At 56.2% G+C, this 115,343-nt stretch carries 96 protein-coding genes, 12 tRNA genes and 5 rRNA genes (2 of these 113 running past the window's edge); 28 read left to right on the plus strand and 85 right to left on the minus strand.

What is annotated here, in order from left to right:
• From KB892_RS24300 to KB892_RS24310, 3 genes are all read left to right on the plus strand, one after another.
• Positions 1-1,095, plus strand: the 3' portion of a protein-coding gene (locus KB892_RS24300; protein ID WP_004171439.1) for a sensor domain-containing diguanylate cyclase. 438 nt of this gene lie to the left of the window's left edge; only the last 1,095 of its 1,533 coding nucleotides appear in the window; the start codon falls outside the window, past its left edge; it ends in the stop codon at positions 1,093-1,095.
• A gap of 217 nt (positions 1,096-1,312) precedes the next feature.
• The gene (locus KB892_RS24305) at positions 1,313-1,573 is read left to right on the plus strand and encodes a PTS sugar transporter subunit IIB (RefSeq protein ID WP_004198931.1); all 261 of its coding nucleotides are present in this window, start codon (positions 1,313-1,315) and stop codon (positions 1,571-1,573) included.
• A 3-nt stretch (positions 1,574-1,576) separates the two neighbouring features.
• On the plus strand, positions 1,577-1,894 hold the full coding sequence (locus KB892_RS24310) for a PTS lactose/cellobiose transporter subunit IIA (protein ID WP_002884149.1): 318 nt from the start codon (positions 1,577-1,579) through the stop codon (positions 1,892-1,894).
• Positions 1,895-1,936: 42 nt separating this feature from the next.
• On the opposite strand, the gene dcuB is transcribed toward KB892_RS24310, so the two are convergent.
• The 14 genes from dcuB to KB892_RS24380 form a co-directional block, all read right to left on the minus strand.
• On the minus strand, positions 1,937-3,277 hold the full coding sequence (dcuB, locus tag KB892_RS24315) for an anaerobic C4-dicarboxylate transporter DcuB (RefSeq protein ID WP_002884148.1): 1,341 nt from the start codon (positions 3,275-3,277) through the stop codon (positions 1,937-1,939).
• Positions 3,278-3,677: 400 nt separating this feature from the next.
• Positions 3,678-7,901, minus strand: a complete 4,224-nt coding sequence (gene rpoC, locus KB892_RS24320) for a DNA-directed RNA polymerase subunit beta' (RefSeq protein WP_002884146.1) — start codon at positions 7,899-7,901, stop codon at positions 3,678-3,680.
• A 76-nt stretch (positions 7,902-7,977) separates the two neighbouring features.
• Entirely contained in the window at positions 7,978-12,006 is a 4,029-nt protein-coding gene (gene rpoB, locus KB892_RS24325) for a DNA-directed RNA polymerase subunit beta (RefSeq protein WP_004152306.1), read from the minus strand.
• 324 nt (positions 12,007-12,330) lie between these two features.
• Positions 12,331-12,696, minus strand: a complete 366-nt coding sequence (rplL, locus tag KB892_RS24330; protein WP_002884142.1) for a 50S ribosomal protein L7/L12 — start codon at positions 12,694-12,696, stop codon at positions 12,331-12,333.
• A gap of 66 nt (positions 12,697-12,762) precedes the next feature.
• Entirely contained in the window at positions 12,763-13,260 is a 498-nt protein-coding gene (rplJ, locus tag KB892_RS24335) for a 50S ribosomal protein L10 (RefSeq protein WP_001207203.1), read from the minus strand.
• Positions 13,261-13,673: 413 nt separating this feature from the next.
• Complete coding sequence (gene rplA / locus KB892_RS24340; RefSeq protein WP_002884036.1) at positions 13,674-14,378, minus strand: 50S ribosomal protein L1; 705 nt, start codon at positions 14,376-14,378, stop codon at positions 13,674-13,676.
• Positions 14,379-14,381: 3 nt separating this feature from the next.
• A complete protein-coding gene (gene rplK / locus KB892_RS24345) occupies positions 14,382-14,810 on the minus strand; it encodes a 50S ribosomal protein L11 (RefSeq protein WP_002884034.1) in 429 nt (142 codons plus the stop codon).
• 156 nt (positions 14,811-14,966) lie between these two features.
• Complete coding sequence (nusG, locus tag KB892_RS24350) at positions 14,967-15,512, minus strand: transcription termination/antitermination protein NusG (RefSeq protein WP_001287521.1); 546 nt, start codon at positions 15,510-15,512, stop codon at positions 14,967-14,969.
• Position 15,513: 1 nt separating this feature from the next.
• Positions 15,514-15,897: a preprotein translocase subunit SecE gene (gene secE, locus KB892_RS24355; protein ID WP_002883772.1), complete on the minus strand. Its 384-nt coding sequence runs from the start codon at positions 15,895-15,897 to the stop codon at positions 15,514-15,516.
• A 336-nt stretch (positions 15,898-16,233) separates the two neighbouring features.
• Positions 16,234-17,418 carry an elongation factor Tu gene (gene tuf, locus KB892_RS24360; protein WP_211778019.1) on the minus strand — a complete coding sequence of 395 codons (1,185 nt, stop codon included), beginning with the start codon at positions 17,416-17,418 and terminating at the stop codon, positions 16,234-16,236.
• Positions 17,419-17,533: 115 nt separating this feature from the next.
• Positions 17,534-17,609: transfer RNA gene (locus KB892_RS24365), tRNA-Thr, on the minus strand.
• A 5-nt stretch (positions 17,610-17,614) separates the two neighbouring features.
• Positions 17,615-17,689: transfer RNA gene (locus KB892_RS24370), tRNA-Gly, on the minus strand.
• 115 nt (positions 17,690-17,804) lie between these two features.
• Positions 17,805-17,889 (minus strand) — tRNA-Tyr (locus tag KB892_RS24375).
• 10 nt (positions 17,890-17,899) lie between these two features.
• Positions 17,900-17,975 (minus strand) — tRNA-Thr (locus KB892_RS24380).
• A gap of 428 nt (positions 17,976-18,403) precedes the next feature.
• On the opposite strand from KB892_RS24380, the gene coaA reads away from it, so the two are divergent.
• Positions 18,404-19,354, plus strand: a complete 951-nt coding sequence (gene coaA, locus KB892_RS24385; RefSeq protein WP_002883524.1) for a type I pantothenate kinase — start codon at positions 18,404-18,406, stop codon at positions 19,352-19,354.
• Positions 19,355-19,379: 25 nt separating this feature from the next.
• On the opposite strand, the gene birA is transcribed toward coaA, so the two are convergent.
• From birA to pepQ, 11 genes are all read right to left on the minus strand, one after another.
• On the minus strand, positions 19,380-20,342 hold the full coding sequence (gene birA / locus KB892_RS24390) for a bifunctional biotin--[acetyl-CoA-carboxylase] ligase/biotin operon repressor BirA (RefSeq protein WP_002883521.1): 963 nt from the start codon (positions 20,340-20,342) through the stop codon (positions 19,380-19,382).
• Positions 20,339-21,367, minus strand: coding sequence for a UDP-N-acetylmuramate dehydrogenase (murB, locus tag KB892_RS24395; RefSeq protein ID WP_002883510.1), 1,029 nt, complete (start codon positions 21,365-21,367; stop codon positions 20,339-20,341). The genes birA and murB overlap by 4 nt, the downstream gene beginning before the upstream one ends.
• 417 nt (positions 21,368-21,784) lie before the next feature.
• Positions 21,785-21,900, minus strand: a 5S ribosomal RNA gene (rrf, locus tag KB892_RS24400).
• Positions 21,901-21,996: 96 nt separating this feature from the next.
• Positions 21,997-24,898: ribosomal RNA gene (locus KB892_RS24405) — 23S ribosomal RNA — on the minus strand.
• A 169-nt stretch (positions 24,899-25,067) separates the two neighbouring features.
• A tRNA-Ala gene (locus tag KB892_RS24410) sits at positions 25,068-25,143 on the minus strand.
• Positions 25,144-25,179: 36 nt separating this feature from the next.
• Positions 25,180-25,256 (minus strand) — tRNA-Ile (locus tag KB892_RS24415).
• A 69-nt stretch (positions 25,257-25,325) separates the two neighbouring features.
• A 16S ribosomal RNA gene (locus KB892_RS24420) occupies positions 25,326-26,865 on the minus strand.
• The 16S, 23S and 5S rRNA genes sit together here with 2 tRNA genes alongside, the layout of an rRNA operon.
• A 387-nt stretch (positions 26,866-27,252) precedes the next feature.
• Positions 27,253-27,786 carry a menaquinone-dependent protoporphyrinogen IX dehydrogenase gene (hemG, locus tag KB892_RS24425; RefSeq protein ID WP_002883453.1) on the minus strand — a complete coding sequence of 178 codons (534 nt, stop codon included), beginning with the start codon at positions 27,784-27,786 and terminating at the stop codon, positions 27,253-27,255.
• Between the two features lie 11 nt (positions 27,787-27,797).
• The gene (trkH, locus tag KB892_RS24430) at positions 27,798-29,249 is read right to left on the minus strand and encodes a Trk system potassium transporter TrkH (RefSeq protein WP_002883450.1); all 1,452 of its coding nucleotides are present in this window, start codon (positions 29,247-29,249) and stop codon (positions 27,798-27,800) included.
• Positions 29,250-29,287: 38 nt separating this feature from the next.
• On the minus strand, positions 29,288-29,902 hold the full coding sequence (locus tag KB892_RS24435) for an IMPACT family protein (RefSeq protein ID WP_002883449.1): 615 nt from the start codon (positions 29,900-29,902) through the stop codon (positions 29,288-29,290).
• Positions 29,902-31,233: a Xaa-Pro dipeptidase gene (pepQ, locus tag KB892_RS24440; protein ID WP_004152060.1), complete on the minus strand. Its 1,332-nt coding sequence runs from the start codon at positions 31,231-31,233 to the stop codon at positions 29,902-29,904. Before pepQ ends, KB892_RS24435 begins: the two co-directional genes overlap by 1 nt.
• Positions 31,234-31,424: 191 nt before the next feature.
• Between pepQ and fadB the strand changes: the two genes are divergently transcribed.
• Both fadB and fadA read left to right on the plus strand, forming a co-directional pair.
• Positions 31,425-33,614 carry a fatty acid oxidation complex subunit alpha FadB gene (fadB, locus tag KB892_RS24445; RefSeq protein ID WP_004152059.1) on the plus strand — a complete coding sequence of 730 codons (2,190 nt, stop codon included), beginning with the start codon at positions 31,425-31,427 and terminating at the stop codon, positions 33,612-33,614.
• A 9-nt stretch (positions 33,615-33,623) separates the two neighbouring features.
• Positions 33,624-34,787, plus strand: a complete 1,164-nt coding sequence (gene fadA, locus KB892_RS24450) for an acetyl-CoA C-acyltransferase FadA (protein ID WP_004152058.1) — start codon at positions 33,624-33,626, stop codon at positions 34,785-34,787.
• A gap of 107 nt (positions 34,788-34,894) precedes the next feature.
• On the opposite strand, the gene fre is transcribed toward fadA, so the two are convergent.
• Both fre and ubiD read right to left on the minus strand, forming a co-directional pair.
• Positions 34,895-35,596 carry an NAD(P)H-flavin reductase gene (gene fre, locus KB892_RS24455; RefSeq protein WP_002883448.1) on the minus strand — a complete coding sequence of 234 codons (702 nt, stop codon included), beginning with the start codon at positions 35,594-35,596 and terminating at the stop codon, positions 34,895-34,897.
• Between the two features lie 49 nt (positions 35,597-35,645).
• Positions 35,646-37,121 carry a 4-hydroxy-3-polyprenylbenzoate decarboxylase gene (gene ubiD / locus KB892_RS24460; protein ID WP_002883447.1) on the minus strand — a complete coding sequence of 492 codons (1,476 nt, stop codon included), beginning with the start codon at positions 37,119-37,121 and terminating at the stop codon, positions 35,646-35,648.
• Positions 37,122-37,299: 178 nt separating this feature from the next.
• Between ubiD and rfaH the strand changes: the two genes are divergently transcribed.
• The gene (gene rfaH, locus KB892_RS24465) at positions 37,300-37,788 is read left to right on the plus strand and encodes a transcription/translation regulatory transformer protein RfaH (RefSeq protein ID WP_002883430.1); all 489 of its coding nucleotides are present in this window, start codon (positions 37,300-37,302) and stop codon (positions 37,786-37,788) included.
• Here rfaH and tatD read toward each other — a convergent pair.
• The 9 genes from tatD to udp all read right to left on the minus strand — a co-directional run bounded on the left by tatD (position 37,785) and on the right by udp (position 45,751).
• On the minus strand, positions 37,785-38,588 hold the full coding sequence (tatD, locus tag KB892_RS24470; RefSeq protein ID WP_004146458.1) for a 3'-5' ssDNA/RNA exonuclease TatD: 804 nt from the start codon (positions 38,586-38,588) through the stop codon (positions 37,785-37,787). The genes rfaH and tatD overlap by 4 nt on opposite strands.
• 32 nt (positions 38,589-38,620) lie before the next feature.
• Positions 38,621-39,400, minus strand: coding sequence for a Sec-independent protein translocase subunit TatC (gene tatC / locus KB892_RS24475; protein WP_002883427.1), 780 nt, complete (start codon positions 39,398-39,400; stop codon positions 38,621-38,623).
• Between the two features lie 2 nt (positions 39,401-39,402).
• Entirely contained in the window at positions 39,403-39,939 is a 537-nt protein-coding gene (gene tatB, locus KB892_RS24480; RefSeq protein WP_002883426.1) for a Sec-independent protein translocase protein TatB, read from the minus strand.
• Between the two features lie 3 nt (positions 39,940-39,942).
• Positions 39,943-40,194: a Sec-independent protein translocase subunit TatA gene (tatA, locus tag KB892_RS24485; protein WP_002883425.1), complete on the minus strand. Its 252-nt coding sequence runs from the start codon at positions 40,192-40,194 to the stop codon at positions 39,943-39,945.
• A gap of 129 nt (positions 40,195-40,323) precedes the next feature.
• On the minus strand, positions 40,324-41,964 hold the full coding sequence (ubiB, locus tag KB892_RS24490) for a ubiquinone biosynthesis regulatory protein kinase UbiB (protein ID WP_002883424.1): 1,641 nt from the start codon (positions 41,962-41,964) through the stop codon (positions 40,324-40,326).
• Positions 41,961-42,566: a ubiquinone biosynthesis protein UbiJ gene (gene ubiJ, locus KB892_RS24495; protein ID WP_002883422.1), complete on the minus strand. Its 606-nt coding sequence runs from the start codon at positions 42,564-42,566 to the stop codon at positions 41,961-41,963. The genes ubiB and ubiJ overlap by 4 nt, the downstream gene beginning before the upstream one ends.
• A gap of 13 nt (positions 42,567-42,579) precedes the next feature.
• Positions 42,580-43,335 carry a bifunctional demethylmenaquinone methyltransferase/2-methoxy-6-polyprenyl-1,4-benzoquinol methylase UbiE gene (ubiE, locus tag KB892_RS24500; protein WP_002883421.1) on the minus strand — a complete coding sequence of 252 codons (756 nt, stop codon included), beginning with the start codon at positions 43,333-43,335 and terminating at the stop codon, positions 42,580-42,582.
• Between the two features lie 70 nt (positions 43,336-43,405).
• Positions 43,406-44,854, minus strand: a complete 1,449-nt coding sequence (rmuC, locus tag KB892_RS24505; protein ID WP_002883420.1) for a DNA recombination protein RmuC — start codon at positions 44,852-44,854, stop codon at positions 43,406-43,408.
• 135 nt (positions 44,855-44,989) lie between these two features.
• Complete coding sequence (udp, locus tag KB892_RS24510; protein ID WP_002883419.1) at positions 44,990-45,751, minus strand: uridine phosphorylase; 762 nt, start codon at positions 45,749-45,751, stop codon at positions 44,990-44,992.
• Positions 45,752-46,023: 272 nt separating this feature from the next.
• Here udp and KB892_RS24515 point away from each other — a divergent pair, with 272 nt between their 5' ends.
• A complete protein-coding gene (locus KB892_RS24515; RefSeq protein WP_002883417.1) occupies positions 46,024-46,836 on the plus strand; it encodes a dienelactone hydrolase family protein in 813 nt (270 codons plus the stop codon).
• A 58-nt stretch (positions 46,837-46,894) separates the two neighbouring features.
• On the opposite strand, the gene metE is transcribed toward KB892_RS24515, so the two are convergent.
• Entirely contained in the window at positions 46,895-49,159 is a 2,265-nt protein-coding gene (metE, locus tag KB892_RS24520) for a 5-methyltetrahydropteroyltriglutamate--homocysteine S-methyltransferase (RefSeq protein WP_002883416.1), read from the minus strand.
• 247 nt (positions 49,160-49,406) lie between these two features.
• On the opposite strand from metE, the gene metR reads away from it, so the two are divergent.
• A complete protein-coding gene (metR, locus tag KB892_RS24525; RefSeq protein WP_002883415.1) occupies positions 49,407-50,360 on the plus strand; it encodes an HTH-type transcriptional regulator MetR in 954 nt (317 codons plus the stop codon).
• Here the strand turns inward: metR and KB892_RS24530 are convergent.
• From KB892_RS24530 to pldB, 3 genes are all read right to left on the minus strand, one after another.
• Positions 50,248-51,147 carry a carboxylate/amino acid/amine transporter gene (locus tag KB892_RS24530; protein ID WP_002883414.1) on the minus strand — a complete coding sequence of 300 codons (900 nt, stop codon included), beginning with the start codon at positions 51,145-51,147 and terminating at the stop codon, positions 50,248-50,250. The two genes, metR and KB892_RS24530, sit on opposite strands and share 113 nt — an antisense overlap.
• An 88-nt stretch (positions 51,148-51,235) precedes the next feature.
• Positions 51,236-52,036, minus strand: coding sequence for a sugar/pyridoxal phosphate phosphatase YigL (yigL, locus tag KB892_RS24535; RefSeq protein WP_002883413.1), 801 nt, complete (start codon positions 52,034-52,036; stop codon positions 51,236-51,238).
• Between the two features lie 44 nt (positions 52,037-52,080).
• A complete protein-coding gene (gene pldB, locus KB892_RS24540) occupies positions 52,081-53,073 on the minus strand; it encodes a lysophospholipase L2 (protein WP_002883412.1) in 993 nt (330 codons plus the stop codon).
• Positions 53,074-53,182: 109 nt separating this feature from the next.
• Between pldB and rhtB the strand changes: the two genes are divergently transcribed.
• Positions 53,183-53,803 (plus strand): homoserine/homoserine lactone efflux protein, encoded by a 621-nt coding sequence (gene rhtB, locus KB892_RS24545; protein ID WP_002883411.1) that lies wholly within the window; start codon positions 53,183-53,185, stop codon positions 53,801-53,803.
• 162 nt (positions 53,804-53,965) lie between these two features.
• Positions 53,966-54,874, plus strand: a complete 909-nt coding sequence (locus KB892_RS24550; RefSeq protein ID WP_002883410.1) for an Rpn family recombination-promoting nuclease/putative transposase — start codon at positions 53,966-53,968, stop codon at positions 54,872-54,874.
• A 44-nt stretch (positions 54,875-54,918) separates the two neighbouring features.
• On the opposite strand, the gene rhtC is transcribed toward KB892_RS24550, so the two are convergent.
• The 3 genes from rhtC to pldA all read right to left on the minus strand — a co-directional run bounded on the left by rhtC (position 54,919) and on the right by pldA (position 58,355).
• A complete protein-coding gene (gene rhtC / locus KB892_RS24555; RefSeq protein WP_004152056.1) occupies positions 54,919-55,539 on the minus strand; it encodes a threonine export protein RhtC in 621 nt (206 codons plus the stop codon).
• Between the two features lie 61 nt (positions 55,540-55,600).
• Positions 55,601-57,427 carry an ATP-dependent DNA helicase RecQ gene (gene recQ, locus KB892_RS24560; protein ID WP_004152055.1) on the minus strand — a complete coding sequence of 609 codons (1,827 nt, stop codon included), beginning with the start codon at positions 57,425-57,427 and terminating at the stop codon, positions 55,601-55,603.
• 67 nt (positions 57,428-57,494) lie between these two features.
• Positions 57,495-58,355, minus strand: a complete 861-nt coding sequence (gene pldA, locus KB892_RS24565; protein ID WP_002883408.1) for a phospholipase A — start codon at positions 58,353-58,355, stop codon at positions 57,495-57,497.
• A gap of 152 nt (positions 58,356-58,507) precedes the next feature.
• On the opposite strand from pldA, the gene yigI reads away from it, so the two are divergent.
• Positions 58,508-58,972, plus strand: a complete 465-nt coding sequence (yigI, locus tag KB892_RS24570; protein ID WP_002883404.1) for an acyl-CoA thioesterase YigI — start codon at positions 58,508-58,510, stop codon at positions 58,970-58,972.
• Between the two features lie 48 nt (positions 58,973-59,020).
• Positions 59,021-59,914 carry an EamA family transporter RarD gene (gene rarD, locus KB892_RS24575; protein WP_002883402.1) on the plus strand — a complete coding sequence of 298 codons (894 nt, stop codon included), beginning with the start codon at positions 59,021-59,023 and terminating at the stop codon, positions 59,912-59,914.
• Positions 59,915-59,956: 42 nt separating this feature from the next.
• Here the strand turns inward: rarD and corA are convergent, their stop codons facing one another.
• The 8 genes from corA to lptM all read right to left on the minus strand — a co-directional run bounded on the left by corA (position 59,957) and on the right by lptM (position 66,871).
• Positions 59,957-60,907 (minus strand): magnesium/cobalt transporter CorA, encoded by a 951-nt coding sequence (gene corA / locus KB892_RS24580; RefSeq protein ID WP_002883400.1) that lies wholly within the window; start codon positions 60,905-60,907, stop codon positions 59,957-59,959.
• Between the two features lie 150 nt (positions 60,908-61,057).
• Positions 61,058-61,114, minus strand: a complete 57-nt coding sequence (gene ysgD, locus KB892_RS31705; protein WP_349815745.1) for a YsgD/CorL family protein — start codon at positions 61,112-61,114, stop codon at positions 61,058-61,060.
• Between the two features lie 148 nt (positions 61,115-61,262).
• Entirely contained in the window at positions 61,263-63,425 is a 2,163-nt protein-coding gene (gene uvrD / locus KB892_RS24585) for a DNA helicase II (protein WP_002883398.1), read from the minus strand.
• Between the two features lie 63 nt (positions 63,426-63,488).
• Positions 63,489-64,205 carry a 5-amino-6-(5-phospho-D-ribitylamino)uracil phosphatase YigB gene (gene yigB / locus KB892_RS24590; protein WP_002883397.1) on the minus strand — a complete coding sequence of 239 codons (717 nt, stop codon included), beginning with the start codon at positions 64,203-64,205 and terminating at the stop codon, positions 63,489-63,491.
• On the minus strand, positions 64,205-65,107 hold the full coding sequence (xerC, locus tag KB892_RS24595; protein ID WP_002883396.1) for a tyrosine recombinase XerC: 903 nt from the start codon (positions 65,105-65,107) through the stop codon (positions 64,205-64,207). The genes yigB and xerC overlap by 1 nt, the downstream gene beginning before the upstream one ends.
• Positions 65,104-65,811, minus strand: coding sequence for a DUF484 domain-containing protein (locus KB892_RS24600; protein WP_002883395.1), 708 nt, complete (start codon positions 65,809-65,811; stop codon positions 65,104-65,106). Before KB892_RS24600 ends, xerC begins: the two co-directional genes overlap by 4 nt.
• Complete coding sequence (gene dapF / locus KB892_RS24605) at positions 65,808-66,632, minus strand: diaminopimelate epimerase (protein ID WP_002883394.1); 825 nt, start codon at positions 66,630-66,632, stop codon at positions 65,808-65,810. The genes KB892_RS24600 and dapF overlap by 4 nt, the downstream gene beginning before the upstream one ends.
• A 35-nt stretch (positions 66,633-66,667) precedes the next feature.
• Entirely contained in the window at positions 66,668-66,871 is a 204-nt protein-coding gene (gene lptM / locus KB892_RS24610; RefSeq protein ID WP_002883392.1) for an LPS translocon maturation chaperone LptM, read from the minus strand.
• 146 nt (positions 66,872-67,017) lie between these two features.
• Here lptM and cyaY point away from each other — a divergent pair, with 146 nt between their 5' ends.
• On the plus strand, positions 67,018-67,338 hold the full coding sequence (gene cyaY / locus KB892_RS24615; RefSeq protein WP_002883389.1) for an iron donor protein CyaY: 321 nt from the start codon (positions 67,018-67,020) through the stop codon (positions 67,336-67,338).
• A gap of 133 nt (positions 67,339-67,471) precedes the next feature.
• On the opposite strand, the gene cyaA is transcribed toward cyaY, so the two are convergent.
• Positions 67,472-70,024 (minus strand): class I adenylate cyclase, encoded by a 2,553-nt coding sequence (cyaA, locus tag KB892_RS24620; RefSeq protein WP_002883383.1) that lies wholly within the window; start codon positions 70,022-70,024, stop codon positions 67,472-67,474.
• A 357-nt stretch (positions 70,025-70,381) separates the two neighbouring features.
• Between cyaA and hemC the strand changes: the two genes are divergently transcribed.
• The 4 genes from hemC to hemY are packed head-to-tail and all read left to right on the plus strand — an operon-like array spanning position 70,382 to position 74,463.
• Positions 70,382-71,323 (plus strand): hydroxymethylbilane synthase, encoded by a 942-nt coding sequence (gene hemC, locus KB892_RS24625; protein ID WP_002883381.1) that lies wholly within the window; start codon positions 70,382-70,384, stop codon positions 71,321-71,323.
• A complete protein-coding gene (gene hemD, locus KB892_RS24630; RefSeq protein ID WP_002883380.1) occupies positions 71,320-72,060 on the plus strand; it encodes a uroporphyrinogen-III synthase in 741 nt (246 codons plus the stop codon). The genes hemC and hemD overlap by 4 nt, the downstream gene beginning before the upstream one ends.
• Positions 72,061-72,081: 21 nt before the next feature.
• A complete protein-coding gene (hemX, locus tag KB892_RS24635) occupies positions 72,082-73,263 on the plus strand; it encodes a uroporphyrinogen-III C-methyltransferase (RefSeq protein ID WP_004150429.1) in 1,182 nt (393 codons plus the stop codon).
• A 3-nt stretch (positions 73,264-73,266) separates the two neighbouring features.
• On the plus strand, positions 73,267-74,463 hold the full coding sequence (gene hemY, locus KB892_RS24640; protein WP_004152054.1) for a protoheme IX biogenesis protein HemY: 1,197 nt from the start codon (positions 73,267-73,269) through the stop codon (positions 74,461-74,463).
• 461 nt (positions 74,464-74,924) lie between these two features.
• Here the strand turns inward: hemY and KB892_RS24645 are convergent.
• The 19 genes from KB892_RS24645 to trxA all read right to left on the minus strand — a co-directional run bounded on the left by KB892_RS24645 (position 74,925) and on the right by trxA (position 91,996).
• A tRNA-Pro gene (locus KB892_RS24645) sits at positions 74,925-75,001 on the minus strand.
• A gap of 42 nt (positions 75,002-75,043) precedes the next feature.
• Positions 75,044-75,130, minus strand: a tRNA-Leu gene (locus tag KB892_RS24650).
• A gap of 23 nt (positions 75,131-75,153) precedes the next feature.
• A tRNA-His gene (locus KB892_RS24655) sits at positions 75,154-75,229 on the minus strand.
• A 55-nt stretch (positions 75,230-75,284) separates the two neighbouring features.
• Positions 75,285-75,361: transfer RNA gene (locus KB892_RS24660), tRNA-Arg, on the minus strand.
• Between the two features lie 102 nt (positions 75,362-75,463).
• Positions 75,464-76,849 (minus strand): bifunctional threonine/serine APC transporter ThrP, encoded by a 1,386-nt coding sequence (gene thrP / locus KB892_RS24665; protein ID WP_072354003.1) that lies wholly within the window; start codon positions 76,847-76,849, stop codon positions 75,464-75,466.
• A 205-nt stretch (positions 76,850-77,054) separates the two neighbouring features.
• The gene (gene wecG / locus KB892_RS24670; RefSeq protein WP_002883321.1) at positions 77,055-77,795 is read right to left on the minus strand and encodes a lipopolysaccharide N-acetylmannosaminouronosyltransferase; all 741 of its coding nucleotides are present in this window, start codon (positions 77,793-77,795) and stop codon (positions 77,055-77,057) included.
• Positions 77,796-77,806: 11 nt separating this feature from the next.
• Positions 77,807-79,153 carry an ECA oligosaccharide polymerase gene (gene wzyE, locus KB892_RS24675; RefSeq protein ID WP_002883320.1) on the minus strand — a complete coding sequence of 449 codons (1,347 nt, stop codon included), beginning with the start codon at positions 79,151-79,153 and terminating at the stop codon, positions 77,807-77,809.
• On the minus strand, positions 79,150-80,226 hold the full coding sequence (locus tag KB892_RS24680) for a TDP-N-acetylfucosamine:lipid II N-acetylfucosaminyltransferase (RefSeq protein WP_002883313.1): 1,077 nt from the start codon (positions 80,224-80,226) through the stop codon (positions 79,150-79,152). The genes wzyE and KB892_RS24680 overlap by 4 nt, the downstream gene beginning before the upstream one ends.
• Positions 80,223-81,473: a lipid III flippase WzxE gene (gene wzxE, locus KB892_RS24685; RefSeq protein ID WP_002883312.1), complete on the minus strand. Its 1,251-nt coding sequence runs from the start codon at positions 81,471-81,473 to the stop codon at positions 80,223-80,225. Before wzxE ends, KB892_RS24680 begins: the two co-directional genes overlap by 4 nt.
• Position 81,474: 1 nt before the next feature.
• Positions 81,475-82,605, minus strand: coding sequence for a dTDP-4-amino-4,6-dideoxygalactose transaminase (gene rffA, locus KB892_RS24690; protein ID WP_002883310.1), 1,131 nt, complete (start codon positions 82,603-82,605; stop codon positions 81,475-81,477).
• Positions 82,606-82,610: 5 nt separating this feature from the next.
• Complete coding sequence (gene rffC, locus KB892_RS24695) at positions 82,611-83,285, minus strand: dTDP-4-amino-4,6-dideoxy-D-galactose acyltransferase (RefSeq protein WP_004146507.1); 675 nt, start codon at positions 83,283-83,285, stop codon at positions 82,611-82,613.
• A complete protein-coding gene (gene rfbA, locus KB892_RS24700) occupies positions 83,263-84,144 on the minus strand; it encodes a glucose-1-phosphate thymidylyltransferase RfbA (protein WP_002883307.1) in 882 nt (293 codons plus the stop codon). The genes rffC and rfbA overlap by 23 nt, the downstream gene beginning before the upstream one ends.
• Positions 84,145-84,162: 18 nt before the next feature.
• A complete protein-coding gene (rffG, locus tag KB892_RS24705) occupies positions 84,163-85,230 on the minus strand; it encodes a dTDP-glucose 4,6-dehydratase (RefSeq protein ID WP_002883303.1) in 1,068 nt (355 codons plus the stop codon).
• Positions 85,227-86,489, minus strand: coding sequence for a UDP-N-acetyl-D-mannosamine dehydrogenase (gene wecC / locus KB892_RS24710; protein ID WP_002883302.1), 1,263 nt, complete (start codon positions 86,487-86,489; stop codon positions 85,227-85,229). The genes rffG and wecC overlap by 4 nt, the downstream gene beginning before the upstream one ends.
• Positions 86,486-87,616, minus strand: coding sequence for a non-hydrolyzing UDP-N-acetylglucosamine 2-epimerase (gene wecB, locus KB892_RS24715; protein ID WP_002883297.1), 1,131 nt, complete (start codon positions 87,614-87,616; stop codon positions 86,486-86,488). Before wecB ends, wecC begins: the two co-directional genes overlap by 4 nt.
• Before the next feature lie 56 nt (positions 87,617-87,672).
• Positions 87,673-88,719 (minus strand): ECA polysaccharide chain length modulation protein, encoded by a 1,047-nt coding sequence (wzzE, locus tag KB892_RS24720; RefSeq protein ID WP_002883296.1) that lies wholly within the window; start codon positions 88,717-88,719, stop codon positions 87,673-87,675.
• Positions 88,720-88,732: 13 nt separating this feature from the next.
• A complete protein-coding gene (gene wecA, locus KB892_RS24725) occupies positions 88,733-89,836 on the minus strand; it encodes a UDP-N-acetylglucosamine--undecaprenyl-phosphate N-acetylglucosaminephosphotransferase (RefSeq protein ID WP_002883295.1) in 1,104 nt (367 codons plus the stop codon).
• 240 nt (positions 89,837-90,076) lie between these two features.
• Complete coding sequence (gene rho / locus KB892_RS24730; protein ID WP_002883293.1) at positions 90,077-91,336, minus strand: transcription termination factor Rho; 1,260 nt, start codon at positions 91,334-91,336, stop codon at positions 90,077-90,079.
• 330 nt (positions 91,337-91,666) lie between these two features.
• Entirely contained in the window at positions 91,667-91,996 is a 330-nt protein-coding gene (gene trxA / locus KB892_RS24735; protein WP_002883224.1) for a thioredoxin TrxA, read from the minus strand.
• Positions 91,997-92,337: 341 nt separating this feature from the next.
• Here trxA and rhlB point away from each other — a divergent pair, with 341 nt between their 5' ends.
• From rhlB to KB892_RS24760, 5 genes are all read left to right on the plus strand, one after another.
• On the plus strand, positions 92,338-93,603 hold the full coding sequence (gene rhlB, locus KB892_RS24740; RefSeq protein WP_002883222.1) for an ATP-dependent RNA helicase RhlB: 1,266 nt from the start codon (positions 92,338-92,340) through the stop codon (positions 93,601-93,603).
• Between the two features lie 118 nt (positions 93,604-93,721).
• Positions 93,722-95,230: a guanosine-5'-triphosphate,3'-diphosphate diphosphatase gene (gene gppA / locus KB892_RS24745; RefSeq protein ID WP_004150419.1), complete on the plus strand. Its 1,509-nt coding sequence runs from the start codon at positions 93,722-93,724 to the stop codon at positions 95,228-95,230.
• Positions 95,231-95,249: 19 nt separating this feature from the next.
• A complete protein-coding gene (locus KB892_RS24750; RefSeq protein WP_002883211.1) occupies positions 95,250-96,176 on the plus strand; it encodes a LysR family transcriptional regulator in 927 nt (308 codons plus the stop codon).
• 130 nt (positions 96,177-96,306) lie between these two features.
• The gene (locus KB892_RS24755) at positions 96,307-97,305 is read left to right on the plus strand and encodes an amidohydrolase family protein (RefSeq protein ID WP_004181642.1); all 999 of its coding nucleotides are present in this window, start codon (positions 96,307-96,309) and stop codon (positions 97,303-97,305) included.
• Positions 97,306-97,367: 62 nt separating this feature from the next.
• The gene (locus KB892_RS24760) at positions 97,368-98,090 is read left to right on the plus strand and encodes a DUF554 domain-containing protein (RefSeq protein ID WP_002883185.1); all 723 of its coding nucleotides are present in this window, start codon (positions 97,368-97,370) and stop codon (positions 98,088-98,090) included.
• Positions 98,091-98,094: 4 nt separating this feature from the next.
• On the opposite strand, the gene rep is transcribed toward KB892_RS24760, so the two are convergent.
• Complete coding sequence (gene rep / locus KB892_RS24765; protein WP_004152491.1) at positions 98,095-100,116, minus strand: DNA helicase Rep; 2,022 nt, start codon at positions 100,114-100,116, stop codon at positions 98,095-98,097.
• Positions 100,117-100,228: 112 nt separating this feature from the next.
• Between rep and ppiC (KB892_RS24770) the strand changes: the two genes are divergently transcribed.
• Together ppiC (KB892_RS24770) and ppiC (KB892_RS24775) are read left to right on the plus strand one after the other, a co-directional pair.
• Entirely contained in the window at positions 100,229-100,510 is a 282-nt protein-coding gene (gene ppiC / locus KB892_RS24770; protein ID WP_002883181.1) for a peptidylprolyl isomerase PpiC, read from the plus strand.
• Positions 100,511-100,561: 51 nt separating this feature from the next.
• The gene (gene ppiC / locus KB892_RS24775; RefSeq protein WP_002883180.1) at positions 100,562-100,843 is read left to right on the plus strand and encodes a peptidylprolyl isomerase PpiC; all 282 of its coding nucleotides are present in this window, start codon (positions 100,562-100,564) and stop codon (positions 100,841-100,843) included.
• 203 nt (positions 100,844-101,046) lie between these two features.
• Here ppiC (KB892_RS24775) and ilvC read toward each other — a convergent pair whose 3' ends face one another.
• On the minus strand, positions 101,047-102,522 hold the full coding sequence (ilvC, locus tag KB892_RS24780; RefSeq protein ID WP_002883178.1) for a ketol-acid reductoisomerase: 1,476 nt from the start codon (positions 102,520-102,522) through the stop codon (positions 101,047-101,049).
• Between the two features lie 152 nt (positions 102,523-102,674).
• Between ilvC and ilvY the strand changes: the two genes are divergently transcribed.
• Positions 102,675-103,565, plus strand: a complete 891-nt coding sequence (gene ilvY / locus KB892_RS24785) for an HTH-type transcriptional activator IlvY (protein ID WP_002883176.1) — start codon at positions 102,675-102,677, stop codon at positions 103,563-103,565.
• Here the strand turns inward: ilvY and ilvA are convergent.
• The 7 genes from ilvA to ilvL all read right to left on the minus strand — a co-directional run bounded on the left by ilvA (position 103,562) and on the right by ilvL (position 110,105).
• Entirely contained in the window at positions 103,562-105,106 is a 1,545-nt protein-coding gene (ilvA, locus tag KB892_RS24790) for a threonine ammonia-lyase, biosynthetic (RefSeq protein ID WP_002883174.1), read from the minus strand. The two genes, ilvY and ilvA, sit on opposite strands and share 4 nt — an antisense overlap.
• Before the next feature lie 2 nt (positions 105,107-105,108).
• Complete coding sequence (ilvD, locus tag KB892_RS24795) at positions 105,109-106,959, minus strand: dihydroxy-acid dehydratase (RefSeq protein WP_002883173.1); 1,851 nt, start codon at positions 106,957-106,959, stop codon at positions 105,109-105,111.
• Between the two features lie 60 nt (positions 106,960-107,019).
• Positions 107,020-107,949 (minus strand): branched-chain-amino-acid transaminase, encoded by a 930-nt coding sequence (gene ilvE / locus KB892_RS24800; protein WP_002883171.1) that lies wholly within the window; start codon positions 107,947-107,949, stop codon positions 107,020-107,022.
• Between the two features lie 16 nt (positions 107,950-107,965).
• Complete coding sequence (ilvM, locus tag KB892_RS24805; protein ID WP_002883170.1) at positions 107,966-108,223, minus strand: acetolactate synthase 2 small subunit; 258 nt, start codon at positions 108,221-108,223, stop codon at positions 107,966-107,968.
• Positions 108,220-109,866: an acetolactate synthase 2 catalytic subunit gene (gene ilvG / locus KB892_RS24810; protein WP_002883142.1), complete on the minus strand. Its 1,647-nt coding sequence runs from the start codon at positions 109,864-109,866 to the stop codon at positions 108,220-108,222. Before ilvG ends, ilvM begins: the two co-directional genes overlap by 4 nt.
• Positions 109,867-109,868: 2 nt before the next feature.
• Complete coding sequence (ilvX, locus tag KB892_RS31710; RefSeq protein ID WP_201281575.1) at positions 109,869-109,922, minus strand: peptide IlvX; 54 nt, start codon at positions 109,920-109,922, stop codon at positions 109,869-109,871.
• Between the two features lie 84 nt (positions 109,923-110,006).
• Entirely contained in the window at positions 110,007-110,105 is a 99-nt protein-coding gene (ilvL, locus tag KB892_RS24820) for an ilv operon leader peptide (protein WP_001311244.1), read from the minus strand.
• Positions 110,106-110,459: 354 nt separating this feature from the next.
• Here ilvL and KB892_RS24825 point away from each other — a divergent pair, with 354 nt between their 5' ends.
• Positions 110,460-111,980, plus strand: coding sequence for a YifB family Mg chelatase-like AAA ATPase (locus KB892_RS24825; protein WP_002883134.1), 1,521 nt, complete (start codon positions 110,460-110,462; stop codon positions 111,978-111,980).
• 24 nt (positions 111,981-112,004) lie between these two features.
• Here KB892_RS24825 and KB892_RS24830 read toward each other — a convergent pair whose 3' ends face one another.
• A complete protein-coding gene (locus KB892_RS24830) occupies positions 112,005-112,343 on the minus strand; it encodes a MaoP family protein (protein ID WP_004146520.1) in 339 nt (112 codons plus the stop codon).
• Between the two features lie 118 nt (positions 112,344-112,461).
• Here KB892_RS24830 and hdfR point away from each other — a divergent pair, with 118 nt between their 5' ends.
• Entirely contained in the window at positions 112,462-113,283 is an 822-nt protein-coding gene (gene hdfR / locus KB892_RS24835; RefSeq protein ID WP_002883081.1) for an HTH-type transcriptional regulator HdfR, read from the plus strand.
• 109 nt (positions 113,284-113,392) lie between these two features.
• On the opposite strand, the gene KB892_RS24840 is transcribed toward hdfR, so the two are convergent.
• From KB892_RS24840 to KB892_RS24855, 4 genes are all read right to left on the minus strand, one after another.
• Positions 113,393-113,468 (minus strand) — tRNA-Trp (locus tag KB892_RS24840).
• A 53-nt stretch (positions 113,469-113,521) separates the two neighbouring features.
• Positions 113,522-113,598 (minus strand) — tRNA-Asp (locus KB892_RS24845).
• A 57-nt stretch (positions 113,599-113,655) separates the two neighbouring features.
• Positions 113,656-113,771, minus strand: a 5S ribosomal RNA gene (rrf, locus tag KB892_RS24850).
• Between the two features lie 97 nt (positions 113,772-113,868).
• A 23S ribosomal RNA gene (locus KB892_RS24855) occupies positions 113,869-115,343 on the minus strand (it continues 1,427 nt past the right edge of the window).

Genomic DNA, 115,343 nt, shown 5'->3' on the forward strand with positions numbered 1-115,343 from the left:
CAGGCGGAAGCCAGCACCTTCAGCCACTACACCAGTCCGTATATGGATTATTTCACCCACCATCCGACGATTACCATTTTCAAACCCATCATTACCCCGGAAGGGAAACTCAAGGGCAGCCTGGCCTTTCATCTCGATCTCACCTCCATGGGGTTCGCGCTGCGCCAGATGGTGGCGCCCGTACAGGGGGAATTTTTTGTGGTGCAACGGGATGGCAAAGTGGTCCTGCACTCCGACCCGGGCGCGCTGTTTAAACCCTTCGTCAGGGACGAGCTGATGGATAAAATGACCAGCGGAGAGGGGCAGCTTTACGATCCCGGGAGCGACACCTGGTATTACTATTACTCCTTTACCAATCCCGACTGGTTTGTGATTTTCCGTGTCGATAACGCCACCCTGGTCAATCTGACACGTCATGAGACCAATTTAGTGATCGGCGGTTTCACTCTCGCAGCGATCATTATTATCCTGTTCGGTCTTTATCTGCGTCATGCTTCCCGTACCGTGCTGATGAATATCATCAATGCGATTAAAACCGGTGACGTCAAACGCGCCCCGCGCCTTGAGGCGATGCTGAGTAAAGCGATTGAAACCAATAAACAGCGCGAACTGTCCTACGTCCGCCAGGCGACCATCGACGCTCTCACCGGCTGCAAAAACCGCCGCGCCTTCGACAGCGATATTGCCGCCCTGATGAACGATCACCAGCCATTCGCCCTCGCGCTGGTCGATATCGATAACTTTAAATCGATCAACGACACCTGGGGCCATCTCAATGGCGATATCGTCCTGCGTAACGTCGCTCGCGAAGGGCTACAGGTCCTCCAGCCGCTGGAGATATCCCTCTATCGCTACGGCGGCGAAGAGTTCGCGGTGGTCTTTCCTGCCGAACATATCGATAACGCCCGCACGCTGCTGGAAACATGGCGGGTAAACGTCGAACGACGCACCTGGCGCGAAGATGGCCTGACGGTCACCTTCAGCGCCGGCCTCGGGGAATGGAATATGGAGCCACTGGATAAGCTGGTGGTGAGCGTCGATGAAGCGCTGTACAAAGCCAAACAGCAGGGTAAAAACCGTATCCTGCGCGCGTAAGACTTCAGCGCCGCCACCGCCCACTTCGGTGGGCTTTTTTATTTTTTCCGGAAAAAATGAAACCGGTTTCAATTATTGTGTGATGCCTTACACACAATCACGGTAAAGCGGTTGTCGCATCGCCAGGGCCGCGATAAAGATAAGACATCACGGAACACAAGGGCCACTGACTATGAAGAATATCGTTTTGTGCTGTGCCGCCGGTATGTCTACCAGCATGCTGGTTCAGCGTATGCAAGATGCCGCGCAGAAGAAGGGTGTTGAGGTCTCTATCAAGGCCGTACCGGTCGCTGAGTTTAAAGATAATCTGGCCGCCGCCGACATTATTTTGCTCGGCCCGCAGGTGAAATATGAGCAGGCGAAGCTGCAGGCGCTGGCCGACCCGTTCGGCAAGAAGGTCGCCGTGATCGATATGATGGACTACGGCATGATGAAAGGTGATGCCGTTCTGGATAAAGCCCTTAAGATGCTGGAGTAATCGATGGAAGATTTAGAAACGATCATCATGGAGCTGCTGGTTAACGCGGGTTCCGCACGTAGCGCGGCGCTGACGGCGCTACAGCTGGCGCGCAAAGGCGATTTTGTCGCCGCGGAGCAGGCCATGGCTGAATCCCATGAGTTCGTCAAACATGCGCATAAAATTCAGACCCAGCTTATCGGCATGGATGAAGGCAGCGGTAAATTGCCGGTCAACCTGATCACCGTGCATTCCCAGGACCATCTGATGAACGCTATGGTCATTCAGGATCTGGCGACCGACATGATTGAACTCTATCGTCGTCTGCCCCTCGCGCAATAATCTCACGGATTTAACGGGCGTCGCTGCCGGCGCCCGTCCTTCTTACAGAAAGCCGTACATCGCCGCGAATACCCAGCCAAACACGCAGGAGACGCCGACGCCGATGAGCCCGGGCAGGATAAAGCTGTGGTTAATCACAAAGCGGCCGATATGGGTGGTCCCTGAGCGATCAAACTGGATCGCCGCCAGATCGCTTGGGTAGGTCGGCAGAATATAGTAGCCATAGCAGGCCGGCGCAGAAGCCACGATATAGGCCGGGTCGACGCCGATGGCCAAGGCTACTGGCACAATCGCCGCCAGCGCTGCCGCCTGGGAGTTCACAAATTTCGAAACCAGTAGCAGCACGATGGCATAAGCCCACGGATACTCTTTTACCATTTCACCAAGCACGCCTTTAATCTCGGTCATGTGCGCGCCAAACATGGTCTCCGCCATCCACGCGATGCCGTACACCGCGACGATAGCGATCATTCCCGAACGAAAGACCTCATTTTTGGAAATCGATGCCGGGTTAGTTTTTGTAATGATGATGATCAGCGCTCCGGAGAGCAGCATAAACATCTGGATAACCAGCACCATCGACAGTGGTTTACCGTCAAAGGCCGGGCGCAGTTCAGAAAAAGCGCCAAGCAGCGCCACCACGGCGATAGAGGCCAGAAAAATCCACATTGCTATCCAGTTGCTGGTCGGCAGCTTTTTGTCCAGCAGCGTCGCCGTATCGCCATAGACGTAATGGCGGTTCTCCGGTAGCGCAATAAACGCCTGGAAGGCTTCGTCCTGATCCAGGTCTTTGCCGCGGAACCAGCTGAAGATACCGATGGCTAAAATACCCAGCAGCGTGGACGGAATGGTTATCGCCAGCAGATCGAGAAACTCCAGGTGTTTCCCGTTAAAGGTAAAATTTCCCAGCATCGCCACCAGCGATACCACCGCCACCGAGACCGGGCTGGCGATGATCCCCATCTGAGCGCCAATGGAGCTGGCGGCCATCGGACGCTCCGGACGAATGTTATTCTTAATCGCCACATCGTAGATAATCGGCAGGATGGTATACACCACGTGGCCGGTACCGCAGAGGATGGTCAGCGTGCAGGTGACGAAAGGCGCCACGATAGAAACATATTTCGGGTTACGCCGCAGCAGCTTCTCGGCAATCTGCAGCATCACGTCTAACCCGCCGGACGCCTGCAGAGTCGCCGAGGCGGCTACCACTGCAATGATCACCAGCATCACATCAACCGGCGGTTTGCCCGGCTGGAGATGAAAAACAAAGACGAGGATCACCAAACCGATGCCGCCCAGCAGCCCCAGCGCAATACCTCCTTTTCGGGCACCATAAAACAGACAAATTAATATAATAATGAGTTGTATCGCGAATTCCATGCAGCCCCCAAAGCCTGTCCACTCAGATCTAAAAATGATCCCTACCTGCCTCTCGGGATTATTTCTGCGCCTGACCGGGAGAAGCATGAGATGCGGCGATCCCTCTCCAGCGCCGTCGCGCCGAAGATACAGCAACAGAAGTAATCCCATGATTCATCAGGTATTTTGAATATATACCCTTTGAATTGATTATTTTTTGATATGAGTAGAAGTTTTACCCATACATAAAGAAAGGTTTTAGAAAAAGGCTTCTAATAGATATTTTTCATGAATTAATTGCTAAGAAAATGAAGATTTAATATGTCGTAAATGTAATTAATGGCCGGGAAAGCGGCGAAAAATAGACAATAAAAAAAGCCGGTCAGGAAACCTGACCGGCTTTTTAGCAGTGCATCAACGATTAATCGTTGTCAGAACCGCCCAGACCTGCGTTCAGCAGCTCTGCCAGGTTGGCAGACGCTTCTTCCACGCTCACCTGCGGTGCCGCCGGCAGCTCGCCAGCAGCGCGACGGCGCATACGATCCTGGTGATACGCATAACCGGTACCGGCCGGGATCAGACGACCCACGATGACGTTCTCTTTCAGACCGCGCAGTTCGTCGCGTTTGCCCGCAACGGCTGCTTCGGTCAGCACGCGAGTGGTCTCCTGGAACGATGCCGCGGAGATGAAGGACTCGGTGGCCAGAGACGCTTTGGTGATACCCAGCAGATCGCGGGAGAACGTTGCGCCCACTTTGCCGTTCGCTTCCAGTTCGCGGTTCGCGATCTTGACGCGGGAGTATTCCACCTGCTCGCCTTCGAGGAAGTCGGAGCTGCCTGCGCTTTCGATGGTGGCTTTACGCAGCATCTGACGAACGATAACTTCGATGTGCTTATCGTTAATCTTAACGCCCTGCAGACGGTATACGTCCTGGACTTCGTTAACAATGTAACGGGTCACAGCATGTACGCCACGCAGACGCAGAATGTCGTGCGGTGCTTCCGGACCGTCGGAAACCACATCACCACGTTCCACACGTTCACCTTCGAACACGTTGAGCTGACGCCATTTCGGGATCATCTCTTCGTACGGCTCGCTACCGTCTACCGGGGTGATAACCAGGCGACGTTTCCCTTTGGTTTCTTTACCGAAGGAAATGATACCGCTGATTTCAGCCAGGATAGCCGGCTCTTTCGGACGACGTGCTTCGAACAGGTCCGCAACGCGCGGCAGACCACCGGTGATATCCTTGGTACCGCCGGATTCCTGCGGAATACGCGCCAGGGTGTCACCAGAGCTGATCTGTACGCCATCTTCCAGCTGAACAATCGCTTTACCCGGCAGGAAGTACTGAGCAGGCATATCAGTGCCTGGGATCAGAACGTCGTTGCCCTGAGCATCAACGATTTTCAGTGCTGGACGCAGATCTTTACCACCTGCGGTACGTTCTGCAGAGTCCAGAACCACCAGCGAAGACAGACCGGTCAGCTCGTCAGTCTGACGAGTAATGGTCTGGCCGTCGATCATGTCAGTGAAACGGATGAAACCGCTAACTTCGGTGATAACCGGCATGGTGTGCGGATCCCAGTTTGCGACGGTTTCACCGCCGGCAACCTGCTCACCGTCGCCTTTCGCCATAACCGCACCGTAAGGTACTTTATAGCTCTCTTTGGTACGACCGAATTCGTCGATCAGCTTCAGCTCGGTATTACGGGAAGTGATAACCAGCTTACCACTGGAGTTCACAACCGACTTCGCGTTGCTGAGCTTGATGCTACCTTTGTTTTTCACCTGGATGCTGGATTCAGCAGCCGCACGAGATGCCGCACCACCGATGTGGAACGTACGCATCGTCAGCTGTGTACCCGGCTCACCGATGGACTGTGCCGCGATAACGCCGATAGCCTCACCTTTGTTGATGAGGTGGCCACGCGCCAGGTCACGACCATAGCAGTGCGCGCAGACGCCAAAGTCGGTGTCACAGGATACAACGGAACGCACTTTGACGGAGTCAACGGAGTTCGCTTCCAGCAGGTCACACCAGTGCTCATGCAGCAGCGTGTTGCGTGGAACCAGAATATCCGCGGTACCCGGCTTCAGAACATCTTCCGCAGTCACACGACCCAGTACGCGATCGCGCAGCGGCTCTTTAACGTCGCCACCTTCGATAACCGGCGTCATGGTGATGCCTTCCAGGGTGCCGCAGTCGTCTTCAGTGACGACCAGGTCCTGCGCAACGTCAACCAGACGACGAGTCAGGTAACCGGAGTTCGCTGTTTTCAGTGCGGTATCCGCCAGACCTTTACGAGCACCGTGGGTGGAGATGAAGTACTGGAGTACGTTCAGACCTTCACGGAAGTTCGCGGTGATCGGCGTTTCGATGATGGAGCCATCCGGCTTCGCCATCAGACCACGCATACCAGCCAGCTGACGAATCTGTGCCGCAGAACCACGCGCACCGGAGTCGGCCATCATGTAGATGCTGTTGAAGGAAACCTGCTGCTCTTCCTGACCGTCACGGTTAATCACGGTTTCGGTTTGCAGGTTATCCATCATCGCTTTGGATACACGATCGTTCGCCGCAGCCCAGATATCGATAACTTTGTTGTAGCGTTCGCCCGCGGTCACCAGACCGGACTGGAACTGTTCCTGAATCTCAGCAACTTCCGCTTCCGCTTCGCTGATGATTTCGTATTTTTTCTCCGGGATGACCATGTCATCGATACCAACGGATGCACCTGAACGCGCTGCGTAAGCAAAGCCGGTGTACATCGTCTGGTCCGCAAAAATAACGGTCGGTTTCAGACCCAGAATACGGTAACAGGTGTTCAGCATCTTGGAGATCGCTTTCTTACCAAGCGCCTGGTTCACGATAGAGAACGGCAGACCTTTCGGTACGATCATCCACAGAATGGCACGGCCAACGGTCGTGTCTTTCAGGCTGGTTTTCGCGACAAACTCACCATTGTCGTCTTTTTCGTATTCAGTGATACGCACTTTAACGCGCGCATGCAGAGAGGCCAGGCCGGCGCGATAAATACGCTCAGCTTCTTTCGGGCCAGTCAGCACCATGCCTTCGCCTTTGGCGTTAACACTGTCACGGGTCATGTAGTACAGACCCAGTACAACGTCCTGAGACGGAACGATGATTGGTTCGCCGTTCGCCGGGGACAGGATGTTGTTGGTAGACATCATCAGCGCACGCGCTTCCAGCTGGGCTTCCAGCGTCAGCGGTACGTGAACAGCCATCTGGTCACCATCGAAGTCGGCGTTGTATGCCGCACAAACCAGCGGGTGCAGCTGGATGGCTTTACCTTCGATCAGAACCGGTTCGAATGCCTGAATACCCAGACGGTGCAGGGTTGGCGCACGGTTCAGCAGGACCGGGTGTTCGCGGATAACTTCGTCCAGGATATCCCAAACGACAGCTTCTTCGCGCTCAACCATCTTCTTAGCGGCTTTGATGGTGGTGGCCAGGCCACGCAGTTCCAGCTTGCCGTAGATGAACGGTTTGAACAGCTCCAGCGCCATTTTCTTCGGCAGACCGCACTGATGCAGACGCAGGTATGGACCTACGGTGATAACAGAACGACCGGAGTAGTCAACGCGTTTACCGAGCAGGTTCTGACGGAAACGACCCTGTTTACCTTTGATCATATCAGCCAAAGATTTCAGAGGACGTTTGTTAGAACCGGTGATCGCACGACCGCGACGACCGTTATCCAGCAGGGCGTCAACCGCTTCCTGCAGCATACGTTTTTCGTTGCGTACGATGATATCCGGCGCAGCCAGATCCAGCAGACGTTTCAGACGGTTGTTACGGTTGATCACGCGACGATACAGATCGTTGAGGTCAGACGTCGCGAAACGACCACCGTCCAGCGGAACCAGCGGACGCAGATCTGGCGGCAGTACCGGCAGAACGGTCAGGATCATCCACTCCGGCTTGTTGCCAGACTGAACGAAAGCTTCCAGCAGCTTAATGCGCTTGGTCAGCTTTTTACGCTTGGTTTCGGAGTTGGTTTCGTTCAGCTCTTCACGCAGCTGCTCGCATTCCTGCTCCAGATCCATATTGCGCAGCAGCGCCTGGATCGCTTCTGCGCCCATTTTCGCGTCGAATTCGTCACCGAACTCTTCCAGCGCGTCCAGGTACTGTTCTTCCGTCAGAATCTGGTTGCGTTCGAGGTTGGTCATGCCACCTTCGATAACCACATAGGATTCAAAGTACAGTACACGTTCGATATCACGCAGCGGCATATCCAGCAGCAGACCGATACGGGACGGCAGGGATTTCAGGAACCAGATGTGCGCAGTCGGACATGCCAGCTCGATGTGGCCCATGCGCTCACGACGCACTTTAGTCTGGGTCACTTCAACGCCGCACTTCTCACAGATCACACCGCGGTGTTTCAGGCGCTTGTACTTACCGCACAGGCACTCATAATCTTTTACCGGCCCAAAAATACGGGCGCAGAAAAGGCCGTCACGCTCAGGTTTGAACGTACGGTAGTTAATGGTTTCCGGCTTTTTAACTTCACCGAAAGACCATGAACGGATCATGTCTGGCGAAGCCAGAGCAATTTTGATCGCATCAAACTCTTCGGTTTTAGTTTGCGCTTTCAGAAACTTTAATAAGTCTTTCACGGATTTGCTCCCGTCGGAGTTAGCACATTCCGCTGCCGGGCGTTAACCCGGCAGCAGTGACCTGTTTGAGCGAGAATTACTCGTCTTCCAGTTCGATGTTGATGCCCAGCGAGCGAATTTCTTTCAACAGTACGTTGAAGGATTCCGGCATGCCCGGTTCCATCTGGTGATTGCCGTCCACGATGTTTTTATACATCTTGGTACGACCGTTCACGTCATCAGACTTAACGGTGAGCATTTCCTGCAGGGTGTAGGCCGCGCCGTATGCTTCCAGCGCCCACACTTCCATCTCACCGAAGCGCTGACCACCGAACTGTGCCTTACCACCCAGCGGCTGCTGAGTAACCAGGCTGTAAGAACCGGTGGAACGAGCGTGCATTTTGTCGTCGACCAGGTGGTTCAGTTTCAGCATGTACATGTAACCCACGGTTACCGGACGTTCGAACTGTTCACCGGTGCGGCCATCAAACAGGGTGATCTGACCGGAAGTCGGCAGGTCGCCCAGCTGCAGCAGCTCTTTGATTTCAGCTTCTTTCGCACCGTCGAATACCGGCGTTGCGATCGGCATGCCTTTACGCAGGTTTTCAGCCAGACGCAGAACTTCTTCATCGCTGAAGGTATTCAGGTCAACTTTCTGGCGAACGTCAGCGCCCAGATCGTAAGCACGCTGGATGAATTCGCGCAGTTTCGCGACTTCCTGCTGCTGTTTCAGCATGGCGTTGATCTTATCGCCGATGCCTTTTGCAGCCATACCCAGGTGAGTTTCAAGGATCTGACCGATGTTCATACGAGACGGTACGCCCAGCGGGTTCAGTACGATATCTACCGGCGTACCGTTAGCATCGTGCGGCATATCTTCGATCGGGTTGATCTTAGAGATAACACCCTTGTTACCGTGACGACCCGCCATCTTATCACCAGGCTGGATACGGCGTTTAACGGCCAGATATACCTTAACAATCTTCAGCACGCCCGGTGCCAGATCGTCGCCTTGGGTGATTTTACGGCGTTTCGCTTCGAGTTTTTTCTCGAACTCGTGTTTCAGTTCGTCATACTGCTCAGCCAGCTGTTCCAGCTGATTTTGTTTCTCTTCGTCGGTCAGGCCCAGTTCCAGCCAGCGATCGCGAGGCAGCTTGTCGAGCTTCTCAGCTTCAACGCCACCGGAGACCAGCACCGCGTAGATACGACTGAACAGACCGGCTTCGAGGATCTGCAGTTCTTCAGACAGGTCTTTTTTGGCCTGCTTCAGCTGCATCTCTTCGATTTCCAGAGCACGTTTGTCTTTTTCTACGCCGTCACGGGTAAAGACCTGAACGTCGATAACGGTACCAGAGACACCGTTCGGTACGCGCAGAGAAGAGTCTTTAACGTCAGACGCTTTCTCACCGAAGATCGCGCGCAGCAGTTTCTCTTCCGGCGTCAGCTGGGTTTCACCTTTCGGCGTTACCTTACCAACCAGAATGTCGCCGCCGGTCACTTCCGCACCGATATAAACGATACCGGACTCATCCAGTTTAGAGAGCGCAGCTTCACCCACGTTCGGGATATCAGCGGTGATCTCTTCCGGCCCCAGCTTGGTGTCACGGGACACGCACGCCAGTTCCTGAATGTGGATAGTGGTGAAACGGTCTTCCTGGACAACACGCTCGGAAACGAGGATGGAGTCTTCGAAGTTGTAACCGTTCCACGGCATGAACGCTACACGCATGTTCTGACCCAGCGCCAGCTCACCGAGGTCGGTGGACGGGCCGTCTGCCAGCACGTCGCCGCGCTCAATAGGTTCGCCCAGGGACACGCAAGGCATCTGGTTGATGCAGGTGTTCTGGTTAGAACGGGTGTACTTGGTCAGGTTATAGATGTCGATACCTGCTTCGCCCGGGTACATCTCGTCTTCGTTAACTTTGATAACGATACGGGAAGCATCCACGTACTGAACGGTACCGCCACGTTTAGCCACGGCAGTAACACCGGAGTCAACGGCAACAGCACGTTCCATACCGGTACCAACCAGCGGCTTATCAGCGCGCAGAGTCGGAACCGCCTGACGTTGCATGTTCGCACCCATCAATGCACGGTTGGCGTCATCGTGTTCCAGGAACGGGATCAGGGACGCACCGACGGATACCACCTGCTGGGTGGATACGTCCATGTAGTCAACCTGGTCGCGGCTGAACAAGCTGGATTCGCCTTTGCTACGGCAGGTAACCAGATCTTCTACGAAGTGGCCGTTTTCATCCAGGTTGGAGTTCGCCTGAGCGATAACGTAGTTGCCTTCTTCGATAGCAGACAGGTAGTGAATTTCGTCAGTAACCACACCGTTGGTCACTTTACGATACGGCGTCTCAAGGAAGCCATATTCGTTGGTCTGCGCGTACACGGACAGGGAGTTAATCAGACCGATGTTCGGACCTTCAGGCGTTTCGATCGGACATACGCGACCGTAGTGGGTCGGGTGTACGTCTCGAACTTCGAAGCCTGCGCGCTCACGGGTCAGACCGCCTGGGCCGAGTGCGGAGATACGACGTTTGTGCGTAATCTCAGACAGCGGGTTGTTCTGGTCCATAAACTGAGACAGCTGGCTGGAACCAAAGAACTCTTTCACTGCTGCGGAAATCGGCTTGGCGTTGATCATATCCTGAGGCATCAGGGTATCCAGATCGCCAAGAGACAGACGCTCTTTCACCGCACGCTCTACACGTACCAGGCCAACGCGGAACTGGTTTTCCGCCATTTCGCCAACGGAACGGATACGACGGTTGCCGAGGTGGTCGATATCGTCCACTTCGCCTTTACCGTTACGGATATCGATGAGCTTCTTCATCACTTCGATGATGTCGTCTTTGCTCAGGATACCGGAACCTTCGATTTCGTCGCGCAGCAGAGAACGGTTGAACTTCATACGACCAACCGCGGACAGATCGTAGCGGTCTTCAGAGAAGAACAGGTTCTCAAACAGACTTTCAGCGGCTTCACGAGTCGGCGGCTCGCCAGGGCGCATCATGCGGTAGATTTCTACCAGCGCGCTCAGACGATCGTTAGTCGGGTCGACGCGTACCGTTTCAGAGATGTACGGGCCGTGGTCCAGATCGTTGGTGAACAGCGTTTCGATACGCTTGTGGCCAGACTGGCTCAGCTTAGCCAGCAGATCCAGACTCAGCTCCATGTTCGCCGGGCAGATCAGTTCGCCAGTCGCTTCATCGATATAGTCTTTAGCCGCCACTTTGCCCGCGATATATTCAACCGGCACTTCGATATGCTTGATATCGTCTTTTTCCAGCTGACGGATATGACGAGCCGTGATGCGACGGCCTTTCTCAACGTACACTTTGCCGTTGGCTTCGATATCGAAGGAGGCAGTTTCACCGCGCAGACGCTCCGGAATCAGCTCCATCTGCAGCTTGTTGTCGCGAATTTCAAAGACCACTTTTTCGAAGAACAGGTCAAGGATCTGCTCAGTGGTGTAATTCAGCGCGCGCAGGATGATGGTAGCCGGCAGCTTACGACGACGGTCGATACGAACGAACAGGTTGTCTTTCGGGTCGAATTCGAAGTCCAGCCAGGAACCGCGGTAAGGGATGATACGTGCGTTATACAGAACCTTACCGGAGGAGTGGGTCTTACCTTTGTCACTGTCAAAGAAGACGCCCGGGCTACGGTGCAGCTGAGAAACGATAACACGCTCGGTACCGTTGATAACAAAGGTACCGTTGTCGGTCATGAGCGGAATTTCGCCCATGTAGACTTCTTGTTCTTTAATGTCTTTGACGGTGCCTTCTGGCGCTTCGCGCTCGTAGATCACCAGACGCAGTTTTACGCGCAGCGGTGCAGAATAAGTCACGCCACGGATCTGACATTCTTTAACGTCAAAAACCGGTTCGCCCAGACGGTAGCTGACGTATTGCAGCTCGGAATTACCGCTGTAGCTCTGAATCGGGAATACGGAACGGAAAGCAGCTTCCAGACCATACTGCCCTTCAGGATCTTGCTCGATAAACTTCTGGAACGAGTCAAGCTGGATAGAAAGGAGATATGGCACATCCAGAACTTGTGGACGTTTACCAAAATCCTTACGAATACGTTTTTTCTCGGTATAGGAGTAAACCATAGGGTTCCTCAGCTCGCTGACAAGTCGACCCATCTGCCCGCAGAGGGCAGTTTTTTATGCAACACTATTTTGTTGACCGGAAAATGGAACACTTTCCGCAATGCCTGTTGCTATCACGCTTAAACCATTTCATTGCGATTTACACAGCCCAGGAACCCTAACCTGTCGCAGTATATTAAGTCGTCGATAGAAACAAGCATTGAGAGGCAAACCAGTAGTCAAACAGCGTGAAACGCTACTGGCGCCTTACAGCGCAAAAAGGCTGGTGACCAAAAAGTCACCAGCCTCAGCCTGATTTCTCAGGCTGCAACCGGAAGGGTTGGCTTATTTAACTTCAACTTCAGCGCCAGCTTCTTCCAGAGATTTTTTCAGAGCTTCAGCGTCGTCTTTGCTGATGCCTTCTTTCAGTGCAGCCGGAGCAGATTCTACCAGGTCTTTAGCTTCTTTCAGACCCAGGCCAGTTGCGCCACGTACTGCTTTGATAACAGCAACTTTGTTAGCGCCAGCAGCTTTCAGAATTACGTCGAATTCAGTTTTTTCTTCAGCAGCTTCAACCGGGCCAGCAGCTACAGCTACAGCAGCAGCAGCGGAAACACCGAATTTTTCTTCCATTGCAGAGATCAGCTCAACAACGTCCATTACGGACATAGCGGATACTGCTTCAATGATTTGATCTTTAGTGATAGACATTTAAATTGTTCCTGAATATCAGAATAAGTTTATACGTAAGCGAATGCTTTACAAAGATAACTGCGATTAAGCAGCTTCTTTCGCATCGCGTACAGCAGCCAGAGTACGAACCAGTTTGCCAGCCGAAGCTTCTTTCATGGTTGCCATCAGGCGTGCAATTGCTTCTTCGTAGGTCGGCAGAGTTGCCAGGCGGTCGATCTGCGACGCCGGGATCAGCTCACCTTCAAAGGCAGCGGCTTTGACCTCAAATTTTGCATTCGCTTTCGCGAACTCTTTGAACAGACGAGCAGCAGCGCCCGGGTGTTCCATAGAGTATGCAATCAGGGTCGGACCAACAAACGTGTCTTTCAGGCACTCGAACTGAGTACCTTCAACGACGCGGCGCAGCAGGGTGTTACGAACAACACGCATGTATACGCCAGCTTCACGACCTGCTTTACGCAGTTCAGTCATTTTATCTACAGTTACGCCACGGGAATCCGCAACTACTGCAGACAGCGCGCCTTTGGCTACTTCGCTGACTTCAGCAACAATCGCTTGTTTGTCTTGAAGATTTAAAGCCATTAGCTTTGCTCCTGGATGTTTGCCAGAGCCTATGCTCTGGAACTCACTTCACTCAATTCAACGAAAAGAGCGTCTAAATACGGTGAGCAGAAACAAGCCAGAATATCCAAAAATAATCTTAGCGTTCTGTCACCGTCTACGCAGGGGATTAAGTTTCTTGCGAAACACCTGCGGTCTTCGACGGAGGCCTGGATAGGCCAGGCTCCAACGAACAAATTCTTCCTATGACTTCGTCCTTCGAACCGCAGCGGCGTTAGCTGCTCTCGTTCACACCGGTCATGTAGTTAACTACACTCCCGGTGATTCACTCGATTGCTGCCTTGCTGCAATTCAAATGACTCGCATAGCGTCTGTCTTATTGACAGAATCGTGGGGGTAAGATTGTAGACAAAATCACCGCCCACGTAAAGGCATTAGTTTGCAGAAGCGTTCAGGCCAGCCTGATCTACTGCAACACCTGCACCCATAGTGGTGGAGATGCTAACTTTCTTGATGTACACGCCTTTCGCCTGAGTCGGTTTTGCTTTTTTCAGCGCAACCAGCAGAGCTTCCAGGTTTTCTTTCAGTTTGTCAGCGTCAAAGTCCACTTTACCGATGGTGGTGTGGATGATGCCGTTTTTGTCGTTACGGTAACGAACCTGACCTGCTTTCGCGTTTTTAACCGCTTCAGCAACGTTCGGAGTTACGGTACCTACTTTCGGGTTCGGCATCAGGCCACGCGGACCCAGAACCTGGCCCAGCTGGCCAACAACGCGCATTGCATCCGGGGAAGCAATAACAACGTCAAAGTTCATTTCGCCTTTTTTGATCTGCTCAGCCAGATCTTCCATACCTACCAGCTCAGCGCCTGCAGCTTTAGCAGCTTCAGCGTTTGCGCCCTGGGTAAATACGGCTACGCGAACGGAACGGCCAGTACCGTGCGGCAGTACAGTTGCGCCACGGACGTTCTGGTCAGATTTACGAGCGTCGATGCCGAGGTTAACGGCAACGTCTACGCTTTCGGTAAATTTAGCGGTGGCCAGCTCTTTCAGCAGAGCAATGGCTTCGTTGATGTCGTACTGTTTAGTTGCATCAACTTTCTCACGGATCACGCGCATGCGCTTGGTCAGTTTAGCCATTTCTTAGTCCTCCACTACCAGGCCCATGGAACGTGCAGTACCTTCGATGGAGCGAGTCATCGCTTCAATGTCGGCACCAGTCATGTCGGCAGCTTTGGTCTGCGCGATTTCCTGCAGCTGAGCGCGGGAGATTTTACCCACTTTATCTTTGTTCGGCTTACCGGAACCAGACTTGATGCCTGCAGCTTTCTTCAGCAGAACAGCAGCCGGCGGAGTCTTGGTAACAAAGGTAAAGGAACGGTCAGCGTAAACGGTGATAACAACCGGGATCGGCAGACCTTTCTCCAGGGAATCAGTTTTAGCGTTGAACGCTTTGCAGAATTCCATGATGTTCACGCCCTGCTGACCCAGTGCTGGGCCGACCGGCGGGCTCGGGTTCGCCATACCAGCTGCAACCTGCAGCTTGACGTAGGCTTGGACTTTCTTAGCCATTCTTAAATCCTCAAATTGGGTATTAACGCTTCAGAGAAGCTCCCCGTGATTAAACATCGTTTTACGGGCCGGGCCCATAAAAACAAAAGGCGCGAAATTGTATGCCAATTTCGCGCCCTATGCAACGATTAAATCGCTGCTTTTTTGATCGCCGGCTTACGCCTTCTCAACCTGGCTGAAGTCCAGTTCTACCGGGGTCGCACGACCGAAGATAGAAACGGAAACTTTCAGGCGGGACTTCTCATAGTCCACTTCTTCCACCACGCCGTTAAAGTCAGCGAACGGACCGTCGTTAACGCGAACCATTTCACCCGGTTCAAACAGCGTTTTCGGACGCGGCTTATCGCCAACCTGCTGCAGACGATTCATGATGGCGTCGACTTCTTTGTCGCTGATCGGCGCCGGACGGTCAGAGGTGCCGCCGATGAAGCCCATCACGCGCGGTACGCTGCGCACCAGGTGCCAGCTTGCGTCGTTCATGACCATCTGAACCAGGACATAGCCCGGGAAGAATTTACGTTCGCTTTTGCGACGCTGGCCGCCACGGATCTCAACCACTTCTTCGGTCGGGACCATGACTTCGCCAAATAACTCTTCCATGTTGTGTAATTTGATATGTTCACGCAGCGACGTGGCTACGCGACCTTCAAAACCGGAAAACGCCTGAACGACGTACCAGCGCTTTTTAGGAGCTTCAGACATCTCAGAACCTCAGGCCAGTGATAAAGGAGACCAGGCGAACCAGAATACCATCCAGTCCCCACAGGATCAGTGACATTACTGCAGTCACGGCAGCAACAATCAGCGTAGTATGCAGCGTTTCCTGGCGAGTCGGCCAAATCACTTTACGAACTTCGGTTCTCGCTTCGCGAGCAAAAGCAACGGTCGCCTTACCTTTCGTCGTCAACAGCGCGACGCCACCGGCAGCAGCAATAAGAATAACCACGGCCAGCGCACGCACCGCCAGCATAATGTCACGATAAAGGAAGTTGCCCACGATCGCCACGATCAGCAGCACGGCAACGATAATCCACTTCATCGCTTCCAGGCCGCGCCCGCTCCCTTGAGCTTCGGTATTCGCACTCATAAACCAACCTGTCAGAAGTATTCTACAAACAATTTCACCCCGCGGGGGCGAGGCGATCCAAACCGAAATTAAGTTTCGGATTATACACTTAACTATTCAAATTGCTTCAATGTTGACGGTGGTGTCACCCCTGCCCTGCTGTTGCAAAGAAGGAGTTGATTAGCCGTCGCCCTGAGGCTCGAATGGTTTGGTGTATAAACGCCCTCTTCAGAGCCTGTCTCAGCAATGATTATGACAAATAAAATCACTGATGAGCCAGGTTCTGGTGTGAAAGCGTGCAAAAAGGGCATCAAATGATGCCCTTTTATTGCGCATTGCGTCAAATGTTATCAGCGATTAGCCGAGAACTTTAGCAACCACGCCCGCGCCAACGGTACGACCGCCTTCACGGATTGCGAAACGCAGACCGTCGTCCATCGCGATCGGGTGGATCAGGGTAACAACCATTTTGATGTTGTCGCCCGGCATTACCATCTCTACGCCTTCCGGCAGTTCGATGGTGCCAGTCACGTCAGTAGTACGGAAGTAGAACTGCGGACGGTAGCCTTTGAAGAACGGAGTATGACGGCCGCCTTCGTCTTTGGACAGGATGTACACTTCAGATTCGAACTTGGTGTGCGGGTTGATGGTGCCCGGCTTAGCCAGTACCTGACCACGTTCGATTTCTTCACGTTTGATACCACGCAGCAGAACACCTACGTTCTCACCAGCACGGCCTTCGTCCAGCAGTTTGCGGAACATTTCAACGCCAGTACAGGTGGTTTTCGCGGTTTCTTTGATACCAACGATTTCAACTTCTTCACCTACTTTGATGATACCGCGCTCTACACGACCGGTAACAACGGTACCACGACCAGAGATGGAGAATACGTCTTCGATCGGCAGCAGGAACGGCTTGTCAATCGCACGCTCTGGTTCCGGGATATAGGTATCCAGGTGGCCAGCCAGTTCGATGATTTTCGCTTCCCACTCTGCGTCGCCTTCCAGCGCTTTCAGAGCAGAACCACGAACGATCGGGGTGTCGTCGCCCGGGAAATCGTACTGAGACAGCAGTTCACGAACTTCCATCTCAACCAGTTCCAGCAGCTCTTCGTCATCAACCATGTCGCATTTGTTCAGGAACACGATGATGTACGGAACGCCTACCTGACGACCCAGCAGGATGTGCTCACGAGTCTGCGGCATCGGGCCCTCAGTCGCAGCAACAACCAGGATCGCGCCGTCCATCTGCGCAGCACCGGTGATCATGTTTTTAACATAGTCGGCGTGGCCCGGGCAGTCTACGTGCGCGTAGTGGCGAGTCGGGGTGTCATATTCAACGTGAGAGGTGTTGATGGTGATACCACGAGCTTTTTCTTCCGGCGCGTTATCGATCTGGTCGAATGCGCGAGCGGAACCACCGTAGGTTTTAGCCAGTACGGTAGTGATGGCAGCGGTCAGCGTTGTTTTACCATGGTCAACGTGGCCGATAGTACCGACGTTAACGTGCGGTTTTGTACGTTCAAACTTTTCTTTAGACATCGATTGTCCCTCTAAGACACGGATAAATCGGTGATATCACCACATCAACCAGGCAACATGCCCGACTTGTTGAATGAACATAACAGAAGAGAAACAGGGAAGGAGAGAAAAGAAGTGGTGCTGATACCCAGAGTCGAACTGGGGACCTCACCCTTACCAAGGGTGCGCTCTACCAACTGAGCCATATCAGCACGTCTGGAGCGGGCAGCGGGAATCGAACCCGCATCATCAGCTTGGAAGGCTGAGGTAATAGCCATTATACGATGCCCGCATCCTGAAACTCGGCTACCCAGTTCTTTCTGTAATACTAAAGAGACTGCTCTCTTTAGTATTGAGCTGATTAGTTTACCCAACCAACTCCGGCTCCGCAAAGCGTCGCCAGAAAGTGGTGGTGGGGGAAGGATTCGAACCTTCGAAGTCGATGACGGCAGATTTACAGTCTGCTCCCTTTGGCCGCTCGGGAACCCCACCCAAATTGTTATGGTGCCGACTACCGGAATCGAACTGGTGACCTACTGATTACAAGTCAGTTGCTCTACCTACTGAGCTAAGTCGGCATCAAGTAGCGCGCATTCTAGGGAGAGGAGCGAGTTCATGCAACTAAAAATTTGCATAAAACGTTCTCTTGCTCACATTTTGTGCTCTCACGCGAAAAAACGGTGTAATTTCAAGCAGCGGAGTGCAAATATTCGCCAATAATTCGGCGCTTCAGGCGCTGTCCGATCATCTCCGGTTACCTCTATCGCATGCTGACCGCTGACGGAAAGGATTCAGGCCGCTAGCCTAGCCTGTTAGCAAAGGCCATGCTTTGCAAAGAATAAGAAACTTATTCTTCTCTTGTGATGCTGGCGCGAGAAAGCAGCATTCAATGAGTTTTTTTCTTATTATTCCCGGCAATCTGGTGTTACCCTCCTGCCCATTGTCCTGATTAACTCGTGTGAAGCATCACCGTTTCAAGGTATTCGGTGATAGTAAGAACATGCTTATGAGCCAAAAAGAGCAGACGTTAATGACACCGTACCTACAATTTAACCGCCACCAATGGGCTGCACTTCGTGATTCTGTCCCGATGACGTTAACCGAGGAAGAAATCACGCGGTTAAAAGGCATCAACGAAGATCTCTCTCTGGAAGAGGTTGCCGAGATCTATTTGCCGCTGTCGCGTTTGCTCAACTTCTATATCAGTTCTAACCTGCGTCGCCAGGCTGTTCTCGAACAATTTCTTGGCACCAATGGTCAGCGAATTCCCTATATTATCAGTATCGCTGGCAGCGTTGCGGTAGGAAAAAGCACCACCGCCCGCGTTCTGCAAGCTTTGCTTAGTCGTTGGCCGGAGCATCGCCATGTCGAACTCATTACCACCGACGGTTTTTTGCACCCTAACTCGGTTTTAAAAGAACGTGGGTTAATGAAGAAAAAAGGCTTTCCGCAGTCCTATGATATGCATCGCCTGGTGAAGTTTGTCTCCGATCTCAAATCAGGGGTACCGCAGGCAACCGCGCCAGTTTATTCCCATCTGATTTATGATGTTATTCCCAATGGTGACAAAACCGTCGCGCAACCGGATATTTTAATTCTTGAAGGGCTGAATGTTCTGCAAAGTGGAATGGATTATCCGCACGATCCCCATCATGTATTCGTTTCCGATTTTGTCGACTTTTCTATTTATGTCGATGCCCCGGAAGAATTATTGAAAAGCTGGTATATCAACCGCTTTCTTAAATTCCGGGAAGGGGCGTTTACCGATCCGGATTCCTATTTCCATAATTACGCTAAGCTCTCGAAGGAAGAAGCGGTAGATATTGCCACTTCGCTATGGAATGAAATCAACCTAATGAATCTTAAAGAAAATATCCTTCCAACTCGCGAGCGCGCCAGCCTGATCATGACTAAGAGCGCCAATCACTCAGTGAATCAGGTACGCTTACGTAAATAAAATAAGGGAGCCGAAGCTCCCTTTTTTATTCTGCACTGCGCAATGATATTTCACCACCCACCCAAGCTTTTATTACACCATCCTGCTCCAGCAATAGTGCGCCCTGGGCGTCAATGCCACGCGAAATGCCGTAAATTTCTTTATCACCGATAATCAGTTTCACCGGGCGATGAATAAAGTTATCCAGTTTTTCCCAGCGCGGTAGATAGGGAGCCAATCCTTCCTGCTCGAACAGCTCCAGTCCCAGGCGCAGCTCTTTAATCAGGCGCGCGGCGAGGAGGTTACGGTCGATGACCACCCCCGCTTCCTGAAGGCTGATCCACCCCTGATTGACGACATCAGACTCCACGCGACGCATCACAAGGTTGATACCCGCGCCGCTGACGATTTGTGCGGCATCGCCCGTTTTCCCCGTCAGTTCTACGAGGATCCCTGACAGCTTACGATCCTGCAGGTAAATATCGTTTGGCCATTTCACGCGAACCTGTTCGGCCCCGAGCTGCTGCAGAACTTCAGCGATCACAATACCGATCACCAGGCTTAGGCCAATAGCCGCTGCCGGGCCCTGCTCCAGACGCCAGTACATGGAGAGATAGAGATTCGCGCCAAAGGGCGAAAACCATTTTCTGCCTCGCCGGCCTCGCCCTGCTTGCTGATATTCAGCCACACAGGCATCTCCGGACGTCAGCTCATCAAGCCTGTCCAACAAATACTGGTTAGTAGAGTCGATGACGGGAAGGACTGTCACTCGGCCATGGTCTATCTCTTGAGAAATCTTTTTCTCATCTAATAGATGAATAGGCTCCGGCAGGCTGTAACCCTTGCCCGGCACAGTAAACACATCGACGCCCCAGTCACGTAAGGTCTGGATGTGCTTATTAATCGCCGCCCGGCTCATGCCTAACTGCTCACCAAGCTGTTCGCCAGAGTGAAACTCACCATCAGCAAGGATAGAAATTAGCGTTAAAGGGATAGTATGGTCTTTCACGCAATGCTCTCCTCTGCGTTGACTTCACCATGCGTGCCAATGAAGCGCACCTCGGGCTGAAGCCATACATCGAATTTCGCACCCACCCGCTGGCGAACATAATGAGCAAGTTTCACCACATCCTCGCTGGTCGCTCGATCTTCATTAATCAGTACCAGCGCCTGCTGCCGATGGACGGCAGCGCCGCCGATGCGTTGTCCTTTGAGCTCACATTGATCGATTAGCCAGCCAGCGGCCAGCTTGACGCTGCCATTTGCCTGCGGATAGTGCGGTGCATGAGGGAACTGCGCCAGCAGCGCTTCCGCAACCTGAGCGCTGACGATCGGGTTCTTAAAAAAGCTGCCGGCATTACCGTTAATCTTTGGATCCGGCAATTTAGTCATTCGCATATGACAGACCGCATCAAATACCTGCTGCGGCGTGACGGTCTGCGGATCGAGACGCGTTAAATCACCGTAACTCAGTACAGGCTGCCATGTTTTCGCTAACGATAAGCCAATCGCAACGATGGCATAGCGGTCCTGATATTCATGTTTGAAGATACTGTCGCGATAGCCAAAACGGCATTCCGCGGCTGAAAGACGTTGCTTACGCCCGGTTTCCAGCTCAATGCAGTCAACATATTCGCAAACCCGCTGTAGCTCAACGCCGTAGGCGCCAATATTCTGGATCGGCGAAGATCCTGCGCAGCCAGGGATTAACGCCAGATTTTCCAGACCTGGCATCGCATGCTGTAGCGTGAACTGCACCAGTTGATGCCAGTTTTCGCCGGCGCCGACGTGCAAGCGCCAGGCTTCCGGCGTTTCGCTCACCTCGATCCCCATAATCCGGTTGAGGATCACCGTACCGGCATAGTCGTTCAGAAACAGGACATTACTGCCTTCCCCAAGGATCAGCGTGGGTTCGCCTGCCGCGGCAGCGGTTTGCCAGGCGCTTAGCAACTGTTGCTCAGTTTCGGCGCGTACTATCGTCTTGGCGAAGCGTTCAATGCCAAAGGTATTCCAGGGTTTGAGGGAGTGGTTCATAGTGGCTTCCTGATGCAAAATCGGCGTTAGTTTATCGTATCTGGCGGGGGAAGGCTTGTCTGATTACAGGGGCAATGATATTGCGTGGCGTTACCGGTAGTGATGTGGTGTACCGGTGCGGGCGACAGAACGCGACAGGCCCGTAGCCCCGGTAGGCGCAGCGCCACCGGGGAGACATACCGGCACGCTGGCCGGACGACAGAAACGCAAAAAGCCCATCCGACAGGATGGGCTCTTCACTTGTTTGATGCCTGGCAGTTTATGGCGGGCGTCCTGCCCGCCACCCTCCGGGCCGTTGCTGCGCAACGTTCAAATCCGCTCCCGGCTGATTTGTCCTACTCTGGAGAGCGCTCACCGACAAACAACAGATAAAACAAAAAGCCCGGTCTTTCGACCGGGCTTTCTGCTTTATTTGATGCCTGGCAGTTCCCTACTCTCACATGGGGAGACCCCACACTACCATCGGCGCTACGGCGTTTCACTTCTGAGTTCGGCATGGGGTCAGGTGGGACCACCGCGCTAGTGCCGCCAGGCAAATTCTGTTTTATCAATACGTCTCACCGACGTATCGATTAATCTGTATCAGAGCTGAAAATTCTCTCAAATCGCCAAAACATCTTCGGCGTTGTAAGGTTAAGCCTCACGGTTCATTAGTACCGGTTAGCTCAACGCATCGCTGCGCTTACACACCCGGCCTATCAACGTCGTCGTCTTCAACGTTCCTTCAGGAGACTTAAAGTCTCAGGGAGAACTCATCTCGGGGCAAGTTTCGTGCTTAGATGCTTTCAGCACTTATCTCTTCCGCATTTAGCTACCGGGCAGTGCCATTGGCATGACAACCCGAACACCAGTGATGCGTCCACTCCGGTCCTCTCGTACTAGGAGCAGCCCCCCTCAATTCTCCAGCGCCCACGGCAGATAGGGACCGAACTGTCTCACGACGTTCTAAACCCAGCTCGCGTACCACTTTAAATGGCGAACAGCCATACCCTTGGGACCTACTTCAGCCCCAGGATGTGATGAGCCGACATCGAGGTGCCAAACACCGCCGTCGATATGAACTCTTGGGCGGTATCAGCCTGTTATCCCCGGAGTACCTTTTATCCGTTGAGCGATGGCCCTTCCATTCAGAACCACCGGATCACTATGACCTGCTTTCGCACCTGCTCGCGCCGTCACGCTCGCAGTCAAGCTAGCTTATGCCATTGCACTAACCTCCTGATGTCCGACCAGGATTAGCTAACCTTCGTGCTCCTCCGTTACGCTTTGGGAGGAGACCGCCCCAGTCAAACTACCCACCAGACACTGTCCGCAACCCCGGTCAGGGGCCAACGTTAGAACATCAAACATTAAAGGGTGGTATTTCAAGGTTGGCTCCACGCAGACTGGCGTCCACGCTTCAAAGCCTCCCACCTATCCTACACATCAAGGCTCAATGTTCAGTGTCAAGCTATAGTAAAGGTTCACGGGGTCTTTCCGTCTTGCCGCGGGTACACTGCATCTTCACAGCGAGTTCAATTTCACTGAGTCTCGGGTGGAGACAGCCTGGCCATCATTACGCCATTCGTGCAGGTCGGAACTTACCCGACAAGGAATTTCGCTACCTTAGGACCGTTATAGTTACGGCCGCCGTTTACCGGGGCTTCGATCAAGAGCTTCTCCTTACGGATAACCCCATCAATTAACCTTCCGGCACCGGGCAGGCGTCACACCGTATACGTCCACTTTCGTGTTTGCACAGTGCTGTGTTTTTAATAAACAGTTGCAGCCAGCTGGTATCTTCGACTGGTCTCAGCTCCATCCGCAGGGACTTCACCTACACACCAGCGTGCCTTCTCCCGAAGTTACGGCACCATTTTGCCTAGTTCCTTCACCCGAGTTCTCTCAAGCGCCTTGGTATTCTCTACCTGACCACCTGTGTCGGTTTGGGGTACGATTTGATGTTACCTGATGCTTAGAGGCTTTTCCTGGAAGCAGGGCATTTGTTACTTCAGCACCGTAGTGCCTCGTCATCACACCTCAGCCTTGGTTATCCGGATTTGCCTGGATAACCAGCCTACATGCTTAAACCGGGACAACCGTCGCCCGGCTAACATAGCCTTCTCCGTCCCCCCTTCGCAGTAACACCAAGTACAGGAATATTAACCTGTTTCCCATCGACTACGCCTTTCGGCCTCGCCTTAGGGGTCGACTCACCCTGCCCCGATTAACGTTGGACAGGAACCCTTGGTCTTCCGGCGAGCGGGCTTTTCACCCGCTTTATCGTTACTTATGTCAGCATTCGCACTTCTGATACCTCCAGCATGCCTCACAGCACACCTTCGCAGGCTTACAGAACGCTCCCCTACCCAACAACACATAGTGTCGCTGCCGCAGCTTCGGTGCATGGTTTAGCCCCGTTACATCTTCCGCGCAGGCCGACTCGACCAGTGAGCTATTACGCTTTCTTTAAATGATGGCTGCTTCTAAGCCAACATCCTGGCTGTCTGTGCCTTCCCACATCGTTTCCCACTTAACCATGACTTTGGGACCTTAGCTGGCGGTCTGGGTTGTTTCCCTCTTCACGACGGACGTTAGCACCCGCCGTGTGTCTCCCGTGATAACATTCTTCGGTATTCGTAGTTTGCATCGGGTTGGTAAGTCGGGATGACCCCCTAGCCGAAACAGTGCTCTACCCCCGAAGATGAGTTCACGAGGCGCTACCTAAATAGCTTTCGGGGAGAACCAGCTATCTCCCGGTTTGATTGGCCTTTCACCCCCAGCCACAAGTCATCCGCTAATTTTTCAACATTAGTCGGTTCGGTCCTCCAGTTAGTGTTACCCAACCTTCAACCTGCCCATGGCTAGATCACCGGGTTTCGGGTCTATACCCTGCAACTTAACGCCCAGTTAAGACTCGGTTTCCCTGCGGCTCCCCTATACGGTTAACCTTGCTACAGAATATAAGTCGCTGACCCATTATACAAAAGGTACGCAGTCACACCCGAAGGTGCTCCCACTGCTTGTACGTACACGGTTTCAGGTTCTTTTTCACTCCCCTCGCCGGGGTTCTTTTCGCCTTTCCCTCACGGTACTGGTTCACTATCGGTCAGTCAGGAGTATTTAGCCTTGGAGGATGGTCCCCCCATATTCAGACAGGATACCACGTGTCCCGCCCTACTCTTCGAGTTCACAGCCTGTGCATTTTGGTGTACGGGACTATCACCCTGTACCGTCGGACTTTCCAGACCGTTCCACTAACACACAAGCTGATTCAGACTCTGGGCTGCTCCCCGTTCGCTCGCCGCTACTGGGGGAATCTCGGTTGATTTCTTTTCCTCGGGGTACTTAGATGTTTCAGTTCCCCCGGTTCGCCTCGTTAACCTATGTATTCAGTTAACGATAGTGTGACGAATCACACTGGGTTTCCCCATTCGGACATCGCCGGTTATAACGGTTCATATCACCTTACCGACGCTTTTCGCAGATTAGCACGTCCTTCATCGCCTCTGACTGCCAGGGCATCCACCGTGTACGCTTAGTCGCTTAACCTCACAACCCGAAGATGTTTCACTTCTGATTGCGAAAATTTGAGAGACTCGAACACACATTAACTGTGTGTCGTTTCAATTTTCAGCTTGATCCAGATTTTTAAAGAGCAAAACTTCGCAGTGCACCTTTTCAGGTTCACTCTGAAGTTTTCTTGTGTTCGCAGTAAAGATGGTGGAGCTATGCGGGATCGAACCGCAGACCTCCTGCGTGCAAAGCAGGCGCTCTCCCAGCTGAGCTATAGCCCCATCGTTTGCAACCTCTTCAAATTTGCTTCGCAAATTTGGTAGGCCTGAGTGGACTTGAACCACCGACCTCACCCTTATCAGGGGTGCGCTCTAACCACCTGAGCTACAAGCCTGTAGAGGTTTTTACTGCTGTTTTTCATCAGACAATCTGTGTGAGCACTGCAAAGGCAGGTTCTTTAAGGTAAGGAGGTGATCCAACCGCAGGTTCCCCTACGGTTACCTTGTTACGACTTCACCCCAGTCATGAATCACAAAGTGGTAAGCGCCCTCCCGAAGGTTAAGCTACCTACTTCTTTTGCAACCCACTCCCATGGTGTGACGGGCGGTGTGTACAAGGCCCGGGAACGTATTCACCGTAGCATTCTGATCTACGATTACTAGCGATTCCGACTTCATGGAGTCGAGTTGCAGACTCCAATCCGGACTACGACATACTTTATGAGGTCCGCTTGCTCTCGCGAGGTCGCTTCTCTTTGTATATGCCATTGTAGCACGTGTGTAGCCCTGGTCGTAAGGGCCATGATGACTTGACGTCATCCCCACCTTCCTCCAGTTTATCACTGGCAGTCTCCTTTGAGTTCCCGGCCGGACCGCTGGCAACAAAGGATAAGGGTTGCGCTCGTTGCGGGACTTAACCCAACATTTCACAACACGAGCTGACGACAGCCATGCAGCACCTGTCTCACAGTTCCCGAAGGCACCAATCCATCTCTGGAAAGTTCTGTGGATGTCAAGACCAGGTAAGGTTCTTCGCGTTGCATCGAATTAAACCACATGCTCCACCGCTTGTGCGGGCCCCCGTCAATTCATTTGAGTTTTAACCTTGCGGCCGTACTCCCCAGGCGGTCGATTTAACGCGTTAGCTCCGGAAGCCACGCCTCAAGGGCACAACCTCCAAATCGACATCGTTTACGGCGTGGACTACCAGGGTATCTAATCCTGTTTGCTCCCCACGCTTTCGCACCTGAGCGTCAGTCTTTGTCCAGGGGGCCGCCTTCGCCACCGGTATTCCTCCAGATCTCTACGCATTTCACCGCTACACCTGGAATTCTACCCCCCTCTACAAGACTCTAGCCTGCCAGTTTCGAATGCAGTTCCCAGGTTGAGCCCGGGGATTTCACATCCGACTTGACAGACCGCCTGCGTGCGCTTTACGCCCAGTAATTCCGATTAACGCTTGCACCCTCCGTATTACCGCGGCTGCTGGCACGGAGTTAGCCGGTGCTTCTTCTGCGGGTAACGTCAATCGACAAGGTTATTAACCTTATCGCCTTCCTCCCCGCTGAAAGTGCTTTACAACCCGAAGGCCTTCTTCACACACGCGGCATGGCTGCATCAGGCTTGCGCCCATTGTGCAATATTCCCCACTGCTGCCTCCCGTAGGAGTCTGGACCGTGTCTCAGTTCCAGTGTGGCTGGTCATCCTCTCAGACCAGCTAGGGATCGTCGCCTAGGTGAGCCGTTACCCCACCTACTAGCTAATCCCATCTGGGCACATCTGATGGCATGAGGCCCGAAGGTCCCCCACTTTGGTCTTGCGACGTTATGCGGTATTAGCTACCGTTTCCAGTAGTTATCCCCCTCCATCAGGCAGTTTCCCAGACATTACTCACCCGTCCGCCGCTCGTCACCCGAGAGCAAGCTCTCTGTGCTACCGCTCGACTTGCATGTGTTAGGCCTGCCGCCAGCGTTCAATCTGAGCCATGATCAAACTCTTCAATTTAAGTTTGATGCTCAAAGAATTAAACTTCGTAATGAATTACGTGTTCACTCTTGAGACTTGGTATTCATTTTTCGTCCGAGGACGTTAAGAATCCATGTCACTTTGAGTGCCCACACAGATTGTCTGATAAATTGTTAAAGAGCAGTGCCGCTTCGTTTTCGCTGCGGCTCGGGGTGTGCATATTACGCTTTCCCGCTGCAGAGTCAAGCATTTATTTTTGCTTTTCTCTGCGAGGTTCTCACCGGAACCCCGCTGACCCGGCGGCTTGCTTGCCGTTGTTCCGTGTCAGTGGAGGCGCATTATAGGGAGTAATTCTGAGGTGACAAGGGGAAATGCAAAAAAACTTTTCGTTCGCTCGATTTTCCATCACAACGCGAGTTTTACGCGCTATTTGCGCGCCATTTGTGCGATTTCCCGAGCAAACCGGGATACCTGTTGCCAGTCGGTATAGACCACTTCTTTGCGGGTATCCGTTTCACCCCCGGTCATTTTCATAATCAGGCGGATCATAAACCGATCGTACCAGCTGTAGCGCGGGTAGCGCAGCGCGCCGGCAAATACCGCGCAGCTCTGCGGCTGCCACGGCGAGTTCAGCAGAAACTTACGCGTATAGCTGTTGGTCTGCGGCGTGCGCTTCTCGGGTTTACGCGCCACCAGGTTAACCGAAAAGAATGCCCCCGGCAGCGCCTGCAATGCTGCCAGATGCTTTTTCACAAAGCGGTCCACCGCCGGATGAAAGTGCCCATAGCGAATCGACGCGCCAATGACCACCCGATCGTAGTGATGCCATTCGACGACATCGGTACGGTTCAGGTTCAGGGTGTCCGCATCGATGCCCAGCTCTTTAAGCTCAGAGGCGAGAAACGAAGCGATTTCACGGGTCTGCCCGTCGCGGGTGGAGAAGAGAATTAAAGTTTTCACGAGCACTCCTGTTATTCGCGCCAGAAAGTGGGGGTAAAGAGCACCAGTAAGGTGAACACTTCCAGACGACCAAACAGCATATTAGCAATCAGGATCCATTTCGCGACCGGGTTCATGGTGGCAAAGTTATCCGCGACGACGCCGAGCCCAGGCCCGAGGTTGTTCAATGTCGCCACCACGGAGGCGAAAGCAGAGAAGTCATCCACCCCGGTGGCGATAATCGCCAGCATACTAATGATAAAGACCAGCGCATAGGCGGAGAAGAATCCCCATACCGCTTCCAGAATACGTTCCGGCAGCGCGCGGTTACCTAATTTAATGCTATACACCGCATTCGGGTGCACCAAACGCTTCAGCTCACGGTTGCCCTGCTTGAACAGCAACAGGATACGGATCACTTTTAATCCACCGCCCGTGGAGCCAGCGCAGCCGCCGATAAATGCGGAGCACAGCAACAGCACCGGAAGGAACAGCGGCCAGCGTGCAATGCTATCGGTGGTGAACCCCGCGGTGGTCGCCATCGACACCACCTGGAAAAACGCCTGGTTCAGCGTCGTCAACACCGAGCCGTACACGTTATGAAGCCATAGCACCAGCGTACAGACGATGACCAGCGTCAACTGGACGCCAATGAACATCCTAAATTCGGGGTCGCGCCAGTACACCTTCAGGCTGCGTCCGCTCAACAACGAAAAATGCAGACCGTAGTTACAGCCGGAGATCAGCAGGAAGATGGCAATGATGGAGTTGATCATCGGGCTGTTGAAATAGCCGACGCTGGCATCGTGAGTCGAGAAACCGCCGATGGCGATGGTGGCGAAACTGTGCCCGATCGCATCGAACGCCGGCATACCGGCAAACCAGAGCGCCAATGCGCAGGCGATCGTGAGTAACACATAGATGAGCCACAATGTCTTCGCCGTCTCGGCAATACGCGGACGCATCTTGTTATCCTTCAGCGGGCCGGGCATTTCCGCGCGGTAGAGCTGCATCCCCCCGACGCCGAGGATAGGCAGAATCGCTACCGCCAGCACAATGATCCCCATGCCGCCGAACCACTGCAGCATCTGGCGATAAAAGAGGATAGCGTGCGGAAGCGAGTCCAGCCCCACCAGAGTGGTCGCCCCGGTCGTCGTCAGGCCGGAAAATGACTCGAAGAAGGCATCCGTCACCGTCAGGTTCGGCTGTTCGGAGAAGATAAAGGGCAAGGCCCCCACGCTCCCCAGCACGGTCCAGAACAGCACCACGATCAGAAACCCTTCACGAGATTTCAGTTCGCCTTTTTGCTTACGGTTCGGCCACCACAGCATGGAGCCGATCGCCAGAGCGACAAAGAAGGTTTGAGTGAAGGCCCGTCCCGCGCCATCGCGATATATCAGGGCCACTAATCCCGGGACGATCATCGTCCCCGAAAACAAGATGACCAGCAGTCCAACGATTCGGGTTATGGCGCGAAAATGCATCTCTGGCGCTTCCTTTGATAGGCAAAAAACAGAGGGGATTATTCGTTAATCTTCAGTAATTGCAATGAACCACGACTAAAATCAGCCAGTCTTGCTGAAAAAGCCGCCACTTCGGCCTGGGGAAGCGCCACGCGCAGCCGAACTGACGCCAGATATTCGCTTTCAACGACGTTTCCGGAGAATTGGGCGAGCAGCGCTTCGACGCCGGCCAGTTGCCCATACTCACACTGCAAAGTATATGCCGTTAACGGCGTCTTGCGCAGCGTCGTCAGCTGCGCCAGCGCCTGATGCACCCCGCCGCCATAGGCCTTAACCAGACCACCGGTGCCCAGCAGGATACCACCGTAGTAACGCACGACGACAGCGGTTATCTCGCCGACGCCGCTTCCCATCAGCTGTGCCAGCATCGGTTTACCCGCCGTTCCCGCCGGTTCGCCATCGTCTGAAAACCCCAGCTGTTGCGAATCATCAGGCGGCCCCGCGACCCACGCCACGCAGTGGTGGCGGGCATCAGGGTGATCCGCTCTGACGGACTCGACAAAAGCTTTTGCCGCCGCCACGCCGTCGGTATGCGCCAACAGCGTGATAAAACGGCTTTTTTTAATCTCCTCAACGACGGTAACCGGCGCCGCCGGGATTAACCAGCTCTCCATCAGGCCAGCTTCAGATCGCGCGTCATATTTTCGATACTGTTTTCGTGAATCACCACGTTATCTTCGATACGGATCCCACCGAACGGCTTCATGGCGTCAATTTTTTGCCAGTTAAAGTGCTTGCTGAACGGGCCTTCACGCCACGGCGCCAGTAACGACTCGATGAAGTAGATGCCGGGTTCAATAGTTAACACCATCCGCGGCTCGATAATACGGGTGCAGCGCAGATACGGGTATTTCGACGGCGCCGCCAGATGCGTACCGGTGTCATCCTGCATAAAGCCAGCGACATCATGCACCTGCAGACCCAGCGGATGGCCAATCCCGTGCGGCATAAACGGCCCGGTCAGGTCATTCTCCACCATCGCCTCTTCGCTCATGTCGGTAACCAACTGGTGTTTACGCAACAGCTTCGCGATACGCTGATGGAACTGGATATGGTAATCAATGTAACTGGTACCGGCCTTCATGGTACTAATCAGCGCCTGCTGCTCATCGTTAACGTCTTTGATCAGATGGGCAAAGTCGTTATCGCCGTGCGCCGCCCAGGTGCGCGTCAGATCTGCGGCATAGCCGTTATATTCCGCACCGGCGTCGAGCAGGAAACTGCGCATCTCCGCCGGGGCACGATGGTCCAGTTTGGTGTAGTGCAGGACGGAGGCATGCTCATTCAGCGCGACAATATTGCTGTAAGGCACGTCGGTATCACGATGGCCGGTGGCGGTGAGATAGGCCTGGTTGATATCGAATTCGCTCATCCCCGACTGGAAAGCTTCGTAGGCCGCACGATGACCATTCACCGCCGACTTCTGCGCTTCACGCATGCAGGCCAGCTCGTAATCGGTTTTGTAAGCCCGGTAGTAATGCAGGTAGTCGATAACCCCTTTCGGGTTGATCTTATCCGCGGCGATACCCAGGCCCAGCGCGCGCTCAGGCACCGGGCCGATATAGCCAATATTACCGCGAGCGGCAGGCAGCTGGCTGCCGATGCCATCGGCCTTCGGTAGCGCGATCACGTCTATCTCTTCGGTCCAGAAAGAGGTCGGCAACGGCTCAACGTTATGCCAGTAATCTACCGGCAGATAGAACCACAGCTTCGGTTTATTCACACCGTCCACCAGCAGCCAGCAGTTAGGCACCTGAGTCACAGGCACCCAGGCTTTGAACTGCGGATTGACCTTGAACGGGTACGGATGGTCATCAAGGAAGACGTTAACCAGCTCGCCGGAGTGAATCAGCAGAGCATCCATTTGAAAACGGGCCAGGACGTCGCGGGTACGTTCTTGTAGGGTAACAATATGATTTTTATAGAGCGCGGCCAGGGATTCCATCTTTTATCCTTTACTTTTATGGGATCGTGATACACCGCATCTTAGCACATCGACCTGCGTGCGGGTGATTTCCGCCGGATGTGATCCGACCAGCAATTATTTAAAGAGTAATTTGCAATTCTTTAACATAAATTCCACACTCCGTCTCATCTGGTATGACCAGATCATATTGCTGGATTCAGGAGACTGACATGCTCTACAAAGGCGACACCCTGTACCTCGACTGGCTGGAAGATGGCATCGCCGAACTGGTGTTCGATGCCCCAGGTTCGGTCAACAAGCTTGATACCGCAACCGTAGCCAGCCTCGGTCATGCGCTGGACGTACTGGAAAAACAAAGCGATCTCAAAGGTCTGCTGCTGCGCTCTGAAAAAGCGGCATTTATCGTCGGCGCGGATATCACCGAATTCCTCTCGCTGTTCCTGGTCCCTGAGGAGCAGTTAAGCCAGTGGCTGCATTTTGCTAACAGCGTCTTCAATCGTCTGGAAGATCTCCCCGTCCCCACTATCTCTGCCGTCAATGGCTATGCGCTGGGCGGCGGTTGCGAATGCGTGCTGGCGACCGATTACCGCCTGGCGACGCCGGACCTGCGCATTGGGCTGCCGGAAACCAAGCTCGGCATTATGCCGGGCTTCGGCGGTTCCGTGCGTCTGCCGCGCCTGCTCGGCGCCGATAGCGCGCTGGAAATTATTGCCGCCGGGAAAGACGTCGGCGCCGATCAAGCACTGAAAATCGGCCTGGTGGATGGCGTGGTCGCTGCGGAAAAACTACGCGACGGCGCGCTGGCGATCCTACGTCAGGCCATGAATGGCGACCTGGACTGGAAAGCGAAACGTCAGCCGAAGCTGGAGCCGCTGAAGCTCAGCAAAATTGAAGCCGCCATGAGCTTCACGATTGCCAAAGGCATGGTCGCGCAAACCGCCGGGAAGCATTACCCGGCGCCGATCACCGCGGTCAAAACCATTGAAGCCGCCGCGCGTCTTGGTCGTGAAGAAGCCCTGGTGCTGGAAAATAAAAGCTTTGTCCCGCTGGCCCATACCAATGAGGCCCGCGCGCTGGTTGGTATCTTCCTGAACGACCAGTACGTCAAAGCGAAAGCGAAAAAGCTGACCAAAGATGTCGAGACGCCGAAGCATGCTGCCGTCCTGGGCGCTGGCATTATGGGCGGCGGTATCGCTTACCAGTCGGCCTGGAAGGGCGTGCCGGTGGTGATGAAAGACATCAGCGACAAATCGCTGACCCTTGGCATGACCGAAGCGGCGAAGCTGCTGAATAAACAGCTGGAACGCGGCAAAATCGACGGTCTGAAGCTGGCCGGAGTGATAAGCACCATTCAGCCAACCCTGGAATACAGCGGTTTTGATCGCGTCGACGTGGTTGTTGAAGCGGTGGTCGAAAACCCGAAAGTGAAGAAAGCCGTACTAGCGGAAACCGAGTCAAAAGTGCGCCCGGATACCGTGCTGGCGTCCAACACCTCAACGATCCCCATCAGCGAGCTGGCCAGCGTTCTGCAGCGCCCGGAAAACTTCTGCGGTATGCACTTCTTTAACCCGGTGCATCGCATGCCGCTGGTTGAAGTGATCCGCGGCGAAAAAACCTCGGATAATACCATTGCCAAAGTGGTGGCCTGGGCCAGCAAAATGGGCAAAACGCCGATCGTGGTGAATGATTGTCCCGGCTTCTTCGTCAACCGGGTACTGTTCCCCTACTTCGCCGGCTTCAGCCAGCTGCTGCGCGACGGAGCGGACTTCCGCAAAGTCGACAAAGTGATGGAGAAACAGTTTGGCTGGCCGATGGGCCCGGCTTATCTACTGGACGTGGTCGGCATCGATACCGCGCACCATGCTCAGGCGGTCATGGCGGCGGGCTTCCCGCAGCGGATGCAGAAAGATTATCGCGACGCCATCGACGCCCTGTTTGACGCCAACCGTTTCGGCCAGAAGAACGGCCTCGGCTTCTGGCGCTATAAAGACGACAGCAAAGGTAAGCCGAAGAAAGAAGAAGATGCTGCCGTCGACAGCCTGCTGGCCGACGTCAGCCAGTCGAAGCGCGATTTCAGCGATGAAGAGATTATCGCCCGCATGATGATCCCGATGGTTAACGAAGTCGTCCGCTGCCTGGAAGAAGGCATTATCGCCAGCCCGGCGGAAGCGGATATGGCGCTGGTATACGGCCTGGGCTTCCCTCCGTTCCACGGCGGCGCATTCCGCTGGCTGGACACCATCGGCAGCGCGAAGTATCTCGATATAGCGCAGCAATACCAGCACCTTGGCCCGCTGTATGAAGTGCCAGCCGGTCTGCGTGACAAAGCGCGCCATAACGAAGCGTATTATCCCCAGGTAGAGCCAGCCCGTCCGGTTGGCGCTCTGAAAACGGCTTAAGGAGTCACAATGGAACAGGTTGTCATTGTCGATGCAATTCGCACCCCGATGGGCCGTTCGAAGGGCGGCGCATTTCGCCACGTGCGCGCGGAAGACCTCTCCGCGCACCTGATGCGTAGCCTGCTGTCGCGCAATCCGTCGCTTGAGGCAAGCGCGATAGACGATATCTACTGGGGTTGCGTGCAGCAAACCCTCGAGCAGGGTTTTAACATCGCCCGAAACGCGGCGCTGCTGGCGGAGATCCCGCATTCGGTACCAGCAAATACGGTCAACCGTCTGTGCGGTTCTTCCATGCAGGCGCTGCACGATGCGGCCCGTATGATCATGACCGGCGATGCCAGCGTCTGCCTGATTGGCGGCGTCGAGCACATGGGCCATGTGCCAATGAGCCATGGCGTCGATTTCCATCCGGGCCTCAGCCGCAACGTGGCAAAGGCGGCAGGGATGATGGGGCTGACTGCGGAGATGCTGGCGCGTCTGCACGGTATTAGCCGCGAGATGCAGGATCAGTTCGCCGCGCGCTCTCACGCTCGTGCCTGGGCCGCAACCCAGTCCGGCGCATTCAAAGCGGAGATTATCCCCACCGGCGGCCACGATGCCGATGGCGTACTCAAGTCCTTTAACTATGACGAGGTGATCCGCCCGGAAACCACCGTCGAGACGCTGTCCACGCTTAAACCGGCGTTTGACCCGGTGACCGGTACGGTAACGGCGGGTACCTCTTCCGCCCTTTCCGATGGCGCAGCGGCGATGCTGCTGATGAGCGAAAGCCGCGCTCGCGAGCTGGGGCTGAAGCCGCGCGCTCGCGTCCGTTCAATGGCGGTGGTCGGCTGCGACCCGTCCATTATGGGTTATGGCCCGGTTCCGGCCTCAAAGCTGGCGCTGAAAAAAGCGGGCTTATCCACCAGCAATATCGACGTTTTTGAAATGAATGAAGCATTTGCCGCGCAGATCCTACCGTGTATTAAAGATCTGGGCTTAATGGAGCAGATCGATGAGAAGATCAACCTCAACGGCGGGGCGATCGCGCTCGGTCATCCGCTGGGCTGTTCCGGGGCGCGTATTAGCACCACGCTGATCAACCAGATGGAGCGCAAAGACGCTCAGTTCGGCCTCGCCACCATGTGTATCGGCCTGGGACAAGGGATCGCTACCGTGTTTGAGCGGGTTTAAGCGAAAGGGTATCTCAACGCCATTGCCACCAGAACCTGGCGGCTATGGCGAAGAGAGCAGGTTTAGTTGCCGTTCTTCCCGCCTGTCAGGGGCGGGTTTTTTTATTTTCAGATAAACGCAAACGCATCGCCAAACAGGCGATCTTCACGCGCGCCGCGCTCATTACAGAACAGGTCGCGAGCGATCTTGGCCATCTCAAAACGACCAGCAATGTAGATGTCATGCTCGGCCAGCGTACCGTAATCCTGCAGCACGGCGGTGAGTACCGTACCTGAGCGACCACGCCACCCTTCTTCCGGCTGTTCAACCACCGGCTCGATGCGCAGATTCGGATGCTTGATGCTTAACGCTTCCAGCTCGGCCAGATCGTACAGATGCTTAGCCTCGCGACCGCCCCAATAAATGGCGATATCGCGATCCGGGTTACGCGCCAGCGCGCTTAACAGAATAGAACGCACATAAGAGAATCCGGTACCGCCGGCGATCAGAATCAGCGGGCGATCTTCGTCATCGCGCAGCCACGCTTCGCCATGCGGAATATCAACCTCAATTTCACGCTCTTTCAGAATGCGATCCATGACCGCCATCGCGTACAGATTGAGCTCCGAGGCGCCGATATGCAGCTCGATAAATTCCTGTTCCGCCGGCGTGGAAGCCATGGAGAACGGGCGCTTGTCGCGCTCATCCATTACCACCATCAGATACTGGCCGGCACGGAAGGAAAATGCCGCTTCCGGCACTAATCGAACACGATATACGGTATCGGTAATCGCCTCCACCGAGGTCACTTTACAGCTTAAGGTTGTCATGCGTCCCCTCTGTCGGGTCAATAGAGCAAAACAGCGGCGTTAGCCCCGCTTACTGTTGTTTAAAGATGGCCAGTTCATCCCAGATGGCGTCAATACGCGCCGTAACGGCAGGATCTTTTTTGATTGGGCGACCCCATTCACGCTGGGTTTCGCCAGGCCATTTATTGGTGGCATCCAGCCCCATTTTTGAACCCAGGCCGGAAACCGGCGAGGCAAAATCCAGATAATCAATTGGCGTATTCTCTACCAGTACCGTATCACGAGCCGGGTCCATACGGGTAGTGATCGCCCAAATCACATCGTTCCAGTCGCGTGCATTGACGTCGTCATCGCAGACAATCACGAACTTGGTGTACATAAACTGGCGCAGGAACGACCAGACGCCCATCATTACGCGCTTGGCATGTCCCGCGTACTGTTTTTTCATGGTCACCACCGCCAGGCGATAGGAGCACCCTTCCGGCGGCAGATAGAAATCAACGATTTCCGGGAACTGCTTTTGCAGGATCGGGACGAAGACTTCATTCAGCGCCACGCCCAGCACCGCTGGCTCATCGGGCGGTCGGCCGGTATAGGTAGAATGATAAATCGCGTCTTCACGCTGGGTAATATGGGTTACCGTAAACACCGGGAACTGGTCTACTTCATTGTAGTAACCGGTGTGGTCGCCATACGGGCCTTCCGGCGCCATTTCACCGGCCTCAATGTAGCCTTCTAGCACAATTTCCGCGCTGGCCGGCACTTCAAGGTCATTGGAGACGCACTTAACCACTTCGGTCTTGGTGCCGCGCAGCAGGCCTGCAAAGGCATATTCCGACAGGGGATCGGGCACCGGCGTCACCGCGCCAAGAATGGTTGCCGGATCGGCGCCAAGCGCCACGGAAACCGGGAAGCGTTCGCCCGGACGCGCCGCGCACCACTCCTGGAAATCCAGCGCGCCGCCGCGATGAGACAGCCAGCGCATAATCAGTTTGTTTTTGCCGATCAGCTGCTGGCGATAAATTCCCAGGTTCTGCCGCTCTTTGTGCGGCCCGCGGGTTACCGTCAACCCCCAGGTGATCAGCGGCGCGGCATCTTCCGGCCAGCAGGTCATAATCGGGATTTTATTCAGATCGACATCATCGCCCTGGATGATTTTTTGCTGACAGGGGGCGCCACGCAGGCGTTTGGTCGGCATATTCAGCACTTGCTTGAACTGCGGCAGCTTATCAAACAGGTCGCGGAAGCCTTTTGGCGGCTCAGGTTCTTTCAGAAAGGCCAACAGTTTACCCACCTCGCGCAGCGAACTGACATCCTCCTGCCCCATCCCCAACGCCACGCGACGCGGCGTGCCGAACAGATTGCACAGCACCGGCATGGTATAGCCTTTCGGATTCTCAAACAGCAGCGCCGGGCCGCCGGCGCGCAGAGTCCGGTCGGCAATTTCGGTGATTTCCAGGTGAGGATCGACCGGCAGAGTGATACGTTTTAGTTCGCCCTGTTGTTCCAGGAGTGTCAGAAAGTCGCGAAGATCGTGATATTTCATGGAAGTGTTATTGACCTCTCTACAGGCGGCTAATTATACGGTGTTCGACGGCGCGATGCTGTAATTTTGTTAAATTAGCGTGAAAGAACGCTGAAATTTGGATTTCAATTATAATGGCTTTCGCGATTACACCAGCCATTTGTTATGCTTGCCGTTATTAGAAGTGGAATGAGTCATTATGCAAGCCTGGTACTTACTGTATTGCAAACGTGGGCAGCTACAACGAGCCCAGGAACATCTGGAACGTCAGTCAGTTAACTGCCTGATGCCGACGATTGCGCTGGAAAAAATCATTCGCGGTAAACGCACCATGGTCAGCGAACCGTTGTTCCCGAACTACCTGTTTATTGAGTTCGATCCAGAGGTGATTCATACCACCACCATCAGCGCCACTCGCGGGGTTAACAACTTCGTGCGCTTTGGCGCCCTACCCGCTATCGTCCCCTCGGCGGTCATCCATCAGCTTTCTATCTACAAACCGGAAGGGATTACCGACCCGGAAACGCCGCATGAGGGCGATAGCGTGCTAATCACCGACGGCGCGTTTGAAGGCCTGGAGGCGATCTTCACCGAGCCCGACGGCGAAGCGCGCTCTATGTTGCTGTTAAACCTGCTGAATAAGCAAGTCCTGCAGAGCGTTAAAAATACCGACTTCCAGAAAATCTAAACGCCGTTAATGTCAACGCCAAACAGCGCCCTGACGTTTGCGTCCGTTTGCGCCTCCAGCCATTGCGCCTCCTCGCCGCGCCAGGCCGCGACGCTGGCCAGGATATGCGGCAAATACGCGGGCTCGTTACGCCGCGAGGCCGGTTTCGGCTTGAGGTCGCGCGGCAGCAGATAAGGCGCATCGGTCTCCAGCAGCAGACGTTCCGCCGGGATCGCCGGCAGCAGCTCGCGCAGCTCCAGTCCCCGCCGCTCATCGCATACCCAACCGGTAATACCGATAAACAGGCCCAGATCCAGGCATTCCTGCACCTCGCTGCGGCTGCCGGTAAAGCAGTGCAGCACCGCGCCCGGGATCTTCTCAAGCCAGGGTTTAAGCAGCGTCAGAAACCGATCGTGGGCGTCGCGGCAGTGCAAAAACACCGGCATCGACAGCTCAGCGGCCAGCGCCAACTGGGCGCTGAACGCTACCTCCTGCTCGTGCGGCGTGGAAAAATTCCGGTTAAAATCCAGACCGCACTCGCCTATCGCCACCACCTGCGGCTCGCCGGCGAGGGTATAAATCGCCTCGGCGACCGCTGGCGTCCAGCTGCTACCGTCATGGGGATGAACCCCCGCCGTGGACCAGCAGCCGGAATAGCGGCTCGCCAGTTTCTGCGCCTGCTGGCTCTCCGCCAAATTTGTGCCGGTCAGCAGCATGCCGTTAACCCCCGCCGCCAGGGCGCGCGCCACTACCTCATCATGATCGCGGGAAAACTGCGAACTGGTCAGATTAACGCCGATATCAAACATGATCGCTCCCATATGCCAACCGCCCTGACGGGCGGTTGGCGGTATTACTCTTCTCTGTGCTCTGCGGCTTCAGCTTCGGCCGCGGCGTCGTCATCGCGCGTCAGGCGCTTCCCGGTGTAGAAGCGGGCAAAGAACACCCCGACTTCAAACAGACAGTACATCGGAATGGCCAGCAGTGTCTGCGAGAATACGTCCGGCGGCGTCAGCAGCATGCCCACCACGAAGGCACCCACCAGCACATACGGCCTTTTTTTACGCAAGTCTTCCGGCGTGGTAACGCCCATCCAGCAGAGCAACACAATGGCGACCGGCACCTCAAAGGAGACCCCGAATGCCATAAACAGCGCCATCACGAAGTCGAGATAGCTGCGAATATCGGTCGAGACCAGCACCCCTTCCGGCGCCGCATGGGTCAGGAAGCCGAACGCCAGCGGAAACACGACAAAATAGGCGAAAGCCATGCCGATATAGAACAGCAGGGTACTGGATACCAGTAAAGGCACCACCAGCCGGCGTTCGTGCTTATACAACGCCGGCGCGACGAAGGCCCATACCTGGTAAAGAATAATCGGCACCGACAGGATCACCGACACCATGAAGGTCAACTTTATCGGCGTAAAGAAAGGTGAAGCGACATCGGTGGCGATCATCGTCGCGCCCACAGGCATCTTACTGATAAGCGGGGCCGAGACCAGCTGGTAGATATCATTGGCGAAATAGACCAGCGCCAGGAAGATCACCAGAATAGCAATGATGCTGTTGAGCAGACGCTTGCGCAGCTCAATCAGATGCGAAATTAGCGGTTGTGTATCGTCTACGCCCATGTTTACGGTTTATCACTCGATGCGGGGGAAGAATGGGGAACTGCCGCCGTAGCGGACGTTTTCTCTGCCTGAAGGTCAGCCGGTGAAGCAGATTGCTCGTCGGCAACGGGATCTGGCGCATGAGCCGGAGCGCTGGCCTGATGTTCTGCCGTCGCCGGCGTGACGTCCTGGCGCTGCGCTTCGCTGCCTTTGACCACCGGATTAAGGATGGTATTGGCTTCGTCGCTGGCTTTTTCGGGATCGTGGGCGCTATAGGAGCGCTTCATCGACTCCGCGGCCTCGCGCAGTTCATCCATCGAGGCTTTCAGCTCCGGCGTCAGGTTATTCAGGCTAGCCTTTTCCACCTTCTTCAGGCTCTCCTGGAACTCCTGCAGTTTTAGCTCCTGGGCCAGCTCATTTTGTACCGTGGTCGCCAGCGAGCGTAACGTACGGATCCAGCCAACTACCGTTTTAACCGCTACGGGAAGCCGCTGTGGCCCCAGAACAATGAGGCCAATCACAAACACCAGCAGTAGTTCACTAAAACCAATATCGAACACGAGTTACACCTGCTCTTTGTCGTGGCGTTTTGTCTCGTCTTTTTTTGCATCATCCTGTTTATCGGCGATGGTTTTCGCCGTGAAATCTGCGTCTGGCGCCGACTTTTCGGGTTTATCATCATCACTCATGGCTTTTTTAAAGCCTTTGATAGATGCCCCTAAGTCAGACCCCAGCGAGCTCAGCTTCTTCGTCCCAAAAAGCAGAACTACGATGACGACAACAATTAATAACTGCCAAATACTGATACCACCCATACACGTTCCCCTATGACAGATGATGAATTGTGTGGACGCATTATACACGCCATCCTGCGAGCCGCCTCTTCGTCAGGCCGCCGACATGATTTTGCGCAAATAAGCCTGCGTCATGAAGAGGCGAACCGATCAGTGGGTTTTCCGCCAGCCAATAAGCCAGGTCACCACACCGCCGGCCATCAGCCAACCGGGCATCATTCCCCACTCAGGGCGATGGATAAAGAGCAGCGTACCACTGAGCAATAAAACCGCGCCTATACCAAACAGGTAACGGGATTGGCCCTGGCGCACATGACGCACACGCATATCCCGCACAATAGTATCGACGCTGGTCTGCAGCTGTTTGCTCTGCTGCAGGCTCTGATACACCAGCTCAGGTATTTCCGGCATTCTTTCGATCCAGAACGGCGCTTTGTCTTTAAACGCGCGCACCAGCGCCGGAATGCCGACCTGATCTTTGATCCACGACTCGAGGAAAGGCTTCGCCGTTTTCCACAAGTCTAACTGAGGATAGAGCTGCCGGCCTACCCCTTCTACGTAAAGTAATGTCTTCTGTAGTAAAACGAGCTGCGGCTGGACTTCCATATTGAAACGCCGCGCGGTATTGAACAGATTAAGCAGCACGTGGCCGAAGGAGATCTCCGCCAGCGGCTTCTCAAAGATCGGCTCGCAGACCGTGCGGATCGCGAACTCAAACTCTTCAACGTTGGTATCGGGCGGAACCCAACCGGAATCGACGTGCAGCTCGGCAACTTTACGATAATCGCGGTTGAAAAAGGCGATAAAGTTTTCCGCCAGATAGCGCTTATCTTCTTTGTTCAGTGAGCCGACAATACCGCAGTCGATGCCGATATACTGCGGATCTTCCGGATGCTCGTAGCTGACGAATATGTTGCCAGGATGCATATCGGCATGGAAGAAGCTGTCGCGGAACACCTGGGTGAAGAAGACCTGCACGCCCCGCTCCGCCAGCAGCTGCATATTGGTGCCCTGGGCCTCCAGCGCCTCCACATCGGACACCGGGATACCGTAAATGCGCTCCATTACCATCATGCTTTCGCTGCAGTAGTCGGGGTACACCTCCGGCACGTACAGCATCGGGCTGTCTTCGAAATTACGCCGCAGCTGAATAGCGTTGGCGGATTCCCGCAGCAGGTTCAGCTCATCCAGCAGCGTTTTTTCATATTCACGAACTACCTCCTGCGGGCGCAGACGACGACCGTCAGGCAGCAGACGCGGTACCCAGCGCGCCAGGCGGTAGATGAGCTTCATGTCCGCTTTAATGATCGGCAAAATATCCGGGCGGATAACCTTGATCACCACCTCTTTGCCATTCTCCTTCAGACGCGCGGTATGCACCTGGGCGATGGACGCCGAGGCTAACGGCTCAACGGAGAAATCATCAAACCAGGTCTCGACCGGCAGCCCCCCCATCGCTTTCTCTATCTGCTGCTGCGCGAGCTTCCCTTCAAAGGGCGCCACGCGGTCCTGCAACAGCGCTAGCTGATCGGCAATATGCGGCGGAAAGAGATCCCGGCGGGTGGAAAGCATCTGGCCGAATTTTATCCACACCGGCCCCAGCTCCTGGAGCGCCAGCCGAAGGCGGGCGCCAAGAGGCTGATCCTGATGGCGGTTTGGCATCCAGAACAGCATCCGCCGCCAGATACGCAGCGGCAGCGTGATCCGCATTTTGGGGATGAGCTCATCGAGCCCGTAGCTCAAAAAGGTGTGGATGATGAAATACAGGCGCCGTAATTCTCCTGGCGTCATTTGCCCTCCAGCGTTTCCAGCCGTTTTTCCAGTGCGGCCAGCGCGCGCTCAATAGCCGTTGTCTCTTCAGCAAACCAGGCCAGCTCCAGCGGCCCCGGCGCCAGGCGCCACTCTTCAGTGATCGCTTCCGCGACATAGCGCTGCTGGCGCTCTGCGCCCTTCAGCAGAAACTGAGCGCCGCCGCGCAGGACTTTACCGACGCCTTCGGCCACAATATCGCCGGTATAGGGCGCCAGCAGTTCAGCGGGATCAAACTCTGCCAGGTCGCACAGGGAGACCATATTCTGCACCACCTGCAGATCGCCCTGCACTTCCAGATCACCGCTGCGAATAAGCGCCGTGAGCTGCTGACGATTGCGCAGTTTTGGCAGCACGCTGAGCCGGGTAATCACGGTGCAATCGGCCTCTCCGTCCCAGGCGCTCAGGACGTCAACCTGGCGTTCGCTGAATACCAGCACCACGGGCGTGGCGAAATCCTGCAGCTGGACCCGCAATACCTTGCCCAGCAGGCGCTGGCGAGCGGGTTTAAGCGCTTTGTCGCGCCAGAGGAAAGTATTCAGCGCCGTTTCAATGCCAGCGGTAACCAGGGGTGTGAAAGGCATAGCGTCCCTCCTGTCAGAACTTGTAACCGCGATGCAAAGCAACGATACCCGCCGTCAGGTTGTAGTAATCCACGTTTTCGAAGCCCGCATCCTGCATCATCCCTTTCAGGGTTTCCTGGTCCGGATGCATACGAATAGATTCCGCCAGGTAGCGATAGCTGTCGCCATCTTTTGCCACCAGCTCGCCCACCTTCGGCAGGATATGGAAGGAGTAAGCGTCGTAGGCTTTGCTCAGCGGTTCGATAATGGGTTTAGAAAACTCCAGCACCAGCAGACGTCCGCCCGGCTTCAGCACGCGATACATCGAACGCAGCGCTTTCTCTTTGTCGGTCACGTTACGCAGACCGAAAGAGATGGTGATGCAGTCAAAGGTATTATCAGCAAAAGGCAGGGCTTCCGCGTTGGCCTGAACATACTCAACGTTGCCTACGATGCCGATATTGCGCAGCTTTTCGCGGCCCATTTTGAGCATAGAATCATTGATATCAGCAAGCATGACGCGGCCGGTTTCCCCTACCAGGCGGGAGAACTTGGCCGTCAAATCACCGGTACCACCAGCCAGATCCAGCACGGTCTGCCCGCGACGTACGCCGCTGCAGTCGATGGTGAAACGCTTCCACAAACGATGGATCCCAAACGACATCAGGTCGTTCATCACATCATATTTTGCGGCGACAGAATGGAATACATGCGCCACCATATCTGCTTTCTGCTCTTTAGCGACCGTCTGAAAGCCAAAGTGCGTCGTTTCTTGTGAATCCTCAACCATCTCTATGCCTGCTTGCTTTTCAAGAAAATGTTCACTGAGTGTATCAGACTCAGCGCATTTCCCATACGTTTCAGCGTGGCGGAGCCGCCTCCCGGCTACGCACCGTCTCGGCAGAGTCGGGTGAAAATGCGTCATTTTCCGGCAGGTTATCCTCATCTTCGAGACGATATTGCTCGTCCTGAGCCGTAGCTTGTTCGACTAAATCAGGATTAATCCCGCGCTTGACCTCCACGCCCAGGCCGCGAAAGGCCTCCGCCTGGGCCAGCAGATTGCCACGCCCGGAAGCGAGCTTTTTCATCGCCTGGCGATAGCTCTCTTGCGCCTTATCCAGGCTCTGGCCGATGGCGGACATATCATCCACAAACAGGCGCATTTTGTCGTAAAGGCGCCCCGCCCGCTCGGCAATCTTTTGCGCGTTACGACTCTGGTGCTCATAGCGCCACAGATTGGCGATAGTGCGCAGGGCTACCAGCAGCGTCGTCGGGCTAACCAGCATAATATTATTTTGCAACGCCTCGCTGATGAGCTCAGGCTGGCGATCGATGGCCAGCAGGAACGCCGGCTCAACGGGAATAAACATCAGCACATAGTCGAGCGAGCGCAGGCCAGGCAGCTGTTGATAATCCTTGCGTCCCAGCAGGCGAATATGGTTACGCACCGAGGCAAGGTGTTCCTGCAGCGCGACTTCGCGGGTGTAGTCGTCTTCGGCGTTGAAATAGCGCTCATAGGCGACCAGGGTCATTTTGGCGTCGATCACCACGTCCTTACCCTGCGGCAGGCGCACGATAACGTCCGGCTGCATCCGCGAGCGGTTGTCGGTCTCAATACTGACCTGAGTCTGGTACTCATAGCCTTCGCGCAGGCCGGAGGCCTCCAGCACGCGGGTTAAGACCACTTCCCCCCAGTTGCCCTGAGTTTTGTTATCCCCCTTCAGAGCTTTGGTCAGGTTCAGCGCCTCCTGTGCCATCTGCGCGTTCAACTGCTGCAGATTGCGGATCTCATGCGCCAGGGTATGTCTTTCACGCGCCTCCTGGCCAAAGCTCTCCTGCACCTGGCGGCGGAACCCGTCCAGCTGTTCGCGTAGCGGCGTCAGCAGGCCATGCAGGCTCTGGCGGTTTTGCTCATCGACCCGCCGGTTGCTGTGTTCGAAAATACGGTTGGCGAGGTTTTCAAACTGCTCGCTAAGGCGCTGCTCGCTGTTCATCATCTGGCGGATCTTATCTTCCGCATGCAGCTGGGTGGATTCGAGCCGGGTGGTGACCTCACGGAGATCGGCCTCGAGCGAGGTATTGATATCCCGTAGGCTGCGCAGCTCGTTGTTCAGCAGCTCACACTCCTCACGCCAGTGGGCCTCCTGCGCCAGTTGCTGGCGGGCGGCGCTCAGCTCAATATCCAACTCTCGCCGTTCCTCGATGAGATCGGCCCGAATTTGATCGGCGCGCGCTTTGGTCGCCAGCCAGCCGACCATTAACCCGGCTGCCAGTGCGATAACCGCGCTGATAATAATGGAGAGATCCACGACGCCCCCTGCGATAACCTGATGACACAAAATAGAATTGTGCTGTACAAACGTCCAGTTTAAAAGGAATTTCCTGCGAGAGGCGACGCAAAAAAGAAAGGCCGGAGGATCCGGCCTGACAGGGAAAGTGTTGAGTTACAGCAGACGACGCGCCGCTTCCACGACGATTTTCACCGCGTGGCTTTCGGTTTGCTTCATGGTTTCGGCGTTAGGGATCTCTTGCTGGGTACGGTTCACGATAACCCCAGCCACCATCCCGGCGCGCAGGCCCTGGCTGGCGCACATGGTCAGCAGCGTGGCGGATTCCATTTCATAGTTCATCACGCCCATTGCCTGCCACTCTTCCATTGAGCCCTTGAAGCGGCTCACGACGCGGCCGGAGAAGGTGTCGTAACGCTCCTGGCCCGGGTAGAAGGTATCCGAGGAAGCGGTTACGCCGATATGGGTGGTGGCGCCGATTGATTTCGCCGCTTCCACCAGCGCGGTGGTGCAGGCGAAGTCTGCGACGGCCGGGAATTCCATCGGCGCGAAGTGCAGGCTGGCGCCGTCCAGACGAACGGAGGCGGTAGTCACCAACACATCGCCAACGTTGATGTGCGGTTGAATCGCACCTGTGGTGCCGATACGCAGGAAGGTACGCACCCCCAGCTGCGCCAGCTCTTCCACGGCGATGGAAGTCGACGGGCCGCCGATGCCGGTAGAGCAGACGATCACTGGTTTGCCGTCCAGCTCCGCGCGCCAGGAGGTAAATTCGCGGTGAGATGCCAGTTTAACCGGCTTATCCATCAGCGCGGCGATCTTTTCCACACGCTCCGGATCGCCAGGGACGATAGCCAGCGTAGCCCCTTGTAAATCGTTCTTGGTGAGGCCGAGATGAAAAACATCAGACTTGGACATAAAAAACTCCTCTGTGGGTCGAATTATCAGCAGAAGCAAAACGGTACTGTACAGAAGCCCCTGGCAACATTTTGTGATGATAGTCACCAAGACCAATAATGGTTGCAGTTGTTTTTCAGTAAATAGTGATGCACATCACATTAACAAGTTATATTCATCATCACAGAACAAAAGATAGCCGCTTTCAGGCACTGTGCTTTATTACCGCCCGAACTAAAGGTAAAGGGTCTATAGTTACTGATGCGCTAATAAATAAGGGTACGGAGAATACCATGACCACCACCAAGCAACCTGGATTCGCACCTGCAGCTTCACCACACGCCGCAACCGCCGTTCATACGCCGGAAGAGCATATTATCGCCGGAGAGACGTCGATTCCCTCTCAGGGTGAAAACATGCCGGCCTACCACGCCCGCCCGAAAAATGCCGACGGTCCGCTGCCGATCGTTATCGTGGTACAGGAAATTTTCGGCGTGCATGAACATATTCGCGATCTTTGTCGCCGCCTGGCACAGGAAGGCTATCTGGCTATCGCGCCTGAATTGTACTTCCGTCAGGGCGATCCGAATGAGTACCACGATATCCCGACCCTGTTCAAAGAGCTGGTCAGCAAGGTGCCGGACGCGCAGGTGCTGGCGGATCTCGACCACGTCGCCAGCTGGGCGGCGCGCCACGGCGGCGATGCCCATCGTCTGCTGATCACCGGCTTCTGCTGGGGCGGACGCATTACCTGGCTGTATGCCGCGCATAACCCGCAGCTTAAAGCGGCAGTGGCCTGGTACGGTAAGCTGGTGGGAGAAAAATCACTGAATTCGCCGAAGCACCCGGTAGATATCGCCGTCGATCTCAACGCCCCGGTGCTTGGTCTGTACGGCGCTAAAGACGCCAGCATTCCGCAGGACACCGTCGAGACTATGCGTCAGGCGCTGCGGGCAGCCAACGCCACGGCGGAAATCGTGGTCTATCCCGAAGCCGATCATGCCTTTAACGCCGACTATCGCGCCAGCTATCATGAAGAGTCAGCCAAAGACGGCTGGCAGCGGATGCTCGCCTGGTTTGCTCAGTATGGCGGTAAAAAAGGGTAATCGCCCTAAGCATGAAAAAAGGAGGCAAATGCCTCCTTTTTGATTTTTCGCGTAACGATTAGGCGGACTGGCGCAGATTTCGCGCCGCTTGCACCATATTCGCCAGCGCGGCGCGGGTTTCCGGCCAGCCGCGAGTTTTCAGGCCGCAGTCCGGGTTAACCCACAGTCGCTCCACCGGGATACGCTGCGCGGCTTTCTTCAGCAGCGCTTCGATCCACTCCACGCTCGGCACGTTTGGCGAGTGAATATCATATACTCCCGGCCCGATCTCATTGGGGTACTCGAACGCTTCGAACGACTCCAGCAGCTCCATATCGGACCGCGAGGTTTCAATGGTGATCACGTCAGCGTCCAGCGCGGCAATGGAGTCCATGATGTCATTGAACTCGCAATAGCACATGTGAGTATGGATCTGCGTGTCGTCTTTGGCGACCGCAGCATTAAGGCGGAAGGCTTCCACACCCCACTGCAGATAGGCATCCCAGTCGCTGCGCTTCAGCGGTAACCCTTCGCGCAGCGCCGGCTCATCAATCTGGATGATGCCGATCCCCGCCGCCTCCAGATCCGCCACTTCATCACGCAGGGCCAGCGCAATCTGTTTCGCGATGGTTTCACGGCTGACATCCTCCCGCGGGAAGGACCAGCACAGAATGGTCACCGGTCCAGTGAGCATCCCTTTCACCGGCTTGTCGGTCAGGGACTGCGCGTACTTCGCCCAGTCGACGGTGATCGCCTGCGGACGGCTGACGTCGCCGATCACCACCGGCGGCTTCACGCAGCGGGAACCATAGCTCTGCACCCAGCCGTTTTGCGTGAAGATAAAACCGTCCAGATGTTCGCCGAAGTATTCCACCATGTCGTTCCGCTCGGCCTCCCCGTGCACCAGTACGTCTAAACCTAACCGCTCCTGCTCGACGATCGCCTGCTTAATATGTTCCGCAATCCCCGTCCGATAATGACTGGCGTCAAGGTTACCCTTTTTGAAGTCCAGGCGCAGGCCGCGGATCTCGGTCGTTTGCGGGAATGACCCGATGGTGGTGGTCGGCCATTTCGGCAGGTTAAAGCGCTGGCGCTGTGCCTGCGCGCGAACCTCATAGGGGCTGGCGCGCTGGCTGTCCTGAGCAGTGATCGCCGCCAGCCGTTTTTCCACCTCCGCGTTGTGCACGCGGGTCGAATGGCGACGGGCCTGGATTGGCGCGCTCCACTCGGTAATCGCCGCCGTATCGCCGCTGTTCAGCGCATCGCGCAGCAGCGCCAGCTCACCGCATTTCTGCAGCGCGAAGGCAAACCAGCTCTTCACTTCCGCATCAAGGCGCGTCTCCACGCTCAGATCGATCGGGCTATGTAGCAGAGAGCAGGATGACGCGACCCATAGCTCGCGCTTACCGACGAGGTCTTTAATTTGCGCATACTTTTCGGTGAGATCGGCGCGCCAGACGTTACGCCCATTGATCAAGCCCGCGGACAGCAGCCAGTCGGCCGGCAGGCGGTTGTGCAGTTCGGCAACATCATCTTTGCCGTGCACCAGATCGACGTGCAGCCCCTGGACCGGTAGCGCAGCAATGGTCGCGAGATTGTCGCTAACGCCTTCAAAATAGGTAGTCAGCAGCAGCTTCACCTGGCCCTGCAGGGCGTCATAAGCCGGTTGAAAGGCCTCCAGCCACGCTGGCGGCAGCTCCAGCACCAGCGCCGGTTCATCAATCTGCACCCAATCGATGCCGCGCTTCGCCAGTTCGGCCAGCACCTGCTGGTAAACCGGCAGGATGGCATTCAGCAGGGTCAGGCGGTCAAACGGTTCACCTTTCACTTTACCCAGCCACAGATAGGTTACCGGCCCCAGCAGCACGGGCTTGATCTTGTGGCCCAGCGCCAGCGCTTCGTCTACTTCATCCAGCAGTTGGGTCCAGCTCAGTTTGAACTGCTGGCCCTTCACGAACTCCGGCACCATATAGTGATAGTTGGTGTTAAACCATTTGGTCATTTCCGCAGCGGCGGCCGGTTCGCCAGTCGGCGCGCGGCCGCGGCCAATGCGGAACAGGGTATCGATGTCGATGGATCCGTCTTTGTTCTGATGACGAGCCGGCACGTTGCCAAGCAGCAGGCTGGTAGTCAGAACATGGTCGTACCAGGCGAAATCCCCCACCGGCAGCAGATCAACGCCCGCCTGTTTCTGCTGTTCCCAGTGACGGGCGCGCAGCTCACGGCCTACCGCCAGCAGTTCCTCGCGAGTGGCGTTGCCCGCCCAGTAGCTCTCTTGCGCTTTTTTCAGCTCGCGGCGCAGGCCAACGCGAGGAAAACCGAGGGTGTGGTTAATAATTGTCATTTTTGTTCCTCTCTTATTTCATTGAATCTGAAGAAAAAATCTCAATAGTTCGGCTTGCCGGAAGGCGGCAACGATGCGCATCCCCAGGAGCTTACTGAAGGAAGTGACTGGGGTAAGCAAGGCAGCCAACGCATCTGCAAGTCGAAATATGACGAGTTTTAGACGTCCAGATGTTTACACATCCATAATTGACAGTTACTGTATATTCCTCAAGCGCAAATTGCTCATGGCGAAGTGAAGGACTTTCATGATCGAAATTAAACATCTGAAAACGCTGCAAGCGTTGCGGAACAGCGGTTCACTGGCGGGTGCGGCAGCGGCCCTGCACCAGACCCAGTCCGCCTTGTCTCACCAGTTCAGCGATCTGGAACAGCGCCTTGGCTTTCGTCTCTTTGTGCGTAAGAGCCAGCCGCTGCGTTTTACGCCTCAGGGGGAAATCCTCTTACAGCTGGCCAACCAGGTGCTGCCGCAGATCGCTCGCGCCCTGCAGGACTGTAACGAACCACAGCAGACCCGGCTGAGGCTGGCTATCGAATGTCACAGCTGTATTCAGTGGCTGACGCCGGCGCTGGAGAATTTCCGCGCCCGCTGGCCACATGTGGAGGTCGACTTCCATTCCGGCGTCACCTTCGACCCACAGCCTGCGCTGCAGCAGGGTGAACTGGATCTGGTGATGACCTCCGATATTCTGCCGCGCAGCGGCCTGCACTACTCGCCGATGTTTGATTTTGAGGTGCGTCTGGTGCTGGCGCCCGAGCATCCGTTAGCTATGAAGACGCTGGTTACCCCGGAGGATCTGGCCGCGGAAACGCTGTTGATTTATCCCGTGCAACGCGGGCGCCTCGATATCTGGCGCCACTTCCTGCAGCCGGCCGGCATCAGCCCGCAGCTGAAAAGCGTCGATAACACGCTGTTGTTGATCCAGATGGTGGCTGCCCGGATGGGCATCGCCGCGCTGCCGCACTGGGTGGTGGAAAGCTTTGAACGCCAGGGCCTGGTGGTCACCAAAACCCTGGGTGAGGGGTTATGGAGCCGGTTGTACGCGGCCGTTCGCGATGGCGAACAGCGTCAACCGGTCACCGAAGCGTTTATTCGCTCTGCGCGGAACCACGCCTGCGATCATCTGCCGTTTGTCCGGAGTGCGGAGCGACCCAGCGGCGATGGACCCACAGCGAGGCCAGGATCACCAACGCTCCGCTAATAAAGCTCGGCCAGTGCGGCTGCTCCTGCCAGATGGCAAGGTTAACCAGCAGCCCGGCGGGGACATGGACGTTATTCATGATCCCCAGCGTGCCGGCATCCACCTGGGTGGCGCCATAGTTCCACATAAAGTAACCCAGCCCGGAAGCCACCACGCCGAGCCACACCAGCACGCTCCACTGCAGCGTGGTGGTCGGCAGCTTCTGGGCGTTGCCGAGCATAAACCACGCCGCCACCGCCACGATAAAGGCCCCGACATAGAACCAGGCAAAGGCATTGTGCTGCGGCATCGGACGCACCTCCATCAGACGCTTATACCCCACCATACCGATGGCGAAGCAGAGGTTTGACAGCTGTACCAGTAACAGCCCGGTCCAGAAATGATCGCTGACTTTGTCATAGCGGATAATCGCCGCCCCCAGCACCGCCAGCGCGGCACTCAGCAGATAGCCCCAGCGCAGCTTACGTCCGCTGAGCAGGTCGTAGATCAGTGTGATATACAGGGGAGTAAACACGGTAAACAGCAGAAATTCCGAGACCGTCAGATAGAGATAGGCGCGGAAAGCCAGCAGGTACATGATGCCTAGCTGCATCGCGCCCACCAGCATATAGAGCACGATCGTGCGCGGCGACTGGCCGCGCGTGCGCAGGAAAGGCAGGAACACCAGCGCCGCCAGGCCCACGCGCATCAGCACCGAAAAATAGCTGTCGACGCTACCGGCCAGGTATTCGCCAATCAGGCTAAAAGAAAAGGCCCACAGGATAGTGGTGATAATTAACAGCGCCACAATGGTCGTCTCGTTGGATAAAGAACAGGCATTGTAGCGAAGAGTCAGGTTGACGACTGGACACTTATTCGCCAGTCGTCAATCTTTTTCAGTCGAGGTATAGCTTACGCAGGTAGTTCGGGACAGCATCGTCGGCGTTACTGCCGATCACTTCCAGTTCCGGATGCAGATCCTTCAGCCGCTGGTGGGCGTTGGCCATGATGCAGCCTTTGCCAGCCATCGACAGCATCTCAGCGTCGTTCATACCGTCGCCGAAGGCGATGCAATCGGAAAGAGTGTAGCCGAGCATCTTCGCCACCGCCTCCAGCGCATGCCCCTTCGATACCCCACCCGCCATAACTTCCAGGCAGGTTAAGGTGGAGAAGCTGACGTTCACCCGATCGCCCCAGCGGGCGTTCATCGCCTGCTCCAGCGGCAGCAGATGCTCATGATCCTCGCAGGTAAAGAATACTTTGCTGATCCCCTGCGGATCCAGTTCGCCCGGCTCATACAGCTTGTAGTTAAACACCGCCTCCTTGAAGAAGCGCATCTCTTCCGGACGATGGCGGTTCATATACCACTCGTCTTCCCGATAAACGTTAGTGACGATTTTCGGGTCGTTACGCACGATCTCAAACAGGTCGGCGGCAATATCGCGATCGAGGTTATGGGCAAAGATTTGCTGACCATCGCTATCGTGAACGCGGGCGCCGTTAGAGGTGATCATGTACGACCGGATGCCGAGATTATCGCGGATTTGCCCGACGTCGATGTAGTGACGGCCGGTGGCGAAGACGAAATTGATCCCACGGGCGGTAAGCAGCTTCAGCGTCTCTTTGGCATACGGGGTCAGGAAATGATCGGGGGAAAGCAGCGTGCCGTCTAAATCAGACGCAACAACCTGGTACATAAAAAAGTTAACCTCTAAGCAGGGCGACGAGCGTTATCGTCGGATTAAGTATGTCGATTGAAAAACTCGACGATGGCATTGAGCGCGACTGAGCGCATAGCGTCCTTTTCAAAAAGGATCTCATGATATGCCCCTTCAATGACGAGCGGTTTACCGCCCTCACAAGGATGGCCGGCAGCGGCCCGTAATTCGCAATAGCGGTCGTGCATCAGATTATCGACCACCCGCTCCTCCTCCGCCTGTAAAAGCAGCGTCGGGGCGGTATCTTTTTCCACATTCGCCAGCACTTCGTCGCCGGCCAGCATGCCCTCACGCACCCAGTGCCAGGTCGGACCGCCGACCTGCAGCCGCGGCTCATCGGCATAGAAGCGCAGGTTGCGACGATAGCGTTGCCGACTGTGCGTCAGCACGTTAACGGCAAAAGGCAGCGCCCGCCAGCGCCCGGTGCCGATGGCATACTCTTCGCGAATGCGCTGATGGCCCTCAGCCCAGTCGAGAATATGGCGCACCATCCAGTCCGGCAGCCGAATGATAATCCCGAACATCGGCGCGCAGAGCGCTATTGCATCGCAATGCGCCCGGTAACGTTGCAGAAAAAGCGTGGCAATCGCTCCGCCCATAGAATGGGCAAGGATAAACCGTTTTCGCCAGTGTCCGGGAACCACCTGCTGCTGCCAGAGCGCGGCCAGGTCATCAACATAGTCGCTGAAGTTAACCACGTGTCCGCGGTGGGTATCTGAGAGCAGGCGGCCCGAGCGTCCCTGCCCGCGATGGTCAATGATCATCACGTCAAAGCCGCAGTGAAAGAGATCGTAGGCCACTTCAGCATACTTCACGTAGCTTTCAATGCGCCCGGGGCAAATCAACACCAGACGATCGTTATGTTGCGCGCAAAAGCGGACAAAGCGTACCGGTACATCGTCGACGCCTTTAAATTCAGCTTCTTCGCGCTGTCGCCAGAAATCCGTCAGCGGCCCCATGCTAAAGGCCGCAAACGCGTTTTCTCGTGTTTCCCAGTCCTTTTTCTGCCCAAACATCGGGTTTACACCCCTGTTAACCGCTGAAAATCGTTTTTTTACCGTGTATCACACAATGCTGACACAATAGCGTATTGTGGCATAAAAACAGACAATCAGGGAGTTTCTCATGACCATTGAGTGGTGGTTCGCCTACCTGCTGACATCAATTATTCTCAGCCTGTCGCCGGGTTCCGGAGCGATTAATACCATGACCACTTCCATTAACCACGGATACCGCGGCGCGGCGGCGTCGATTGCCGGTTTGCAGACCGGGCTGGCCATTCATATCGTGCTGGTTGGCGTTGGTCTCGGCACTCTCTTCTCCCGCTCGGTGCTGGCCTTTGAGGTGCTAAAATGGGCCGGCGCCGCCTACCTGATCTGGCTGGGTATCCAGCAATGGCGGGCGGCAGGGGCGATCGACCTGAATACGCTGGCGAAGGCGCAGACGCGCGGCAAACTGTTTCAGCGCGCGGTGTTCGTAAATCTCACCAATCCCAAAAGCATTGTTTTTCTGGCCGCCCTGTTTCCGCAGTTTATCCTGCCGCACCAGCCGCAGGTGATGCAATATCTCGTTCTGGGCGTCACCACCATCGTCGTCGATATCATTGTGATGATTGGCTATGCGACCCTGGCGCAGCGCATTTCCGCATGGATCAAAGGGCCAAAGCAGATGAAGGCGTTGAACAAAGTCTTTGGTTCACTGTTTATGCTGGTCGGGGCGCTGCTCGCCTCCGCCCGCCATGCCTGAATCATGGAATCTCGCTCGCAAAGAGAGGTTCGCCAGGTGAACGACGCTTTCTCTCTGCGCGAGCCGGCGCGCAAAGTGGGTAATTAATTTTTTTGCCCGCTGTCGGCGCTGAACCCGCCATGTCAGGATGCCGCCAGATACGTGATTCACGGATGAACGGCAATGGCGGAAACGGCGACCCCTCATGATGCAGTATTTAAAACTTTTCTCTCACGGGTAGAGACGGCGCGCGATTTTATCGAGCTCCACCTGCCTCCGTCGTTAACACAGATCTGCAAACTGGACACCCTGCGTCTGGAATCCGGCAGCTTTCTCGAAGACGATCTCAGACCTTACTACAGCGATATCCTTTATTCGCTGGAAACCACCCGCGGTGCGGGCTATGTCCATGTTCTGATCGAGCACCAGAGCGCACCCGATAAGCTGATGGCCTTTCGCTTAATGCGCTATGCCATCGCCGCCATGCAGCGGCACCTGGAGAGCGGCCATAAAACGCTGCCTCTGGTTATCCCTATTCTCTTCTATCAGGGACGACGCAGCCCCTATCCCTGGTCGATGCGCTGGCTGGATAATTTTGCCGATCCTGAGACCGCCAGCCAGCTGTATAGCGGGGCGTTTCCGCTGGTCGATATCACGGTGATCCCCGACGACGACATCATGCAGCACCGCAGCATGGCAGCCCTGACGCTGGTGCAAAAGCACATCCGCCAGCGCGATATGGCGCAATTGCTGGATAAGTTGACCCAACTCTTAATGCTGGAGCAGATGAGCGGACAACAAATCACCGTATTGGTAAACTATATGGCTCAGGCAGGGGATGCCGAAGATACTCGGACACTCTTGTACGGGCTGGCACAGCGCGTGCCGCAGCATGGAGGATTACTGATGACGCTGGCGGAAACATGGCTTGCAGAAGGTATGGAGAAAGGCGTACAGCAGGGCATAAAAGAAGGTAAACACCAGGCTCTGGTGCAGGTTGCCGAAGCGATGCGCAGTCGCGGTATTGATGACCAGGCGATTATGGAAATGACCGGTCTGTCTGAAGACGAGCTGCAGCGGCTTCGCCACTGATACTTTCCCACCCGGAAACAACCGGGTGGGAAACAGCATGCCGGTTAACGCGAGATAATCAGGTGGATGCCGAAGCCCGCAAACAGCGTACCGGCGATACCGTCGATCCACTTCGCCATCCGCTGATAGCCGCGGCGCATCCCCGGCAGGGCGAACAGGCTGGCAACCACCATAAACCAGGCCAGCGTCTCAACGATAATCAGCAGGAAAATGCCCCAGCGCGCGCCGGCGCCGACGCTGTCACCCACGAACAGCGAAAACACCGAGCCGAAGTAGATAATCGCTTTCGGATTCGCCAGATTGGTCAGCAATCCCTTCACGAAGCTGCGTCCGCTGCGGGCCAGCTCCACCTGCGGCTCCGCCGAGGCCACCTTCTCTTTTTTCAGCGCGCCACGCAGCATCTGGTAGCCCATCCAGCATAGATACAGGCCCCCGCCGACCATTATAATGTTATGCAGCCACGCCATCCGGGCGAGGATCAGGTTCAGGCCGAGCAGCGCCACTCCCGCCCAGACCATGACGCCGCAGGTGATCCCCAGCACACCCATCATCGCCTCTCTGCGCGAGCGGCTGATGGCCGTTTGTGAGACAAAGAAAAAGTCCGGCCCCGGGCTCATCAGCGCAATGATATGCACCAGCGCCACGGTGAGGAAAAGCATCAGCATAGTTAACTCGCAGGAAAATAATGAAGAGAGAAACTATTCTGGCACTTTTTCAGCCAGCTGACTACTCATCGTCGCCATCAACATGCGCCCGGATCAGCGCCATAAACGGCTTCCCGAAACGCTCGAGCTTGCGTGTCCCCACGCCGTTGACGCTGAGCATTTCGCCGGCGGTCAGCGGCGATTGTTCGGCCATCTCGATAAGCGTCGCGTCGTTGAAGACCACATATGGCGGGATGTTCTCTTCGTCGGCGATCGCTTTACGTAATTTGCGCAGCTTGGCGAACAGTTTACGGTCGTAATTGCCGCCAAAGGATTTCTGCATCGCCTTTGGCTTCAGCGCCACGATACGCGGCACGGCGAGCTGCAGCGGCACTTCGCCACGCAGCACCGGTCGCGCGGCTTCGGTCAGCTGCAGCGCGGAGTGCTGGGCGATATTCTGCGTCACCAGCCCAAGGTGGATCAGCTGGCGGATCACGCTCACCCAGTGCTCGTGACTTTGCTCCCGGCCGATACCGTAAACCGGCAGCTTATCGTGGCCCATCTCTCGGATGCGCTGGTTGTTGGCCCCGCGCAGGACCTCCACCACGTAACCCATCCCGAAACGTTGATTGACCCGGTAAATCGTTGAAAGCGCCTTGCGCGCATCCATTAAGCCATCGTACTGCTTTGGCGGGTCAAGACAGATATCGCAGTTGCCGCACGGCTCCTGACGCCCTTCGCCAAAATAGTTCAGCAGCACCAGACGGCGACAGGTCTGCGCTTCGGCAAACGCCCCCATCGCATTCAGCTTATGCCGTTCGATATCCTGTAGCGGCCCGGCGGGTTTTTCTTCCAGACAGCGGCGCAGCCACGCCATATCCGCCGGATCGTAAAACAGCATCGCTTCCGCCGGCAGACCATCACGCCCGGCGCGGCCGGTCTCCTGATAGTAGGATTCAATATTGCGCGGAATATCAAAATGCACCACAAAGCGGACGTTCGGCTTGTTAATGCCCATCCCGAAGGCCACCGTCGCCACCACGATCTGCAGATCGTCGCGCTGGAATTTCTCCTGCACCTCGGCGCGCACGTCGTTTTCCAGACCGGCATGGTAAGCCGCCGCGCTAATACCGCGGCTTTGCAGCCTGGCGGCGGTGTCTTCCACTTTCGAACGGCTGTTGCAGTAGATAATGCCCGATTTGCCGCGCTGATCCTGAACGTAGCGCATCAGCTGGTCGAGCGGCTTGAATTTCTCCATCAGCATATAGCGGATGTTTGGCCGGTCGAAGCTGCTGACCTGAATCAGCGGATCGTTAAGCCCCAGCAGGCGGACGATATCGCGGCGGGTGGTATCATCGGCGGTGGCGGTCAACGCCATAAACGGGATCTGCGGCATCCGCTGACGCAGCTGGCCCAGCGCGGCATATTCCGGACGGAAGTCATGGCCCCACTGCGAGATACAGTGCGCCTCGTCTACCGCCAGCATCGCCAGGTTCCAGTTCGCCAGATGCTCAAGAAAGTTATCCAGCATCAGCCGTTCCGGCGCGATATACAGCAGACGAACCTGCCCGCTGCGGCAGCCGGCCATCACCTCCTGCTGCTGCTCGCGGCTTTGCGTCGAGTTCAGACAAGCCGCCGCCACGCCGTTGGCCAGCAGCTGATCGACCTGGTCCTTCATCAGCGAGATCAGCGGTGAGACCACGACCGTCAGACCGCCCATGACCAGCGCCGGCACCTGATAGCACAGCGACTTGCCGCCACCGGTCGGCATGACCACCAGGCAGTCCCGGCCTTCGAGCGCCGTCTCGATAATCGTTTCCTGGCCAGGACGGAACTGCTGGTAGCCGAAGGTCTCTTGTAAAACCTGCTTAGCCAGCGATTCCTGATTCAATACTTCCGCCTGTGCCACGTTGACCCCATTTGCCTGAAAAGAAAACAGGCGCTATTTTCAGCGCCTGCGAGCCAGAGTGCAACGATTAAAACAGATCGTTGAGCATTAGCCCGACGCCGACGCGCGTTTGGTTAAAGTTATAGTCGATAAGCGACTCGCCATAGCCGCTGTAGATCTGCGTATAGGCGCGAACATGTTTGGTAATGGGATAGCTCACGCCAAGTTCCGCCCCGCCGTAGCCGGTGTTCCAGTTGTATTGCCCCTGCGCGCTGAGGATCGCCTCTCCCAGCTGGTAGCCCACCTTCAGCCGGTAATAGCCCATATATTTGGTGATATCCGGGTTATCATCGGTGTTGCCCACCACATACCAGGGCTTCACTTCCACCAGCCAGTTACCGTTTTGCGCCATCAGGCGGGCATAAAGCCGATTCCAGCTGCGCGAGGTGGGGTCGGAACGCCCATTCGAGTCGTGGTTATACCCCATCTCGATATCGCGCAGCGTCCAGCCGGCAAACTGGTAGTCGGTCGCAAAGCCCAAAAACAGCTGGGGTTCATAATTGGTTTCGCGAAACGGCGCCGACTCTTTGCTGTTAGAGAGCTGCCACCAGGATTTCTGGGTATAGGACGCGCCCAGCAGCGAATTATCGCCCAGGATACCGCGCCACAGCGGGAACGCCAGGCTTAGCTGAAACTTCACTTCATCTTTACGGGCATTTTCGGCCCAGTCATAGCTGCGGATCGCCTCTTTATTGAGGTCGCTGGTCCACGTATAGAGCAGATAGTTGCTCTCATAAGGGTAGAGCAGGAAAGGATTATCATGGTCCTGGAGCAGGTTGGCGATAATGCTGCCGCGCACTGCCGGTTTGTCGTGTACCGACGCGTCCTGCGCCATAACACCGGCCGGTAGCGCGCACAGCGCCACCAGGCAGGCCAAAGAGATACGCATGCTGGTCTCCTGAAAAATAGTTTTTATTTTTGTTTAACCTGAAGCCATTCTACCTGTTTATTAATCACCTGCCCCCTAATCCGCTCCGAAAGTGGAAATCAATATTTTAGAAGCATAAAATCAACATTTTATTAACGAATGGAACCGGTGTTATGTCTGAACTTACTGCCGAAGCAGCCCTGAAACTGGTAGGGGAGATTTTCGTCTATCACATGCCGTTTAACCGCGCCCTCGGTCTCGAACTGGAACGCTACGAAAAAGCGTTTGCCCAGCTTAGCTTTAATAATCAGCCGATGATGGTCGGCAACTGGGCGCAAAGCATTCTGCATGGCGGGGTGATCGCCTCCGCGCTGGACGTTGCCGCTGGCCTGGTCTGCGTCGGCAGTACCCTTACCCGCCATGACACCATCAACGAAGAAGAGTTGCGCCAGCGGCTTTCCCGTATGGGAACCATCGACCTGCGCGTGGACTACCTGCGTCCGGGCCGCGGCGAACGTTTTACCGCCACCAGCACCCTGCTGCGCGCCGGCAATAAAGTGGCGGTTGCCCGCGTGGAACTGCATAACGAAGCTCAGGTCTATATTGCCAGCGCAACGGCCACCTATATGGTGGGTTGATTGGCCAAAATCGAGTAACATCACTCTCTTTGGCAATGGATTTTACCGATGGATGCGAAACAGACGCGGTTGGGGATCATTCTGGCCCTCGCCGCCTACTTTATCTGGGGTATCGCGCCAGCGTACTTCAAACTTATCTACTATGTTCCCGCCGATGAAATTCTGACCCATCGCGTGATCTGGTCTTTCTTCTTCATGGTGGCGCTCATCAGCGTCAGCCGCCAGTGGCCACAGGTGAAAAAGCTGCTGAAAACGCCGCGCAAGATCTTCCTGCTGGCGCTCTCGGCAGTGCTGGTCGGCGGTAACTGGCTGTTGTTCATCTGGGCGGTGAATAACCACCATATGCTGGAAGCCAGCCTCGGCTACTTTATCAACCCGCTGGTGAATATTTTGTTGGGGATGATTTTCCTCGGCGAACGCTTTCGTCGTCTGCAGTGGCTGGCGGTGATCCTCGCCTTTTGCGGCGTGCTGGTCCAGCTGTGGACCTTTGGTTCGCTGCCGATAATCGGTCTTGGGCTGGCTTTCAGTTTTGCCTTTTACGGCCTGGTGCGAAAGAAAATTGCTGTCGATGCGCAAACCGGCATGCTGGTGGAAACGCTGTGGCTGCTGCCGGTGGCGGCAATCTGGTTGTTCGGCATCACCGACAGCCCGACCAGCCATATGGGCGAGAACCCCTGGTCGCTCAATCTGCTGCTGATGGCCGCGGGCGTGGTGACCACCATCCCTTTGCTGTGCTTTACCGGGGCGGCAACGCGTCTGCGGCTCTCCACGCTGGGCTTTTTCCAGTACATCGGCCCAACGCTGATGTTCCTGCTGGCGGTGACGTTCTACGGCGAAGTGCCGGGCAAGGATAAAATGGTGACCTTTGGCTTTATCTGGGTCGCGCTGGCGGTGTTTATCGTCGATGCGCTGTATACCCAGCGCCGGTTGCGCAGAGGCTAAGCCTGCATCAGCCAGTAAAGAAGGGAGCCGACGCTCCCTTTTTTACAACCAGTTTTTGCGCTTGAAGTAGAGATATGGCGCCAGGCCGGCCAGCATCATAAACACGATGGCTCCCGGATAACCAAAGCTCCAGTGTAGTTCGGGCATAAATTCAAAGTTCATCCCGTAACTGGAGGCCACCAGAGTTGGCGGCAGGAATACCACCGAGACCACCGAGAAGATCTTGATGATGCGGTTCTGCTCGATATTGATAAAACCCATCGCCGCCTGCATCAGGAAGTTCACCTTCTGGAACAGCGATTCGTTGTGCGGCAGCAGAGATTCGATATCGCGCAGGATCTCCCGCGCCTGCTCCAGCTGGCCCGCCGGCAGGCGCGCCTTGCGCACGAGGAAGTTCAGCGCGCGCTGGGTATCCATCAGACAGAGTCGCACCTTCCAGCCGATATCTTCCAGTTCCGCCAGCGTCGACAGCGCTTCGTCGTACTCGTCGCCCTGATGGCCTTCCATAATGACGCGGCTCAGCTTTTCCAGGTCGCTGTAGATGTTTTCAATTTCATCCGCCAGCTGCTCGATTTTGGTCTCGAACAGGTCGAGCAGCAGTTCGTAGGCGTTGCCGTCGACCAGCGTCTGGTTACGCACGCGCATACGGTAGAGGCGGAAAGCGGGTAGTTCGCGCTCGCGCAGCGTGAACAGGCGGCCTTCGCGGATGGTAAACGCCACGGTAGAGTTGCCGGCGTGATCGTCGGCATCTTCAAAAAAGAAGAACGAGTGGATGTGTAACCCGTCTTCATCTTCAAAGAAACGCGCGGAGGCTTCGATATCTTCCAGTTCCGGGCGCGTCGCCAGGTTTTGACCCAGTTCCGTCTGCACGCGGCTTCGCTCATCGTCGTCAGGCTCGACCAGATCGACCCACACCGAGCTGGCGAGGTGTTTGATCTCATCGGCTTCCAGGCGCGTTAAACGATTGTTTTCCAGTTGAAATGCGCTCAGCATGACCGGGACTCCCAATGCAAAAAAATTATCGGACAGTTCGGTGGGCACACAGAAACAAATTGGGTTTCAGACCATTAAGCCTGACTCAGCGCGACGGGAATGGGGCAGGTCGCTGACAACCGCTAAGGCTATCAGCATAAGAGGATAGCCTTAGGAGTTGTTCCTGAATGACAGGAAGTTGAGCCAGCATCTACTGGGTGTGTCCAAGGCGAATGTCCTCTTAGCGTAATCGTGCGCGCATGTTACGCCAGCGCAAAATCGGCGTCAACACGCAACGGAACGCGAAAGCGCAAATCAGGCGCCTTAACGTATAAAGGTAGCAGAATATTACAAAATAATGATATTTTTCTTAAAGTTACACTGCCTCCAGCCGGGCGTAAGCCGCCACCAGCCATTTGATTCCCTGGCCCTGAAAAGCCACCTGCAGTCGGCTGTGCTCGCCGCTGCCTTCGAGGTTGACAATAGTGCCTTCGCCAAACTTCGGATGCCGTACGCGCTGGCCTAACTTGTAGCCGGTATCGCTCTCGGCAATCGGCGCGCCCAGTCGCTGATGGTTTACCGGGCGGCTCACCGTGGCTCGCAGACGCACTTCTTCTACGCACTCCTGCGGCAGCTCGCCGATAAAGCGCGACGGGCGGTGATAAACCTCTTTCCCGTACAGACGGCGGGTTTCCGCATAGGTCAGCGTCAGCTTCTGCATGGCGCGCGTTACGCCGACGTAGGCCAGGCGACGCTCCTCCTCCAGGCGGCCGCCTTCATCTAGGGCCATCTGGCTCGGGAACATCCCTTCTTCGACGCCGACGATGAACACCTGCGGGAACTCCAGCCCTTTCGCCGAGTGCAGGGTCATCAGCTGAACCGCGTCCTGCCAGGTGTCCGCCTGCCCCTCGCCCGCTTCCAGCGCGGCGTGGGAGAGAAACGCCTGCAGCGGCATCAGATCTTCATCTTCTTCGTTGTAGCTGAACTGGCGCGTCGCCGTCACCAGCTCCTCTAAGTTTTCAATACGGGTCTGGCCCTTCTCGCCTTTCTCCTGCTCGTACATCGCGCGCAGGCCGGAGTCTTTAATCACCCGATCGGTCTGAACGTGCAGCGGCATATCGGTGGTCTCCTGCGCCAGCGCGTCAATCAGCTCCATAAAGCGCTGCAGGGCGCTGGCGGCGCGACCGGCCAGCGCTTTTTCTTTCAATAGCTCGCGACTGGCCTGCCATAGCGTCAGCTGGCGATCACGCGACGTCTGGCGCACCACGTCCAGCGTGCGGTCGCCAATGCCGCGGGTCGGCGTATTGACTACGCGCTCAAAGGCCGCGTCGTCGTTGCGGTTGGCGATAAGGCGCAGGTAAGAGAGCGCGTCTTTGATTTCCTGACGCTCGAAGAAGCGCATGCCGCCGTAGATACGGTACGGCATACTGGCCTGCAGGAGGGCCTCTTCCAGCACGCGCGACTGGGCGTTACTGCGATAGAGAATGGCGCATTGCTCCAGCGCACCGCCGTTCTCCTGCCAGGTTTTAATTCGGTTCACCACAAAGCGCGCTTCGTCGAGATCGTTGAAGGCGCAGTACAGCGAAATCGGCTCGCCGTCGGCGCCGTCGGTCCACAGCTTTTTGCCCAGGCGCCCGTTGTTGTTTTCAATCAGGGCGTTGGCAGCGCTGAGAATATTGCTGGTCGAGCGATAGTTCTGCTCCAGGCGGATGGTTTCCGCGCCGGGGAAGTCGTTAAGGAAGCGCTGAATGTTCTCGACCTGCGCGCCGCGCCATCCATAGATAGACTGATCGTCATCGCCGACGATCATCACCTTGCCGGTATCGCCCGCCAGCAGGCGGATCCAGGCGTACTGAATGTTGTTGGTATCCTGGAATTCATCGACGAGGATATTGGTGAAGCGCTCGCGGTAGTGCTGCAGGATATGCGGTTTGTTCAGCCACAGCTCGTGGGCGCGCAGCAGCAGCTCGGCGAAGTCCACCAGCCCGGCGCGGTCGCAGGCTTCCTGATAGGCCTGATAGACCTTCTGCCAGGTCTGCTCGACCGGGTTGCCGTAGCTCTGAATATGATGCGGGCGCAGTCCTTCATCTTTCTGGCTGTTGATGTACCACATTGCCTGGCGCGGCGGCCACTGTTTCTCATCGAGGTTCATCGCCTTAATCAGACGCTTCAGCAGACGCAGCTGGTCTTCGCTGTCGAGGATTTGGAAGTCCTGCGGCAGGTTGGCATCCAGATGGTGCGCGCGCAGCAAACGGTGCGCCAGGCCGTGGAAGGTGCCCACCCACATGCCGCCCTGGGTGGTGCCCATCAGCTGGCCGATACGGTGACGCATCTCCGCCGCCGCTTTGTTGGTAAAGGTCACCGCCATAATGGAATACGGGGAACAGTTCTCCACGCTCAGCAGCCAGGCGATACGGTGCACCAGAACGCGCGTCTTACCACTGCCCGCCCCTGCCAGAACCAGCATATTGGTGCGCGAGGCCGCTACGGCTTCACGCTGTTTGTCATTAAGGCTGTCGAGCAGGTAAGAAACGTCCATTGGCACCGCCGGAAGAGAAGGGGTTCCACGAACCCCTGTTAATATATACAGAGTGACTGGTGATTATATCAGCGAGGTCAGAGATGCCAACCGTGAAATTTCAATATGCGGCAGCAGGCGGCTGTCCGCGGTGTGCATCAGGTCCGCGCCTTGCGGTTTGATCCAGCAGGCCTGCATCCCACAGCGAATAGCGCCGGCCACGTCGGTGGTCAGATCATCGCCGACGTGCAGAATCTGCCCGAGCGGCACATTCAGACGCTCCGCCGCAAGGTGGTACATGTCGGCAAACGGCTTGGAGCGGCCATCCGGCCCGGCGCGCAGCACGAAGCGGAAATAGTCGCTCAGACCGAACAGTTCCGGGCGGGCGTTGCCATTGGTAATCGCCACCAGCGGCCACTTCTTCGCCAGCTTCGCCAGCGTATCGTGCGTTTCCTGCGGGACATCGACGCGGCTGCGCCAGTGGGCGAAGTGTTCCATCGCCGCATCGGCCCCCGCTTTCGCCGCTTCGGCGGAGAGCCCGGCATTACGCATACCTAACTCCAGCGCACGGTGGCGCCAGACGGTCACGTCATGATAAATCTCAGGTTCAGCAGCCAGCAGCGTCTGACGCAGCTGATTAAGCTCATGGGCGTCGAACTGGCTGAGCGAAGGATGGTAGCTGCGCACAAAGGCCAGCGACTCGTGCATCGTCCGGTCAATCACCGGGCGGTTATCGTAAAGGGTATCGTCCAGGTCAAACGTCAGCGCGGAAATCTGGCCCAGAGGTCGGTAAAAACGCATTATTTCCCCCGTTTAGCGCGCGGATGCGCGGCATCGTACACCGAGGCAAGGTGTTGAAAATCAAGATGGGTATAGATTTGGGTGGTGGAGAGGTTAGCATGCCCCAGCAGCTCCTGCACGCCGCGCAGATCGCCGCTCGACTCCAGCATATGGGTGGCAAAGGAGTGGCGCAGCTTGTGCGGGTGCACATGGCTGTTCAGCCCCTGCTTAATGCCCCACTCGGCGAATCGCTTCTGTACGTTGCGCGCCGAAATACGTTTGCCCAGCTTCGACAAAAACAGCGCGTCGTCGTCGGTACCGAACAGGCCGCGCAAATCCAGCCAGTGCTCAATCCATGCCACCGCGTTGCGACCGATCGGCAAACGACGCTCCTTGCTGCCTTTGCCCATCACCCAGACCTCACCGCTTTCGAGATCGAGGTGTTTGATATCCAGGTTGACCAGTTCGGACAAACGCAATCCCGCGCCGTACATCACCTCCAGCATCGCCCGATCGCGCACCGCCAGCGGATCGTTGAGATCGATATCCAGCAGTCGATTGACGTCATCGACGTCAATATTTTTTGGCAGGTGGCGGGGAATTTTCGGCGCGGCAATCCCCTTCGCCGGATTGGCGCTGAGCTCGCCCTGACCGACCAGCCAGTCGAAGAAACTGCGCAGCGCCGACAGGCGAAGCGCCAGGCTTGCCGGGCCTAACCCCGCGCGGCGACTACGCACCGCAAAGCTTCGCACCTGAGCGGCATCGCACTGCGACCAGCTTTTCAGGCCCGCCTCATCCGCCAGGGCGATCAGCGCGTCCAGCTGTCGCTGGTAATTCAGTAACGTGATCGGGCTGAGCTGGCGTTCAACGCCAAGATGGCGAAGAAAGCGGGCGACGGCGGAGAAGAGAGGAGAATCGGTCATGCGCGTTCAATCCAGCGCTCCAGCAGGCCGGGCAGCATCTGGGCAATCTCCTGCAACAGCTGCGTCCCCTGCCCTGGCTGATAATGCTGCGCATCGCGGCTGCTGAAGAGCATCACCCCCGGGGCATTATCGCCCCCCAGCAGCGATATCGCCACAGACCCAATGGCCTTCGCCTCCGGCAGCACCACCAGCAGCTCCGGGCCGTTCAGCGGTCCAAGATAGTGGCGCGCCTGGCCCAGACGTTGAATACGGATCGGCTCAAACGCCTGCCGGTTTAATGCCAGATGGGTAAACTTCGAGGGCGCGCCGAGGCGCCAGCAGTCAGGAAACAGGCGCACCGTGGCGCCCGCCAGCCCCAGCTCGCGTGCCCAGCGGTGAAGGCGGTTGAGCATATCGTCAAGGCTCTCCGCCGCCGCCAGCCGCGTTTGCAGCTGCAGCAGGCGCTGGAACAGGCTTTCATTAGCGACCGCCTGCTCCATCAGCAGCGACATATTTTCTTCCAGCACATGAATATGGTTACGCGCCCGCATCATGTGCCACTCCACCAGCGAAATCGTACCGCGTACCGGATGCGGGACGCGGAGATGTTCGACCTGGGCGGCATTACGAATAAAAAATTCAGGATGTTGCAACAGATAGTCCACCACTGCGCGATCGTTCAACGCGCTGGCAACCTCCTGCTGTTCTTCCCCGATTGGTTTCATAAATGAATAAATCCATCATAGACATGGGCCGCCGGGCCGGTCATAAACAGCGGCTGGCCCGGGCCTTTCCAGGCGATATCAAGACGACCGCCGGGTAATTCCACGCGTACCGTTTCCGCCAGCAGCCCCTGCTGGATCCCCACCGCCACCGCGGCGCAGGCGCCGCTGCCGCAGGCCTGGGTTTCCCCCGCGCCGCGTTCGTAGACGCGCAGACGGATATGAGACCGACCGACCACCTGCATAAAGCCGATATTGGCGCGCTCCGGAAAACGCTCATGGCTTTCCATCACCGGGCCGAGAGTTTCCACCGCTGCCGTATCCACATCATCAACCTGGATGACGCAGTGCGGATTTCCCATGGACACCACGCCGCACAATACTGTCTGCTCGGCGGCACGCATGATATAGGTCTTTTCCGCTTTGTTGGCGCGGAACGGCACCTGGGACGGCTCGAAGTTGGGCTCGCCCATGTTCACCCGCACCAGATCGTCTTCCGTTACGCTTAATACCATACGCCCGTTGGCCGTACTCACGCGGATATCACGTTTATTGGTCAGGCCTTTCAGCCGGACGAAGCGGGCAAAACAGCGCGCGCCGTTGCCGCACTGCGACACTTCGCTGCCGTCGGCGTTAAAGATCCGGTAGTGGAAATCCAGATCCGGATCGTAGGGCGGTTCGACGACCAATAGCTGATCGAACCCGACGCCAAGGTGGCGATCCGCCAGGCGGCGAATCAGCTCCGGCGAGAAAAAAACATTCTGCGTTACCGCGTCAACGACCATAAAATCGTTGCCAAGGCCATGCATTTTAGAGAACTGCATCATCTACTCCAGTTGCGCGGAACAGAACGTTATCGTTAGTAATTGACCTGGCTCGGACCACCGGTATCGCCACGATCGTTACGATCCGGCGTTGCGCTCTGAATGCCAGGGTTAACCGGTTTGGTCGGCGGCGGCGCGGTTTTGTCCGCCGGTGGGAAATAGAGAGGCCCTTTCAGACCGCAGCCGGTCAGGCTGAAGATCGCAAACAAAACGGCAAGCGTAGGAAAAACGTTTTTCATTGATAGTTGCCCGTGATTCATTCTTTCTGCTTTCTATCATCGCAGGAGAAGACGTAAAAGCAAGCCTTTAGCATCCGACTGCGCGCGCTTTTGTTTCGCGCTATACTGCGACCCATCTTCAAAAATCAAAAAAGCAGAATCAAATTATGAACGACAGTGAATTCCATCGCCTGGCCGATAGCCTGTGGATGACCATCGAAGAACGTCTGGACGACTGGGACGGCGATAGCGACATCGACTGCGAAATCAACGGCGGCGTGCTGACCATCAGCTTTGAAAACGGCAGCAAAATCATTATTAACCGTCAGGAGCCGCTGCACCAGGTGTGGCTGGCCACCAAACAGGGCGGCTATCACTTCGATCTCAAAGGCGACGAGTGGATCTGCGATCGCAGCGGCGAAACCTTCTGGGATCTGCTGGAGCAGGCGGCGAGCCAGCAGGCCGGTGAGACGGTGAAATTCCGTTAATGACGTGTTTCCCGGATAGCGGCGCATCGCGCCTTATCCGGGCTACCCGACGACTTAGAACCGTAGCCCTGCTAAGCGCAGCGCCAGCAGGGAATATCTGCGGATAGCGGCTCACGCCTTCTCCGGGCCAAATCTACGAGTAGCGCTGCTGCAGCACCGGCGAGGCGGTAACGTCCTGGCTGGTGGGTATCGCGGCGGCAATCGCCTGAGTGCGGAAAGGGATCACCTGGGTGCGCCCGTCTACCTCGACAATCTGATAGAACTGCGGCAGGTTGAAGTTGATAAAGCTGGAGCCGTAGGTGAAACGATCGTGCGATGACGAATAGAAGCGGCTGACGTCGCGCACCAGCTCCTCTTTACTGCCCTCGCAGTGATGATAGACCTCGGCGCGGTTGCTCTCATCAAGAATATAGATGTTAAAACCGCTGTCGTTGTTATCCGCGTCTTCAAAGAAGAACTGAATAATCCCTTCGCTGGCGAAGCCATCCACCACCGCCGGCAGCTTAACGTGATTGGTTTCCACCTGCACCGACAGCCCGTGCAGCTTGTTGTGCGAGATAGCGCCGTAGAACTCAATGGCGTTTTCCAGCTTCTGCACCGAAACGTTAAGCCGCTCGAAGAACAGCCCCCACGTCTGGCCGGAGACGCGCAGCGCTTTGAAGCGCCCGGTATCCTGGCGGGTACTGGAGAGACGCAGTTCGATACATTCGGAGATCATCTGCTGCACGCGGGTGCGGATCAGGCCGCGCAGGTGCTGGCTATAGCAGAACACCTCCACGCTGTCCGGCGGCGCGGCGTCCTGGTGCATTTTGCCGAGGATCGTTTTCAGCGCCTCGATCATCGCCTGTTCGCCGTTAAAGTGCAGCGTACGCACTTCGTTCCACGAGTTGCGATACAGCAGGTCGACGCTGCCGATCAGGCATTTTTGCTCTTCGCCGAAGCTGAAAACATCCAGCTTACGGAAATCGAAGTGCACCACCTGGTTACGGAAGGCCGCGGTTGGGTCATATTCGAGGTTGACGATAATCGCCAGGTGGCGGATTTCGCACGGGCTGTACAGCGCCTTTGGCGTCGGCGCCGGCAGGCGCAGCGGGAAGTGGTGCGACACGTCGGCCACCATCTCCTGCAGCTTCGCCAGATCGACGATGCCGTTGCCCTTAATAAACAGGCGGGTGCGTGAGGTCAGCAGGCCGTTAAACCAGGCCCAGGCCACCAGCTTATTAAGATAACGGTTATATTCCAGCGGCTGATGGCTGATGATCGATTCCATGTCCGGCGCGCGGTTGTACAGATACCAACCGGTACGGTTGGCGCGGCCCGGCGGCACGTGGATAAAGGTCAGGTTCGGTTCCGACAGATCCGGCGAAATTTGCGGGTTTACCAGCGTCACTTTCCCCGGCAGCGCTTCAAAGGCCGCATACAGCTTACGGGTCAGCACGCCAATATCCTGCGGGCTGGCGGAGACGCTAAGGTTATTGCGCCGCGCGAAGCGGATCAGATTACGATAGCTCTGCATCATGGCGTCGAGCAGTTCGTTGTGCGCCTTGCGCACTTCATCGATTTTCCAGTTGGCGCGGTTGTCGAGCATCATCAGACGCTTTTCGTCCCAGCCCCAGGCATTCACCAACTGGCTGACGACTTCGCGACGCCAGCCGACGCAGGCGCGTTCGCGGCTGAGTTTTTCACAAACTTTCAGGTAGAAGCAGCGGCGCACCAGATCGAGGCGGGTTTCATCTTCGATGGCCTGCAGATAGGTGGTCACGCGCTCCAGCATCATGCAGTACGGGTCGAGGCCGAAGGAGACAATCTCCCCGTCGTGCAGACGCTGTTTGATATCTTTCGCTAACAGGCGGTTATTGGGGTATTCCCAGGAGTAGGCTTCCAGCAGCAGCGTTTTCAGCACCGCTTTATAGGGGGAGTCGATACTTTTATACAGCTGCCACAGGCTGGCGCCGAAGTACTCTTCCGCCGACAGCGAACTGAGGCCGCCGAGATCGAGCCATTCGTTAGGCGTCAGCACGCCCTGGGCATACAGCCCCATCACGTAATCATCGTAATGCTCTTCTTCATCGCACGGCACCATATTCCACAGAATACGCTTGCCGGCGAGGCGCACCGCGGTGCGGTAGAACTCATCAAGCAACAGGATATGCTGGGTCGAACCGCAGTCTTCGCCGCCGAGGCTACCGCTTTCGTTATGACGGAAACGGTTTTCGTCGATCAGGAAGAAGCTGACTTCCACGCCGAGCGAGGCAGCCCAGCTCTCAAGCAGGCTGCATTTTCGCTGCAGCAGCTGACGCTCTTCGCTATCCAGCCAGGCCTGGTGACATACCCAGATATCAAGATCGGAAGAGCAGCTCTGGCCGACGGAGGAAGTACTGCCCATCGAGTAGACGCCGGTGATCGGCAGCTCGCCTTTCGGCGGCTCCTGAGTCTGCATACCGCGATGCAGTTCCAGTTCCTCAAGATAGTGGCGTTGGGTTTCATCAGGCGTGTAGAGGCAAATGCCACGGGGAACGTTACCGTCAAGGTAACCCGGCATCAGCGGGTGATGATAATGTAATAACGTTGGCAGTAGACTGTAAACCTGCTGGAAAGCGGGTCCCATGGCAGCAAGCGCGCGATCCACGCGCAATTGGTTGATGGCATCCAGTCTCTGTTTCAGTGTCTCAATATAGAGGTACAAGACATATCGCCTGATGTTCAAAAACCCGAGGTACAATAGTACGGAGGATTTCAGTATTTCAACAAAAACCGTCACCATTCGTCGTCGGTGTGGTTGTGATGAGCAGCGGACTGACAAATGGTTTAAAACGTGATCAATTTAACACCTTGCTCATTGACCGTAAAGAAAGATGCGCTACATACAAGTGTAGCACCGTTTATTATCTGTAAATTCCTCACTACGCCTCCGGCAACCGCCACGCGCATGAAAGGTTAAAAAAGAGTGGGCCGGAGCCACCTCCCACATAAACCGTGAAAACTAACATCCGTAAGACAACAATGTTAGGATGGATAGTGGTCGATAATGACGGTAACAAGCATGTTAGACAAAGTTTTGAAAATTGCCACACGGCAAAGCCCGCTTGCGCTATGGCAGGCGCAGTATGTTAAAGCGCGCCTGGAACAAGCGCATCCCGGACTGAAGGTCGAGCTGGTGCCGATGGTCACGCGCGGGGATGTCATCCTTGATACTCCGCTGGCAAAGGTGGGGGGCAAAGGCTTATTTGTGAAAGAGTTAGAGCTCGCCATGCTCGAAGGGCGCGCCGATATCGCCGTCCATTCGATGAAAGATGTGCCGGTGGAATTCCCGGAGGGCCTGGGGCTGGTGACTATCTGCGAGCGCGACGATCCGCGCGACGCGTTTGTCTCCAATCGCTATGCCTCGATTGACGAACTGCCGGCCGGCAGCGTCGTTGGCACGTCAAGTTTACGCCGTCAGTGCCAGCTGGCCGCCACCCGTCCGGACCTGGCGATCCGCTCTCTGCGCGGTAACGTCGGTACCCGGCTGAGTAAGCTGGATAACGGCGAGTACGACGCCATCATCCTCGCCGCCGCCGGCCTGAAGCGCCTGCAGCTGGAAGCGCGTATTCGCCAGCCGCTGTCGCCTGAGCAATCTCTGCCGGCGGTCGGCCAGGGCGCGGTCGGCATCGAATGCCGTCTTGATGATGCATGGACCCGGGGGCTGTTAGCGCCTCTCAACCATACGGAAACGGCGGTGCGCGTGCGCGCCGAGCGGGCGATGAACACCCGCCTCGAAGGCGGCTGCCAGGTGCCGATCGGCAGCTATGCGGAACTGAAGGACGGGGAACTGTGGCTGCGGGCGCTGGTTGGCGCTCCGGATGGTTCACAGCTGGTGCGCGGCGAACGACGCGGGCCAGCGGAACAGGCGGAAGCCCTCGGCATCTCGCTGGCGGAAGAGCTTCTGGATAATGGCGCCCGCGAGATTCTCGCGGCGGTTTATGATGGAGAAGCCCCGCGATGAGCATCCTGGTCACTCGTCCACTACCGCAAGGAGAAGCGCTGGTCAGCCGTCTGCGGGCCATGGGACGCGTGGCCTGGAGCTTTCCGCTGATAGAATTTACGCCCGGCAGGGAGCTTCCCGCGCTGGGCGATGCGCTTGCCCGACTGGGGCCCGACGATCTGCTATTTGCGCTATCCCAGCATGCGGTGGAATTCGCCCATGCCCGTCTGCAGCAGCAGGGCCTGCCCTGGCCCACTTCTCCGCGCTATTTTGCCATTGGCCGCACGACGGCGCTGGCCCTGCATACGGTCAGTGGGCAGCATATCCATTATCCGTTAGATCGGGAAATTAGCGAAGTCTTGCTACAATTACCTGAATTACAAAACATTGCCGGGAAAAATGCGCTGATCCTACGCGGCAATGGCGGGCGGGAACTCTTAGGCGCGACGCTGACCGAGCGCGGCGCCAGGGTCACATTTTGTGAATGTTATCAACGTAGTGCAAAACATTACGATGGCGCAGAAGAAGCGATGCGCTGGCAATCTCGCGGAGTCACCACGCTGGTGGTCACCAGCGGCGAGATGCTGCAGCAGCTATGGTCGTTAATACCGCAATGGTATCGCGAACAGTGGCTCCTGCACTGCCGCGTTGTCGTTGTCAGCGAACGTCTGGCCCTTCAGGCCCGGGAACTGGGCTGGCAGGAGATTCAGGTTGCCGATAGCGCCGACAACGATGCGCTGCTACGCGCATTACAATAACTCTCAACATTGGAAGCCATAATGACGGAACAACAAAATCAATCCGCCGTGGTTGAAGAGACCAGGGAGGCCGTGGAGACCACACCACAGCCAGAGAATACTGAGAAGAAGAAGGCAGGCAATAAAACCAGCCTGGCGCTCAGCGCGATCGCTATCGCCATTGCGATAGCCGCCGGCATCGGCCTGTATGGCCTGAACAAACAACAGGCCACGCGGCAAAACGCAACTACCTCTGAATTAGCAAGCCAGGTCGCGGCGCTGCAAAAAGCGCAGGAAAATCAAAAAAGTGAACTGGAAGGTGTTATCAAACAGCAGGCCGACCAGCTAAACGAAGCCAAACACCAGCAGGAGACGCTGGCCAAACAGTTGGATGAGCTGCAGCAAAAAGTGGCGGTGATTTCCGGTAGCGATGCCAAAACCTGGCTGCTGGCCCAGGCCGACTTCCTCGTCAAGCTGGCGGGACGTAAGCTGTGGAGCGATCAGGATGTCACCACCGCCGCCGCGCTGCTGAAAAGCGCTGACGCCAGCCTCGCCGACATGAACGACCCAAGCCTCATCGGCGCCCGCCGGGCGATCACCGACGACATCGCCACCCTCTCCGCGGTAAGCCAGGTGGACTACGACGGCATGATCCTCAAGGTTAATCAGCTGGCGAACCAAATCGATAACCTGCGGCTGGCCGATAATAACGATGACGATTCGCCGATGGACGCTGATAGCGATGAGCTTTCCAGCTCTATCAGCGAATGGCGCGTCAACCTGCAGAAAAGCTGGCAGAACTTTATGGACAGCTTTATCACCGTGCGCCGCCGCGATGAAACGGCGGTCCCGCTGCTGGCGCCGAATCAGGATATCTATCTGCGGGAAAATATTCGCTCTCGCCTGCTGGTCGCCGCGCAGGCAGTTCCGCGCCATCAGGAAGAGACCTGGAAACAGTCGCTGGATAACGTCTCGACCTGGGTACGCGCCTATTATGATACCGATGACGCCACCACCAAAGCCTTCCTCGACGAGGTGGATAAGCTCAGTCAGCAAAGCATTACCATGACGGTGCCGGAAACGCTGCAGAGCCAGGCGTTGCTGGAAAAACTGATGCAGACCCGAGTGCGCAACCTGATGGCGCAGCCTGCCGTTACCGCGGGCGGCGCGCCTTCGCCCGCACCTGCTGCGCCGGCCGCCCCCGCTGCGCCGCAAGGAGAGTAACGCATGCTGAAAATTCTTTTACTCTTCGCGCTGTTGATCGCCGGGATCGTGCTTGGCCCGATGATCGCCGGGCATCAGGGCTACGTCCTGATCCAGACCGATAATTACAATATCGAGACCAGCGTGACCGGGCTGGTGATCATCCTGATCCTCGCCATGGTGGTGCTGTTCGCCATTGAATGGCTGCTGCGCCGCATTTTCCGCACCGGGGCGCATACGCGCGGCTGGTTTGTCGGCCGTAAACGCCGTCGCGCGCGTAAGCAAACCGAGCAGGCGCTGCTTAAGCTGGCGGAAGGTGATTACCAGCAGGTTGAGAAGCTGATGGCGAAAAATGCCGATCACGCCGAACAGCCGGTGGTGAACTATCTGCTGGCGGCGGAAGCGGCCCAGCAGCGCGGCGATGAAGCGCGGGCCAACCAGCATCTGGAGCGCGCCACCGAGCTGGCGGGCGATGACCTGATCCCGGTGGAAATCACTCGCGTTCGCCTGCAGCTGGCGCGTAATGAAAATCACGCCGCGCGCCATGGCATCGATAAGCTGCTGGAAATTACCCCGCGTCATCCGGAAGTGCTGCGCCTCGCCGAACAGGCATACACCCGCACCGGCGCCTGGCAGTCGCTGCTGGACATCATTCCGTCGATGGCGAAAGCTAACGTCGGCGATGAAGCGCACCGTGCGGCGCTGGAACAGCTGGCCTGGGTTGGCCTGATGGATAAAGCGCTGGCCGATGGCGGCAGCGAAGGACTACGCGAATGGTGGCGCAACCAGAGCCGTAAAACGCGGGCGCTGGTGCCGCTGCAGGTGGCGATGGCCGAGCGCCTCATCGAGAGCGACGATCACGATACCGCGCAGCAAATTATCATTGATGGTCTGAAGAAACAGTATGATGACCGTCTGGTGATGCCGATCCCGCGTCTGAAGACCAATAACCCGGAACAGCTGGAGAAAGTGCTGCGCCAGCAGATCAAAGCCGTTGGCGACCGTCCGCTGCTGTGGAGCACCCTGGGCCAGTCGCTGATGCGGCACGGCGAATGGCAGGAGGCCAGCATCGCCTTCCGCGCCGCGCTTAAGCAGCGTCCGGATGCCTTTGATTACGCCTGGCTGGCGGATGTCCTGGACCGCCTGCATCAGCCGGAAGAAGCCGCCGCTATGCGCCGAGATGGACTGCTGCTGACGCTGCAGAATAATCCTCAGCCATAACCTGGCATGGCTATCGCCTCCTGCGGGGCGATAGCCCTTCTCCCCCGCCTTCACATTGACGGATCCCCGAAAGAAAAAAACGCCTGCGCTGAAATCAGGGCAGGCGTTAAAACAGGTCTGTTTGACAACAAATTGGGTGCTTCACTCAACGTAATGTCCATGGTGTTTGATGAGGCATAAATGCGACATCTGTCAGTGGACGATAAGCACCGTAAGAACGGCTCTGCATCATTCCGGAGTTTATGAGGCACGAAGGCGAACATAAGAGATGGAATGAGCATCTACCCGGTTATTATCGCACAGGATCCGGGGAAATTGCATCTACCACAGTGATGAATTGAGAGTTTTCCTGACGCGTATTCTTAAGCAAAGAGAAGATTTTTTATCAGCAAGATCAGAGAAATAAGAGATGGCGGCCGGCAGCAGAAAACAAAAAACCCCGCCGAAGCGGGGTTCAAAATTGGTCGGCGAGAGAGGATTCGAACCTCCGACCCACTGGTCCCAAACCAGTTGCGCTACCAAGCTGCGCTACTCGCCGAAATACTGCTTTTTGAATTTTTAGTTCAATTCGTTAAAGTCGTGGTGCGAGGGGGGGGACTTGAACCCCCACGTCCGTAAGAACACTAACACCTGAAGCTAGCGCGTCTACCAATTCCGCCACCTTCGCAAATTCACAACTCTATCAAATAATGGGGTGGCTAATGGGATTCGAACCCACGACAACTGGAATCACAATCCAGGGCTCTACCAACTGAGCTATAGCCACCACTGCAAACCTTTTACGCGGTATTAAAACCACCGCAGCTCCAGCACCGGGTTAATGGTGCGCCCGACAGGATTCGAACCTGAGACCTCTGCCTCCGGAGGGCAGCGCTCTATCCAGCTGAGCTACGGGCGCTTAGCGCCGTTGCGGGGTCGGATAATACGGACTTCCTACCCCGCTGTCTAGTGCCTTTTTAAAGAAAATTATCGTTTGCTCATGCTTTGTTCGTTTTGATGGTTATTCAGCCGTATTATTGACTTGCCCCTGTCTTCCGAGGCCAAACACCTTATAAATCAGGGTGACGGCGGCCAGAATAATAATGCCGACGAAGAGCGACATGCGGGTTTCATCATTCAGTCCCATCCCGACCAGCACGCAGATCAGGAAGGCCATCGTGAAATAGTTGGCCCACGGAAACAGCAGCGAACGGAACGGATGGCTGGCAATCGCCGCCTGATGCACGCGACGGAAACGCAGCTGACTAATCAGGATCACAAACCAGGGCACCATCCCCGGCAGGACGCTGGCGCTATAGACATAGACGAACACCCGCTGCGGATTAGGAATAATGTAATTCAGGCAGGAGCCCACCAGCAGGATCAGAATCGACAGCGCCACACCGACGGACGGAACGCCGTTGCGCGATACCTTACCGATCGCCGCCGGCAGCTGACGGTTCTTCGCCAGGGCGTACAGCATACGTCCGCAGCTGTACATTCCGCTGTTGCAGCCGGAAAGCGCTGCCGTCAGCACCACGAAGTTGATAATTCCCGCCGCCGCGGTAATACCGATTTTGGCAAACGTCAGTACGAACGGGCTGCCGTTGGAGCCGATTTGATCCCACGGGAAGATAGTGACGATAACAAAAATCGCGCCGACGTAGAAAATCAGGATCCGCCACAGCACTTTGCCCACCGCGCTGCGCAGCGTCACCTGCGGGTTTTTCGCTTCACCTGCGGTAATGCCGATGAGCTCCACCCCCTGATAGGACGCGACCACGATACACAGCGCCGTCAGGAAGCCCTTCCAGCCGCCGGCAAAGAAACCACCATGTTCGGTGAGATTACCAAAACCGATGGAGTGGCCGCCGTTGCCAAAGCCGAAGAAAATGACGCCCAGACCCACGACGATCATCACGATAATGGTGGTCACTTTTATCATGGCGAACCAGAACTCGATTTCACCGTATAGCCGGACCGCCGCGAGGTTAGCCAACGCCACCAGCCCCACGGCAATCAACGCCGGGATCCACTGCGCCATCTCCGGGAACCAGAACTGCACATAGACCCCGATGGCGGTAATCTCCGAGATCCCCACCGCCATCCACATAAACCAGTAGGACCACGCGGTCAGATAGCCGAAGAAGGGGCTCATATAGCGATGCGCATACACCGCGAAGGAGCCTGTGACAGGCTCAAGGAACAGCATTTCGCCCATTGAGCGCATAATGAAAAAGACGAACAGGCCAGCGATAATGTACGCCAGCAGCACGGAAGGCCCAGCCCATTTCAAGGTACTGGCCGCCCCCATAAACAACCCCACGCCAATCGTCCCGCCAAGGGCGATCAGTTCAATATGCCGGGCCTCCAGTCCACGCTGGAGCTCCGCTTTTTTCTCAGTCATATATCCTCTTGTGTTTGCCGTATTCCGGGTACTCCCGGTTATTGTTATTAACTGAAACCATAGCCTTGCCGACGCGCAGGTCTCCCCGGCGCGTATGAAGCCTGCGAATGGTTAATTAATTTTGCGGAAATGGCAAATAAAGTATCAGGCGAGTGAAGAGATTACACAGAATATGTATGCAAACTCGCCTGGTTGCAGTGGAATATCAGAGCTTACCGGAATAATGCCAACGTAAATAGCGCAGCAGACGGAACTGTCTTTTGATACGGCTCGGCTGCAAAAGCAGGCGATAGAACCACTCCAGCCCCAGATCCTGCCAGAACTTCGGCGCCCGATGGACGTGCCCGGTAAAAACATCGTAAGTGCCGCCGACGCCCATATACAGCGCGTGCGGATACAGGCGCCGGCAGTCGCGCATAAAGATCTCCTGGCGCGGCGACCCCATCGCGACGGTGACGATTTTCGCCCCGCTGTCGCGAATGCGTTCGAACAATGCCTGGCGTTGCTCAGGGGTGAAATAACCGTCCTGGCTGCCGACGATGTTCACCTGCCAGCGCTGACGCAGCCTGGATTCTGTCTGCGCCAGGACCTCAGGTTTACCACCAACCAAAAACACCGGTGTCCCTTCAGCGCCGGCGCGCTGCATTAACGCTTCCCAGAGATCGGCCCCGGCGACGCGGGATACCTGGGCCTGCGGGTATTTTTTGCGCAGCGAACGCACCACGCTGATGCCATCGGCATATTTAAACTCCGCCGCCTCAATCAGCGCCCGTACCTCCGGGTTATCCTCTGCGGCCAGCATTTTCTCAGCATTAATGGCCACCAGCGTCCCCTCGCGGAGAACGCCATCGGCAAACAAATAATCCAGAGCGTGCGGCATATCGCGCCAGCCTATAAGCTGCAGCCCTCTTAACAGGTACAACGGCGCGGAAATGGTCCCAGTCATGTCCATCCTTCTCAGACTTGCGGTTGCGAAAGCGGTTTTACGCGCTTATGAATCAGTCCCACGCTATCCAGGAACCAGTACAGCAGTTTCGCCGCCAGCAAGCAGATACCAAAGATCACGAGGAAAAACACCACGCGGGAGCCGAACGAATCCAGCCCCTCGCGCGCCAGCACTATCATGTTGAAGATAGCGCCGAAACAGAAACTGTGCAGGATAGCCGCTTTATAGCGATTGCTCTCCCGGTTGCCCAGCTCATACAGCCAGTCGAACCATTTAATAATCAACCCTACCGCCACGGCGCCCAGCGGTACGAACCAGACGCCGCCCATCACCACCAGCGAGCCAATCAGCGTCGGCGAAATCGCCAGCCCCGAATGGTTGTTTAATACTTCCCAGGTAAAGTAGTTGGCGGTATTGAGCACCATCGTCGGGCGACCGTGCCACATCCAGCTGGGGATAAAGACGTAGAAGTCGCGGATCATCGGCGCCAGACCCTGGAAATCGATCTTGTCGTAGTTCTGCAGCAGCAGCGCCAGGTTCTCCCACGGTGAGAAGGTATCGCGTGTGAGATAGAGGAAGGTATAAAACGCTTCGTCGCCGCTGACGTTCATCCCGTAGCGCTTCAGCGCCAGCCAGAACATGCCGACAATACCCAGCACACCCGCCGCCGCCAGCATCCACAGGCTGATCCAGCCGCGAATAATACCGATGAACAGAAAGATGGCGAAGGCGATGATGATATTGGCGCGGGTCCCGCCGACGATGGCGTAGGTCAGCAAACCAAAGGCCACCGTGCTGACGAGGAAGAAGATCCATGCCTTATAATCCTGGCGCAGAAAATAGACCACCAGCATCGCCGGAATAAAGAAGTAAAAGAAGCGCTTCAACGCCACGCCGGACACTTCAGCAGAGAAAATCTGGCTGTAGGAGTTGAGCTTAAACAGCAGGAAACCGTTGTGGGCGAAGAAGATGCCGACGCACAGCAGCGCCAGCCCCATCAAAATGCCCCACGCCAGATGGGTTTCCACCCGGTTCATGGTAAACAGCGGGCGATGCGCAACCTCACGCGATGCCGAACGCAGCCGCGTTTTATAGGTCACGTAGTAGACTGCGTAGAAGCACACCGCGATCAGCAGCGTCTGCAGCAAAATCTCCGGCGGCGCCACGCTGACGTCAAAGCGGAACACCAGAATACTGGTCAGCGGGAAGCCGAAGAAAAAGGTCAGCAGAAACAGCAACGAGAAAAAAACGTTGAAGTTAAAGCGTACCCGACGGAACTCAAACCAGGTGGCGGTGACGATGAACAGCGTCGACAGCAGCCAGACCACCAGCAGCCCGCTAAATTGCATTAACGTCATGCCTGCCCCTCCGCCGCTAACCGTAGCGCCCGCCGCCAGCCCGTCAGATAGTTCGGCCGGAAGAAGGCGATAGCGGATTTATCCACGCTCGCCAGCTGACGCTGCGCTTCGCGCACCACGCTGACGTCCAGCGCGTCGCTGGTGAACAGCACCGGCACATGCTGCTCGGCCATATCCTGCCAGAACGGGTTTTCCCGATTGAGCACGCAGGGGATGCCCGCCTGAATCAGCAGACACAGGGTGCCGATCCCCTGCTGGCGGGCAAACAGAAAATAGCCCAGATCGCAGCGGCGCAGCAGCGCCAGATAATCATGAAACTCCAGCTTCTCGCTGAGGATCTGCAGATGCTCACCGCTAAACAGCGCCGCCCCCGCCTCGCGAACCTCATTGATATAGGCGTCGTTTTTCGCTGGATAGCCCATCGGCACGATGACGTTTACCGTATCGCCAAACTGCTGATGGATTGCCTTCAGCGCGGCAATATGTTCATTGCTGCGATCCCCGGAGTTGCCGACCAGAATAGTCAGGGTATCACCGCGCGGAGCGTTATCGGCCAGGGTATTCAGCGCCGGATCCATACGGGTCGGGAAGTAGAGCAGCTCGCCCGGGACGCGCGGATGGCGGTTAGCGAACCAGCTGAGATCGCCGCGGGTGGCGAAAACGCGCCCTACCCGCCCCTGCGCCATACGGCGCAGCGGATAGAACAGGCGAAACTTCAGGCTGGCAGAATTTTCATACAGATCCGCCCCCCAGATATGCCAGTTAAACTGCGACGGGCGGATGCCGCCGCTCAACAGCGCCAGCCACAGCCCGGTATTGAACTGGCCGTGGAAGAAAAAGCGCTGCTGGCGGTTGGCTTTCGCGGTAGCAATCACTGCCTGCGCCAGCGATTTCTTCCCCGGATAGCAGGTGACATCCAGCGCCGGATACCCATCACGCACGCTGGCCTCATCACCGACGATCATAAATCTCCTGGCCTGCGGGTCGGCGGCCAGTTCGTCGTTAAAGAACCGCAGTACGGTCTGGTTATGATGCGGGATATCCGATCCCAGTACATGTATCAGTGCTGTCATGCCCGTTTACGCCAGAGTAAAAACACGCCACTACAAAGGGCGAAATAAACAATATAAGTGGCCATATATGCCTGCGCCGCGCCAACCGCGCCGTGCGCCGGTATAAGCCAGTGTGAGAATGCGGTCAGCAGTGCGAACTGGCTGATTTCCGTCAGAATATAAAAACGCAGCGACGCTTTGGCGATCACCAGATAGCCATAGACGTAAGCGCCTACTTTTAAAACGTCGCCCACCAGCTGCCAGGCAAACAGGTCACGCATCGCGGTAAAGCGATCGGAAAACAGCAGCCAGATGGCAAAATCGCGCAGCAGCCAGACCGTCAGGCTCGCCGCCGCTACTGCCGGCAGGACGAATTTCAGCGACTTGACTATCTCGCGGGTGATATCCGTTTTGGCGCTCAGCCGCGACAGCGTCGGCAGCAGATAGACGCTAAACGAGGCGGTAATAAACTGCAGGTAGGCATCGGAGATGCTGCTCACCCCCTGCCAGATCCCGACCGCCTCCCAGCCGTAATGCGCCGCCAGCAGATTACGCATCATCACATAGGCTACCGGCAGGGTCACCGAGGTTATCAGCGCCATCAGGGTAAATTTCGATAGCTGTCCCGCCAGACCGTTATCCCAGCGCGGACGCAGGGCGCTCAGCGGGATATTACCCCGCCGCCAGAGCATAATACCCGCCGGGACCACCACCAGCGCTGGAACTAACGCCAGCCCCAGCAGCGCGCCCTGATAGCCTCCCAACACGTAGCAAGCATAGTAAGCCGCCACGCCGATCAGGCTCCCGGCAATCAGCGAGAAGGCGTTACCCGCCGCATCGCGAAAGCCTTTCATCAGCGCCAGCAGGAAATTCGCCCAGGCGATCCCCATCTGCACCAGCGCCACCAGGCGTACCAGCCCCTGATAGTGCGTATGGCCGAACAGCCCCTGGCTTATCGGCGCCGCCGCCAGTAAAAATACCAGCGCCAGCAGGGTGGAAAAGCCAAGCACCATCGCCGACGAGGTGCCCACCACCTGCTTCAGGCGCGGGGGATCGTCGTGATGCTGCGCCACCAGCTTCGTGACGCCATTAAATATCCCGGCCCCGGCCAGCACGCCGAGTACGGTGACCAGTTGCCGGAAGTTACCGGCCTGGCCAACGCCCGCCGGCCCAAACGAGACGGCCAGCAGCTTGACGACCAGCAGACCGGCGCCGATTTTGACCAGCGTCGATGCCGCCGTCCACAGTGAGGCTTTTGCTAACGACATATCAGGAGAAGTAGCTCAGCAGCGAGTTAATCACCGTCCGCTGGTTCACCACAGACAGATTGTAAAACAGCGGCAGGCGTACCAGACGCTCGCTCTCCTGAGTGGTGTAGCGGTCTTCACCGCGGAATTCGCCGAACTGTTCGCCTGCCGGGCAGCTGTGCAGGGGAATGTAATGGAATACCGCGAGGATCTCCGCCTCTTTCAGCCAGGCGATCAGTCTGCTGCGATCCTCGATATCGCGCAGCTTAATGTAGAACATGTGCGCGTTTTGCCCGCAGTCGGCCGGAACCGTCGGCAGTTCGATACGCCCGGCGCGCGCCAGCGGCAGCAGCGCATCATAGTAGTTCTGCCACAGGGCCAGGCGCTGCTGGTTGATGCGCTCCGCCGCTTCCAGCTGCGCCCACAGATAGGCGGCCTGCAGGTCGGACATCAGATAGCTGGAGCCAATGTCCCGCCAGGTATATTTATCCACCAGGCCGCGAAAGAACTGGCTGCGGTTGGTGCCTTTTTCGCGAATAATCTCCGCGCGTTCCACCAGCGTGCGATCGTTGATCAGCGTCGCCCCGCCCTCACCGCCGGCGGTGTAGTTTTTGGTTTCATGGAAGCTGAAGCAGCCGATATGGCCGATGGTGCCCAGCGCGCGCCCCTTGTAGGTGGACATCACCCCCTGTGCGGCGTCTTCCACCACAAACAGGTTGTATTTGTCGGCGATGGCCATGATGGTGTCCATCTCGCAGGCTACGCCGGCATAATGCACCGGGACAATCGCCCGGGTTTTATCGGTGATGGCGGCTTCGATGAGCGTTTCGTCGATATTCATCGTATCGCGACGGATATCAACGAAGACGATTTTCGCCCCGCGCAGCACAAAGGCGTTGGCGGTGGAGACAAAGGTATAGCTGGGCATAATCACTTCGTCGCCCGGCTGGATATCCAGCAGCAGCGCGGCCATCTCCAGCGAAGCCGTGCAGGAAGGGGTCAGTAGCGCTTTTGCCGTGCCAAATCGCTGCTCCATCCACTGCTGGCAGCGGCGCGTAAAGCCGCCGTCGCCGCACAGCTTGCCGCTGTTCATCGCAGACTGCATGTAATCAAGCTCGGTTCCAACCACCGGCGGCGCGTTAAATGGGATCATGGGGGTCACCTGTATAGCCAGTAGGCGGTGCTTTCCACGTTAGCACCGCTGAGAATATAACGTTTAAGCGCGGCGGTGTTGCCCATCTGGGTCGCCACCCGCAGTGTAGAAAGTCCGCGCGAGGCGGCCCAGTACCGCGCCGCCTGCATCAACTGCGCCCCGGCGCCGCGTCCGGCCAGCAGGCCGATACGCGCTTCGGTCGCAGTGATCTGCCGCAGGGAGACAAAGGCGCGAATATCGCCCTCAGGATGGCGGTAAATCAGGCACTGATGATCGAAGGTGCCGCGCACCGCATTTTCAATCCACTGGGCATAGAAGCGGCCGCTGGCGTCGGCAGCGTACCAGGGCGCGCGAAAGCGGCTCATGGCAAATGCCTGCGCCGCCTGCTCGCGCAGCGGCGCAATATCCGCTTCCACGGCGACGTCTGCGCCGGCATCTGCAGGGCTGCCCACCGGCAGCGCCAGATCGACCTCACCTTCCACCAGCTGAAAACCCAGCCGCTGCAGCGCGTCCAGCCGGACGGTGTCGCTGGCGGCGATCTTCGCCTGCACTCGCGACCACCCCGCCAGCGCCTCAGGCGTCAGCCGCGGCGCGTGCTCGTCAAAGCGCACGATCGCGCTGTTCACGGCAAAGAAGCGGTTCTCCCACTCCAGGGGGTCAATACTGGCGCGGACGGGCACGGAGCAGATCCAGCAGATATTGGCCGTAGCCGGTTTTTTCCAGCCGCTTCGCCGCACGTTTGACGCCGTCGTCGTCCAGCCAGCCGTTACGCCAGCCGATCTCTTCCAGACAGGCGATTTTAAAGCCCTGGCGCTTCTCGACGGTCTGCACGAACATGCTGGCCTCGATCAGGCTATCGTGGGTGCCGGTGTCCAGCCAGGCAAAGCCGCGTCCAAGCAGTTCGACGGTCAATGCGCCATCCTCCAGATACATCTGGTTGATGGAGGTGATTTCCAGCTCGCCGCGCTCGGATGGCTTGACCCGTTTGGCATACTCCGTCACCTTGCCATCGTAGAAATAGAGACCGGTGACCGCCCAGTTCGACTTCGGCTGCTTCGGCTTCTCTTCCAGCGATAGCGCACGGAAGTTATCATCAAACTCCACCACGCCAAAGCGCTCAGGATCCATCACCTGATAGCCAAAAATCGTCGCCCCTTCCGTGCGGGCAGCGACGCTGCGCAGCTTCGGGCTAAAGCTTTGGCCGAAGAAGATATTGTCGCCTAACACCAGACACGCCGGTTCGCCGTTAAGAAAGGCTTCTCCGATGATAAACGCCTGGGCTAAACCATCCGGCGTCGGCTGTACGGCATAGTGCAGCGCAATGCCAAACTCTGAGCCATCGCCGAGCAGGCGCTGGAAATCACGTAGGTCGTCCGGCGTGGTGATAATCAGGATCTCACGGATCCCGGCCAGCATTAATACCGACAGCGGGTAGTAGATCATCGGCTTATCGTAGATCGGCAACAGCTGCTTCGATACGCCGCGGGTGATGGGATGTAGCCGCGTTCCGGAACCGCCTGCCAGAATAATACCTTTCATCATTCCCCCCAGAGATGATTAGCTTTGCAGCCCAAGACGCTCGCCCTGATAGCTTCCGTCCTGAACCTGACGCCACCAGGCCTCGTTCGCCAGATACCACGCCACGGTCTTACGCATACCGGAGGTGAAAGTCTCTGCCGGCGTCCAGCCCAGCTCGCGGGCAATCTTCGAGGCATCAATGGCATAGCGCAGATCGTGGCCCGGACGATCGGCAACGAAGGCGATCAGATCGCGATAGTGCGCCACGCCCTGCGGCTTATCCGGCGCCAGCTCTTCCAGCAGCTGACAAATGGTTTCCACCACCTCGATATTTTTCCGTTCGTTATGACCGCCGATATTGTAAGTTTCGCCCGGTTCGCCGCGGGTCGCCACCAGATACAGCGCTCTGGCGTGATCTTCCACGTACAGCCAGTCGCGGATCTGTTGTCCATTGCCATACACCGGCAGCGGCTTGCCCGCCAGCGCGTTAAGGATCGTCAGCGGGATCAGCTTCTCGGGAAAGTGATACGGGCCGTAGTTATTTGAGCAGTTGGTGATAAGCGTCGGCAGGCCATAGGTTCGCAGCCAGGCGCGCACCAGGTGGTCGCTGCTGGCTTTCGAAGCCGAATAGGGGCTGCTTGGCGCATAGGGCGTGGTCTCGGTAAAGAAATCATCGCTGCCGTGCAGATCGCCATACACTTCATCGGTGGAGATGTGATGGAAGCGAAACGCCGATTTTTGCGCCGTAGCCAGGGTATTCCACCAGCTACGGGCCGCCTCCAGCAGCGTATAGGTGCCCACGATATTGGTCTCGATAAACGCCGCCGGGCCGTCAATCGAACGATCGACATGGCTTTCCGCCGCCAGGTGCATCACCGTATCCGGTTGATGCTGACGAAAAATGCGATCCAGCTCGGCGCGGTCGCAGATATCCACCTGTTCAAAGGCGAAACGCGCATCCTGCGCCACCGGCGCCAGCGACATTAAATTGCCGGCGTAGGTCAGTTTATCCACCACCACCACGCGATCGGCGGTGTGCTGGATAATCTCCCGCACTACCGCCGAACCAATGAAGCCCGCGCCGCCGGTGACCAGAATGGTTCTCACCGCCACACTCCTTTGGTGTCAACGATAAACGCCTGGGTGACGCTATCGCCGCTAACGGCTTTAAATTCATTGTGATCGACCAGCATCACCAGCACATCGGCGCTGGCCAGCGCCGCCTCAAGGGTCGCCAGCGTACACAGTCCATCGAGTTTCTTCGGCAGCGCGTGAATGTTGGGCTCAACCACCTGGGTCGTGCCGCTGTGCCAGCGGGCAATCTGCGCGGCAATTTCCATCGCCGGACTTTCGCGCAGGTCGTCAATATTCGGTTTAAAAGCGAGGCCAAAACAGGCGATCGTCAGTTCGCTGGCCCGCTTGTTGGTGGCATTCAGGCAGTCCGCCACCTGCGCTTTCACCTGTTCGATAACCCATTCCGGCTTGTGGTCGTTGACCTCGCGAGCGGTGCGGATCAGACGCGCCTGCTGCGGGTTTTGCGCCACGATAAACCATGGGTCGACGGCGATACAGTGGCCGCCAACACCCGGGCCCGGCTGCAGGATATTGACGCGCGGATGGCGGTTCGCCAGGCGGATCAGCTCCCAGACGTTAATCCCCTGGTCGGCGCAAATCAGCGACAGCTCGTTGGCAAAAGCGATGTTGACGTCGCGGAAGCTGTTTTCCGTCAGCTTGCACATCTCGGCGGTGCGCGAGTTGGTCACCACGCATTCGCCTTCAAGGAAGATTTTATACAGCTCGCTGGCGCGAGCGGAGCAGACCGGCGACATGCCGCCGATAACGCGGTCGTTTTTAATCAGCTCGACCATCACCTGACCGGGCAATACCCGCTCCGGGCAGTAGGCGATATTCACGTCCGCCGCTTCACCCACCTGCTGGGGGAAGCTAAGATCCGGGCGCATCTCCGCCAGCCACTCGGCCATCTGTTCGGTCGACCCGACCGGCGAAGTGGACTCGAGGATCACCAGCGAGCCTTTCTTTAACGTCGGCGCAATAGATTTGGCGGCCGACTCGACAAACACCATATCCGGCTCGTGGCGATCTTTAAACGGCGTCGGCACGGCAATCAGGTAAGCATCCGCCTCCACCGGGGTGGTGGTGGCGCTTAAATACCCCTGCTCGACCGCGGTCTTCACCACGCTCGCCAGATCCGGCTCCACGATATGAATCTCTCCACGGTTAATGGTCTCCACGGCATGTTGATTAACATCAACGCCGACCACCCGCTTCTGCCGGGAGGCGAACGCGGCAGCGGTTGGCAGCCCGATATAGCCAAGGCCAATCACTGAAATGGTAGAAAAACTCATAGCGTTACCTGATTATTTTTAAGTGCAGACAAAATGCGACGACATGCTTCGCCATCGCCATAGGGATTATGCGCGCGGCTCATCGCCTGGTATGCAGCATCATCCTCCAGCAGTCGCGTCACTTCCGCGACGATGCGCTGGCTGTCGGTGCCCACCAGACACACGGTGCCGGCGGCCACCGCTTCCGGACGTTCGGTCATATCGCGCATGACCAGCACCGGCTTACCCAGCGAGGGGGCCTCTTCCTGAATGCCGCCGGAATCGGTCAGGATCAGCCAGGCGCGATCCATCAGCCAGACGAACGGCAGGTAATCCTGCGGTTCAATCAACATCACATTGTCAATATGACCAAGAATACGATTCACCGGCTCGCTGACATTAGGATTCAGGTGAACCGGATAGACAATCTGCACCTCAGGGTGGGTATGGGCTATCTCGGCCAGCGCCTGGCAGATCTGTTCAAAACCGAGCCCAAAGCTTTCCCGCCGGTGGCCGGTAACCAGAATCATCTTTTTACCGTGGCTGATGAAAGGATAGCGCTGCAGCAGGGTCTCCCGTAGCGCTTCATCACCCAGCACCCGATCCCGCACCCAGAACAGGGCGTCAATGACCGTATTCCCGGTAACCGTGATCCGACTGTCGGCAATATTTTCCCGCAGCAGGTTCTGCCGCGAGGTTTCCGTGGGGGCGAAATGGTATGTCGCCAGATGGCCGGTCAACGTACGGTTGCCTTCTTCCGGCCACGGCGAACTTAAATCGCCGGTGCGCAGGCCGGCCTCTACGTGACCCACCGGTATCCGCTGGTAAAACGCCGCCAGGCTCGCCGCCATGGTGGTGGTGGTATCGCCATGCACCAGCACCACGTCGGGTTTAAACGACTCCAGCACCGGCTTCAGCCCTTCAAGGATGCGACAGGTGATCTCGGTCAGCCCCTGCCCCGGCTTCATGATGTTGAGATCGTAGTCCGGGACAATAGAGAAAAGTTTCAACACCTGATCGAGCATCTCCCGATGCTGCGCGGTCACGCATACTTTCGCCTCAAAATGAGGATCCTTTGCCAGCGCATGGACCAGAGGCGCCATCTTGATGGCTTCCGGCCTCGTGCCAAATACAGTTAGTACTTTCACATCGATTCTCTTCGATTAGGCGATGAAGGTCATCTGCCCTTCACCACAGGCCGCAATCACAGGACACGACGACGCGATAACGCCACGCCTGCGCCGATGAGCGCACCCACAATCCCCCACATCACCATCAGAAATACACGGCGCGGGCTATCGCGTTTTACAGGTTCTTCCGGCGTCCGCAAATACCGGTAAGTCTGAAAACGCGGATCTAACGTTGGACCGACGTTCAACGTGCTCAGCATGGCGCGGTTCTGGTCGTAATCGAGGTCATATTCCGGCCCGACGGCCTGCAGGTTTTCCAGCCTGGCCTGCAGCATCGGCCTGCCCAATAAAAATAGCTCTGAATCCGGCAACTGATCGGCAGGAACATCCGTTTCGCTACGTGAAATATTGTGCTGCTGAGCCACCTTCAGCGCCTGCTCCACGCTGTGCGTCCGGCGGTTGAAGATGGCCTCGGCCACCTCTTCCTGGCGCTTCACCTGCGCCTTCATCTGCACCGTCCGCGCCGCCCAGGCGCCTTTAAGTTCGTCGTTAAGATGGCCTGCCGCCCGCTGGCTGGCGAAGGCCACATACTGACGCAACAGATTATTGGCATCCTGCCCGGTCTCGGCGGTCAGTTTGACGCTGTCGTTAATGCTCTTGGCCGCATCGCCTGGCATAAACTGGATATTGTTAATCAGGTCATCCAGCATCGCCGCATCAGCGCGGGCATTACCCGACTGACGCTGCTTGTAGTAGTCCGTTTGCAGCCAGAAATCGCGCCGGGTATCCCAGGAGGCCAGCTGCATGATGAACTCTTTATACGCTTCATCCATGGCGGAAGGCTGGTCGACCGAGGCGAGGTCGGCTTTAATGTCCAGATTGCGTAAGAACTGCTGTTGGGAATAGTATCCCCCCAACATATTGACAGTAGGCCGATCGGTGATCGCCGTGGCGCTCCACTCCTGGCGAGCAAAGAAGGTGTACACCAGCACGATGGCGGCGAAGAGTACGGCGCCGCCGACTATCCAGCCTTTTCCTGCCCATAAAGCGCGAAACAGCCCGCGAATATCCAGCTCGTTCTCAACGTTCACTGCTTGTGCTCCCGGTAATGGTTGAGTCATCACATCCCCAGCTCTACTTGGTTAGTTTCGGATTATTGCCGCTGTGTCGCCGAATTCTGCGTCTGATGCGCTTAACCAGGCGCGCCACTTTCCAGGCGCGCTTAATACAGTAGCCATAAAGAAAGAAGGCTACCAAAAAGAGAATTAACATCACCCATTCCGGCACAATGCGGGTGTATTCCGCCACGACGCCAACCAGCGCCAGCAGGGCGGCGGCCAGGGTAATCAGGACAAACGCCTGGCGGGAAGTAAACCCGGCGCGCATGATCAAATGATGAATATGCTGACGGTCCGGTGAGAAAGGACTCATGCCTTTGCGCAGGCGGCGATACATAATCGCCACCATGTCCATCAACGGGATAGCGATAATCCACAGCGCGGTCACCGGGCTAATGGGATGCGTTTTACCTTGCGTGGTTTCCAGCAGGATCCAGATGATGGTGAAGCCAATCATCGTGCTGCCGGCGTCACCCATAAAGACTTTATAGCGGCGGCCGAGGGCGCCAAGATTGAGAAGAATATAGGGCAGAATGGCGGCGATCATCGCGAAACACCACATCGCCAGGCTGTACTGACCATCAAACCAAAGGATAATCCCGGTCGCCGCAAAAGAGACCGATGACAGTCCGCCGAGCAGGCCGTCGATACCATCGACCATGTTGAACGCATTGATAGCGGCCCAGACGGCAAACAGCGTCAGGAAGAAGCCGAAGGGCCCCAGCACCAGTTCCCACGAGCCAAAAATAAAGCCCAAACTACTCAGATGCAGATTCCCTGCCATCATCATAATCACGGCGATCGCGGCCTGAATGACCGCGCGAATTTTCACGCTGATGTCGAAGCGATCGTCAAGCGCGCCAACCAGCACCAATACCCCCGCGCAGGCCAGATACAGCGAGGCGTGAGGAATATAATAATCGGCGATGGCGAAAGTGAAACAGATACCTGCATAAACTGAGATACCACCGACCAACGGAATCAACCCCTGATGCCGTTTGCGATAGTTGGGTTTATCCACTAACCCGATCTTTTTTGCCACTTTCCGCGCGACAAAAATAAAGAGGGTCGTGAATAAGAAAATACTGATTAATTCAGTAATAGCAGTGAGTAAATTCACAACGCATGTGCTCTCAGCATAGTTAATCCGGGAAGTATAGCGATGATGCCCCAACTCCAGAAGGGGAAAAGCAGAACATTACAAATTTATTGTATAGATTTTAGTCTGTTAAAGCTGTCTCCGCCTGCTATCCGGCGCCATTATACGACAACTTTCGTCCCGCTTTCTCTGTCTCTGGATCATACAAACCCCAAAATGAAAACGCCACGCAAAGGCGTGGCGTTTTTGGCTTTTTTTACCTTACGAGCGCTTCATCATATCGAAGAAGTCATCATTCGTCTTGGTCATTGCCAGCTTATTGATGAGGAATTCCATCGCATCAATCTCACCCATCGGATGGATAATTTTGCGCAGGATCCACATTTTCTGCAGCTCTTCCTGAGTGGTAAGCAGCTCTTCTTTACGGGTACCGGAACGGTTGTAGTCGATAGCCGGGAAGACGCGTTTTTCAGCAATCTTACGAGAGAGGTGCAGTTCCATGTTACCGGTGCCTTTAAACTCTTCGTAGATAACTTCGTCCATTTTGGAACCGGTGTCGATCAGCGCCGTGGCGATGATGGTCAGGCTACCGCCCTCCTCGACGTTACGTGCCGCACCAAAGAAACGCTTCGGACGGTGCAGGGCGTTGGCGTCCACACCACCGGTCAACACTTTACCGGAAGCCGGAACCACGGTGTTGTAGGCACGCGCCAGACGGGTAATAGAGTCGAGCAGGATGATAACGTCTTTCTTGTGTTCAACCAGACGTTTCGCTTTCTCAATAACCATCTCGGCAACCTGCACGTGACGGGATGCCGGCTCGTCAAAGGTGGAAGCAACCACTTCACCTTTCACCAGACGCTGCATCTCGGTCACTTCTTCCGGACGTTCGTCGATCAGCAGTACCATCAGGACACAGTCCGGGTGGTTGTATGCGATGCTCTGCGCGATATTCTGCAGCAGCATGGTTTTACCGGCCTTCGGCGGCGCGACGATCAGACCACGCTGGCCGCGGCCAATCGGGGAGGCCAGATCCAGTACGCGAGCGGTTAAGTCTTCGGTAGAACCGTTACCACGCTCCATACGCAGGCGAGAGTTCGCGTGCAGCGGCGTTAAGTTCTCGAACAGGATCTTGTTACGCGCGTTTTCCGGCTTGTCGTAGTTAACTTCGTTAACTTTCAGCAGCGCAAAGTAACGTTCACCCTCTTTCGGAGGACGAATCTTACCGGAAATGGTGTCACCAGTGCGGAGGTTGAAACGGCGGATTTGGCTGGGGGATACGTAGATGTCGTCAGGGCCGGCGAGGTAGGAGCTGTCTGCGGAGCGGAGGAATCCAAATCCATCCTGCAGTATCTCCAGTACGCCGTCGCCAAAGATATCTTCGCCACTCTTCGAATGCTGCTTGAGGATGGCAAAAATAATATCCTGCTTACGCATACGAGCCAGGTTTTCCAGCCCCATATTTTCGCCGAGAGTAATCAGCTCAGAAACCGGCGTATTCTTTAATTCGGTAAGATTCATAGTGGTGTGGGTTCTTAAACTCGGGGTAAATCTCGAACTTAATGTTGTGAATGGTATGGCAGGAACTTCCATGCCTGTTAACGGCCTTCATCTCGTGTCTGTACGTTGCCTGGTCACAGGAAAGAACGCAGAACTGAAACGACTAGACGGAATGAGTGAAAAGCCCGGAATTATTAGCTTCACGCGCATTTATGCGGGATGCTTCGGGTAAAACAAGATTCAAACAAGGTATGTTTAAAACGAAGTCTGTGGATTAACTTAGCACGACTCCAGCCGGGCGTCCAGAGTTCCGCAAAAAATAGGAATCTGGACGCCGGAACAGCAATTTGCTTACGCCAGGTTAGCGTCGAGGAACTCTTTCAGCTGACCCTTGGACAGGGCGCCAACTTTAGTGGCCGCCACTTCGCCGTTTTTAAACAGCAGCAGGGTTGGGATACCGCGAATGCCGTATTTCGGCGCAGTGCCCGGGTTCTGGTCAATGTTCAGCTTAGCTACGGTCAGTTTGCCCTGATACTCTTCAGCGATCTCATCCAGAATCGGGGCGATCATTTTGCACGGACCACACCACTCTGCCCAGAAATCGACGAGGGTCAGCCCGTCAGCCTTGAGTACGTCCGTGTCAAAACTGTCGTCAGTCAGGTGAATAATTTTATCGCTCATATTTAACTCCACAGGAATAAGCCTGGTGTGTTGGTGTCGTAGCCATCAACGACGCGCTGCGGCTACGTTATGCACGCTATTCTTCAGGATACCTCAATTCTCTGGCCTGCCAACTGGCGCAATCCATCATGGACTCGCCTGTTGACGCCAGGGTGCCCGAACGCGAACTGCATGCTGCAGATTTATCGCTCCCGACTCGCTTAGTAGTCTAAGCTATCCTGGATTCGTTCAGTTACCGTAGACGTACCTTGAATAATTTCGTACACCGCCAACGAAAGGTTGACGTTATTTCACCGGATACGCTTTCTTAATGCAATAGTTAGCTGATATTCTACCACACTATGAGCAAAACACATTTAACAGAACAGAAGTTTTCCGACTTCGCCCTGCACCCGGCAGTCATTGAAGCCCTTGAAAAGAAAGGGTTTCATAATTGCACACCCATTCAGGCCCTCGCCCTTCCGCTGACGCTGGAAGGCCGCGATGTCGCCGGGCAGGCGCAAACCGGTACCGGTAAAACGATGGCGTTCCTGACGTCAACGTTTCATTATCTTCTCTCTCACCCGGCTATCGCCGATCGCCAGGTTAACCAACCGCGCGCGCTGATTATGGCGCCGACGCGTGAACTGGCGGTACAGATCCACGCCGACGCTGAGCCACTGGCGCAGGCCACCGGTCTGAAGCTGGGTCTGGCTTACGGCGGCGACGGCTACGATAAGCAGTTGAAAGTGCTGGAAAGCGGCGTCGATATTCTGATCGGCACCACTGGTCGTCTGATCGATTACGCGAAGCAGAACCACATTAACCTCGGCGCCATTCAGGTTGTCGTGCTGGACGAAGCCGATCGCATGTACGATCTCGGCTTTATTAAAGATATCCGCTGGCTGTTCCGCCGCATGCCGCCGGCCACTCAGCGCCTGAACATGCTGTTCTCCGCGACCCTTTCTTATCGCGTCCGCGAACTGGCGTTCGAACAAATGAATAACGCCGAGTACGTTGAAGTCGAGCCGGAACAGAAAACGGGCCACCGTATTAAAGAAGAGCTCTTCTACCCGTCCAACGAAGAAAAAATGCGCCTGCTGCAGACGCTGCTGGAAGAAGAGTGGCCCGATCGCGCCATCGTTTTCGCCAATACCAAGCACCGTTGCGAAGATATCTGGGGCCATCTCGCCGCCGACGGCCATCGCGTAGGTCTGCTGACCGGCGACGTGGCGCAGAAAAAACGTCTGCGCATTCTCGAAGAATTTACCCGTGGCGACCTCGATATTCTGGTCGCGACCGATGTTGCCGCTCGTGGTTTGCACATTCCGGCCGTGACCCACGTCTTTAACTACGATCTGCCGGACGACTGCGAAGATTACGTTCACCGCATCGGCCGTACCGGTCGCGCTGGCGCCAGCGGTCACTCCATTAGCCTCGCCTGCGAAGAGTATGCGCTGAATCTGCCGGCGATCGAAACCTATATTGGTCACTCAATTCCGGTCAGTAAGTACAACCCGGACGCGCTGATGACCGACCTGCCTAAGCCGCTGCGTCTGACCCGTGCGCGCCCAGGCAACGGCCCGCGCCGTAACGGTCCACCGCGCAATCGTCGTCGTTCAGGTTAAGAGATCTATGCCATACGCTCAGTCATTCAGAATCTGCCAGGGCGACCTTCCTCTGGCGACCCGCTCAGTGATGTGGATCGGGCCTAAGCGCCCCGCCGACCAGGGAGCCTTCTGAACGATGAAGAGTATGAGCTCCACCTCGCTATATGCCGCCATTGATTTGGGCTCCAATAGTTTCCATATGTTGGTGGTGCGCGAGGTGGCGGGCAGCATCCAGACGCTGAGCCGCATTAAGCGTAAGGTTCGACTGGCCGCCGGCCTGAATAGCGACAACACCCTCTCCGCAGAAGCGATGGAACGGGGCTGGCAGTGCTTACGCCTGTTTGCCGAGCGCCTGCAGGATATTCCGCCGACGCAAATCCGCGTCGTGGCCACCGCCACGCTGCGTCTTGCCGTCAATGCGGGGGAGTTTCTGGCGAAAGCGCAGGAGATCCTCGGCACTCCAGTGCAAGTGATCAGCGGCGAAGAAGAAGCGCGCCTGATTTACCAGGGTGTCGCCCACACCACCGGCGGCGCCGATCAGCGCCTGGTGGTCGATATCGGCGGCGCCAGCACCGAGCTGGTGACCGGGACCGGCGCACAAACAACCTCGCTGTTTAGCCTGTCGATGGGCTGTGTCACCTGGCTTGAACGCTATTTTGCCGACCGTAGTCTGACGAAAGAGAATTTCGATCTCGCCGAAGCGGCTGCGCGCGAGGTGCTACTGCCCGTCGCCGATGTGCTGCGCTATCACGGATGGAAAGTGTGCGTTGGCGCCTCCGGCACCGTTCAGGCTCTGCAGGAAATTATGATGGCGCAGGGGATGGATGAACGAATCACCCTCGCCAAACTCCAGCAGCTTAAACAGCGCGCTATCCAGTGCGGACGTCTGGAAGAGCTGGAGATCGAAGGCTTAACCCTTGAGCGGGCGCTGGTGTTTCCTAGCGGGCTGGCGATCCTGATCGCTATCTTCAGCGAACTGAATATTCAGTGTATGACCCTCGCGGGCGGCGCGTTACGCGAAGGCCTGGTGTACGGCATGCTGCATCTCTCCGTTGAGCAGGACATCCGCAGCCGCACGCTGCGTAATATTCAGCGTCGTTTTATGATCGACACAGAACAGGCCCAGCGCGTCGGCGGCCTTGCCAGTCATCTGCTCAGTCAGTTGGATGGCAGCTGGGAGCTGGATCCGCTAAGCCGTGATTTACTCCTTAGCGCCTGTGCGCTGCATGAGATTGGGCTGAGCGTGGATTTTAAGCGCGCGCCGCAGCACGCCGCCTATCTGGTCAATAACCTCGACCTGCCGGGCTTTACCCCGGCGCAGAAGAAGCTGATTGCCACGCTGCTCCTTAACCAGACTAACGCTATCGACCTCTCTTCGCTTCATCAACAGAATGCCGTCCCACCGCGGGTGGCTGAGCATCTGTGTCGTCTGCTGCGACTGGCTATCCTGTTTGCCAGCCGGCGGCGCGACGATCTGTTGCCCGCCATTCAGCTGACCGCTCAAGACGAACAACTGACGCTGATATTGCCGGGAAACTGGCTGGATGAACATCCGCTGGGTCGGGAGATGGTCGATCAGGAGTGTCAGTGGCAAAGCTACGTCCACTGGATACTTCGGGTCGCCAGCGGCGATACGCTGAAATAATATCCAGCCAGGAGGGCGGATGCGGGAAGAACTGGATTTCAAATCGCTACGCTTTTTCTCTGCGCTCTACCGCTTGGGCAATGTTTCCCCAGCGGCTGACGCGCTCGATATCAGCCAGCCCACCGGCAGCCTTTTGCTGAAAAAACTACGAGATCATTTTGCTGACCCGCTGTTTGTCCGGGTCGGGCAGCGGATGATCCCGACGCCGCGAGCGGACGCGATCGCCCCCACCATCTCGACTCTTCTCCAGCTTGCCGATAACGATTTAGCGGTCAAACCTGAATTTCTTCCCCAGCAGAGCCAGCGTAATTTTACGATCGGTATGACCGATATCAGCCAAATGACGCTGCTGCCTTTATTGCAAATTGCGCTCCAGCAGCAGGCGGCGGACGGGATCACCTTTACGGTACAGAATCTGGATGAGCAGACCCTCAACGCCCTCGAATCCGGGAAATGCGATCTCGCGATCGGCTATCTGACGCAGCTTCCGGAAAGCGTCTACCAGCAACATCTCTTCGATCAATCATATGTCTGCCTGGCTGCGGAAAACCATCCTCGCATTCGCGCACAGCTCCGCGCCGAAGACTGGCGCCAGGAAAAGCATCTGGCGATCCGCGTGGAGGGGACTGCCCATGGCGATATGGATAAGCTGCTTGATGAGCACCACATGCCCCGGCGCATTGCGCTAACGTTACCAAGTTTTTTAGGTACCGGTGAGCTGGTGGCCGAAAGCGATATGATTGCCGTCGTCCCGGAACAGGTGGCGCGGCATATCACCCGGCGCTATCCCTGCCGCAGCTGGCCGCTGCCTTTTCCCCTCGCCAAAATCGCCATCCGTCAGGTCTGGCATCAGCGGCTGCACCGCGATCCCGGACATATCTGGCTACGCTCGCTGATCGCTACGCTTGCCGATCCCGCACAGCAGAGTACTTCTATTAAAATCTAAGTAACAAAATACGCCCGTGTATTGGTTTTATTAATAACCCCTATTACGTTTGGTTTATTGCTGGTAATACGTGAAAGCTTTTATTCTCCTCGCATCAAGCCACACTGACTCATATCGCAAGGAAAATATCATGCGCGGAAAAATTGCTTTAGAAGAACACGTATCCACTCCTGAAAATAACCGTCTGTGGGATTCATCTGGTGAAGCAGGTCGTAACGGCACAGAATATATGAAAGATGTTGAACGCCGCCTGCTGGATCGCAGCATTCAGCTGGAAGAAATGGCGCAGCGTCATATTGATCATGTAATTCTTTCTCTGACTTCACCTGGCGCCCAGTCTATTTTAGATAAAGCCAAAGCCGTCTCTTTTGCCCGCGATACCAACGATTTTATCGTTGAGAATTATGTTAAGCCAAATCCGGACAAATTCAGCGCCTTCGCCACCCTGGCATTGCAGAACCCGGAAGCCGCGGCGGAAGAGCTGGAGCGCGCCGTGAAAAAGTTAGGCATGAAAGGTGCGCTGATCAACGGCTACACCAACGTTAAAGATAGCGAGCATGGCCTGTATCTTGATGACGAATCCATGCTGGTATTCTGGGATAAGGTCAACGAGCTGAACGTGCCTGTCTATCTGCATCCTCGTGAACCGCTGGAAGGCCCGGCGCGTGGCATCTATACCGGTTACGAAAGCCTGATCGGCTCTGCCTGGGGCTTCGCTCAGGAAACGGCAGTGCATGCTATTCGTCTGATGATGAGCGGTCTGTTCGATCGTTATCCTAACCTCAATCTGGTGCTGGGTCACCTCGGCGAAGGGCTGGTACATATGCTGCCGCGCACTCAACATCGTCTCTATCGTCAGCGTTTCGGCTGCGGTTTGGGTAAAGCGGAAAAACCGTTAATGCACTACCTGCAGAATAACTTCATCGTTACCACCAGCGGCCATTTCAATACCCATTCACTGAATAATGCTATTGAAGTCATGGGCGCCGATCGCGTGATGTTCTCTGTCGATTATCCGTATGAAGATATTCATCAGGCCTGCGACTGGTTTGATCCTTTAGAACTTGAAGCAGGCCTGAAAGAGAAAATCGCCTGGGGTAATGCCAGCCGCGTATTTAACATTAAATAATTAATTTAAATATTTCAGGGCCTGTATATTCAGGCCCTGATTTTTATTAGGGAAAATAAATTATGGCTATAGGTATATTTGTCTGTAGCGGCTCGCTTCTCGTTGGTGCGCTGGCGGGCGCTTCACTGAATCGTTTTATTCCGGAACATTTCAAAAAAACCTTACCGTTGATCGCCGGACTGATCTCAATCAGTATGGGCATATTCTTTGTCAATAAATTGCATAACCTGCCGCCGATTGCCCTGGCTATTATTGTCGGCACGATTATCGGCGGCCTGTTGAATATTGAAAAATGGATTGAACGAGCCGGAACAACGCTGCGCAGCCCCATTGAACGTATCTTTCCGGCGCAGTCCAGCGCCAGCGTCGGTGCGGAAGATTTTATGAATCAGTTTATCGCCGTGCTGATCCTGTTCTGCGCCAGCGGTACCGGCATCTTCGGCGCCTTAACCGAAGGGATGACCGGCGACCCGACCATTCTGCTGACCAAGTCGATCCTCGACTTTTTTACTGCCGCGATTTTCGCCTCCACGCTGGGGTATATCATCACCGTGATCTTTATTCCCCAGCTGATTGTTTTCGTTATCCTGTTTTTCGCGGCAACCTTTATCATGGCGTTAATCAATCCGTCGATGATCGCCGACTTCACCGCCTGCGGCGGCATCATTATGCTGGCGACCGGTTTCCGTCTGTGCGGGATCCGTGCCTTCCCTACCGCCAATATGCTGCCCTCGCTAATACTGGTGATGCCCTTCTCCGCCGCCTGGCAGCAGTTTATCGCCTGAGACGCTAAGCTTTTTTCGCCTTTGCCAGCATCGCCCGAATATTAGCTACGTTGGCCTGGCCTTTTTGCATCCGCTCTTCAGGCGTAATGGTTTTGCGTGCCTGCTCCCAGATAAGGTCGTCCTGAGGTAGCTCCAGCAGAAAACGACTCGGTTCAGGACGCACCAGCTCGCCATATTGCCGGCGCTCCTTACAGAGCGTAAAGGTCAGCTCTTTCTGCGCACGGGTGATGCCAACGTAGGCTAACCGTCGCTCTTCATCGACGTTATCTTCATCAATGCTGCTTTGGTGCGGCAGCAATCCCTCTTCCATTCCCACCAGATAGACGTAGGGGAACTCCAGCCCCTTTGACGCATGGAGAGTCATCAGCTGCACCTGATCCAGCTCTTCATCCGATTCGCCGCGCTCCATCATGTCGCGCAGGGTAAAGCGGGTGACCACCTGGGTCAGGGTCATCGGCTCATCGATTTCGCTGCCTTCCAGCATCTCGGTCATCCAGGTAAACAGCTGGTTGACGTTTTTCATGCGCATTTCCGCGGCTTTCGGGCTGGGCGAGGTTTCATACAGCCAGGATTCGTAGTCGATCCCGCGAATCAAATCGCGCACGGCGTTGACCGGCTCGCGTTCGGCCAGCTGCTGGATCTCGCGTAGCCAGTGGGTGAAGCGGGTAAGGGATTCATAGCCGCGCCCGGTCAGCGTCTGGCTGAGACCCATATCAAAGCTGGCGGTGAACAATCCTTTGTTGCGGCCCATCGCCCACTCACCGAGCTTTTGCAGCGTCGCCGGGCCGATCTCGCGCTTCGGCGTGTTGACGATACGCAGGAAGGCGCTGTCGTCGTCCGGGTTGGTCAGCACGCGCAGATAGGCCAGCAGATCTTTAATTTCCGGACGCGAAAAGAACGACGTGCCGCCGGAGATTTTGTACGGGATGCGGTTCTGCATCAGCATCTTTTCAAAGACCCGCGACTGGTGATTGCCGCGATAAAGGATCGCGTAGTCTTTGTAATTGGTTTTATTAATGAAGTGGTGGGCGATCAGCTCCCCGGCCACGCGCTCCGCTTCATGATCTTCATTGTTGGCGGAGAGCACTTTCAGCTCTGCGCCATATCCCAGTTCGGAGAACAGCCGCTTTTCAAAGACGTGAGGGTTATTAGCGATCAAAATGTTGGCGGCTTTCAGAATACGCCCGGATGAGCGGTAGTTCTGCTCAAGCTTGATCACCCGCAGCGCCGGGAAGTCCTGGCTGAGCAGCACCAGGTTCTGCGGCCGCGCGCCGCGCCAGGAGTAGATCGACTGGTCGTCATCGCCCACCACGGTAAAGCGCGCCCGCTGACCCACCAGCAGTTTCACCAGCTCATACTGGCTGGTATTGGTATCCTGATACTCATCCACCAGCAGGTAGCGGATCTTATTTTGCCAGCGCTCGCGCACCTCCTCGTTGCGCTGCAGCAGCAGCGTTGGCAGCAGGATCAGATCGTCAAAATCGAGGACATTGCAGGCCTTCATGTGCGCGTCGTATAGCCCATAGCAGTGGGCGAAAATACGATCCCGTTCGCCTTTCGCGCCAGCGGCGGCCTGCGCCGGGGTTTTTAGATCGTTTTTCCAGTTGGAGATCGTCGAGATCAGCTGCTGAAGCACCACTTTGTCATCTTCGATCAATCCTTCGGTCAGTTCCTTAAGCAGCGCCACCTGGTCGGTATCGTCGAATAAGGAAAAGTTAGACTTCATACCCAGCGCAGCGTATTCGCGCTTAATGATATCCAGCCCCAAAGTGTGGAAGGTGGAAATCATCAGGCCACGCGCCTCTTTGCGCCCCAGCGTTTGCCCAACGCGCTCTTTCATCTCGCGCGCGGCTTTGTTGGTAAAGGTCACGGCCGCGATATGGCGCGCCTGATAGCCGCAGCCGCGGATCAGGTGGGCGATTTTATTCGTAATAACGCGGGTCTTACCGGAACCGGCGCCCGCCAGCACCAGGCACGGTCCGGTGACGAATTCGACGGCTTGTTGTTGGCCAGGGTTTAAACGCATGGGAGTCTTGCTCAATCTTCGAACGGGGTGGGGATTGTAGCAGAAAGCGGAGCCGAGATTTACTGACTGATGGTAAAGTGTCAGCCACACAAACCATCCTGAGAATGATGTCATGGCAAAAAGCGCAGCGGCCCTGCATATCCTGGTCAAAGAAGAGAAACTGGCGCTGGAGATCCTCGCCAAACTGGAGCGGGGCGTCAGCTTCGATCATCTGGCGAAACGCTATTCTAAATGTCCGTCTGGCCGCAACGGCGGCGACTTAGGCGAGTTTCAGCAAGGCGCGATGGTCGGTCCGTTTGATCAAGCCGTCTTCAGCTGTCCGCTGCTCAAACCCTATGGCCCGGTGAAAACCAAATTCGGCTACCACATCATCAAGGTGCTGTATCGCCGCTAGCGCGTGATACTATGGCGCCCTGATTTATCCCAACTCACTCAAGGCGCAATCATGGCTAAAACCGCGGCAGCACTGCATATCCTGGTAAAAGAAGAGAAACTGGCGCTCGATCTGCTCGAGCAGCTCAAAAACGGCGCCGATTTCGGCAAGCTGGCAAAGAAACACTCCATTTGTCCGTCAGGCAAACGCGGCGGCGATCTGGGTGAGTTCCGCCAGGGCCAGATGGTACCAGCCTTCGATAAAGTGGTCTTCTCCTGCCCTGAACTGGAGCCAACCGGCCCGCTGCATACCCAGTTCGGCTACCACATCATCAAAGTGCTGTACCGGAAATAATAAAAAAACCCGGGGATCTTAATCTCCGGGTTTTTGCCTGATGGCGCTTCGCTTATCAGGCCTACTAAACAAATCCATGCCTCTATGGATTTCGGCTTGCCGGAAGGCGGCAAGGAAGTACATCCCCAGGAACAAAGATTACTATGTGACTGGGGTGTACGTACCGTAGCCAACGCATCGGCAAGTCGAAAGACGACGAGGAATTAGCCGGCTACCGCGATACGCTTCATATCGGTCATATAACCGCGCAGTTTCTTACCAACCTGCTCGATAGCGTGGCTGCGAATCGCTTCGTTCACATCGCGCAGCTGCGCGTTATCTACCGCGCCTTCGGCAATCGCTGTGCCCAGGTCGCCGGTCTGCAGGGTGGTCATGAACTCTTTCAGCAGCGGTACGCAAGCGTAAGAGAACAGGTAGTTACCATATTCAGCGGTATCGGAAATAACCACGTTCATCTCATACAGACGCTTACGGGCGATGGTGTTGGCGATAAGCGGCAGCTCATGCAGTGATTCGTAGTAAGCAGACTCTTCGATGATGCCGGAGGCCACCATGGTTTCGAAGGCCAGCTCAACGCCCGCTTTCACCATCGCGATCATCAGAACGCCTTTATCGAAGTACTCCTGCTCGCCGATTTTGCCTTCATATTGCGGCGCGGTTTCGAAGGCGGTTTTGCCGGTCTCTTCACGCCAGGTCAGCAGTTTCTTATCATCATTCGCCCAGTCCGCCATCATACCGGAGGAGAATTCGCCGGAGATGATGTCGTCCATGTGTTTCTGGAACAGCGGCGCCATGATCTCTTTCAGCTGCTCGGACAGCGCATAAGCGCGCAGTTTCGCCGGGTTGGAGAGGCGATCCATCATCAGGGTGATGCCGCCCTGCTTCAGCGCTTCGGTGATGGTTTCCCAGCCGAACTGAATCAGTTTTTCTGCATACGCCGGATCGGTACCTTCCGCCACCAGCTTGTCGAAGCACAGCAGAGAACCCGCCTGCAGCATGCCGCAAAGGATGGTTTGCTCGCCCATCAGGTCAGATTTCACTTCCGCCACGAAGGAAGACTCCAGCACGCCCGCGCGGTGGCCGCCTGTCGCCGCAGCCCATGCTTTGGCAATCGCCATGCCTTCGCCTTTCGGGTCGTTTTCCGGGTGTACCGCGATAAGCGTCGGTACGCCGAAACCGCGTTTGTACTCTTCACGCACTTCGGTGCCCGGGCACTTCGGCGCCACCATCACCACGGTGATGTCTTTACGGATCTGCTCGCCCACTTCCACGATGTTGAAGCCGTGGGAGTAACCCAGCGCTGCGCCGTCTTTCATCAGCGGCTGTACGGAGCGCACAACGTCTGAGTGCTGTTTGTCCGGCGTCAGGTTAACCACCAGGTCGGCCTGCGGGATCAGCTCTTCATAAGTGCCGACTTTGAAGCCGTTTTCAGTCGCTTTACGCCAGGAGGCGCGCTTCTCAGCGATCGCTTCTTTACGCAGCGCATAGGAGATATCCAGGCCGGAGTCACGCATGTTCAGACCCTGGTTCAGGCCCTGTGCGCCGCAGCCGACGATGACCACTTTTTTACCCTGAAGGTAGCTTGCGCCATCGGCGAATTCGTCGCGCGCCATAAAGCGGCATTTGCCCAGCTGTGCCAGCTGCTGGCGCAGGTTCAGTGTATTAAAGTAGTTAGCCATGTCTGTAACTCCGTGATGTTGTGTCGTGCTTATTGTTCGGTTCGCTTTTGCGAGAATGAACTTACTATATGACAGGAATTTTATTGCGGAAATTGATATATTCACAACGTCACGTTGCATTTTATGAAATACAAAACCGGGGAGTACGCGCCGTGGATTTACGCGATCTGAAAACCTTTCTGCATCTGGCGGAAAGCCGCCATTTTGGCCGCAGCGCGCGGGCCATGCACGTCAGCCCGTCGACGCTTTCGCGCCAGATCCAGCGTCTGGAAGAGGACCTCGGCCAGCCGCTGTTCGTGCGAGATAATCGCACGGTGACCCTTACCGAAGCCGGGGAAGAGTTACGTACCTTTGCCCAACAGACTTTATTGCAGTATCAGCAGCTTCGTCACGTCATCGATCAGCAGGGCCCTTCGCTCTCCGGCGAGCTGCACATCTTCTGCTCTGTCACCGCCGCCTATAGCCATCTGCCGCCGATTCTCGACCGCTTTCGCGCCGCGCACCCCTCGGTGGAGATCAAGCTCTCGACCGGCGACGCCGCCGACGCTATGGAGAAGGTCGTCACCGGCGAAGCCGACCTGGCGATTGCCGGTAAGCCGGAGACTCTGCCAGGGTCGGTGGCGTTTTCGATGCTGGAGAACCTCGCCGTGGTGTTAATTGCCCCGGCCCTTCCCTGCCCGGTGCGCAACCAGGTGACCGTCGAGCGCCCCGACTGGTCGACAGTGCCCTTTATCATGGCCGACCAGGGGCCGGTACGTCGGCGCATCGAGCTGTGGTTTCGGCGGCATAAAATCAGCAATCCGTCGATCTACGCCACCGTCGGCGGGCACGAAGCGATGGTGTCGATGGTCGCCCTGGGATGCGGCGTGGCGCTGCTGCCGGAAGTGGTGCTGGAGAACAGTCCGGAACCGGTACGCAACAGGGTGATGATCCTGGAGCGCAGCGATGAGCAAACGCCGTTTGAGCTGGGCGTTTGCGCACAAAAAAAGCGGCTGCATGAGCCGCTTATTGATGCTTTCTGGAAAATTCTTCCCAACCACTAACCCGCGAGGAAAAAGCGGAATGCCGGGTTATGCGTTTCGTCGTGGCACTCATAGCCCAGCTCATTGAGACGAGTTTCAAAGTCCGGCTCGTGCTCGCCCAACTCGAAGGCCGCCAGTACCCGACCATAGTCAGTGCCGTGGCTGCGGTAGTGGAACAGTGAAATATTCCAGTGGGTGCCAAGGGTATGCAGGAATTTCAGCAGCGCCCCCGGCGATTCCGGAAACTCGAAGCTGAACAGCCGCTCCTGCAGCGCTTTTGACGGCCGGCCGCCGACCATATAGCGCACATGCAGCTTAGCCATCTCATCATCAGAGAGATCCACCACGCTGTAGCCGCCGTCGTTCAGTAACTGGAGGATCTCTTTCCGCTCTTCCAGGCCACGACTCAGGCGTACCCCGACAAAAATACAGGCGTCTTTGGCATCGGCAAAGCGGTAGTTGAACTCCGTCACTGAGCGGCCCCCCAGTAGCTGGCAAAACTTCAAAAAGCTACCTTTCTCTTCCGGGATCGTCACCGCCAGCAGCGCTTCCCGCTGTTCCCCGAGCTCGCAGCGCTCGGACACGTAGCGCAGGCCATGGAAGTTGACGTTGGCCCCGGACAGAATATGAGCCAGACGCTCGCCGCGGATGTTATGCTGGGCGATATACTTTTTCATCCCCGCCAGCGCCAGCGCGCCGGAAGGCTCCGCCACCGCCCGCACATCTTCGAACAGATCCTTCATCGCCGCGCAGATAGCATCGCTATCGACGGTGATGATATCGTCCAGATACTCCTGGCATAAACGGAACGTTTCATCGCCGATGCGTTTGACCGCCACGCCTTCGGCAAACAAGCCGACGCGCGGCAGATCCACCGGATGGCCTGCGTCCAGCGCCGCCTTCAGGCAAGCAGAATCTTCCGCCTCCACCGCGATCACTTTGATCTGCGGCATCAGTTGCTTGATCAGCACCGCCACGCCCGCTGCCAGACCGCCGCCGCCCACCGGGACGAATACGCGGTCAATATGGGCATCCTGCTGCAGCAGCTCCAGCGCCAGGGTTCCCTGTCCGGCGATGACCATTGGGTGATCGAACGGCGGCACCCAGGTAAAACCCTGCTGTTGCGCCAGCTCAATCGCTCTCGCCTTCGCTTCGTCAAAGTTGGCGCCGTGCAGCAGCACTTCGCCGCCAAAGCCGCGAACGGCATCGACTTTGATATCGGCGGTCGCTACCGGCATCACGATCAGCGCCTTAACGCCCAGCCGCGATGCGGAAAACGCCACGCCCTGGGCATGGTTGCCCGCCGAAGCGGTGATCACCCCGTGGGATTTCTGTTCGGCAGTCAGGCTGGACATCATCGCGTAAGCGCCACGCAGCTTAAAGCTGTGTACCGGCTGGCGATCTTCACGCTTCACCAGAATAACGTTATCCAGCCGCGACGAGAGCTTATCCATTTTTTGCAGCGGCGTTTTCTGCACCGCTTCATAAACCGGCGCGCGCAGCACTGCTCTCAGGTACTCGGCGCCCTCAGGGGCGCCGGACAAGGGTTGTGAATCCGCCATGATTAGCCACCCAGCTTGGATTTATCGCGTACCGCGCCTTTGTCGGCGCTGGTCGCCAGGCTGGCGTAGGCGCGAAGAGCAAAGGAGACCTGACGCTGGCGATTCTTCGGCGTCCACGCCTGGTCGCCACGCGCTTCCTGGGCTTCACGACGCGCCGCAATTTCCGCATCGCTCAGCTGCAGCTGGATGCTGCGGTTCGGAATATCAATCGCGATCATGTCGCCATCTTCAATGAGCGCAATGTTGCCGCCGCTCGCCGCTTCCGGAGAGACGTGGCCGATAGAGAGCCCTGAGGTGCCGCCGGAGAAACGGCCATCGGTGATCAGCGCGCACGCTTTGCCCAGCCCCATCGACTTCAGGAAGCTGGTGGGGTAAAGCATTTCCTGCATCCCCGGCCCGCCTTTCGGCCCTTCGTAGCGGATCACCACGACGTCGCCTTCCACGACTTTACCGCCGAGGATAGCCTCAACTGCATCGTCCTGGCTCTCATATACTTTCGCCGGACCGGTAAATTTCAGGATGCTGTCGTCCACGCCGGCGGTTTTCACGATACAACCGTTTTCCGCGAAATTGCCGTACAGCACCGCCAGGCCGCCGTCCTTGCTGTAAGCGTGTTCCAGAGAACGGATACAGCCTTCGGCGCGATCGTCATCCAGGGTATCCCAGCGGCAGTCTTGCGAGAACGCCTGGGTGGTACGAATGCCCGCCGGGCCGGCGCGGAACATTTTTTTCACCGCGTCGTCCTGGGTCACCATCACATCGTACTGTTCCAGGGTCTGCGGCAGCGTCAGGCCAAGGACGTTTTTGACCTCGCGATTCAGCAGCCCGGCGCGGTCCAGCTCGCCCAGAATGCCCAGCACGCCGCCGGCGCGATGCACATCTTCCATATGGTATTTCTGCGTGCTCGGCGCCACCTTACACAGCTGCGGCACTTTGCGGGAGAGCTTATCGATATCGCTCATGGTGAAGTCGATTTCAGCTTCCTGCGCCGCCGCCAGCAGGTGCAGAACGGTATTGGTGGAGCCGCCCATGGCGATATCCAGCGTCATAGCGTTCTCAAAGGCCGCCTTGCTGGCGATATTGCGCGGCAGCGCGGAAGCGTCATCCTGCTCGTAATAGCGTTTGGTCAGCTCCACGATACGTTTCCCGGCGTTTAGGAACAGCTCCTTACGATCGGCGTGGGTCGCCAGCAGAGAGCCGTTGCCCGGTTGTGACAGGCCCAGCGCTTCGGTCAGGCAGTTCATGGAGTTCGCCGTGAACATCCCGGAACAGGAGCCGCAGGTCGGGCAGGCGGAGCGTTCCACCTGATTACTCTGCTCGTCGGACACTTTCGGATCCGCCCCCTGAATCATCGCATCCACCAGGTCAAGCTTGATGATTTTATCTGACAGCTTGGTCTTCCCGGCTTCCATCGGGCCGCCGGAAACAAAGATCACCGGAATATTCAAACGCAGGGAGGCCATCAGCATCCCCGGGGTGATTTTGTCGCAGTTGGAGATACAAACCATGGCATCAGCGCAGTGGGCGTTAACCATATACTCCACCGAGTCGGCGATCAGCTCGCGGGATGGCAGTGAATAGAGCATACCCCCGTGGCCCATAGCGATCCCATCATCCACTGCGATGGTGTTGAATTCTTTGGCCACGCCACCGGCGGCTTCAATCTGCTCGGCAACCAGTTTGCCGAGATCGCGCAGGTGCACGTGCCCGGGGACAAACTGGGTAAAGGAGTTAACGACGGCGATAATCGGTTTGCCGAAATCGGCATCGGTCATTCCGGTTGCGCGCCACAACGCGCGGGCGCCCGCCATATTGCGGCCATGTGTGGTGGTGGCGGAACGGTACTTAGGCATGCTCTTTTTACTCCCATCTGTGTTTATTAAATGGGACGGTGCGTGCCGTCCCATTTTTAATTACTTACTTACCGGATCCAACCAGCCCCATTTATCTTCTGTTTCACCGGTGAAGAGGCCAAAGAAGGCTTCCTGAATGCGTTTGGTTACCGGACCGCGACGGCCTGCGCCGACCTGGATGCCGTCCACGCTGCGTACCGGGGTGATTTCCGCCGCAGTGCCGGACATGAAGACTTCATCCGCCAGATACAGGGATTCACGGGACAACACCTGCTCGCGGACTTCGATACCAAGATCTTTCGCCAGCTTGATAATGGCGTCGCGGGTAATGCCCGGCAGCGCGGAAGAGGTAAACGGCGGGGTGAACAGTACACCGTCCTTCACTTCAAACAGGTTTTCCCCTGCGCCTTCGGAGATATAGCCGTTAACATCGAGGGCGATACCTTCCTGATAGCCATGGCGACGCGCTTCACTGCCAACCAGCAGCGAGGAAAGATAATTACCACCGGCTTTCGCTGCCGTCGGGATAGTGTTCGGCGCCGCGCGGTTCCAGGAAGAGACCATTGCATCGATCCCCTGCTCAAGCGCTTCTGCGCCGAGGTAGGCTCCCCATGGGAACGCCGCGATGATCACGTCAGTGTTGTAACCCGGAGGCGGGTTTACCCCCATGCCGACATCGCCAACAAACACCAGCGGACGGATATAAGCGCTGGTCAGATTATTGGTTCGAATGACTTCGCGGCAGGCTTCCATCAGTTCGTCGACGCTCTGGGAGACCGGGAAACGATAAATTTTGGCTGAATCATGCAGACGCTGCATATGTTCGCGATGACGGAACACCACCGGGCCTTTGTGCGAGTCGTAGCAACGGATCCCCTCGAATACCGAGGTACCGTAGTGCAGCGCATGGGACATCACATGAACTTTCGCTTCGCCCCACGGAACCATCTCGCCATTGAACCAAATGTAATCAGCTTTTTTCGTCGTCATTTTTCTTCCTTTGCGCTCAGGCGCGGATTTGTTGTGATGTGGGTTGCTGGATCTCGACGCAGGCAACGTCGACCAGTTTGCTTAATTGACTAAACAGTAATTCGACGGGCCGCGGGCTGGCAACGGTCAATTCGATATTTATGTTCTGTGCGTCCGGCGCGGTTTCCATGTTCATTGCGCAGATGTGGAAACCCCGGTGGCGGACAACGCGCAGCACGCGCTCTAAGGTTTCCGGGTTGAAACGTGCCTGTAAAGCGACCTGATGTTGCATCATGATAATTTCTCCAGCATTTCAGAGTTACTGGCGCCGGGCGGCACCAACGGCCAGACATTCTCAAGTTCGTCGATTGAGACATGAAGCAGGTATGGCCCCTGGCTCGAAAGCATGGTGTCGAGTGCCGCTTCAACCTGGTCTTTACGGGTGATGTGTTGGCCAGGAATACCGAAGGCGCTGGCCAGCGTGAGGAAATCAGGGTTATCAGTCAGAGTGGTTTCGCTATAACGTTCCTGGAAAAACAGCTGCTGCCATTGTCGAACCATCCCTAACCGCTGGTTGTCGAGTAACACGATCTTCAGCGGTAACTGCTTGCGTTTAACGGTGCCCAGCTCCTGTACATTCATCATGAAGGAGCCGTCACCGGAGATACAGATCACCGTATCGTTAGGGCGCGCCACCTGGGCGCCAACGGCGGCCGGCAGGCCAAAGCCCATGGTGCCTAAGCCACTGGAGGTGATAAAGTTTTCCGGGCGGGTATAGGTCATATGCTGAGCCGACCACATCTGGTGCTGGCCAACGTCGGTGGTCACCACGCTGTCCGCCGGCTTGCGGTCGGAAAGCTGCTTCAGCAGCAGCGGCGCGTAGATTGCCTCACCGGGATGATCGTAACGCCAGGCATGCTCGGCACGCAGTGCGGCACTCCGCTCGCGCCAGCCATCGATAGCTAACGGCTGCTGCAGCGCCGGCAGCAGGCAGTTCAGATCGCCTGTCAGACCGATATGCGCCTGACGCAGCTTGTTCAGCTCCGCCGGATCGATGTCCATGTGGATCACTTTGGCATGCGGTGCGAAGGTATTGAGCTTACCGGTTACGCGATCGTCAAAGCGCGCGCCGACGGCGATCAGCAGATCGCACTCCTGTACCGCCAGGTTGGCCGCCTTAGTGCCGTGCATTCCCAGCATGCCGAGATAATAGGGATAATCAGCATCCACCACGCCCAGCCCTTTCAGGGTGCAGGTTGCCGGCATCCTGGTCACCGCCAGGAATTCGCGCAAAGCCGGTACCGCCTGCGCCATGCCGACCCCGCCGCCAACATACAGCATCGGTTGCTGCGATTGGGCCAGCATCTGCAGAGCCTGCGCCACTTCCGCCTGCGGAAATGCCATCTCATCGGCGACGGTAGAGAAATGGGGATCGAGGTCGCCCTGCGCCATCTGAATATCCTTAGGGATATCAACCAGCACCGGACCTGGACGGCCTGAGTTTGCCACCTGGAAAGCCTCGGCAATAACCCGCGGCAGTTCGTCCAGAGACTGCACAAGGAAACTGTGCTTAGTACAGGCCAGTGACAAACCGAGAACATCTACTTCCTGGAACGCATCCGTGCCGATGAAGGGTGCGGCCACCTGGCCGGTGATAGCTACGATGGGAATAGAGTCAAGCAGGGCGTCCGCCAGGCCGGTGATCAGATTGGTCGCGCCCGGGCCGGACGTCGCGATACACACCCCGGTTTTACCGGTTGCTCGCGCATAACCAATGGCCGCCATGGCTGCCCCTTGCTCATGCCGGCACAGCAGGTGCTCCACGCCGCCGTCATACAGTGCATCGTAAACCGGCATAATTGCGCCACCCGGATAGCCAAAAACTGTGTCGACTCCCTGTGTCCGCAAAGCATGTACCACCCACTGCGCGCCATTCATAGTTAGTTCCCCGTCATAAATCGGGAGAAACAGAATTTTATGCTAAAAGTCATCATCTGCTCCTCGCTTAGGTTATTTCAGTTATAAAAAAACCCCCGGACCTTTCGGTGCGGGGGTCTTAGTTCGTTAAGGCTTGATTTCTAAGCCTTTCCTCGTCCAAGTGCAGCCCCGCACGGTGGGATAATAATCACCACCACGCTAATCACGACCAGGCTAATCACTCGTAGAAGGGCTGTCATTTTCTATACTTTCTGGCTTCTTGTTCGAAGGAATACCTAAAGAGTTACCACAGACATCACATAAAGCACAAGATTTTTTTATATCTTCGTTGCTGATCAGCCTAACGGTTTCAATAAAAATAATTGTTTTATATGAAAAAAATCAAAAATGAAAAAAATTCAGTTTTCTCACCCCTGCCGCGCTCTTCGGCGCCCTCTTTGCCAACATAGCTCTGTTTTGCGATCAAACGTCCATTTTCGGCTAAATGTAACGATGTGCCGCGAAAAGTATGGATACGCAGTTCTAAATTCGCACTTTTTCCATTCTCGCTTTACGTCATGCCAACCATAATTCTTCTCTGTCCAGGAGGTTTTATGTCGCTCGCTATCGTCTATACTCGCGCGGCGCTCGGTATCGAAGCGCCATTGATTACCGTTGAGGTTCATCTCAGCAACGGTCTTCCTGGTCTAACTATGGTCGGGCTGCCGGAAACCACCGTGAAAGAGGCCCGCGACCGAGTCCGCAGCGCCCTGATCAACAGCGGCTACGCTTTTCCTGCGAAGAAGATAACCATTAACCTGGCGCCAGCGGATCTGCCCAAAGAAGGCGGACGATACGATCTGCCCATCGCTCTCGCGCTTCTCGTTGCCTCAGAGCAGCTCAACACGACGCGACTGAATCAATATGAGTTTGTGGGCGAACTCGCCCTTACAGGTGGGTTACGAGGCGTTCCAGGGGCGATCCCCAGCGCAATGGAGGCCATCAAAGCCGGCCGGCGCATTGTCGTCTCCTCTGACAATGCGGCGGAGGTCGGCCTGATCGGCGGCAGCGATTGTCTGGTCGCCGACCATCTGCAAGAGGTTTGCGCATTTCTTGCGGGGCAGACATCGCTTTCGCCGCCTCTCGCCGAGGCGCCTGCTCGGGATGAACGCTACGAAGATCTGCTCGATGTTATCGGCCAGCAGCAGGGCAAACGAGCGCTGGAGATTGTGGCCGCCGGTGGTCACAACCTGCTCCTGATAGGCCCGCCCGGGACCGGGAAAACCATGCTAGCCAGCCGACTCCCCGGTCTCCTGCCGCCATTAAGCAATCAGGAAGCGCTGGAGAGCGCGGCCATACAGAGTCTGGTCAACCTCCACACCGCAAAGACGCGGTGGCGTCAGAGGCCGTTCCGCGCCCCCCACCATAGCGCCTCGCTGGCAGCGATGGTGGGCGGCGGCTCGATACCGGTCCCCGGTGAGATTTCCCTGGCCCATAATGGCGTGCTGTTTCTTGATGAACTGCCGGAGTTTGAGCGGCGGGTACTGGATGCGCTACGCGAACCTATTGAGTCAGGCAAGATCCACATATCACGCTCGCGCGCCAAAATTGACTATCCGGCGCGCTTTCAGCTTATTGCAGCGATGAATCCAAGCCCGACAGGACATTATCAGGGTAAACATAATCGTGCATCGCCGGAGCAGACATTGCGCTACCTTGGACGCCTGTCAGGCCCCTTCCTCGACCGCTTCGATCTTTCCTTAGAGATCCCATTGCCGCCGCCAGGAATACTGAGTCAGGGCTCGCAGGGCGAAGAATCGAGCGCAACGGTCCGGCAGCGGGTGCTGGCGGCGCGTGAACGACAAATGCTCAGGCAAAATAAACTCAATGCCCATCTTGAGAATCGTGAAATGAAGAACTGCTGTCGCTTAAGGCGGGAGGATGCTGTCTGGCTGGAACAGACGCTAACGCAGCTGGGGCTTTCTATTCGCGCCTGGCAGCGTCTGTTAAAGGTTGCGAGAACCATTGCCGATCTGGCAGAGGTTGAAGAGATTGAACGCTGTCATTTGCAGGAGGCGCTCAGCTATCGGGCAATAGATCGGATGCTCAACCATCTGCAGAAAATGATGGCGTAAAAAAAGGGCTTACGCCCTTTTTTCTTAGTCATCGCTTTCGGTGTAATCGTCAGCGCCTTCCATCTGCGGTTTGCCGCCGGACAGAGTATGGAAACGCTTCGGCCGCTTGATACGCGCCATATACTTAATCCATACGCGTTCTGCTTCCGTCACCGGCTCACGTTCACCACGGCACACCGAGACAAATTGTTTTTCATCTTCGGTAACAGGTTCGCGCTTACCCAGTTCCAGTTCGTTAAAGGCATAACCATGACGTTCCAGCAGTTGCGCCTCTTTGATGGTGAAATCACCGTGACGGGAGAACCCGCGTGGATAATTTTTATTGTCGAAAAAACGATTAGTCGTCGTAAAGCTTTCCGCCATCCTACACGCTCCTGATTCTTTGGCCGAGCTATTTATGGCGCGGAGTATTAGTTACGCTTGACAGAGCGTCAAACAAAACATTTAAATCATCACGACAAATAATTTTGTGGAGAACGGTGTGGATACGGAATTGCTCAAGACTTTCCTGGAAGTGAGTAGAACTCGTCACTTTGGGCGAGCAGCAGAGGCGCTTTACCTGACACAGTCAGCAGTCAGCTTTCGTATTCGTCAGCTGGAAAATCAACTTGGTGTGAATCTGTTCACCCGTCATCGTAATAACATCCGCCTGACGACTGCCGGCGAAAAGCTCCTCCCCTATGCCGAAACGCTCATGAATACCTGGCAGGCTGCGCGCAAGGAGGTGGCACACTCTTCGCGACACAATGAATTCTCCATTGGGGCCAGCGCCTCCCTGTGGGAATGTATGCTTAACAGCTGGCTCGGTACCCTCTACAGCGCACCTTACAATCTCCAGTTTGAAGCCCGTATCGCGCAGCGGCAGTCGTTGGTTAAACAGCTTCACGAACGCCAGTTGGATCTGCTGATCACCACCGAATCGCCGAAGATGGATGAATTAAGCAGCCAGCTGTTGGGTAATTTTACTCTTGCCCTGTATTGCGCATCGCCTGCAAAAAACAGAAATGAATTGAATTACTTGCGCCTTGAATGGGGGCCTGATTTTCAGCAAAACGAAGTGGGACTGATAGGAAGCGATGATGTTCCGCTGCTCACTACCTCTTCAGCTGAACTGATCTATCAGCAATTATCGCGCCTGAACGGCTGCTGTTGGCTACCTGCTCGCTGGGCGAAAGAGAAGCATGGGTTACATACGGTCATGGACAGCGCTACGTTATCCCGTCCACTTTATGCGATCTGGTTACAAAATAGCGATAAGCAGGCGCAGATCCATGAGATCCTGAAAAACCCTATTCTGGAATAAACGCTACTCTCCATGGACGGAGATCAGCAAGGTATTTTCGTCGGGGATATTGCCAATGGAGATTAGAGATAAAAAAAAATCCTTTGCCTGAGCAAAGGATTCTTATAAATGGCAGGGGCGGAGAGACTCGAACTCCCAACACCCGGTTTTGGAGACCGGTGCTCTACCAATTGAACTACGCCCCTAAAATTTTCTTACCACTAAGCCTGCTATTTGAGCAGGCTTAATGTTAAATAAGTGGCGGAACGGACGGGACTCGAACCCGCGACCCCCTGCGTGACAGGCAGGTATTCTAACCGACTGAACTACCGCTCCACCGAATTTCTTCGCTTTATTACCACCAGTTGTCACCCCGGCTTACTGCAATTTGATGCCTGGCAGTTCCCTACTCTCACATGGGGAGACCCCACACTACCATCGGCGCTACGGCGTTTCACTTCTGAGTTCGGCATGGGGTCAGGTGGGACCACCGCGCTAGTGCCGCCAGGCAAATTCTGTTTTATCAACACGTCTCACCGACGTATCGATTAATCTGTATCAGAGCTGAAAATTCTCTCAAATCCGCCAAAACATCTTCGGCGTTGTAAGGTTAAGCCTCACGGTTCATTAGTACCGGTTAGCTCAACGCATCGCTGCGCTTACACACCCGGCCTATCAACGTCGTCGTCTTCAACGTTCCTTCAGGAGACTTATAGTCTCAGGGAGAACTCATCTCGGGGCAAGTTTCGTGCTTAGATGCTTTCAGCACTTATCTCTTCCGCATTTAGCTACCGGGCAGTGCCATTGGCATGACAACCCGAACACCAGTGATGCGTCCACTCCGGTCCTCTCGTACTAGGAGCAGCCCCCCTCAATTCTCCAGCGCCCACGGCAGATAGGGACCGAACTGTCTCACGACGTTCTAAACCCAGCTCGCGTACCACTTTAAATGGCGAACAGCCATACCCTTGGGACCTACTTCAGCCCCAGGATGTGATGAGCCGACATCGAGGTGCCAAACACCGCCGTCGATATGAACTCTTGGGCGGTATCAGCCTGTTATCCCCGGAGTACCTTTTATCCGTTGAGCGATGGCCCTTCCATTCAGAACCACCGGATCACTATGACCTGCTTTCGCACCTGCTCGCGCCGTCACGCTCGCAGTCAAGCTAGCTTATGCCATTGCACTAACCTCCTGATGTCCGACCAGGATTAGCTAACCTTCGTGCTCCTCCGTTACGCTTTGGGAGGAGACCGCCCCAGTCAAACTACCCACCAGACACTGTCCGCAACCCCGGTCAGGGGCCAACGTTAGAACATCAAACATTAAAGGGTGGTATTTCAAGGTTGGCTCCACGCAGACTGGCGTCCACGCTTCAAAGCCTCCCACCTATCCTACACATCAAGGCTCAATGTTCAGTGTCAAGCTATAGTAAAGGTTCACGGGGTCTTTCCGTCTTGCCGCGGGTACACTGCATCTTCACAGCGAGTTCAATTTCACTGAGTCTCGGGTGGAGACAGCCTGGCCATCATTACGCCATTCGTGCAGGTCGGAACTTACCCGACAAGGAATTTCGCTACCTTAGGACCGTTATAGTTACGGCCGCCGTTTACCGGGGCTTCGATCAAGAGCTTCTCCTTACGGATAACCCCATCAATTAACCTTCCGGCACCGGGCAGGCGTCACACCGTATACGTCCACTTTCGTGTTTGCACAGTGCTGTGTTTTTAATAAACAGTTGCAGCCAGCTGGTATCTTCGACTGGTCTCAGCTCCATCCGCAGGGACTTCACCTACACACCAGCGTGCCTTCTCCCGAAGTTACGGCACCATTTTGCCTAGTTCCTTCACCCGAGTTCTCTCAAGCGCCTTGGTATTCTCTACCTGACCACCTGTGTCGGTTTGGGGTACGATTTGATGTTACCTGATGCTTAGAGGCTTTTCCTGGAAGCAGGGCATTTGTTACTTCAGCACCGTAGTGCCTCGTCATCACACCTCAGCCTTGGTTATCCGGATTTGCCTGGATAACCAGCCTACATGCTTAAACCGGGACAACCGTCGCCCGGCTAACATAGCCTTCT

Origin of the sequence: Klebsiella sp. P1927 (assembly GCF_018204675.1) — a bacterium.
Taxonomy (GTDB): Bacteria; Pseudomonadota; Gammaproteobacteria; order Enterobacterales; family Enterobacteriaceae; genus Klebsiella; species Klebsiella pneumoniae.

Coding starts and splice junctions, on each gene's coding strand:
- KB892_RS24305 (WP_004198931.1), top strand. CDS start 1,313: ATGCTGGTTCAGCGTATGCAAGATGCCGCGCAGAAGAAGGGTGTTGAG.
- KB892_RS24310 (WP_002884149.1), top strand. CDS start 1,577: ATGGAAGATTTAGAAACGATCATCATGGAGCTGCTGGTTAACGCGGGT.
- dcuB (WP_002884148.1), bottom strand. CDS start 3,277: ATGGAATTCGCGATACAACTCATTATTATATTAATTTGTCTGTTTTAT.
- rpoB (WP_004152306.1), bottom strand. CDS start 12,006: ATGGTTTACTCCTATACCGAGAAAAAACGTATTCGTAAGGATTTTGGT.
- rplL (WP_002884142.1), bottom strand. CDS start 12,696: ATGTCTATCACTAAAGATCAAATCATTGAAGCAGTATCCGCTATGTCC.
- rplJ (WP_001207203.1), bottom strand. CDS start 13,260: ATGGCTTTAAATCTTCAAGACAAACAAGCGATTGTTGCTGAAGTCAGC.
- rplA (WP_002884036.1), bottom strand. CDS start 14,378: ATGGCTAAACTGACCAAGCGCATGCGCGTGATCCGTGAGAAAGTTGAT.
- rplK (WP_002884034.1), bottom strand. CDS start 14,810: ATGGCTAAGAAAGTCCAAGCCTACGTCAAGCTGCAGGTTGCAGCTGGT.
- nusG (WP_001287521.1), bottom strand. CDS start 15,512: ATGTCTGAAGCTCCTAAAAAGCGCTGGTACGTCGTTCAGGCGTTTTCC.
- secE (WP_002883772.1), bottom strand. CDS start 15,897: ATGAGTGCGAATACCGAAGCTCAAGGGAGCGGGCGCGGCCTGGAAGCG.
- tuf (WP_211778019.1), bottom strand. CDS start 17,418: ATGTCTAAAGAAAAGTTTGAACGTACAAAACCGCACGTTAACGTCGGT.
- coaA (WP_002883524.1), top strand. CDS start 18,404: ATGAGCCAAAAAGAGCAGACGTTAATGACACCGTACCTACAATTTAAC.
- murB (WP_002883510.1), bottom strand. CDS start 21,367: ATGAACCACTCCCTCAAACCCTGGAATACCTTTGGCATTGAACGCTTC.
- trkH (WP_002883450.1), bottom strand. CDS start 29,249: ATGCATTTTCGCGCCATAACCCGAATCGTTGGACTGCTGGTCATCTTG.
- KB892_RS24435 (WP_002883449.1), bottom strand. CDS start 29,902: ATGGAGAGCTGGTTAATCCCGGCGGCGCCGGTTACCGTCGTTGAGGAG.
- pepQ (WP_004152060.1), bottom strand. CDS start 31,233: ATGGAATCCCTGGCCGCGCTCTATAAAAATCATATTGTTACCCTACAA.
- fadB (WP_004152059.1), top strand. CDS start 31,425: ATGCTCTACAAAGGCGACACCCTGTACCTCGACTGGCTGGAAGATGGC.
- fadA (WP_004152058.1), top strand. CDS start 33,624: ATGGAACAGGTTGTCATTGTCGATGCAATTCGCACCCCGATGGGCCGT.
- fre (WP_002883448.1), bottom strand. CDS start 35,596: ATGACAACCTTAAGCTGTAAAGTGACCTCGGTGGAGGCGATTACCGAT.
- ubiD (WP_002883447.1), bottom strand. CDS start 37,121: ATGAAATATCACGATCTTCGCGACTTTCTGACACTCCTGGAACAACAG.
- rfaH (WP_002883430.1), top strand. CDS start 37,300: ATGCAAGCCTGGTACTTACTGTATTGCAAACGTGGGCAGCTACAACGA.
- tatD (WP_004146458.1), bottom strand. CDS start 38,588: ATGGGAGCGATCATGTTTGATATCGGCGTTAATCTGACCAGTTCGCAG.
- tatC (WP_002883427.1), bottom strand. CDS start 39,400: ATGGGCGTAGACGATACACAACCGCTAATTTCGCATCTGATTGAGCTG.
- tatA (WP_002883425.1), bottom strand. CDS start 40,194: ATGGGTGGTATCAGTATTTGGCAGTTATTAATTGTTGTCGTCATCGTA.
- ubiB (WP_002883424.1), bottom strand. CDS start 41,964: ATGACGCCAGGAGAATTACGGCGCCTGTATTTCATCATCCACACCTTT.
- ubiJ (WP_002883422.1), bottom strand. CDS start 42,566: ATGCCTTTCACACCCCTGGTTACCGCTGGCATTGAAACGGCGCTGAAT.
- ubiE (WP_002883421.1), bottom strand. CDS start 43,335: ATGGTTGAGGATTCACAAGAAACGACGCACTTTGGCTTTCAGACGGTC.
- udp (WP_002883419.1), bottom strand. CDS start 45,751: ATGTCCAAGTCTGATGTTTTTCATCTCGGCCTCACCAAGAACGATTTA.
- KB892_RS24515 (WP_002883417.1), top strand. CDS start 46,024: ATGACCACCACCAAGCAACCTGGATTCGCACCTGCAGCTTCACCACAC.
- metE (WP_002883416.1), bottom strand. CDS start 49,159: ATGACAATTATTAACCACACCCTCGGTTTTCCTCGCGTTGGCCTGCGC.
- metR (WP_002883415.1), top strand. CDS start 49,407: ATGATCGAAATTAAACATCTGAAAACGCTGCAAGCGTTGCGGAACAGC.
- yigL (WP_002883413.1), bottom strand. CDS start 52,036: ATGTACCAGGTTGTTGCGTCTGATTTAGACGGCACGCTGCTTTCCCCC.
- pldB (WP_002883412.1), bottom strand. CDS start 53,073: ATGTTTGGGCAGAAAAAGGACTGGGAAACACGAGAAAACGCGTTTGCG.
- rhtB (WP_002883411.1), top strand. CDS start 53,183: ATGACCATTGAGTGGTGGTTCGCCTACCTGCTGACATCAATTATTCTC.
- KB892_RS24550 (WP_002883410.1), top strand. CDS start 53,966: ATGGCGGAAACGGCGACCCCTCATGATGCAGTATTTAAAACTTTTCTC.
- rhtC (WP_004152056.1), bottom strand. CDS start 55,539: ATGCTGATGCTTTTCCTCACCGTGGCGCTGGTGCATATCATTGCGCTG.
- pldA (WP_002883408.1), bottom strand. CDS start 58,355: ATGCGTATCTCTTTGGCCTGCCTGGTGGCGCTGTGCGCGCTACCGGCC.
- yigI (WP_002883404.1), top strand. CDS start 58,508: ATGTCTGAACTTACTGCCGAAGCAGCCCTGAAACTGGTAGGGGAGATT.
- rarD (WP_002883402.1), top strand. CDS start 59,021: ATGGATGCGAAACAGACGCGGTTGGGGATCATTCTGGCCCTCGCCGCC.
- corA (WP_002883400.1), bottom strand. CDS start 60,907: ATGCTGAGCGCATTTCAACTGGAAAACAATCGTTTAACGCGCCTGGAA.
- uvrD (WP_002883398.1), bottom strand. CDS start 63,425: ATGGACGTTTCTTACCTGCTCGACAGCCTTAATGACAAACAGCGTGAA.
- yigB (WP_002883397.1), bottom strand. CDS start 64,205: ATGCGTTTTTACCGACCTCTGGGCCAGATTTCCGCGCTGACGTTTGAC.
- xerC (WP_002883396.1), bottom strand. CDS start 65,107: ATGACCGATTCTCCTCTCTTCTCCGCCGTCGCCCGCTTTCTTCGCCAT.
- KB892_RS24600 (WP_002883395.1), bottom strand. CDS start 65,811: ATGAAACCAATCGGGGAAGAACAGCAGGAGGTTGCCAGCGCGTTGAAC.
- dapF (WP_002883394.1), bottom strand. CDS start 66,632: ATGCAGTTCTCTAAAATGCATGGCCTTGGCAACGATTTTATGGTCGTT.
- lptM (WP_002883392.1), bottom strand. CDS start 66,871: ATGAAAAACGTTTTTCCTACGCTTGCCGTTTTGTTTGCGATCTTCAGC.
- cyaY (WP_002883389.1), top strand. CDS start 67,018: ATGAACGACAGTGAATTCCATCGCCTGGCCGATAGCCTGTGGATGACC.
- hemC (WP_002883381.1), top strand. CDS start 70,382: ATGTTAGACAAAGTTTTGAAAATTGCCACACGGCAAAGCCCGCTTGCG.
- hemD (WP_002883380.1), top strand. CDS start 71,320: ATGAGCATCCTGGTCACTCGTCCACTACCGCAAGGAGAAGCGCTGGTC.
- hemX (WP_004150429.1), top strand. CDS start 72,082: ATGACGGAACAACAAAATCAATCCGCCGTGGTTGAAGAGACCAGGGAG.
- hemY (WP_004152054.1), top strand. CDS start 73,267: ATGCTGAAAATTCTTTTACTCTTCGCGCTGTTGATCGCCGGGATCGTG.
- thrP (WP_072354003.1), bottom strand. CDS start 76,849: ATGACTGAGAAAAAAGCGGAGCTCCAGCGTGGACTGGAGGCCCGGCAT.
- wecG (WP_002883321.1), bottom strand. CDS start 77,795: ATGACTGGGACCATTTCCGCGCCGTTGTACCTGTTAAGAGGGCTGCAG.
- wzyE (WP_002883320.1), bottom strand. CDS start 79,153: ATGACGTTAATGCAATTTAGCGGGCTGCTGGTGGTCTGGCTGCTGTCG.
- KB892_RS24680 (WP_002883313.1), bottom strand. CDS start 80,226: ATGACAGCACTGATACATGTACTGGGATCGGATATCCCGCATCATAAC.
- wzxE (WP_002883312.1), bottom strand. CDS start 81,473: ATGTCGTTAGCAAAAGCCTCACTGTGGACGGCGGCATCGACGCTGGTC.
- rffA (WP_002883310.1), bottom strand. CDS start 82,605: ATGATCCCATTTAACGCGCCGCCGGTGGTTGGAACCGAGCTTGATTAC.
- rfbA (WP_002883307.1), bottom strand. CDS start 84,144: ATGAAAGGTATTATTCTGGCAGGCGGTTCCGGAACGCGGCTACATCCC.
- wecC (WP_002883302.1), bottom strand. CDS start 86,489: ATGAGTTTTTCTACCATTTCAGTGATTGGCCTTGGCTATATCGGGCTG.
- wzzE (WP_002883296.1), bottom strand. CDS start 88,719: ATGACTCAACCATTACCGGGAGCACAAGCAGTGAACGTTGAGAACGAG.
- rho (WP_002883293.1), bottom strand. CDS start 91,336: ATGAATCTTACCGAATTAAAGAATACGCCGGTTTCTGAGCTGATTACT.
- trxA (WP_002883224.1), bottom strand. CDS start 91,996: ATGAGCGATAAAATTATTCACCTGACTGACGACAGTTTTGACACGGAC.
- rhlB (WP_002883222.1), top strand. CDS start 92,338: ATGAGCAAAACACATTTAACAGAACAGAAGTTTTCCGACTTCGCCCTG.
- gppA (WP_004150419.1), top strand. CDS start 93,722: ATGAAGAGTATGAGCTCCACCTCGCTATATGCCGCCATTGATTTGGGC.
- KB892_RS24750 (WP_002883211.1), top strand. CDS start 95,250: ATGCGGGAAGAACTGGATTTCAAATCGCTACGCTTTTTCTCTGCGCTC.
- KB892_RS24755 (WP_004181642.1), top strand. CDS start 96,307: ATGCGCGGAAAAATTGCTTTAGAAGAACACGTATCCACTCCTGAAAAT.
- KB892_RS24760 (WP_002883185.1), top strand. CDS start 97,368: ATGGCTATAGGTATATTTGTCTGTAGCGGCTCGCTTCTCGTTGGTGCG.
- rep (WP_004152491.1), bottom strand. CDS start 100,116: ATGCGTTTAAACCCTGGCCAACAACAAGCCGTCGAATTCGTCACCGGA.
- ppiC (WP_002883181.1), top strand. CDS start 100,229: ATGGCAAAAAGCGCAGCGGCCCTGCATATCCTGGTCAAAGAAGAGAAA.
- ppiC (WP_002883180.1), top strand. CDS start 100,562: ATGGCTAAAACCGCGGCAGCACTGCATATCCTGGTAAAAGAAGAGAAA.
- ilvC (WP_002883178.1), bottom strand. CDS start 102,522: ATGGCTAACTACTTTAATACACTGAACCTGCGCCAGCAGCTGGCACAG.
- ilvA (WP_002883174.1), bottom strand. CDS start 105,106: ATGGCGGATTCACAACCCTTGTCCGGCGCCCCTGAGGGCGCCGAGTAC.
- ilvD (WP_002883173.1), bottom strand. CDS start 106,959: ATGCCTAAGTACCGTTCCGCCACCACCACACATGGCCGCAATATGGCG.
- ilvE (WP_002883171.1), bottom strand. CDS start 107,949: ATGACGACGAAAAAAGCTGATTACATTTGGTTCAATGGCGAGATGGTT.
- ilvM (WP_002883170.1), bottom strand. CDS start 108,223: ATGATGCAACATCAGGTCGCTTTACAGGCACGTTTCAACCCGGAAACC.
- ilvG (WP_002883142.1), bottom strand. CDS start 109,866: ATGAATGGCGCGCAGTGGGTGGTACATGCTTTGCGGACACAGGGAGTC.
- ilvL (WP_001311244.1), bottom strand. CDS start 110,105: ATGACAGCCCTTCTACGAGTGATTAGCCTGGTCGTGATTAGCGTGGTG.
- KB892_RS24825 (WP_002883134.1), top strand. CDS start 110,460: ATGTCGCTCGCTATCGTCTATACTCGCGCGGCGCTCGGTATCGAAGCG.
- KB892_RS24830 (WP_004146520.1), bottom strand. CDS start 112,343: ATGGCGGAAAGCTTTACGACGACTAATCGTTTTTTCGACAATAAAAAT.